Below are 83,957 nucleotides of genomic sequence, written 5' to 3'. Positions count from 1 at the left end.
TCCGCGAAGCCCCACCATGCGGCGGCTTAATGTCGACCGCGAAGATGACACTGCTCCCGGCAAACGATGTCCCATCGCCAAGAAAGACCTTGCAGAACGACATGCGATTAGATGACAGCCTCGGCTCTTCGCGTCGATGCTGGCTTTCGGCCGTGGGGCTTCTTTCCAAAGAGGTGTGGTGATCGCGGTAACCGAAATCGCCGATCCCGATGGCAGCCCGTGAGTGTCAAGAAAAAACGTCATTTTGACCTTTTGTCGGACCAAAAGGTCATACTGCTTTCCTAGGCAGGCAAACGCAGTGACATGCAGAAGTCCAAAGCTGCAACGCGGATCAACGAATGCCCGCCTCCCCTGCCCCTTTATCAAGGTGTTCAAAAACGATCGTTTGCGCAACAGCGTCAAACATGTTGCAAAAGCCGTCACAAAGGCGAATTTTGCGACATGTCCATTACGGACTGGCTTTTGCAACATTGGAGAAGCAGGCGATGGCGATAGTTGGCTATTCCAGAGTATCGACCAACGGTCAGGAGCATCGTCTGCAACTCGATGCTCTGAACGCAGTAGGATGCGACTACGTTGTCTCAGAGGTCGGAAGCGGATCTGACGAAAACGCCCGGCCTCAGTTGCAGCGTCTGCTATCTAATCTGTCGAGCGATGACACCCTTGTCGTCTGGCGGCTGGACAGGCTGGCGCGGAGCGTCAAAGAGCTGATCGCAATTGCCAACGAACTTTCCCAACGGAAGGTTCGCTTGCGGTCTTTGAACGAGCAGATCGACACGACCACCCCGCAGGGGCGAATGATGTTTCATGTCTTCGCGATGATCGCGCAGTTTGAGCGTGACCTGATCGCGGAACGGACACGGGCCGGATTGGAAGCAGCCCGTGCCAGTGGCCGCATCATTGGACGCAGGCGCCTCTTAGCGCCTGCCCAGATCGTCCAGGCTGAAGCATGGCTAGCGTCTAAACAGATGACTCAGGCTCAAGCAGCTAAGGCCCTTGGCGTCAGTCGGGCTACCCTCATACGTGCGCTGTCTCCGGCCAAGGAAATGAGCAAATGATGGGCTCGATCACCTTCCTTGCTGTCCTGCAAATGGCAGGATCAGCCCCGATCACCACAGCCCCTCAACCACTGCATTTGTGCGCGCCACCAGCGGAACCGATTGAAGACGAACAAGCACTAGCGCGTCACGGCATTGCCCCGAAGGATGAATACGTTAGATATTTCAATGATTTAAATGCGTATCTTATCTGTTTTCAAAAGTCCCAAACTGACATCATCGAAAAAGGCCGAGTTTGGCACGACCGCTACAATGAAATATTTTGACCCGGACGATATCGAACCATTCAATTCATTCGTTTCTACTGTAAGATGGCATCTGCCCGTGTTATCGCACCCCGAAGGAGGTTCACGATGAGATTGAAGATCCTTGGAGCCGCAGCCTGCGCCGCAGCCCTCGCCTCGGCCCCGAAAGCCGACGCCTATGCGATCGATTGCGCGATCCTGCTGTGTCTTGCGGGCGGCTTTCCTGCGTCCACTGAATGCACTCAGGCGAAGGTTGAGATGATCCGGCGTGTCACGCCGTTTCCTATCGAGCCACCCTTGCAGCTTTGGAACTGCCCTCTGCGCGCAAGCGGCCTGCCGCCGCTGCCCAACATGGGCAGTGACGGTTTGACCGACGAAATCCGGGGCTATCGCGATGGTATCGAGGTCTATCACGTCAACTACCGGGGACAGCGCAATAGCGGCGGCGTTGATGTTTACGATTCGACGACACGCGGCTTTTACGACGCCGACGGCGAGTTTCGATGGGCGGGAATGGCCCTCGGAAATACCCCATCATGGGTGCAAGGTCGTGTTGGCTATAGCGGCGGCGACGTGAGCAGAACAATCAGAGGCATCGCCATGCGGACAAGAGATTACGAAGGTAACGTGTCCGAAGTCATTTGGCAGTCCTACTGATGCTGGTAGTTGACCGCCTATCCATACACAATCAATTGCCGCACCTGCCCCTCTCGCGTAGGCTGTGCGGCAAAATGCCCGAAAAGGGAGGGACGAGCAGAATCAGATAAAACCACCAGCCCAAAAGGAAACCCCCCGCGCGGGGGTCCGCACGAGGGGGCTTGGGTTTGGTAACACAGGATTGGCGTCCTGAATTAGCATCTATGTTCGACTGCTATAGTTACCCTCCCACTCCCGAAAATCAAGAGCAAAACGCATTTGTGCGAACGCATGTAGCTTGCCTGCGGACACCGCGCTTCTTGATCGAGGAGCAGCAGATGAATACCGGAGAGGCCGCAAAACGCGGCAAGTTTTTCAAACGCTTGGACAGCGTTATTGATGGCGCGCGCACCGATGGACGTGAAGCAGACCGCAAACCCATCCGCCGAAATTCACGGCCCAAGGGATCATGCGAGGCATCTTTCTGGCATGGAACCTCACGCCAGGACGTGCAGAAAGTCTTGATGGCCGCCCACCAGTATGAGCGGGCCAAGCGTGCGCCCGGCAAGCGCAACGGTCCTCTAGGAGGTATCGCCCTAGAGGTGCTGGCCCTCTTCGCCAATCTGGTCAACTTCAAATCCGGCCGACTGGACCCGTCGCTGGACTACATCACCAACAAGCTGCGCCGGTCACGCGATGCGGTGGTGCGGGCGTTGAAGGCGCTGCGCGATCACGGCTTTCTGGACTGGTTGCGCCGGTTCGAGCCGGTGCTCAATGATGGGCGAGGCCCGCAAGTCCGACAGGTCAGCAATGCCTATCGTCTGTCAGCGCCAAAGCGCGCTTTGGCGCTTCTCGGGCGATGGGCTGGACGACCACCTGCGCCAGACGATGACCAAGCTACCCGAGCAGATCGCGCCACTGTGGAAGCGGAGTATGTCGCCACTCTCGACCTTGCCGAGTTCGCCATGTTCAAGATCGAGGATTCAGGGCTTGGAAAAGCTCTGGCTCAGATGGGAAAAGCCATAGGTTTACGCGAGTCTGCCAAGCGGACTGAATCCCAATCTATCTCTTATTCTTATGCAGGATCATGATGCGGACGCCGCGCACCGGGCCGCTATCGCGCCCCTGCGGCGGTTCCGGCCCGTGAGAGACGGGCCGGGCAACGGCACCCGATGGGCTTCAAATTCAACCCGCAGCTCTAGCGGCGCTGTTGCATGGCTGTGAAAAACAGCCTGTGGAGGCCAAAGAGCGATGCAAGCACCTTTCGAGGAAGGAAGCGCCGAATGAGCAGGATTTTCGCAATCGCCGCACTGTGCTGCGCACTGGCAGGACCAGGCTTTGCCAACGGCATTACCGGGCAAGCCAGCGTGATCGACGGCGATACCCTCGAAATCCATGGGGAGCGGATCAGGCTGGTATCCATAGATGCCCCAGAATCCCGGCAACCCTGTTTTGACCGCCAAGGCCGCCCATGGCGCTGTGGGCAGCAGGCCGCGCTGGCCCTATCAGACTTCATCGCCCGCAGGCCCGTGACATGCCTGTCAGAAGGCAGGGATCGCTATCGTCGCATCCTCGGAGATTGCGCCGTCGCCGGTATCAGTCTGTCGGCATGGATGATCGAGAACGGATGGGCGGTGCCCTATTACGACCGCGACCGCCGCCACACTGCCGCAGCGGGCCGGGCAGAGGCCGCACAGCGCGGGATCTGGTCTGGCACATTCGAAGTGCCGAGCGATTGGCGCAGAGGGAATTGACTGTTTAACTATGGTAATGCTTTCGTTACTGCCTGCACGACCTGCAAAACGGGAGAGTGTGATGAAAGAGAACCCTGAAATACTGAATCCTGTTTTGCCAGCACCAGGGACAAAGAGCTATCTGGTCTTGGAGCATCTGACCTCAGCCGATTTGCGGGATCGCGGGCAGGGAACGGCGGCTGAAAGTGTTATCAGGCTCAGCCTGTGCGACACTCAAGATGGCAAAAACCCGGTTCCGGTCTATGAACTGTTGCTGGACGACAATGAAACCCACCACCCTGTCGAGGCCCATAGCCGGATCAGGACATGGGCGGCTGGCTTCATGCTTGGCGCGAGCTACGCGGGCCAAAACCTCGGGCTGACGATCAAGCCGATGCAGACGATCTGACGGGAGCTTGAGGGTCACGGGTCGGACTTGAGAGCTAACTTTCCCGATCCGTCCTTGACGCCGCAGGGGGGGTTCGGGTTATGGCTGTTGTTCCCGTATTGTTCTAGTGGCCATGACTCTGCACCTCAGCCCGATCAAAATCACCCTCATCGACCGGCATGTGCCTTTGGCATCCATGCCAGTTCCGGCCGGTTTTCCGTCACCCGCCGCAGACGACCTTGAGGATTCGATCGACCCGATCAAATGGGTGGTCCGGCATGAGCATGCCACCTTCTGGTGGCGCGTCTCGGGCGACAGTCTTGAAGCAGAAGGCATCCTTGATGGGGATCTGATCGCCGTGGATCGTGCAGGCAAACGCCGCCATGGCCGCATCGTCGTCGCCGTGGTCGATGGGGCAATCACGGTCAAGAAGCTCGCCAAGAGAGACGGGCGGTGGTTTCTCGATCCGCGCGCACGCGCAGACGGCTATGAGACAATACCGGTCACAGAGACGACCGAAATCTGGGGCGTCGTCGCGGGCGTCGTGCGCCGCCTTCCCATTGAATAGGGGCGGCCATGGTGGAGCAATCCGACCGTCCAATTGCCCTGATCGACTGCAATAATTTTTACGTCAGCTGCGAGCGGGTGTTTGATATGTCGCTACGTGGCATCCCTGTCATTGTCCTGTCCAACAATGACGGCTGCGCCGTAGCCCGTTCGGACGATTATGTGGAATTGCAAGCTGCGAGTTCATTTCAAGCCGCAACTGAGTAGCAACGCAGCATGATCCGGGCGGGCGGAGACATCCGCCATCGCAGCCCGTCCGGATCATGCTATCTGTTTGGCACCGGGATACCCTTCAGCGCCATGTAAAGAGCGGACTTGCTCACCTTCACGCGTACGGCGGCCTCGCGCACGTTTAGGCCGGATGCGATCAGTAAACGGGCCCGGGCTACCTTTTCTGATGTAAGGGCAATGGGCCGACCCCCTTTCCGTCCTCTTGCCGCAGCAGCCTGGAGTCCTGCGCCGGTTCGCTCGCGGATCAGGTCACGCTCAAACTGACCCAGAGCCCCAAAGAGATGAAAAACAAGCCGACCGGTTGGGGTGGTGGTGTCAATTGTCTCGGTAAGGGATCGAAAGCCCACACCTCTGCCTTCGAGTTCCGCCACCGTCTGCAATAGGTGCGTCATCGAGCGGCCGAGCCGGTCGAGTTTCCAGACGACAAGCGTGTCGCCTGCCCGGAGGAAAGCGAGTGCATCATTTAGCCCGGACCGCTCCACCTTGGCACCGGACACCCCTCGATCCTCGAAGATGCGCGTCACACCAGCGGCCATCAGCGCGTCACACTGAAGGGCAAGATCCTGTTCGGAGGTCGAGACACGAGCGTATCCGATGAGTGACATCTATTTGCCTTAAGAAGGACCGTATTACGCGATCAATTACATGCAAATGTCCACAAACTCGTCCAATAATCAAGCTGTCCAAATACTCATTCACGCGAAGTTTTCGGACAGGTTTGAGCCATGTCCATAAAACGTCAGTTTTATGGACAATAGCCATGCGCTTACACAGATGATGAAAACAATCAGGAGCTGCCTCATGCAACCACTTCGCCGGCCACCTCCTAGGAAATGCATTGGTGTCATCGCTGACACCCACGGTCTGCTGCGCCCCGAGGCGCTGGAGGCCCTCGAAGGTGTAGATTGGATCTTGCACGCCGGCGACATCGGCGACCCCGACCATCTAGACGCGCTGGTGCGCATCGCTCCGGTGACGGCTATCCGGGGCAATATCGATCGCGGGCACTGGGCTGACACCCTTCCTGAAACAGTGAGCCTCACGATCGGGGGCATGCAGATTCACATGATCCATGATCGCAAGGCTTTGCAGGCTAATCCGGAGGCCGAGGGCTGGAATGTCGTGATCTCGGGGCACTCCCACAAGCCTGACATCGAGGAAACCGGCAGCACCCTCTGGCTGAACCCCGGCGCCGCCGGCCCCCGCCGCTTCCGCCTGCCGATCACGCTGGCTTTCCTTTGGGAAGAGGCAGGCCGCCCCCGTGCGGTGATCCACCCCTTGCCCGTCTGACTGGTTTCCTGAGAGATTTGGCCGTCTGAGCCACCAGATATTGTCAGGAAAGACTATCGATATCCGGCAACCTGAAGCTGATTTTTCATCGCGTCTTCTGGTGGTTCAGCGATGTCACAGTGCTCGACTTTGTGACGGCGAGAAAACCGACTGTTTTTCTGACGATGGCAAAACCGCCATTAACAAGGTCGGTTCCCATGCTTCCGAGTACCTCGGCCTAGACTACCCAAAACCACGAATTCTCGCTTAGATCACAATTCAAAGCGAATCTCGAATAAAGCCCCAGGGTTATTGTCGCGCACGGCGATCGTAGCCCCATGCATATCGGCAATGGCTTTGACCAGAGATAAGCCAAGGCCATGCCCTGATGTATTGCGGCTGCCTTCGATGCGAAAAAAGCGTCGGAAGATACGGTCATGGTCTGTACGGTCGATGCCGGGGCCAGTGTCAGCCACAAAAGCCGTAATGGAATGCGTCTCAGATGCAGCAGCCAACGTGATCGACGTGCCGGATGGACAGTGCCGGATGGCATTTTCGACAAGATTTGAGAACATTTGCATCAGCAGCCCGCGATCTCCGGTGACTATCAACCCCTGACCGGATATGGGCGCTACCAGCTCTATTCCAGCTTCTTCTGCCGCAGGCTCGAAAACCTCAGCTACCACCGTTAGTATTTCAATGATATCAACATTTTCAAACCGAGAGTGACGGTTTCTCGCCTCGATCTGAGCGATGCGCAGGAGTGCATTGAACGTCGTGATGATGTCATCTGTCTGTCGCTGGCAGGCCAACAGGTCTTCAGGTTCGACTGTGCCCGTCTGGCTCATTCGCTCCAATCGTTGACGCAGACGCTGTAACGGGGTGCGCATATCATGAGCGATGTCGTTGGATATCTGCTGCTGGCTTTCCAGCAGCCGACCAATCTGATCCAACATCCCGTTGATTCCGGCTGACACGCGAGACAGATCATCTTTGGCGGTCTCTCGTGTTGGCACACGCGCTGCCAGCTGACCGGCCGAGACATCTGCCATGACGGCTGAAATAGAGGTGATCCTTTGCTCTGTGATGCGTCCGACCCGCACACCGACGATCAGCCCCAGGATGATGACCGAGACATATCCCAAGAGAAGCGCCGCGGCCAAAGCTTCAAGGATCTCTGCCACCAAATGATTGCCTGCCCCTTGAATCAGTCGGTAAGGACCAAGGGTATCTTCACGGAGCCAATAGACATCGACCTCATACGGAGGATGAACAGCAAGACGACTGTCATTCGCGGCCATCTGGGTGGGAATAGCGCCGATCAACGGGGCTGGGATATTACCTGAAAGAACATTCCCGTCTGCATCCAGCAACTGATAGAGCCGGGTCTTTTCAAAGCTGACATACGAAAGTCCATCGATGATGGCGATCAGGCTAGCTTCTCCCTCTTCCTGATAGACGGCTTTCAGCGTTTGGGCATCACCGCGCATCTGGTCGCGGATCCAGTCCTGCACCTCAGCCTGCGTGAAGAGATAGGCCAGTGCGAAAACGCATGCTGACAGGACTGCATAGAGAAACGAGAATTGCAGTGACAGTCGGACTGACGTGCGCAGGCTTCGCCTGTCTGATCCGCGTCGCTTCAGTTCATGCCCCTCAGTCATGCAGACTGTATCCGGCGCCGCGCACGGTGTGAATCAAAGGCGTCTCGAACGGCTTGTCGATTTTCATCCGCAGTCTGCTGATATGCGTTTCCACGACATTGGTCTGGGGATCGAAATTAAAATCCCAGACAGCCTCCAACAGCATGGTGCGGGTAACGACGCGATCTGCATGGCGCATCAGATAGGCCAGCAGCTGAAACTCGCGCCGTTGGAGGACGATGTCCTGACCGGCACGGGTGACTGCATGGCGCAACAGGTCCACTTCCAGATCCGCGATCCGCAAGCTTGTCTCCTGGGCCTGGATCGGCGGCCGGCGGGCCAGGGCCGCTAGCCGCGCCGACAGCTCCGAATAGGCGAACGGCTTGACCAGATAGTCGTCGGCTCCCGCCTGCAACCCATCCACCCGGTCGTCGAGCCCCCCCATCGCGCTGAGAAACAGGATCGGTGTCGCGACCTTGGCAAGGCGCACTGACTTGACCAGGGTCAATCCGTCCAGGCCAGGCAGCATCCGGTCCACCACCATCACATCGAAATCGGCATCCAGTGCCAGCAGAAAGCCTTGTTTTCCGTCAGAAGCGTGTTCAACCACGTGCCCCGACGCACGCAGGCTTGAACAGATGTAATCTGCCGTTTCGCGGTCGTCTTCGATCACCAGCACGCGCATATCGGTCTCCTTGTCGTTCGACCTAGCCGATCCAAATTCACCGCATCATTCAGCCTACATTACAACTTGGTATAGTGCCCGCCACTCGATGGAGGTGTGGCGTAGGTTAGGGCTTCCCAAAATGATGGGACAAGCCATGGTATCGATCGACGCAGATTTTCCGGCGCAGCGCCGGACAGTGGCCACCGCGCCGTTTAGCTTGAGCCGGGGCGACAGGCGCGTGCTATGGGCGGGATTGGCCGCGTTGCTGGCGGTCCGGTTGTTGGCGATGTTTTGGCTGCCCTTCATCGACACGACCGAGGCGCGCTACGCCGAGATCGCGCGCAAGATGGTCGAAAGCGGCGACTGGATAACCCCGCAATTCGCGTATGGCGTGCCGTTCTGGGGCAAACCACCTCTGCATACCTGGCTGTCGGCCTTGGGCATGCAGGCATTCGGGGTCGGTCCGTTTGGCGCACGCGTCTTCATTCTGGCCTGCGCGGGGGCGGTGCTGGGATTGATACATACTTGGGTGCGTCGCAACGCAGGGGCGGATCAGGCGCTGTTGGCCATAGTAGTTCTGGCATCGTCGGCATTGTTTTTCGGCGCCTCGGCCTTTGTCATGACCGATATGGTGATGGTGTTGGGTACGGTTCTGTCCATGGTGGCGTTTCATACCGCGCTGACCGGGACGGGCGGCCGTGTTTTCTGGCGGCGGATGTTCTTCGTGGGTCTGGCCATCGGTCTGTTGGCCAAAGGGCCAGTCGCAACAATCATCACCCTGATCCCGCTGGCTTTGTGGCTGCCGCTTGCCGGTCGATGGCGCGATCTGTCAGCGCTGCGTTGGCGGTCGGGTCTGGTCATCACAGCCCTTCTGACCCTGCCATGGTATATCGCCGCCGAAATCAAAACGCCCGGCTTTCTGCACTACTTTCTGATCGGCGAGCATTTTCAGCGCTTCGTCGTCAGCGGATGGCAGGGCGATCTGTATGGGTCGGGACATGCGCGGCCCAAAGGCATCATCTGGCTCTATGCGGCGGCAATGTTTCTGCCATGGACATTTTTCGCCGCAGCACTGCTTCCGAGGATCCATGCCTTGCGCGCGACGTTGGCGGCGGACGCGACCGGCTGGCACAGCTATCTGGCGCTGTCGGTGGCAGCACCGCTGATCCTGTTCTCGCCCGCCGCCAACATTCTGCCCGCCTATAGTCTGCCCGCGATGCCTGCGGCGGCGGTCTTGCTGGTATCGCTTTGGGCAGGATCACGGGGGGCACCGGGGCACTGGGCGCGCCGTGCGGCCCTCGTCTCTGTCGCAGGGGTGGCGGGTCTGTTTGTCATGCTGACGCTGATCTCTCACATCAGCCCACAGATCCTGCATCTGAAGACAGAACGCGATCTGGTCGCCGCCGCCCGCCAGCACGATCCGGGCATGGCCTTCACCTACTGGGGCAATCGCAGCTTTTCGGCAGAGTTCTATACTGCCGGCAAGGTGGTCTTCACCACAGATCCCGGGCAAATCGATGCGCTGGCCGACAATGGCATCCGCGATGCGCTGGTCGTTTCCGAAAATGACACCGCCGAATTGGCCACGCTCGCAGCATCGAAATTTCTTCCCCTGGGGCGCTTTGGTCGTCGTATTTTGTTTATCGAAGAGGCCAAAAAATGAAAGATTTCGTCCTCCCGCAATTGGCACCGACCTCGATGCAGCAGAAAAACATTCCCGACTTGTCATTCGTGATCCCAGCTATGAATGAGGCGGCCTGCATCTCGGAAACCATCACCCGCGTTGCCAGCCATGCGGCCGCCTTGGTACCGCAGTTCGAAATCATTATCGTTGACGACGGCAGCAGTGACGACACTTTTGATCAGGCCCGTCAGATGTCGGACCACCATCCGGTGCGCGTGCTGCGCCTGTCACGCAACTTCGGCAAGGAGCAGGCGATCATGGCCGGGCTGTTCGCGTCGAAGGGCGCAGCCGTGGTTATCCTCGATGCCGACCTGCAGGAACCCCTATGCCACCTGGAAACCATGCTGGCCCATCATGCCGAAGGGTTCGAGATGGTCTATGCCGTCCGCGAGACACGCGACGATGAGGGGTGGTTCAAAAGGGCCCTAACCCGCTCTTTTTACAGACTCCTTAATTATGGCAGCGACGCACCGATCCCCGCCAATGCTCGTGATTTCAGGCTGATGGACCGGCGCGTGGTCGATGCACTCTGCGCCCTGCCTGAGCGAAATCGGTTCATGAAGGGCCTGTATGGCTGGGTTGGTTTCCGCAGCAAGGCGATCCCGATCCATCTTGCGCCACGGGCGGGCGGGACGACCAAGTTTCGGATGCGCAACCTTTTTCGGCTGGCGTTGACCGGAATGACATCCTTCACGGCATGGCCGCTGCGTGTCTGGACAGGGATCGGAATGATAGTCGCTGTGTCCGCGATCCTCTACGGGGTGATGATCGCAGTACGCACGATGATCTATGGCATCGACGTGCCGGGATGGTCGTCACTGGTCGTTGCGACGTCGCTGCTCGGCGGGGTGCAACTGATCTCGATCGGGGTCTTGGGTGAATATCTGGCGCGGGTATTCACCGAGGTGAAAGGCCGACCGGGCTTTATCGTGGCCGAGGACCATGATCCTACGACCGTCATGCGGGGCCTCTCATGATCTTTCAAATGTTCAAGTTCGGGATCGTCGGCATGATGGCCACCGGCCTGCACCTGCTGGTCGGCCTGACGATGATTAGCTCCGGATGGTCGCCGATCCTGTCAAATGCGATGGCATTCCTTGTCGCCTTTTCGATCAGTTTCATAGGGCACCTAGGGTTCTCATTCTCCGATCATGACGCCGACATCGTCACCGCAGCATGGCGGTTCGGATTGACCGCACTGGCCGGCTTTGCCGTGAATCAGGCATTACTAATGTTGCTGCTGCGCCATTTTGCTCTGCGCCCGGCCGTTGCCCTCTGTTTGTCGACCGCATCAGCCGCGGCATTGACCTTCCTTTTGTCCAGATACTGGGCCTTTCGTCACCGGACCTTTGTAACGAAACCCGCCACCGATTTTACATCGCATCATTTCCCCAAGTGAACGATTGACCTGATGGCGTGTCCGTAGTCTTGGATGAAAGCATAAAAATAATGACACAATTCGAGCCAAATTGCGGTGCACCGTGGCCGTTACCTTGATTGTCGGGAATTCAGTAGCCTCCAGACGTATAGACTAGCGACAAGCAGCAGCAGAATGTTCGTTACTGGGTTTATCAGGACCTCGACCCGGGCAAACTGGGCCTTCAAGACGTATCCCGAGACTGTCAGCGCCGTCGTCCAGATCAGGCTGCCAAGCGCGGTGTAAAGCAGGAATGGCAGGGTCCGCATTCCGGTCATCCCCGCAGGTATGGAGATCAAAGTCCGTACGCCGGGCACCATCCGTCCCAGAAAGACGGCCGTTCGGCCGTGCCGATCGAACCAGGACAATGCCCGTTCAAGGTCCGCCACCGAGATTGTTAGCCACCGACCGTGGCGCGCGATGAAGCGGCGCAGGCGCGGCTCGGTCACAAGGGATCCGATCTGATACCACAGGAACGCCCCCGCGACCGACCCGGCCGTCCCGGCGATGACCACGGCGGCGAACGACAGTGTCCCGTTTGCTGCAAGATAGCCTGCGAACGGCATGATCAGCTCGGACGGGATCGGCGGAAAGACGTTTTCAAGCAGCATTAGGGCCGCGACGCCAAAGCTACCCATTGCGGCGAGCCAGGCAGTTATGAGATCGAACATGCATAATCCTTCCGTTCAGATCGCGGGCGCCGTCGGATCACAGGCATGGAAGCGTTCCGCTATCGAAGTCAGTTGCGCTTCCGCCGGTCAGATACGTCCAGGACACCGCCTCGTCCGAAAAATCCAGCTTCAGGACACCGGCGGTGCCGGTCACCACCCGGTAAGAAAAGCGGGCAGGTTTGATTTTTTCAGATGTCGTACGCCCCCCTGCGCCGGCAACGAATGTCACGGTTCCGGGGTCAGACCGGGCGCCCTCGTCGTTCAGGGGGTGCGTGCGTTCGTAGAAATGATTGTGTCCGTTCAGAACGAAACTCACGCCGGCGTCGGTCAGCTGACGAAACAGATGATGTGCGTCTTCGGCATTGTCCCGGGCAACGGTGGAATAGGCCGGTTTGTGATAGAATGCGGCTATGCACCTGTCGGGATAGGCTTCGAGCACCATTCCCATCCAGGCAGCTTGTGGGGAGGTGGGTGAGGCGTCGATCTCGCTGTTTAGCGAAAGAATAAACCATTTCCCTGCGTCCAAGGCATAATACCCTTGCCGATCCGGCCCTGCGCGTTCCTGCCAATAGTCGAAGTAACCATAAGCAAAAGGGGCTTGGTATTCGTGATTTCCCGGCGTGGGCCAAGTCCGGTTTTTTGCGACACCCCAATAGGGGTCGTAGCAATCTGAAAATCCTACGGGTTCGCCTCGTTTGTAGACCAGATCGCCCAAGGCCAGTACCGGAGCATCAGGATAGGTCTCGAGAATGCGAACCGTGTCGAGCATGCCGTCGTTTGGCACTGCATCGGCACGTACAAGACCCATAGAATACTGAAGATTGCGAGCTGTCCGATCAAGACCGCCGCCAATTTCGCAGTCTGCTATGTCACCGGCTGCCAGCACGGAAAAGGGCATCGCCACGTCCAACGCATGAACCCGGTTGCTGTCGAACAGAGTGGATATTTTAGGATTTTCCAGTGTCCTGATGCCGGAAGCCGCCAGTGAGAATATCTGGCCCTCGGTCGCTCCAACCAAAACCGCTATCACGAGAACCCCGGTCAGGCCCCCAAGAATTGTTTTTCTCATCACGCACTCCATGAGGATCGCTGTACAGGGAAGGCGCTGCACAAAGGATTGCCGGAACATTACCGATCGGTAACGTTATGTCCGCTCGTAAAAGAGGAGCGCAGCGTAATATGGACCGCGCGCCCTTATCTTTCCGGCGGTAAATTATTCCCATAGCCGGCTGTGATTTCCGATCAAATGACATACGGATGACGAGCACGATGATCGCGGTAAGGAAGATTGCACTGGTTAATATGGCGCCAAAACCAAGCCCATAATGTTCAACGGGGATCCTCAACGTAAACCCATGCGTTCAAACGGCCAGCATGAGTAAATCACCGCCCGCACGGTATCGCATATCAAATGTGTCGAGCTATTGCGTGTCACTAAAGACCGCGGGTCTATGTGCACCTGACTGGCCATAAGGTTCAGGGGCAAACGCAAGGATTTTCATCGCTTTCTGCTTCAATCTGCTGGGGCATACGCCCATCGGGAGTCGGTACGCGTTCGAGACCGGCGGCGAGGTTGGCCATTAGCCTCTCCCCGTCATCTACCGCCTCTCTCTCGGTATCAGTCAGCGGAATTTCCTGGCGCATCCGTTTGAGGTTACCCTGCGCTTCTAATGCCTGCATGCGCCCTGATGCTTTCGGTTCATAGAACGAGCATTTGGCGCATGCCATGCGGTGCGCACATTGGTCAAAGAAGTCGTAGGTGCAGTAACCGTGCCCAAGATCGTAATACTGCCAGGGCTCCTCCGGCCCATTACCGCTTTCCCGCCGCGCCGCCTGATCGATCAGAACTTCGATCGTACGTACGTTCCGCTCGAAGTAGCCAGCGCGGTCAAATGAGCGTGCCAACTTTGTAGGCGTGACTGCAGCGTAATATTGTGTTGCTTGCGGTGATTTGTGCCCAAGCCAAGCTTGCAGCTCGAACAGCGACAGCGGCTCCTTGGCGTTGAAGAGCTGCGTTGCGATTGTTGCTCGAGCACGGTGGCTAGTGATCCGTCCGCGAGCATCTGTTTCTGGGACACCTCCTTTGGCGCAAAGAAGTGGAATAAGCGAACAGTTGATATAAGCGGCTGCCATCCGGCGACCTTTGTGAACGAAGAGCCAGTCGACCCGCTCGCCGGTTTTAACGTCGACAGACTGCGGGTGGGGCAGCCGTTCCCCCTCCCATCCCTCGATGGTCATCCCGACGATCGGATCCACTGGCTTGGTAAAGGCGCGACTTGTCTTGTTGACCGGCACGTCTAGGAGGCAGGTCCGGGACGTGTTCTCGCTGTCCAAGGCGGGTGTCCAGCGAATTGCACTGACGCGCATGCGGTAAATTTCATCGCGCCGAAGGCCACCAAACAGCCATAAAATCGCCACCGCCCGCACCATGGCAAGGGGATATCGTAGAGGCTGATCTGCCCAGCCCTCTCGTTTTGAGCGGTCCCGGAGATCGCTTTCTGTCAGGTTGAGGGCAGCCCAGATCAGCTTGGCCCAAATATCGTCTGCAATAATTCGCGGTGCCGGGCCGATTTTTGCCAGTATGGCACGAGACGGTACAAGCGTTTGTGCGGGGGCGAACCGAGGCACAATCCACTCCCATTCCTGAAGATTATTGAAAAAGGCGCGCACGCATCGAAGGTGTGATGCGATCGCAGCTGGTTTCATGGGGTCACCAGTACGACGGGCAGCGGCACCGACAGGCGTTGACCAGTCACCTATCTGCATCTTCATGACAGCCGCAGCATATTCGAGCGCAAGTGATCGATCCCATTGGGTTGGCGACAGAATTTCCGGATGCTGGTCACCAAGCCAACGGCCACACTTGAGAACACCGTAGTAAATGCTGGTTATGGACGAGGGAGCGGCGATTGCAGTCGCCCGCCAGCGATCACACCAGCTCAGCCACTCGTGAGGGACGTCTTCGATTGCCCTTCGCTCCCCAATAGGACGTCTGCGTTCACCTTGGCGAAGACAAAAACTCTGTTCGATTGTTCCCAACCGCTCCAAAATCCGTGATAGGGCGGCGGCGCCGGAGCGCATACTTTCTACTTCACTTGACGCTACACGACGCAACGTTTTGACCGTGATGTCCTCAAGGCAGCCTGACCTCTGGTAGAGCAAAGCAGAGTATAGAGCAGGCTTTATGCCGCGAGGAACCTTGGCCCGTAAGCCGACAGAGCGCATCTCATCTCGTACTCGCTCACCTGCGGCATCGACCTCCCTGCGGCCGAACACTTTGAGCGCCAAACGGTACTGGAAAAAGGTCCCAACGTCTTCCAGACGGTCGAAGCGCCCAAGGCAGTAGGCGAGTGCCATAACGTACTGGCGGCAATTTCCATGACACCCGTTGCGCTTATGGAAATTGCCTTCGGTCGCGCACAGTACGTCCGTCCACTCATCCTGCGACCATGCCCAGTATGCCCACCGCCGCTCGATGAGTTCCTGTGTCATGACGCGGATTGCCGAGTTTCTTGGAGCGGCGGCTGCTTTCATATTGTCGAGGGCCGCTTCGAGAGGCAGTAAAAGTCGTCGAAGATCAGAGTTGACAGTTTTTGACCGTTGGCCATGGGGCTGAGTAAACAGGCGCTCCAAAACATCTAGGGCACTGTCCTCACGCTCTGACAGCACAGGCGATCGGTCGATTGGCAGTAAAATCTCCCAGAACTTACTACTTGCTGGTGCAAGGCCGTTGGTACGCATGCTCATTTTGACACCTCCGCGATGGAGGCGAGGCGCGCTTGGTGTAATTCTGCGGCGGTGGCAGCGAACTTGGCTGACAAGTCACGCGCACTGAGGTGGATGTAAAGCAGCGTCGTCTGCACACTCCGGTGGCCAGCAAAGCGGGCAATCTCATGTATGTCCCACCCTACCCTAGCCAGATCGGTCAAGCACAGATGCCGCATCGTGTGAGTGCCTAGCTTCGGCTCGCCCGCCCGAATGCCCAAGGCACGAACGACCTTGGACCACGTCCATTTGCTAATTGGCATCGTGCGGTTTCGCGGAGACGTCGACAGAAAGAGCGGCCCTCTTGCGCGGCTTAAAGCACGACGTTCGCCGAGATATACGGCAAGCAACTCCCCGGTGACGGCAGAGTAAGGGACGACGCGACCAGCCTTCGTCTTTGTTGTTTCAGCGCGGATTGTTATCAGTCTCTGCGCCGGGTCTATATCTGACGTTTCCAGCGCGCATAGCTCCTCGCGCCGTAGCGCGCAGTCATAGGCGAGTGCCAGCATGAGGCGGTTGCGGATCGGCTCGATCCGCGCCGCGTCGAGTACCGTTCGCCACTGCTCCTCAGAAGGAATCCAGGGAAGTGATCGGTGAACCGCTACCATGCCACGTGTGGCCTGATGGCGAGCTCCATCAATGGATCCCCTGCGGCCTCGCGGTACAGGATTTGTACTGCGCATCCCCTCCTCCATGAGATGATCGTAGAACAGCCGTATAATTGTCAGTCTGTGCCGCAATGAGGCATTTGCCATCATTGTTGACCGTGTGAGCGAGCGGCCTTCATCACCTATGCGCCCGCCCCCCGGGGGGCGGGCGCATAGGTGATGAAGATACGCGGCAATCGTACCCTTTCGCGCAGCAAAAAGATCGATACCCTTCATGCAGCAGAATGCTGCAAAATCGCGCACTCCCCGTTCATAGGCGGCAACAGTGTTCGGCGCTTTTCCAAGATCGCGTTGTAGCGCGATCCAGCTTTCAATCTGTATATCTGTCTGCTGTGACATGACCTCACCTCACCCTGCCATGGTGACAGGAGGTGCATAACTTGTCCTCCGTCAATTCCGCGTAACAGCGAAGCCAAAGCCCTTGGGATCAAGATGGGCGAACCTGTTTTCAAAATGCGGGATCTGATGAAGCGACATGGGGTCAAGGCGCTATCCTCGAACTATACCCTCTATGGCGACCTCAGCCGCCGCGTGGTGGAAGTCCTGCACAGCTATTCCCCGCGCCTTGATGTGTATTCGATAGACGAGACGTTCGTTGACCTGGGCGGCTTCGGGGATCGCATAGAGGCCTATGCTGCCCGGATGCGGGATGCCGTCAGGACCGAAACGGGCATCCCAACCTGCGTCGGCATCGCGCCCACCAAGACGCTTGCCAAGCTGGCGAACTACGCCGCAAAAAAGAACCCGATATTTTCCGGGGTCTGCAACCTGATGGACCAGGACGTGCGGGACTATGTGATGCGCCGCATTCCCATCGGGGAAATCTGGGGCGTCGGGTCCGCGACCGAGGCCAAGCTGAAGGCTCAAGGGATAAACTCTGCTGCCGAGCTGCGCGACCTGCCTTTGGCCCTTGGGCGCAAGATCGGCACTGTCGTTCTGGAACGGCTGGTGGCCGAGCTGCGGGGCGTTTCCTGTATTGATTTTGAAGACGTGCCGCCGCAGCGCAAAGGCATGGCCGTTACCCGCTCTGCGGGAACGCCCATGACCAGCTTCGACGTGCTGGCTCAGGCCATCGCCGCCCACGCCACCCGCGCCGCCGAGAAGCTGCGCAAGCATGGTTTGGTGGCTGGCACGATGACGGTTTTCTACCACACCAATCCGCACAAGCCTGACAGGCCGCGCCATTCCGCATCCCGCAGCATTCGCCTGCGGCCCATGTCGAACCATACGTTCGATCTGGTGGACGCCGCGGTGGCCGCTGCGCGGCGGGGGTGGAAGGGCGACACGTCCGGAAATGGCTATGGTTATACCAAGGCCGGGATCATCCTTGATGACCTGCTGGCCGAGGCCGACCAGCCCGTCATGCTGTTCCCCCCGGATCGACCGCGCGATGCGCGCCTGACGGACGCGCTCGATGCGATCAATGACCGCTTTGGAAAGAAGACGATGGTGTTGGCGCGGGAAGGCGTCAGCCGGTCATGGGTGACAAAAGCCGATCATCGATCGCCTCGATACACCACAAGGATCAGCGAGCTTCCGATTATCCAACTCTAGGCAGGTTCATGCAAAATGGTGGCAGCGGGGGCGGTGGTTTAGCTTGACCCAAAATAGGCTGGGCCCTCAAATGAGGCCCGTCATCTCGAAAGGCGAGTGCATGTGCAACCTTTACAGCGCCACCATGCCCCAGGAGGCCATGCGACGGCTGTTCAAGGGCCTGAACGACCAAGCGGGTAATCTCGAACCTAGCCGGGTTTATCCTGACCAATGGGCGCCGATCATTCGCAACGGCGAGGATGGCCCAGAGCTGGTCAAGGCGCGATGGGGAATGCCATCACCGCGCAGTGTCTTAAAGACCGAACGTGATCCGGGCGTCACCAACATTCGCAACCTGTCTTCGCCGCACTGGCGCCGCTGGCTTGGCCGCGATCATCGTTGTTTGGTGCCGCTGACGAGCTTTTCGGAGCCAAGAGGCAAGGGCAAAGGTTTCCAGTGGTTCGCGCCGGTGGATGACAAGCCGATCTTCTTTGCCGGGATCGAGACACGCGGCTGGAAATCAGTTCGCAAAGTGAAGGACGGGGAAACGACAGACGATCTGTTCGCCTTTCTCACCAGCCCACCCAATGCAGAGGTAGGCGAGATCCATCCCAAGGCCATGCCCGTTATCCTGACGAAGCCGGAGGAATGGGACGCTTGGCTTGGTGGGATCGCAGCGCCCGAACTACAACGTCCGCTGCCAGACGGTGCACTGAAGCTGATTGAAGAACCGATCTAGTCGGCAGGGCATGCCTTCGCCACCGTCTGGTTTGAGCTGCGAAGCCGCCCTTCGTGCAGTGTGCAACGAATGCAGGCACAGCATGAACTGCGCGGCCCAAAGCCGCCAGTTGCGCGGACAGGATGCTGCGTTGCCGCACTCTCTAAAGCCGTCCTTCGAGGGGTAAAGTAGCAAAACACGCGGGGGTGGCCAACGAGCGGCAGCAGTGCTGCTATCGGCGGCTCTACGCAGAAATGCGCCGCGAGGGAGAGCTTTCCAGCATCAGCCAAGTCTATTGCATCTACCGTGAGGAAGGGCTGGCAGTGACCACCGTAATCGCCAGCCCCGCTTCGCGAGATGAAGGCTCCGCGCGTCGGGCGATTGTGCTACCTGCGTCGATCAGCGAAAAAACCAACCGGGCTCCTGTCGTGCCGCATGATTCACAAGGATAGCAGTGTTCTTTCATCTCCTCAGACTTGCAGTGCGGGGGTCTGGTTCGCAATATGATTGCAATCGATTATTTGGGAATGCGGCGACATGGCAGAGATCACCGGTGCAGAGCTCGACGCGATTTTGTCGGGCGATCCGGACGAGTTGAGTGTTCACTTACATCTCGTCGAACGCGATATCGTGATCGATGGCCACAAGGTCACAGTTTATTGCCATTGCTTGACGACCGATGGAAACGGCAAAATCAAGATAAAGCGGTTGGCTGAATTCATGCGCCACGCCGCTGCTGATTATGCAATTCCACGTACTCGCATTGAAGAAGCGAGGCGGCGTGATGCCAAGTTCCGATCCACATCGGCCGTCGCAGCTCTCCATGAAAAAGCAAGAGCTGTGTTCACCGACCTCGCCAAGACCGGGGAAGGCGGGGAAATGCTTCTGTTCCTTCTGGCGGAACGTTTCTTGGGCATCCCACATGTTCTCTGCAAGATGGACCTCAAGACCGACAGTCGCATGCACTATCACGGTGCAGACGGCGTCTACGCATCGGTCTCCGACGACGGTAAGCTAAAACTTTTCTGGGGAGAATCCAAAGTCTACAAGGATCCGACTGATGCGATCCGGGACTGCCTCAGCTCACTGGCGCCATTTTTAATTGAAGAAGATCATATCGGTTCGTCAAGGGAGCGAGATCTAGTGCTTTTGAGCGACAAGGCAGATCTTGGCGATCCGGAATTGTCAGCAGCCTTCCGTCGCTTCTTCGACACAAGCTCGCCCATGTCGAACAGGGTGGAGTATTGCGGCGTAGCGTTGGTCGGCTTCAATGCCGAATTTTATCCTGCCGATGATGGGCCGGGTGTGTTGGACGATCTGGTAACTGCCGCGAAAAAGGGACTTGAGGGATGGTCCGCATCGGTCGGTCGAAGGCTGACCGAGGAAAAGCTTCAGCATCTCGATATCCACTTCCTCTGTCTGCCGCTTCCATCCGTCGATAAATTCAGAGAAGCGTTCCTTGACGCGATGGGGCGTTGATGTCTGAGACAGAACTCCAGGATTGGCTTTACGACACATCATTGCGGGGCGAGTTGCAGCAGCTCGGCATGGTCACCGCACTCTTAGAATTAGACAACGTTGCCCAGGAACCCACGTTAGCGGAAATCAAGTTCGATTGGCCCCGCCTCCTCTTAGGTGCGAGCATCCTTGCACGTTCAAAGAAGCGCCTGCATCGCGAGGCAAGTCTGCGTATAGCCACCGGCGCAATGCTGCTACCGACGACAGACCCGATCCGCGATGCAGCCGCGGTGCTATTCGACAAGCTTTCAAATCGCCGTTCGGTGGCACTTGCTGAAAAGCGCGGGCGATTGAAGCCCGATCTGGAAGCGAGGCTGGGTGTCGCGCTTCGGATTGAGGAACAGCGCAAGCAACTTGAGAATTCCATTCTTCTAGAGGCGACGGGAGAGCGCTTGCAGGTTAACGAGTTTCAGCTCGAATTTTGGCGCGCTGCTGGTCAGGAGAGGGCTTGGCTGTCCGCCTCTGCTCCCACTGCATCCGGCAAGACCTTCCTCGTGTTGAAATGGCTTGTAGATTGCATCGCGACAGAAAAGATTAAGCGGGCAGTCTATCTCGCACCGACACGCGCCCTCGTCTCGGAGATCGAATCGTCACTGGCAGAGGTTGCCGTGCAGTCCGGGCTCGACATCGAGATTTCGTCGCTGCCCTCAGCACAGAAATATGCCGCTGCGGCGAAATCCGGTAGGCGATGCGTGTTTGTCTTCACTCAAGAGCGATTACATCTTCTAGCTAACCTTTTGCATGAGCGCATCGATATCGATCTCGTCGTTGTGGATGAGGCGCACAAGATTGGTGATCCGCAGCGCGGCGTCATCCTTCAGGACGCTATCGAGCGACTTCTCCGATCAAGCCCCGAAATGCGTGTCACGTTTGTAAGCCCGGCCACGCAAAATCCTGAAGTGCTGCTCGAGGACGCGCCGGAGACCACGCCGACCATAGCAATCGACAGTGATGTGGCGACCGTGTTGCAAAACATCGTGGTCGCGCATCAGGTCCCGGCAAAGCCTCTCAAATGGGCGCTGAAGTTCCGGCACAATGAGGAGTATCTGCCTCTCGGGACCCTGACACTTGCGAGTAAGCCGGGTTCACTGTCAAAGAGGCTCGCCTTCATTGCAGCAGCGATCGGTGAGCGGGGCGGCACGCTGGTTTACACCAATGGAGCAGCGGAAGCTGAACATGTCGCCGAGCTCATCAGTCAGCTACTGCCGAAAGCGAAAGAGATCGACCAGGAACTAGCTGACCTTTCAGATTTGGCCCGGAAATGTGTACATCGAAGCTATAGCCTTGGTCCATTGGTGGAGGTCGGGGTCGCTTTCCACTATGGAAACATGCCCTCGTTGATCCGCCTAGAAGTTGAGCGCCTGTTCAAGACAGGAAAGCTGAAATTCTTGGTTTGTACATCCACACTCATCGAGGGCGTTAACCTCTCCTGCAGAACGATCGTGGTTCGCGGACCCCGCAAGGGAAAGAAGACGCCGATGGAGCCGCAGGATTTCTGGAACCTTGCCGGCAGAGCGGGCAGATGGGGCGATGAATTTCAAGGCAATATCATATGCATCGACGCATCGGACCCAAAAGCTTGGCCGTCGGGCGTTCCCCAACGCACCCGATATCCTATCCGGAGAGAAACCGATACTGCGCTGTCGAAGCTCGACGAACTCACTGCCTATATAGAACAGCGCCCCTTGGGCGTTGACCTCGATCCTGATCAGGTCCGCGCCTTTGAACAGGTAAGCGCTTATCTCGCGACCGCCTATGTCCGCGACCGGTCACTGACAGATGCGCCATGGGCAAAGCGCCAGTCTCCTGCAAACGTGCAACGGCTAGAGCAGGCACTCGCGAAAGCGACCGATGGCCTTGACCTCGCTGCCGACATCGGCGCTAGAAATCCTGGAGTCAGCTTGATCGGGCTGCAAACCCTGCTGGCCTACTTCCGGGCTTACGGTGGATCGCCGGAAGATCTGCTGGCTGCACCTTCGGAAAGCGACGACGCGTATCAGCGTTTCTCGAACATGATGGAACGGATCAACGACAATGTCTTGACCGTATTTGTGCCGAAGACCTTGATTCCGCTTCACGCTCTGACGGTGCTGCAATGGCTAAAGGGCTTCTCCCTGCCGACGATTATCCGTAAGCGACTGGAGTATCTCCAACGGCGCGACGGCGAGGTTGATACGGCCAGTGTTATCCGAAGCACGCTTGAGATGATCGAAGGGACTGCCCGTTTTCTCGCACCGCGTTATTTTTCGGCCTATGTCGACGTACTGAACCAGCACCTACATACTATAGGCCGGGAAGACCTTATCGACCAAGACCTCGATATCGGCGTTGCACTGGAATTTGGCGTCAGTACCATTACCCTGCGCTCCTTAATGGAGCTTGGCATGTCACGCATAGGCGCAGTAGCTTTATATGAGATTGTCGCTCTGGATCAGCTGGATGAGGCAGCCTGCATCCAATGGGTCGTTGATCGACGCGAACGGTTGGATGCCCTTAGTCTCCCGTCCATTGTGGTTCGAGAAATTCGTGAAAAAGTACTATCGAGAGCGATTTTAAGGGAGGAGTAGATGGCAAAACCGGTCGAGCTAACGAACGGGCAGCTATTTAAGAGTAAGAAGGCTGCTGAACAGCATTTTCGGGAAATGCTAGCACGCTATAGCGACGGAGATCAAATATCGGACTATCAGGACCACAGCGATCTCTCTGCGCTGCTTGAACGATTTGATTCGCTCGTTTCCGACGGCTCATCGAAGATAGGTCCCGGCATTAAGCGGTTTGAGCGGCGGATGAATAAGGGCGATGGATGGTCGAGCCCTGGGTTCTGGGTCATTCGCGTCGACGATACTCCAACAGACTTCAGTTACGTGCAGGCAGTCGCAGGCCGCCCTAAGAGCGATGCGGAGGAATTCTCGGTAGCATGCCACAACGCGGTGTCACGTGACTTATTGGCGATGAAACAGAGGCAATTTGACCATTTCGCGGGGCCGGACGGCTTAATCGCGTGCGACATTACAGAGAATCTTGTCGGATATACCGAGGCGCAACTAAGTCACGCACATCCGCCCTTTGGTATAATTGTGAAGGAGTTTCGCAAGGTGAAGGGTTGGGGAGAGATTGTGCCGCCCGGCACGCTCACGGCTTCCGCAGATGCTCAAATTTCTACCCACTTTGCAGACAAAGCAATAGCGCAAGAGTTTCTTAAGTTCCATCATGATCGGGCTGTTCTCAGGATTATTGGCAAAGACCGTCCACCGATCAGCTTGTCCTCGGTACCCGTCGTAAAGAGGCCGCTACGTTTCCGATAGCTGATTTTCGGAAGGTTCGTGGCTCGAGTGGGCTAAGGCTAAACATGGGCTGCGCTAGCGAATATCCGCGGAGCGAGGATCTGCAGTGACCTGCCCTCTGCGTCGTCGGTGGCACTAACCGAGTCGTGGTATGAGTGTCCGCTTCAGGCTCATGCCGCAGCTGCTATGCTGCACTGCCGTTAGGCAGCATACCACCCTATTTGCCGATCTCCAGGTCGGCATCTGCGGGAGGCTTGCAATTGCGGCGAATGACCGGAAGGTCCGCATAGCAGACGTAGCTTTTCTAATGATGGACGTGCCCCGTTGGCATTGCCCAAATTGGTGTAGGATTTTTGCCGATTTTATCCAGTTTCTCGCGGTTGTTCTCAATATAGATTTCGGCATCCAAATCCGTTTCAAAGCGCATCGCTTCGCGCGAATCTTTAACAAGGCCCTCACCATCGTTTCTGAGTGTCTGGGTGGCCAAAAAATCGCCGTCAAAGGTGATCACATAGGGTTTCATCTATACGCTCCCAGAGCTTTGAAGACGACTTGAGGCGATCCAGTTTTTGGCAATCTCATTGCTATGCAAGATCTGTGTGTGAGAAATCTGCGCCCTTGTAGAGAAGTGGCACGTGGTGCGACTTCGCACAAGCATAGGAGAGCGCATCCCCCATGTTCAGCTGCGCCGGATGCCCGACCAGCTTGCCATAGGTCGCAAGCGCCTCTACGGCTGCGCGGCCCATGCTGGATGAGATCATCATTTCTTGCGCCTGGATCGCATCGAGCAGGTCATTGACCAGATCGGTAGCGATCTGGAAGTCTTCAGCTGTCGCCGGGCCCGCGCTCCGCGCGTCCCGGCGTGTCCGGACAATGGCGAGCGTGGTTTCCAATCGCACCATAGGCGACACGCGCAGCTTTCCACGCGCCGCCTCCATCGCCTTCATCAAGGCAGGCGCTTCAGGTTCGTTTTTCAGCACCGCAACCAGCGCGCTTGCGTCGACGAACATCAGTCTTCTCCCCACATGGCATCCATGAACGCCTTGTCATCGCGGCCATCGGCCACGATGCCAGATGCCGCTGCGCGGCTCTGGATCGCTGCAATGCGCTCTGCGAGACTTTCCTTGGCAGAAAGGGCGGCAATCTGCGCAGCAAGAGCCTGTCGGACCGCTTCGCTCTTGTTCCTAAGCCCTGTTATGGCGCAATATTTTGCCACCAGATCATCGATTTCATCGCCTTTGATGAGCATCGTCATGGGTCTATCCTTGTGAGGTATAACTTGATATACTATCAGGGATATACCAATGCAAGTCATCGTCCGTCTTGGTTGGTCGAGGCTTAGGAACGTGTCACGTTGATACTGAACAGAAAGATTTAATAAGGGGCTGAACAGAGTAGCGAAATGAGCCAAGTTTTGGCTTTTTCATAGTCGCTACGGTATTCGGAGGAAGATATTAACTATGAAATACTGCTGCCAATTTTGCTCTACATCATCTGAATTTTCGACCCCTTGCGAAGTGTGCGGAGCGGTCAGGGTTTTTCAGTGCCAAGCGACTGACGGCGTGACCGGTGGTAATGAAAAATCCAGCGGTGGTTTCTGGGTGACGGTTGCTCTGATCACTGGCCTTGGACTGCTGATGCAGATTTCCGCTTTCTTTCAATAGCTGATCTGGGCGTCACCCTTCGGGCCGCGCCCCCGGTTCCGGCCGGCTGCACCGGCCTCCACCCGAGCTGGTCAGGGCGATGCGCCCGGCTGCGCTGCACGGTTGAATGTCTCGTCCCGAGCCATCCCCCCGCACACCGGTCCTGGGCGCCCTGCCCTGCCCATCTCGTCCCTGACGGGCGGGACCGCTGACGCAGGCCGCACCCGGTTGTCCAGTCGCGCGCTGGAACGACCTTGGGAGTGAAGGCGCGGGACCGGAGCGGGCCCGCGCGAGACGTCAAGGATCGAGCAAGGGCCTGTGGGCAACCGGGTGCGGTCTGGGGCAGCTGATGCAGCAGACCAGCGCCCTCTTAAAGAAGACTGAGATCCCCGCGCAGGCGCGGTGATCGCGATGCAGGGGGGATTTGGACAAGCCAAACGCCCCCTGCCTTTGTTGGGCCGCGCTAGGGCGCGTCCATTAGGGGGCCGCAAGCCCCCCACCGCAACAAGAAAATACTGCACGTCCTGCGGGGCCGTGTCCTCGCCTTCGGCTGCGGGCCGCACCACCCCCTTGTCCGTTTGATTTTCTCATTGCGGCGGTCCCCCCCTGCCCTCGCCGGGAGGCAAGGTTTCAGGAGAGGGGCGCGCTTCGCGCTTCCTCGCCAGAAACCCCGCCCATTTTGGGCACCCGACCACGGCGCAAAGACCGGGCGGGACCGTCGCAAGAGAAGGAATGCCAAATGGCTAAAGCAACCCAAACCGACACCGCCGCCGAACAGGCGCGCGACCACATGCTGCGGCTGCTGATCGCAGAACAGAACGATGCCTTCCGTCGCTGCTTGGGCTTTGCAGCCCTGTGGCGTGACCATCACCTTAAAGGCCGCGCTGTCGTCACGCAGGGTTTCGTGGCCCTGCCGGTGGCGACCAAATCGGCCCTGATGGAGAAGGTTATCAACTTCAAGGACTGGACCGAGGAAAACGACCCTTGGGAGGATCATTCCTTTGGTCGCGTCGAGGCCGATGGCGTGGCGATTTTCTGGAAGATCGACCTTTACGACACCGCCTACACCTACGGCGCAACGATGCCCGAGTGCGCAACCGACCCCGACCAGACGCGCCGTGTTCTGACGCTCTATCTGCCGTCCGAACACTGACCAGAGATCGGCCTGCTGCGCTCCGTTAGCAGGCCGATGCTTCCCGCAGCATCAACCGGAAAGGGGGTGAAGAAATGAGCAAAGCAATCTTTGAACAGCGCCTCGCGGAAGCATGGGCGCTTGTCAGGAAGGGCGACACCTTTGGAATTGGACGCCGCTTCCTGAACCAGCACGGGGTCATTTAAGACCTCTCGCCTTGCCCTCCCCTCACAGGGGGCAAGGCACCAATAACCATAACCGTCGCAAAGAGGAATACCACCATGAAAAACGAAATCATCGCCGCCGCCATGATCCAGTATTTCCCGCTGGCCGATCTTTATGTGTCCGATCTGAACCCGCGTCAGGATGCCGACCCAGAGGGGATCGACCTGCTGGCAGACAGCCTTGCCATGATCGGGCTGATCCAGAACCTGTCCGGCACCGTCGATGCCGAAGGCCGCGTTGGGATCGTCGCCGGAGGCCGCAGGCTGCGCGCAATTGCCCGCGCCGTCGAGCGTGATCCGACCGTCACCGCGAAGCACCCGGAACTGGCCTCTATCCCCGTCCGGCTTGCCCCCGACGAAGCCACCGCGCGGGCATGGGCCAGTGCAGAGAATGCAGCCCGCGAGGACTTGGCACCCGCTGACGAAATCCGCGCCTATGGCCGGATGAAGGATGCAGGCGCGGACGTGTCCAGCATCGCCCGAAGCTTTGGCAAGACAGAGGCCCATGTCTATCGCCGCCTTGCGCTGGCGGCTCTGCCCGCCCCGGTTCTGGACGCCTTGAAGGCGGGGCAGATCAGCATTGGCATGGCAAAAGCCTTTACCGTGTCCCAGGACGAGGCCCTGACCTTGCAGGTTCTGGCCGAGGTGACGGGCCGCGACGTTTCGGAACACCGTATCAAGCAGGCTTTGCAGCCCGAGGCGATCAGCGGCACCGATCGCCGCGCCCTGTTCGTTGGTCTGGACGCTTACGAGGCAGCGGGCGGGCGGATGAACCGCGACCTGTTCAGCGATAACATTGCCCTGCACGATGGCGACCTGCTGGCCCGCCTGTTCAGCGACAAGCTGGCCGAAGAAGCCGCGAATGTCGGGCAGGGTTGGAAGTGGGTCGAGGTGATGGCCGACAGCTATATCCCTTATGGGACGACCGAGAAGCTGGACCGCATCTATCCCGTGCCGGGCGTCCTGACGGAGGAACAGGCAGAGCGTTACGACGAACTGGCGGAACTGGCCGAGGGCGACGTTCTGGACGAGGCGGGCCAAGCCGAATTGGCCAACCTGACGGCGATCATGGACGGCGGCTATACCGATGCACAGCGCGCCGTCGCGGGGGTCTATATCTATGTTCGCAATGACGGCACCGTGGGTGAAACCGCCGCATGGGTCCGGGCCGAGGACAGGGCGGACGCCATCGAGGCAGGGGTTCTGACCGGCCACGCCGCCACCCGCCACGGCGGGGGCAGCATCGAGGAAGCGCCCAAGTCGCCTTATTCCGGGGCATTGGTGGACGACATGAAAGCCGTGCGGCTGGCGGCGATTCAGACGGCCTTGCTGGACAAGCCGGAAATGGTCTTTGACCTGCTGGCCTTCGGCCTGTCGCTGGCATCGGGCGTTACCACCAATGTCTTTGATCTGTCGCCGGGGCGTCCGAATAACCGCCCGACCAAGGACGAGGGATTGCAGGTATCCGACCGCCTCACCCATGCCCCTGCGGGCCATGAGGCATGGAGCCGCCCGGAACTGCGGGTGGACGATCTGGCCCAAGCCTTCCGCGACTTTGTTGCGGCTGGAAAGAAGGCCCGAAATGCAGCGCTGGTCGAGGGCGTGGCGCGCACCCTGCCCTATGGCGCAGGCAGCGCGGATTTCTTCGGGCTGATCGAGGCCGACGCCGGGGCCGGTATCCGCAAGGTCTGGACGCCCACAGCCGAGAACTTTTTCAGCCGGGTCAGCGCCGATTATCTGGACAACCTGCATCTGGACCTGACAGGCTGCGATCCACAGGGCAATGGCTTCAAGGCATTCAAAGCACAAAAGAAAGCCGAGAAAGCCGCCGGGATGGAGCGTCTGTTCAGCGATGCCGACTATCAGCGCGCGTGGCAGCTCGATGCTGAAAAGAAGGCCCGCATCGACGCTTGGACCCCGGATTGCTTCTGATCGAAACGAAGGGGCGGCTTGCGCCGCCCCTTCCACCGCCACCCTGACGGGAGAATTGCCGATGCTGCTATATATCGCCACCTTCTGGGACAGCACTGTCTGGACCGATCTTCATACCGACCCGCTGTCTTTCAAAGATGCTCAGGACAAGATGATGACCGCGATGCTTGAAGGCCGGGGCACCACGCGCCTGCGCCTCGCAACGCCCCCCGAGATTTCCGCCGCCGCTGATCTTTAGCGACCGGCCCCGCCATCCTTCTGCGACGAAGGTTAGACTGGCCCCGCTTCGGCGGGGCCTCTTTTTTGATCGACGCCGGGCATCTGATTTGACCTGGCGCAGCCGCCGCCTTCAGCGACCCCCGCGCCAGGCCCGGCCCTTCGGGCCGAGCCTCGCCTTCGGCAAGGCATAAAAAAGCGGAAGATGCGCCGCATCTTTGGTTCTGAAGCGGAGCCGCAGGCGAACGAAAACCGTTCAACTGCACTTTTGCCTGAACTTTTGGTCTTCCATCTATCCTCATCCACCAGAGGTTGTATGAATTTGTCAGAATTTCCTTGGGACGGTTGTGACCATGCTTGCACCACGCGATTTAAACCAACACTGCAAAGCCGAGATCACCAGAGAAATGGTCGAGGGAATACTGTCGATGTTCAACAGAGCAGGCCAGAAAACGGAGGTTCTGACCGTTGAACTTCGGGGCAATGTGCTTTCTGTGCTGGACCCCGTAACCAACGAATACGAGGCTCTGGGGCTGGCACGCCTGCCCTCTTCGATGGCGCATCTGGCCTGAAAGTAGCTGCACTCGGCCCGCCCGATGATCGGGCGGGCCGAGCGACCCTTACGACTGGTCGTTAACGACTGACGCAGCCAGAAATGCTACGCCCATCATCGCGGGCGGAAGCGTCGAATCGACGCTTTCAAGACAAGGTTTTTGGGACCAGACGGTCACATCAACCAAATGATTTTTCCCAAACGGGACGTTCGCGATCATCGACTGGTAGTAGAGGAAGGATTTGCTATCGCTCAGAAAGACAAACTCGCTCAGCTTCAGTTTCATGTTGCTGAGGGTTTCGAGAAGATAGACCGATACTGACCGGGTATAGGGTATCTCACCGGGATGCGACATCAGGAAGACGGCAAATCGACCTTCCCATGGCATTACTGAAATCGGATTGTCGAATGCCTTTTTCTTCCAAAGCAAAATATCGGGATTATTGACAACCCCAAAGTCGAATATATTGCCTGATGCCGCCGCTGACCGAAGGTCAGACCTAGCTTGTGCCACATGGGGCTGTAAGTTTCCGTCCTTTGAAATCATCGAGGGAAACATAGCTATGGTGAAATCGCCAGCTAGGGCCTCATTTAACGCTGAAACCGCCGCTTTATGCTCTTGATAAACCCGAACGTCCTCAGGACGATCATTCATCTGAATAAAAGAGGCTGGAACTTTCAGGAATGAAGAAATCATAATGTGACCTTTAATATTTTTATCAAAGATATTATCATATAATACCGCTTAGGTTGCAAGCATTTGGGCGTCACCCTTCGGGCCGCGCCCCCGGTTCCGGCCGGCTGCACCGGCCTCCACCCGAGCTGGTCAGGGCGATGCGCCCGGCTGCGCTGCACGGTTGAATGTCTCTCCGAGCCATCCCCCCGCACACCGGTCCTGGGCGCCCTGCCCCGCCCATCTCGTCCCTGACGGGCGGGACCGCTGACGCAGGCCGCACCCGGTTGTCCAGTCGCGCGCTGGAACGACCTTGGGAGTGAAGGCGCGGGACCGGAGCAGGCCCGCGCGAGACGTCAAGGATCGAGCAAGGGCCTGTGGGCAACCGGGTGCGGTCTGGGGCAGCTGATGCAGCAGACCAGCGCCCTTTTAAAGAAGACTGAGATCCCCGCGCAGGCGCGGTGATCGCGACGCAGGGGGGATTTGGACAAGCCAAACGCCCCCTGCCTTTGTTGGGCCAGGCGCTGCGCGCCTGTCCGTTAGGGGGCCGCAAGCCCCCCACCGCAACAAGAAAATACTGCACATCCTGCGGGGCCGTGTCCTCGCCTTCGGCTGCGGGCCGCACCACCCCCTTGTCTGTTTGATTTTCTCATTGCGGCGGTCCCCCCCTGCCCTCGCCGGGAGGCAAGGTTTCAGGAGAGGGGCGCGCTTCGCGCTTCCTCGCCAGAAACCCCGCCCATTTTGGGCACCCGACCACGGCGCAAAGACCGGGCGGGACCGTCGCAAGAGAAGGGATGCCAGATGGCTAAAGCGTTCGATCTTTATCAGCACGTCACCGACAGCATCATTGCCAGTATCGAGTCCGGCACCCCGGCATGGCGCAAGCCTTGGACCGGCGAGAAGGGCGGCGCTCCGTTTCCGTTGCGCAGCAACGGCGAGCCCTATTCCGGCATCAATGTCCTGATGCTGTGGCTGGCCGCAGACGCCAAAGGTTATCGCGCCCCGTTCTGGTTTACTTATCGCCAAGCAAAAGAGGCAGGCGGACAGGTCCGCAAGGGAGAGCGTTGCGCCACGGTTGTCAAATACGGGACTTTTGAGCGTGAAGACGAGGCCACCGGCGAGGATCGCCGCATTCCCTATCTGAAATCCTACAGTGTGTTTAACGCTGAGCAGATCGAAGGGCTGGCCCCGGAATACTACGGCACCCCCGCCGAGGCCGCCCGCGACCTTGGCACCGAAGCCGACCCGTCACTTGACGCTTTCTTCGCCGCGACCGGAGCCGAGATCCGCACCAGCGACGACCCGCGCGCCTACTATGACCCTGCCGCAGATCATATCCACATGCCGCCGATTGCCACCTTTCACGATGCGGCAGGCTATTATGGAACGCTGGCCCACGAGGCTTGCCACTGGACCGGACACAGCACCCGCCTTGACCGCTTTTCGCGATTTACCGATCGCAAGGCTTATGCGTTCGAGGAACTGATTGCAGAAATCGGCAACTGCATGGTTTGCGCACAGCTTGGCCTAACCCCCGATTTTGCCCAATCCGGCGCATATCTGAAAAGCTGGTTGCGCGCGTTGAACGACGACAAGCGGCTGATTTTCAAAGCCGCCAGCGAGGCCCAGAAAGCCGCCGACCTGCTGACCAAGCGCCAGCGCGTCGAGGAAGAAAGGGCGGCTGCGTGAGCGGCCCCTTGCCCGACCTGTCGTGCCGCAAATGCGGCACGACCAATCCCCCGGTCTATCTGACACCTGTCAATGTCCGGGGAACCGGAACGTGCATCTGCATGGGTTGCGCGGAGGCAAGCGGTTGGCTGGACCGAGACGGAAACTTGAAACCGGGGATCGCGCTATGAGCTATAAAATCCGCGACGACCCGGACGACCTGCCTATCCCGTGCGCCACCTTGGCCGACGCGGAGCGGCGCGGCAGACGCCGCGCCGCCCGGATCGGATCGCCCGTTCTGATCTATGAGATAGACAGCCGGGGAGGCGAAAGGTTTGTGGGCGTCTGCTGACCCCCCCTGCCCTGCCCCTCTGTCCTGGCGCGCAGGGTGAATGTCGGGCGGGCGCGCTGGCAGCTTCGCCGCCAGCGCGCCCGCCCGAGGCTTCGCCTTACATCGCAGCGCGGCAAGCCGCGCCACATGATCCTTATGCATTTTACGCAGACGCCGCCTGACGGCGGCTTTGGGCGGCGGCTACGCCGCCGCGGGTGCGTGGGGAAAGGTGCCGCTTTACAGGATGGATTTGACCACAGCTCACTCACGTCTCTTCGCTCTATGGGGGCCGTTCCGCTCGTGATCTGCAAGCCCGTGACCGAAAGATGGCCACGGGTGGACAAATCCAGCTTGGACAGGGACGTTAGGAGAGAGATAGGCGAAATAGTAAGCAGTCCGAGAGTCTTTTAGACCTCCGCGCCGCATGTCACCGGAAACGGTGATCCAGTCTCAAGCTGCAATGTCTGACCTCCAGCGTTCAACGTAAGGTTTGAGCCACTGCGAAGGCCCTCTATTAGCGATTTCCAACTAGGCTCATCATTGGGCAGGATGCTGCCGTGTTTCATTTCAAAGGTGAATGTTGCGTCGCCCGACTGAAGCATGACTTCGCCTTCATAGTCTTTTTGTCCAAAGTCTATTCGAGCTGAGTAGATTGGAGGGATGAAGGCACCTTGGGGATCACAGATGACTTGAACCTCTATACCTTCATCCTCGTGATCGTAAATTTCGAGGCCACGAAAATCTGTCGTATGTTCCCACGCGAAGGCAGGCGAAGTTAAGGCTATTAAAGTCGCGATAGCATAACTTAGGCGATTCATAATTTCATATATTCCTTTATTGTAATGTCTAGTTTTTCAAACCAAACTGGCTCAATCTGACCTAGCAAAAGGCTGGCCCGAGAAGCATTAGCCCCTCCCCTAACCTGTCCTTCAATGGTTTTAATTGTTGTCTGTAGCACTGGCGGACCAATGCGATATGAATACTTGCCCGGTCCACTTGGTTCTGCAACCTGAGGAACGTAGCGGGGAGTGAAATTGACCGGCGGGATGCTGCGATAAGCTGCGCGAAAAACCTCAAGCAAATCTACGCCTTTATCTTCAAGTTTTTTCAGTGCCTCGACGTGGCGTGTAAGAACGCGCAGCCTTAGCGATAAATTTATAAATCCATCTGGTCTGCGGCGTGGCGGCAGGCTGAGTTCAACAAGTTCGTCTGTCTCAACACTTGCCGCCGCAATGTTGTCAGTCTTAGCCCCTTTCACGCTACTGGAGCTATTTTCTGTTTGAGAAGGACGTGTTTCAAGCTCGGAATCACTCGCACTGCCAGGCGCAATTTCTTGGACCTGTCCGGTTCCCGCGTCAGTTTCTATTTTGTCTGCGGCACTATCCGTTGCCACTGCTGGATCTTGATTTTGGCTCGACTGTTTGCGTTTTTTTTCGAACGCTTCGATGGAGTCCATCTTGAGAGTTGTGAAATCAGAGCGGTCCCTGACCGGTCTGATAACTTCATCGAAGCCCGTAGCGTCTGGACGGGTGACTTTTATTCTTTCACGAGCCATTGGTCACACTCATTTTGCGTTCTTCAAAAATGCAATTTCCAAGCAAGATGGCTAGTGCCATGGCAGCTTCAAATTGACGTAGCTTCGATTTTGACGGTCCGTCAGTTTTCTCTCCGTGCTCCTTTATGATCATACCAAGCGTTCCCCGCTCTTCTATTTCTTGGTAGATTCGCTTTTCCGGCACCATAATATCAAGCGGCTTAAGTTGGTCAATTATTTCATAATGTCTTTCAAGTTCTCTTGCGCCAACTCCAACTGGTTTGGGCGTTCCCTTCACATGAGTTAATAGCTGCGGATTAACCCGAGACATTACAACATGAAGCGGGGGTATTTTGCTTGGATCTTCCGCTCTAGCCTTCAGATCCTTGTGCCAACTGATAGTCTCTTTAGTTCTGTCGATGTCTGCTTTTGCGTTGAGGCATGGAATTATCAATACGTCTGCAACACTGGCAAGATCGACACCGAAATCCACGCCCTCGCCCTTTGTGTCGATGATGATGAATTTCACCTTATCGTCAAATTCATCGATCAAATCGAACAGGTCCCTGTCCGGAGAGACAGTTCGGACAATCAAGTTATCTTCGGCAAGGTTGTTGGTCTTACTGACTGCCCACCAGGTCAGAATGTCCTTGTTCGGGTCAAGGTCGATCACGAGGCACTTATGTCCGGCGTGGGCCATCGCAGATGAAAGTAGTTTGACGATGGTGGATTTTCCAGCGCCGCCTTTCTTGCTCATTAGTCCAATCACATTCGCCATTCGTTAGCCCCTTCAATCGCTCTGCGTCGGTCTGGTCCCGTGACAGGACGGCCCCTTGTTGCCTGTATTGTGGTGCCACGCGAGACTTTGTGTCAATAGGTAAAGTAAGGAGTAATGCAGCAGGTAATGCACTAGGTGATGCCCGGGGTTGTGCAACCGATAACGCGGTGAGTGATGCATTAGGTAATGCAATCGGCAATGCGTTAGGTAAGGTCAGAGGTGAGGTGTCGCGTAATGTAATGGATAGGGTGTCCGGTAAGGTATGCAAGATTGTTTTAGGTAATGCATCGAGTAATGTAACAGGTAAGGTATCCGGTAATGCGTTAGGTAAGGTATTCGGTAAGGTATTAGGTAAGGTATTAGGTAAGGTATTGAGATCGGTGGCGCGAAGGCTGGATATGCCCCCCCCAGCCATATCCGCACAATCTTCGGGGAGGCCGCTAATCCAAAATGGCTCTGTAATGGCCTCTGAGCGCCCTAACGGCCCGTCACCCTCATCGCCCTGCTTAAAAAACGGACTTGCCCCTCTGTCGGCCTTCTGAGGGCCTCTGAGGGCATTCTTCGGGTGCATGCTTTGCAGCACCCTCAGTCTAGGCGAATTGAACCTTACCCTCGCCTAAAAGCCGAATTCCTTGACAGTCTTCGTCTTTTAGGCGAGGGTAAGGTGATAGAGTGGCAAGAAATGCAATTGTAAGTTTTACACATTAGCCCATGGCGTCTGGATCGAAAAAGCTCACCTCTGCTGACGAGAAAAAGATCGTCGCCTCCGTTCGTGCGGGGGTGCCTGTGACGGTTCTGGCAAAGACCTATGGCGTCACGCGGCCAACCATTTACCGGGCGATCAGGAGCTTCCATGAGAAGGCTGAGGGGGTGAATGTCGGCACTGCCCATGTCTCTTTCACCGTCGATTGGAACACCCTCAAGACGTTCGATGCTGTAACGGGACGGCTTGGTCTGAAGAGCCGGGCTGACGCTTTGCGCCGAGTGTGTCAGGTTCCGTCCGCGTTTCTAGAGCCTGATCCTGACTTGGCCGATGCCCTGCGCGACGTGGCGCTGGAGCTTTCTGCCATTGGTCGGAACGTGAACCAACTGGTCGCCACCAAGAACTACGAGGTCAGGCGCGGGCAAAAGCTCAAACTGACCGGCCCGCAGCAGCAGGTTCTCAGTGATCTTTTGGATCACATCGACGGTGTGTCCGCCCAGGTCCGCGAAATGGAAGGCAAGCGCGCCTCAGAGACGTTCCGCCGCTTTGTGGCCGGGATGAAGGGGGTGGGCGATGGGACGGACTAATGCCGTTGCTGGCGTTTCCACAAAGCTCTTTGAAGATGGTTGGGACAAGATCGGCGGCGGCCGTCAGCTGTCCGGTGCCCGTCATATGGCGCGCGCTGCACAGGGGGCATCACCAGCTTTCTTCAAGATGATCCGGACCGGCGGTTGTGCCTCGAAGGGTCAGCTGTCGTCGCAGTTCAGCTATCTGTTCAGCAAGAGCGTCGATGTGCATGATTCACGCGGTCTTCTGGACGGTGAGAAGCGATTGACCCCAGAGCAGATCGAGCGTGCCGTGTCGCGCTGGACCGACGACTGGCGGGGCAACATGAACGCGGCCCGGACAAGCCACATGGTCATGTCGTTTCCGCGCGGAGCCAAGTCCGCCCATGTCAGCCTGATCGCCGGGGAAATCTGCAGGGAGAAGCTGGGCGGGCGGTTTGACTACATGATCGCGGTTCACACAGACAGCCCGAACAAGAACCCGCACGCCCATATCATCGTCAATCGGCGGGGCAGGGAGCCGGGGGATTATTTCACCCTCCGTCAGGGCACGGAATACACCTATCAGGCTTTCAAAGAGGCCATGGTGGATCATGCCGCCCGATATGGCATTCAGCTTGAGGCCACGACGCGCTTGCAGCGCGGGCATATCAATTACCCCCCCACCGATGGCGAGTGGCTGCGGGCAAAGGAAAAGGCAGTGGCGACAGGCACTGCCTTCGAGGCCCCTTCGGGAAAGCCTCGAACCGGTGACGCGCTTAGCCGTGCCACCGAGGACGTCCGCGATTGGTCCCTGCGCTATCGCGACCTTGCGAGCTACGCCTCGCAAGCAAATTTGCAGGATCTATCTACCGCATTTGAGAAGGCATCAGCCGTCCTGTCCCAGGGCGGCGTCATTGTATCCAAGGGAGACCCTTACATGTCAGTCCAAGACGATTTTGATAAAGCCGCCGACGGGCTACGGCGCGCTGTTGACGACGCAGAGGTGCGGATTGCCGACGCCGCTCCGAACCAGCGCCCCGCGATGGAGCGTAAGCTGTCCGAGGCACTGTCCTCGGTCGAACATCTGCAACCGCTTGGCACCCGGTCACGCGATCTGAGCGAGGCCGCCAGCGAGGAAGGCATCTATTCGGCGCAGAACGTCCAAGAGGTGAACACCCGCTTTGCGTTGGAAGGCCGCGACAAGCTGAGTGCTGCGTTGGACGGGACCGGCATTGATCCGGTCGAGGTCGAGGCCCGGATGCGGGTTGCCGCCAATTCCGCCGCGCTTGAAACCCGGTGGGTCCAGCAGGACTTGCAGGCTGTCGCTGATCTGCGCGGGCTTGATCTGCGTGACGACGCGCAGTTGCAGCAGGCAATCGCGGTCGTCGATACGGCCTATGACCGGGTGGCGGCAGACTATGGCGTCGATGACGCCATCTATCAGCGCGCGGCTGCACAGCGCGGTGAAAGCCATGAACAGGGCGTGAGCAATGTTCATCCCGTCACCGGGACGGAAACGGCGACGTGGGAGGAAGCGGGGTATCCTGCTAATGCCGAAGATCAGCCGATGCTGGATGACCAATCCAGCATGAGCCGGAATGACACTAACCGCATGATGCGTGACCAGCTGAATGAAGTTGGCCGGTTGGACGCAGCCTTTGACCATGAGCAGGGGGGGCAAGGCCCGGATGCCAACGCTCAGCTTGAGCGGTCGCGGGAGACGGAGGCGCTTGAATACGCCCCCAACATGTCTCTCGGATCGCGCGATGGCGCAGGCACCGATCACGCTGAACTGGCACGCTACTCCAACCCTGTTGGCGCAGAGGATGAACGCAAGCTACGCGAGGCCATCGAGCGGACGCTGACCCGCGAAGAACTGGCGGCCTTGAAGAACGGCGATGCAGAGGTTCTGCGCGGCGTCGGGGATAGAGAAGACCAGCTGACCCTTGCGCGGGATTATCTGCGCGCCAGCAACGATCCGACCGCACAGCATGGCATCGACCGTGTGAGCGACGAGCTTACCGCAGAGCGTGACCGCGTTCGTCAGGAACGTGGCCATGAGGGAGGCGGTCATGAATAAATTGCGTCTTCTTGGGGGCGTGGTGTTGTTCGCCCTGATCGCTACCGGGTTCGCCTATATCATCGGAACCGGATTTTTATCATTCCGATATGGGCTGAATGGTCAATATCTGGATTGGACCTTGATCGCGCGTGACTACCTCGCAATGCGCAATAACGATCCGCAGGCGTTTCAGATCCTCAACCTGATCTGGGGCGGGTTTATTATTCTCTCGCTTCTTTTCTCAGCCAAGGTTCTGACCGAAAGCCTAACAACATTTGGTCGTGCCCACTGGCAAAGCCGCCGTGAATTGAAAGCAAACAAGTTTTTCCAAACCCCGGGACGTGGATTTGTCGTTGGGAAAATTGGTTCGCCAAAGGGCAGGGGTAAATTCCTGTGTTCGGCCTCTTTTCCACATTGCCTGTTGGTGGCCCCAACCGGCGCAGGTAAGGGTATCAGTTTTGTTATTCCAAACCTGCTGCTGTTTCAGGGCAGTGCGGTTGTCCTCGACGTCAAAGGCGAGAACTTTGAATTGACCAGTCGTCATCGCCGGTCGATGGGGGACAAAATCTGGCGCTTTGCCCCGCTGGATTGGGATAAGCCGAGCCATCGTTACAATCCCCTCGACCGGATCAATGCGCTTCCGAACGCGGATCAGCGGCAAATGGAAATTCGGCTTCTGGCAGAACTGTTTCTGCAAACTGAGGACGATAGTGCCAAGGGCCTGCTGGACGGTGGCATCGACCTGTTCGTGGCCTGCGGTATCTTTGCGATTGAACGTGGCACTCCAACCCTGGGCGAGATTTACCGTCTGGCATCGGCAGGGGGCGACAAGCAGAAGCAATATCTGTCCTATGCCGACAAGGTGCAAAGCCCTGCCGCGCGCCTGATGTTCGAACGGCTTGCCTCGACCAATGATCGCACCCTGACGTCTTACCTGTCGCTCTTGATGACTTCGGGCCTCAGCCTGTGGTCGAACCCTGCAATTGACCGGGCGACCGAGACGAGCGATTTCAGTTTTCACGATTTCCGCCGCACACCGCAGACCGCGTATTTTGTGGCACCGCCGCATGACAAGATCAGGGCAGTTGCGCCGCTTGTGCGGCTGTTCTTCTCCGACCTGCTGTCCAGCCTGCATAGCCATCTGCCCGGCGAAGAAGAGCCGTGGCCGGTCATGATCATGCTGGACGAGTTTGATATGCTTGGCCGGATGCCGAGCGTGACAGACAGTATCAAGACCTTGCGGGCCTATGGCGGGCACCTGGCGATCGTCACCCAGACCATTCCGGCACTGGACAAGATCTATGGTGAAGACACACGACTGTCGCTTCAGGGCGGGGCAGGGGTGAAGATCTATCTAGCGCCGTCCGAGCAGCGCACGAAGTCGGAGCTGTCCGCTGCGGTCGGCAAAACCACGCACCGCGTTACGTCAAAGTCAAAAACCATCGGCAAGGGGCCATTTGCCGGGGTCAACATTTCCGAACGTAGCGAGGACCGCGATCTTCTGACAGAGGACGAAGCAGGCAGGCTGCACGAAGACACGGTAATCATCCTTGCCAACGGTCAGCACCCAATCAAGGCGCGTCGGATCAAGTATTTTGACGACAGGGTGCTAAAACCCATCTTTCTCTCGCAGAAGGGGCAGCTACCGGCACCTGATCCGAAAGACGCTGAACTCCGTGACCTGCGCGGTGATTTGGTCAGAACCACCCATCGGCTGGATGAGCTGACAGACAAGATTAAAGAGGGTCGTAAGAAGCGCAGCCGTGTCAAATCTGCTCTCAGGTCAATCGTTCTTGTCTCACCTGATGATAAAGAAAAAGCTAAAAATAATGCAGCGAAAGGTAATCCTGAGAAAACACTGCCAGTCGTAGTGAGGCGCAGGAATGCCAACAAGTCTGAAGAAAAAGCACCAGTTCTTGAATCAAACGATGAAGCGGTCAAGTTGCTTGTTCAGGCTGCATCAGACGTGAAATCCATTTCCGCAGAGGGTGATGGAGAAGGCGCGGCTGTAGAAGCAGCCCAATAAAAAAGCAGGCGGCCGAAAGGCCGCCTGCTCTCTTTTGTTCCAAGCTATTTACTTAATCAGTAGATCATCAAGATTGCCACCCGCGTCCAGATGACCCTTTACCCAAAGCGGCTGGCGACCCCGGCCTGTCCATGTCGATGAGGCATCCTCTGGATTGGTATACTTGGGCGCTACGGTCGATTTGACCGACTTCCCACCGCCAAGCAGATCTTTCAGAGAGAACCCGTGTTCCTCTGCCGCTTGCTGTGCTGCGGCCATTGCCTTTTCTTTTTTCTTGGCCTCAAAGCCGTCAATCTGCCGTCCAACAGCTTTCTGGAGGTCGCGGAGTTCTTTCAGCGACATATTTTCAAGATCAATATTCATTAGACTTCCTTCTCTAAAGTAAGGGCAGCCACAGGTTGCTCTTATGCCCCTCGCTTGTGCGATTATCTTTTTCCTAGTGTTCGAGCTTTGTCCTGCATTCTATTTATGGACTCTGCAACCCCTGTCGTCGCCTGAAAAACTGATGGGGTGGCTGCGAACGCCTGACCTGCGCGGCCTACGGCATTTTCACCGCGCATTGTCTGCCCCGGAGCTTTCGCCAAGGCTGCGGTTGTCGCCGCTGCGCCCTTTCCAGCATTCATGACGCTCTTTCCTTGGCCCATAAACCTGCTGCCAGTCGCGATAACACCAGCCATCTGAATGTTGCCCGACACGGTTGTGACAAGCATCGGCAGAAGAGCCATGCAAAGGAGGATAAGGATCATCAGGACAATGAAGGGGACAAATGCACCAATGCTGGTATAGCCATCGGTGCCGATACGGTCGATCATATCGGTTCCCATGGAAATCATGATCGAAAAAATCGAGGCAATGAACAAGGGGTAAAGCGACCAGCTGATGCAGGCGGACATCCACCTTTCGAAGAACCCCTTTGTCGCCTCAAAGAGGGTCATTGCGATCACGATAGGAGCTAACCCCAAAAGAACAGTAATCACGACTTTGGGGAACAAAATGAGCAGAGCCGATACTGCCGAGATGAACCCTATGAGCAGAACGCAAATGCCTGACACAATAGCCGAGGTAAAATATCCCCCCATATCCTCTGCGATACTTGTAGCAGCATTGGTGAATTGGATCATCAACCGATCAATTGCGCTTGCAAATCCGTCATTGATTGATGGGCCGCTTAGTCCGTTTCCGCTTGAAGCAAGGATGCCACCAGCTGTTGCTTCTATGGCGCTCAGGATACCATCAGCGACACCCCAGAATTGGTTCCAGTTCCACGCAAAGATCCCGATCAGAGCCAGCTTTATCATCAGGCTCAGGCAATTTGCCCATGCCATCGGGCGCAGCTGAACCATCATGTTGATACCCACCAAGGCTACCGCAAGAACAGCCATATAGCCGACGAGGGTGCCAGACGCTTCAACAAGGCCAAGGAACGTCGATCTTGCGGCATTGACCAGAAAACTTTCTGCTGAATTGACGATTGGTGCGACAATAGCCATTTCAACGCCCCCGCTGTTCGCGGCATATGTCTAGCGAAGGTTTCAGAAGCCGCGCAACTTCGCGCAGAACCTCTCCACCAAGGTCTTGTATTTCAGCCCTGTCTTTACCTGTTGCGACTTCGTTGTATTCCTGATCCGCACTGTTCCATGACGGATGCTCAATATCACACGGACATGAGTTGGTTTCGATTATATTTTCGTAACGCCGCATGTCATAAATGGCTTTCAGCAATACGGCGTTATCAGCCTCTTGTGGGGATCGATTTACGGCCCATTGCGGGCGTGCTGGCTTCACGCATCCATGGCGGGTCGTTTCTTCAACGCCCTGAGACTGCGACAAGTCGGGCATGGTGAAGTCCATGAAGTCCTTTTCCGTCTGTGACGCGGGCGGCTCAACATCTGGTTCATTTGTGCCGCGAGTTTCATCTGACCGCGCCAAGTCGGGCATGGTGAAGTCCATGAAGTCCCGCTCAGCCTGAATGACAGGGGACGTTTCAGCGTGAGGCGCATTCCCGAGGAAGACGCCACCAATTGCCACGCCAACGGCGAGTGATGCCGCACCGATCACAAGGGTTTTTCGATCAAGCATTGTCGTGTTCTCCGTTGTCGCCCGTATCGGGAATGTAAAATTCCAGAACCCCGCGATCGCCACCTGCGCGGCCCGTCTGGATCACCACATCGATCGAACCGCCGATGTAGCGCAGCGTGTCGGCATAGGTCAGCGGCAGCTCGGATTTCAGCGCCATGATGGCGAGCTTGAACAAAGCCAGTTTCGGGGTTTCAGCATGAATCGTGGTCATCGACCCTCCGTGACCGGTGTTGATCGCTTCGATGAAGGTCATGGCTTCCTTGCCGCGAACCTCGCCCACGATCAGCCGGTCAGGGCGCATCCGCAGACAGGAGGTCAGAAGAATGTCCGGCGTCCTTGTTCGGCTGTCCCGATCCGCAATCAGCGTCACCACGTTGGGCTGCGTCGGGACCAGCTCAGAGGCATCCTCGATGGTGATCATCCGTTCACTGTCGCTGACATAGGATAGCATCTTGCGGGCAAAGACCGTCTTGCCGCTGTCGGTCGCGCCCGCGATCAGGGCGTTCATCTTGTGGTCGACAATGAAGGCCATGGCGGCATCAATATCGCCGGATGCTGCCAGCCGTTTCAGCTCATGCTTTGTCTCGGCACGGGCCTTGTCCACCGAGTATTCCTGACCGTGCAGATATTTCACCCGGATCTTGTCGAGCGGCAGGGACGAGAAGAACCGCATTGAGATTGCCGCACCCGACAGCACCGCAGGCTCTGCCACGACCTGCGCCCGGATCGGTCGATCCCTGTAGGTCACAGAGGTGGAAATGATCGGGGCGTTCGTTCCGAGCGTCAGCTTGCCCGCGCTGGCGATGATGCGGCCCAGGTCCGTGACTTCCTGCCGGTTCATCGGGTGGCGCGCTTCCAGCTTCATCGCCGGATCGCCGTGTTCCAGCGACCAGATGCGTCCGTCCGGGTTGATCGCGATTTCCACCAGTGCGGGGCTGTCGATGACAGCCCCGATCCGTGCCAGTGCTTCGTCCAGATAGCTGCCATGGGTCATGTCGTTCATGATCAGAATATCTCCAGATCGCGGTCCACCATGACGGCGATCCGGGTGCCTTGGTTCACGGTGATCGTGGGAGGCATCGAGACATACTGGCCGATGGCAGAGTCCGTGGCGCCGCCGAGGGCGTCCGAGACACCGGTTGCGGCATCGTTTGATCCACCCGTGGAAATGGTCACGCCGCCGTCGCTGCTGTCATCTTCCAAAAGTGATGGGATGGCCGAGATTGTAGAAATCAGCGCGGCAGCACCGAAGCGGCGGAAGAAGTGATTGTTGACCCTGCCGGTAGTGCCGGAACGGCCCAGGGCATCGCCACCGAAGGAGCTGATCTGCACCGACTGGTTGTCGGGCATGATGATGCGTTCCCATGCCACCAGAAGCCGGTTTTGGCCGGTTTCCACATCGGCGGAATAGCTGCCAATCAGGCGCGACCCGCGCGGGATCAGGATGCGCGATCCGTCATAGGCCACCACATCGGTTGTCACGAGGCCCCGGATTGGCCCTTCAAGCGTCGAGTCGATGGCCGTTTCCAGCACCGCCTGAATCATTGTGCCCTGCGTAACGGTGTTGGACGGATTGACGATAATTTCCGCGCGCTGCACCTGAACAGGACGCCCGGCATCGCGCACGAACTGCGCGTCACTGCTGAGCCGGGCGGCCTGTTGCGCGGCAGCACCATCGCCCGAACCCGCCGCATCGGCGACGGCACCTGCCGCCCCGCTGCCGCCCCCACCGAGGGCGATCATGGATGACTGCATGCGGGCCTGTTCCAGCTGTGCGGCTTCCTCTGCCGACTGGCGGCGCTGTGTCAGAAGATCGTCGTCGCTGCCGGGCAGGACGCTATCGTCGCCGCGAAGGCGCTGCATGTTCATTTCATTGTTGAGGCGGGCGATTTCCCGATCACGAGTGCTGAGTGTGGATTGCAACTCGCGCTCACGGGCCTCCGCTTCGTTGCGCAGCTCGCCCAGCTCGTCGCGCAAGGCATCGAGGGCGGCTGTGTCGATTTCCGGCGCGTCGGTGCCGTCATCTGCCGGGGGAGCCGACAGCCGGTCGATCTGGTCTTGCAGCCCCCGGATCAGTTCGACCACTTCGGAATTGTCATTGGCAGGAGCGGGTTCGGGTTCCGCAACCTCCACGGGTTCAGGCTCTGCCGCCGCTGGACGCGGCGTGTTTTCGAGATTGCCGAAGCCACTGCCTTCATTCTGGAACTCGCTGGCCTGCCGAACGTCCAGATCCGCCTCACCCTCGGGCTGCGAATAGACGTAGACCAGCCCGGCCAGAGCCGCCGCCCCGCACAAAAGCCCGGTCAGCTTTGCCGCACTGGCGGCAGGCCGGGGCTTTGTCGCGGCAGGGGCGGCAGCCTTGTTCATCCCGGCCAGGCGCTCGCGCAGGTCGATATTTTCTTGTTCGCTCATTGCACCAACCTCACGGCTTTCATCATCCCCACGGTGGATTCAACCTGACCCAAGCGCAGCATCCAGAACGGGCTGGTGCCAGTCACGCGCACCACGCCATCGGGCATGGTCTGGGAATTGACGGTGATTTCCTGACCCGCCGTGACCTTGAAGATCGCGGGCAATTCGCCATTGCGGCGGAATTTGAAGTAGGTGAAGGCCCCATCATCCCAGACTTCCGTGGGTGTGGTGCCGTTGACGATGCTGCCGCCATAGTCGTGGTTCAGTGGACCCCGCGCGACCTGACGGTTCGCGGGCGTGGTGCCGCCCGAGCCGCGCGGATAGGTGAAGCGGACAACCGAGAACTGCGCCGAGGCGCTTTCCGAGACTTCGAAATAATACTGCCGCTTGTTGGTATAGACGTTGATGTTCGTGGCGGCCCCGCTGGCCGTGGGCTTCATCACGAAAGCGCTGCCGCCCGGCACCGCATCGAAATTGAAGCTGACGGTATCGCCCGCGACCACGGAGGTGATCTGTTCATCCGGGCCGAACTCCACGGACGTGACCCGGCCAACCTGCGTCTGGACACGGTAGACCTGTCCATCGACCCATTGCGCATAACGGACACGGGCATCGAGATTGCCCGCCCGAGGGGTGACTTCCGCCAAGGCGCTCGACGCCCCCATGCTGGCCGCGCACATGGCAACAATGATCCGAATGCCCTGCATCATTGGACCTCCGACCTGTCAGACGTGATTGCATATTCGTAGACCGAGAAGCCGAACGGGTTGGTCCAGACCTCTTCAAGAGAACGGGCTTCGGTGGTGTCGTAGCGGAACGCCAGCGTGACCGTGAACAGCCCCTGGGTTTCCCCATCATCGTCCTGCAGACGCTTGCGCAGCCGCACCTGTGCCCGGTCATTGGTGATCAGCGTGACCGAAAGAACTTCCACATCCATGCGGGCGCGCGGCCCGTATTTGCTCTGCGGATAATCCGGGTTTTCCGACGACCAGAGGCTGCGCATGGATTGCAGCGCGGCCCCTGACGACCGTGCCAGCACCGAGCGGACCCGAAGGTCATTGTCGAGCATGCTGTAGGTTTCCCGGTCGCGGACATAGGCATGGACCAGCGACTGCACGACCGCATCACGATTGGTGACAGAGATCGTTTCCAGATTGACCATTGGCAGAGCCATGCCGCTGGTCGGATCGAACGGCACCAGAACCGGGGCAGGGGTTTCATGACTGGCTGCGATCACCGCCGCCATGATGCAGCCAATGGCCCCAAAGCCCCATCCCGCGACGCCGAATTTCTGCCAGAAGGCGCCGCGCCGGCGCTCGCCATAGATCAGCTCTTCCTCGGTTTCGCTGACTCTCCGGTTCGCGACGGATGCGGCTTGCGCCTTATTGTTTTTGCGATTGAACATCGGTGGCCTCACTGCAAATCCGGCATGGTGAAATCGAGCATCTGTTGCTCCTGCGCCCAGGCACTGGCCTGCGACACGTCCGACATGCCCATCCCGTAGCTCTGGATCGCGAGCAGCTGGTTGTTCTTGATCAGCTCACTGACGGCTTCGCCCATCATCCGCGTGTTCAAATCGATCGCTTCCTTGATGCCGGTCTGCTGCGGGATTTCCCCCACCAGACTGTCGAGGCGTTGCAGGCTGACCGCCGTTTCGCGCTGCGCGGTGTCGGCCGAGGCCGCCACCAGCGCGCCGGTCGTGGCCTGACCTGCGGCACGTCTTTCTGCCACGCTGCCGGTCCGGCCCATTTCTTCGACCCGCGCGGGATCGAGGCCAGCCCCGGTCATGGTCGTTTGCGCAGCGGCCTGAATTTCTGAACGGTAGCCCGAAGACAGGCCCGTCCAGTCACCCGAGGATGCCGAGTTGGCTGCTTGCAGGATGCTGGTCATTTTCGGATCGAGAACCGCATCCAGACCACCGCCCATGAGAAGGCCCTGAATGTCGGCATTGCCGGTCAGGACGGCATAGATCTGTTGCAGTTCGGAAGTCTGTTCCTGCAACGCGGCCAGCTGTTCGCGGAAGTTGTCCAGCATATTGCTTTGAATACCAGCATCCTCCAGCATATTTTCGATCTGAAGCAGAAGTTGGGTGATCGACTCCCTGTCGAAGGTCGGCACACCCTGCGCCGAAGCCGGAAGGGTCAATGCCAGCATAGAGGTCAGTCCCAAACCTGCCCCGACGATCAGTCCTTTGAATGCAATCCGCATCTTACAATCCCCCTTCAAAATTCATGAATGCGCGTTCCTGCGCGAAAGCTGACGCCGCAGCGACCTGCTCAGCCGACATGGGCTTGGACCGCGCCGCGACCAGCCGCGTCCGGATCACAAGCAGCCGGGCAAATTCGGCCCGAACATAGCTGTTCAGCGCCATGGCCTCAGCCGCGTTCGTGGTGTTCCCGAGGCGCGACATGGCATCTTCGAGCCGGGTCATCGCCAGCCCCATGTCCTGCCCGGCCTCATCCGCATATTCCGCGGTGGCCCCGCCGATCATCGCCCGGTCGGCATTCGCCATATAGCTGGCTTCGATGCTGCCGATCTGGTCGGCTGCACCGAGGGCGGCCATGTATTCGCGATACTTGGTCGGGATGATCTGGACGTATTTCTGGGTTTCCGGAAAGGGCGGCACCCCGCCATATCTCCGGACGTTCCCCGCCCCGGCATTGTAGGCCGCCAGCGCCAGGATCATGTCGCCGTCGAACTCATTCAGCCGCTGCGCCAGATAGCGCGCCCCACCTTCGGCCTGCACATAGGGGTCCGATCTGTAGGTTCCTTGAATACCCAAATCGCCAGCAGTGGCCTCCATAATCTGGGTGAGGCCATAGGCCCCGACCGGTGATTGGGCATGGGGATTGAACCGGCTTTCCTGCCAGATCAGTGCCTGCAACCAGCACCGCCACTGGATCAGCGACAGCCCGGCGCGCTGCATATGATGGGTGTCCTGCGCCGCGCGGATGATGATCTGTTCGACGTTTTCGCGATCACCGCTGAACAGCCGGTCGGCGGCGGCGCTATTGTCGGTGGCGTAGACTTCCGCTGACGGGGCTGCACTCTCTTCAAGGTCGGACAGCATGTCCCGCGCCCCGGCGCCGTCATCGGGCAAGGTCATCCCCCCAGTGACGTCTTCAAGCGCCTCGACCTGCTCGCGGTCGGCTTCGAGGCGAAGGCGCGCTTCTGCGGCCTTCTCCCGCTGCCGGGCGAGATCTTCCCTTTCTAGGTCGGTGATTTGGGCTTCTTGTATAACCTTGGCCGGATCGACAATCGGGACGCCCTGCGCCACCGCCGCGCTGGACAGCAACAGCGCAAGGATCGGGGATGCAAACGTCAGGCCCCAGTTGCCAACAGGCCCTTGCTCGATCCTTGACGTCTCGCGCGGCCCTGTTTCGGGCAGGGGATGGGGATCACGGTTGCGCATAGGGACCATCCTCGACCGCGCCCTCATAGACGCCCACCTGCCGCACGGCATCCTGACGCGCTTCGCCCCAGAGTTCCGGCAGCGGGCGCAGATCGCAGGTCAGATCGCCGCGCGCATTGAAGCACTTGCTGCTGACCGGCTTCGATTGGGTGCCAGCGCAGGCCGAGAGGGCAAGGGACGCCAAAACGGCGCAGAGGGCATGCTTACGCATCTTCAAATCCTTTCCAGAAATCGGGGCGGGTCCGGTAATCCGCGCCCACCAGCGCCTCACCGGCTTTCATGCCGCCGAGGATGGTCAGGAGCGGGCCAAGGGCCGACAGATCGGTGTCGATCACATGCGATCCGTCATCGGACCGCAGCAGGGCGATGCGCGACCCGGGGGTCACGCCCATGAGGATTTCCAGCTCTTTCTGATTGAGATTGAGCCCGGCATAGTCCTCGAAATTGGCTTCCTTATTCGGCAGCAGCATCTTTGTGGGCAGTGCCTGCAACAGGGTCCGCCCGTGCGCCGAGGCATTCAGCTGATGCGCAAACTGCGTCATCATCACCACGACCGTGTTCTGCTTGCGCGCCGTCACCAGCCAATTCTCGATCCGGCCCGCAAAGTAGGTATTGTCCAGCGCCTTCCACGCCTCATCGATGACGATGATGGTCGGGCGCTTGTCCTCGATTTGCCGTTCGATGCGCCGAAAGATGTAGGACAGGACCGCCATGCGGGCCCTCGGATTTTCGCTATCCAGAATGTCGGTCAGATCGAAACCGACAAACTGGCCGTCCAACGAAAAGTTATCCTCGACCTCGCGCCCGAAGATCCAGCCGAAGCGGTTTCCCTCCGTCCATTCGTTCATCCGGTCGGCCAGTGCGCCGCCGTCATGAGTAGAGCCGACCAGCTGCGCGAACTGCGTCCAGGTCCGCAGGTTCGGGTTTCCGGCTTCCGCGTTCTGGCGCACCGCATTGCGCACCGCGCGGGACTGTTCCGGTTGCAGCTGAGTATGGCCGGTTTCCATCAGGTGAATGAGCCAGTCGCTCAGCCATTCCTGCCCGGACGTGTCCGTCTCCACCCAGAGGGGGTTTAGGCCGGTGCGCTCACCCGCCTTCAGTTCCGAATACCGCCCGCCCAAGGCGCGCACGGCCATTTCCATGCCCCGGCGATAGTCGAAGACGAAGACCCGCGCGCCGACGCGCTGCGCCTGTGCGGCGAGGAACGCTGCTTGCACGGATTTGCCCGACCCCATGCGGCCCAGAACAAGCGTATGGCCGTTGCTTGGCTCTTTGGCCGGATCGCCCGCCTCATGGAAGTTGAAGCGATAGGCGCTGCGCGAAATCGTTGGGAACCATGTGATCGGCGTGGCCCAAGGCACGTTCTCACCGCTCTTGCCCATCGCCGCACGATGCAGGGCCGCGAAATCGGCAAACTGTTCATTGGTGATCGCGCCTTCGCGGATGCGAAAGGACCGGTTGCACGGGTGCTGGCCGAAAAACACCGTCTGCGCGGTGTAGCCCTGCGAGATCATTTTGACGCCCGCCGTCACCGCAATATTGCGGATCATCGAACTGATGCGGGACAGCTCTTCCTCGCTGTCGGCATAGACGGCGACCGCCATCTGATGCATCCCGAAGGTGATTTCCCCCGAGGCCAGCCGGTTTTGTGCCGTCTGCAAATCGGCAATCGTGTTGGCCGCTTTGTCATTGATCGCAGCGCGCTTGCGTAATTCCCGCGCCAGCCGCTCTTCCATGACGCCGTTGTTGACCGGCACATAGTAGTTCGACACCACCATATCGACCGGCAGGTCCAGTTCATCGAACATGGTCACGAAGGAGTCGCGGGGAAATTCCTTGATCGAGTAGATGGTGCCGACACGATCCGGCAGGCTTCCCCCGGTCAGATAGATCCTGTCGCCCTTGAAGGTGATGCGGGTGTTGGACACGCTTTCTGCGACGGTTCGATCCAGCGTCGTGTGGAAGGTCGGAACCTCGATGCCGGTATTGAGGCTTTCCAGAAACCCGAGCAACTGACCGCTGGATGCGGTCAGAACCTGCGGGTCCATGTGCGACAAGGCCGAGCAGAGAAATTCCACGACCTCATGCAACTGGCTCACTTGCCCGTCGATCTGGCGGTCAAGCAGCTCTTGCGACTTGCGCTGCGAGAAAGGGATCTTCGACAGAAGATCGGGCCGCTTGATGACCGTGATGGTGATTGTGTGTTCGCGCAGGCTGGACCGGCTCATATGCGCCTGCCAGCGGCGGTCGATCTGAGCCGCAAGCCCGTCATCGATGACGGGCGGCAGGGCGGTGTCGATGCGCCGCGATACCTTGTGGACGGTATAGGCAAACTTGTCGCCGGTCTGAGCGATGATGCTGGCGAAGGTATCTTTCATCCGGTCCAGCAATTCGTCGGCAACCGTCAGGCTGTTCAGACCTGAGACGCGGATGCATTGGAAAAACTCGTTGCCGGTGGTGCGGATGGTCATGTCATCGGCCAGCGAGACATAAGGCAGCATCGAGGCCACGGATTGTTCGCGGCTAGCCCATTGGGGCAGAATTTCGAGGGCGGCAGGCCCGATCCGAAGATTACGGTTCATAGCTATCAGCACCCCATTGGTCACGATTTTTGGTTTTGCGGGTTTTCTTGCTCACGACAGTGATCACATCGAAAAAATGCGGGTCCCATTCGGCGGCAAGCCAGAAGGCCGGATAGGACAGGGCCGTGAATGCGAGGGTCCAGAAACTCTGGACCCACACAAAGGCCAGGACGGACCCCACCATCCAGATCACGGCATAGAACATCGGAAGACCCATAATGCGGGCCGGGCGAATAAGGCCGAGGAACAGCGGGGACCGTTTAACCATGGCGATCAGTTACCCCACATCGCGTTGACGATGGTGGATGCGCCCGCGACGATGGCGATGCCCGCCACGACATAGACGACCGTGCGGAAATCGACGTAGCCCATCAGCCACGCGGCGCCGATGCCGATAACGGCCAGCGTTGCCATGGCCCGCCCGAGCGGGCCGGTCAGGGTGGAGGCGATGCCGGTCAGAATGTTGGTGATCGGGCTGAGGTTGATCTGCCCCTGCGCGAGAGCAGGCGAGGTCATCAGCATGAAAAGGCCGACCGCCAGCAGCGCAAAGAGCAGCAGATTGGTTGCCGAAATCGGCAGTGATTTGGTCATAAGGTATCTCCGTTTAATCGGGAAAAGACGGCCATCACCTTGCGGACGTGACCTTGGGTTTCGCGGTAGGGCGGAATGCCCCCGTGGCGCGAAACAGCTTCCGGGCCAGCGTTATAGCCAGCCAGCGCCAGCTCCTTCGATCCGAACCGGTCGAGAAGAAGGAGCAGGTATCGTGCAGAACCGTCGAGGTTCTGATGCATGTCATGGGGGTCCACGCCGAGCGTGGCGGCAGTGCCCGGCATCAGCTGGCCGAGGCCGATGGCCCCTACATGGCTGCGCGCCCGAGGATTATAGGCACTCTCGATTTCAATATTGGCGCGGTAGAAATGCCGCCATTCCATGACCGACATTCCAGCTTTGCGCAGGGCGACGTGGCCGCCGTAGCGCACGGCTGTCTGATCAATAGCGTTGAGGACTTCTTCACTTCCCGAAACTGCGCGCGGTGCGACAAAGCCGCTTTCCGGTTCCGCGAGAAACGACATGGCGTCTTGGGAAGGGGAGGCCGAGCGTTCAGCCTCTGGGATTATCGGTTGCCCACCTGATCCGAAATGGCGGGCGAAACCGTTACTCTGTTCTCTGTATTGAAAGGTTCCATCGGACCCCGGCACGAGAACCATGCCCTGTCCGAGACATGCGGTTGTGCTAAGTGTCAGACCTCCAATCAACCAGACAGCGGCCATCTTTGAATTGTTCAAACGTCTGTCCCTTTTCCGGCGGCACATGAATCCCGGGAAGACCCCAGGACATAGTTTTTGAGGCCACTCCATTTACACTGAGCGACGATTCAGCCTCTGTTTTCAGTTTGTAGATCACCAATCGCCGGGATTTTCTGTCAGCCGAAACGACTTCATAAATCCATTTACCTTTTAATCCCGTTCCAAATCTTGAAACGCTTTCAAGGCATATGACGATAACCGATCCGCCCTCGTTTACGACTTGCGCGACTTCCTCGCTAATTATCACTGGAAGCTGAATTGAACTCATTGGTGGCTCCTGCACACAGACAGGTGCCTTAATGCACTAGGTTGGGTTGCTCGCACTAGGTTGAATCCACTAGATCATCCTCTTTCTATCAAGCTATTCGACATGATGCAATAATAAACGAAACGCTTGAACGTTTCGATTTTACTTTAGTGTTTCGACTTCGCTTTGTTGTCTTGCTATCCTAGGTCGCGCACCGGGCACTCGAAGACCTGAAACGATCCCTCGGAATTGGTGGAAACAGGTCCGAGCTGCTTGACCGGCCAGCGCAGGGAATTTGCCATTCGCAGGAAGGCTGGTGAACCAAGGAACAGAACGGTGTCTGCGCCTTCACGGCCTAGGAAGGTGTTGATCTTTACCAGGATCATCTTCGACACGTCGCGCGAGCCTGTGACGACCATGCGGGTAATTTCCCAGATACGCTCATCCATCGGCGGCACCGAGTTGCATAGTGTTTGGGGAAGGCCCGGCAGCACTCCCAAGCAGGCATCGCGGATCATGTAGCTATACTGAACATGGCCGGTGCCGCTGATCTGATCAGTCCGGCGCAAGCGCGCGCCGCCCACGACCTCGCCATTAAGAGAGGCGACGACATAGACCGTGTTGAACGAGTCATATTGCTCGAACTCAAGATCCTCGGCATGAAACAGCGGCCAGTCGAGGCGATCCACGAAGACCTGCTTGCGCAGCTTCAGGTAGTCATTGACCAGATGCCACCGATCCAGATCCTCCGGACAACGGATCACCTCGACCAGATAGTCCTCCCGAGCGGCGTCACTAAATCTGCGCTGTGGTTGCATCGCTACCATTGCTACCTACCTCAAAAACTTCGGTCGATCCGATGAACATGCGAACGCCCTGAGGGGTGACTGCCCACACCCCCTTGTTCGACAGCTTCACAGTGACTTCTTCGCCTTTGCCCAGATGCTCGAACATCGTGACAAGGTTCTGGGCCATATCGACCGTGAAATTTGCCTCTGCGGCGATGGTCACACCCCTAGGGCGAACTCTGCTCGAAATGTCTCTCATTTATCCCCCGGGCGACTTGCCGCTCTGTTCTGAAGACAGGGTTAGGAGGGTCGTAAAGGGATTGACACCAACTTGTCCTTTTGGTCAGCTAAAAGGACAAATTGACGATTTCGGTTGACAAAATAGAAATGATTGATCTCGTAATACCTGACCACGAACGCGAACTTGAAGTTCTGGAAGACATTGGAAATGCAGGATTTATCCTTGGCCTTGGCTTAAAATTCGGCAAGCCTGACTTCGCACTGAATCGCTATCCGGACGCTTGGACGAAGAAATACGAGGAAGAAAACTATTTCTTTGGCGACCCCATGACTCTTTGGACCATGAACCGAACAGGCTCGGTTCGGTGGTCCGCATGCGAATTTGAAGACATGCGTGGCGTCATGGATGAGGCTAGGAAACATGGCCTTGCCTACGGCGCGACCTTTGTCGAGGTGGTGAAGGGCAAACGTTCTTTTCTCTCCATCGGCCGAAACGACAGAGAGCTGACGGACGACGAAATGGCGATGCTTATGACCCGAGTAAAGTCATGGGCGAGCCTTTTTGCAAACTACTGGAAGACTGTCGGGCTGACCCAAGGGGAGGTCGATGCTTTGGCTTCGCTTAAGATGGGGACCAACCAAGACGAGGCGGCAGAGGCTCTGAAAATTAGCCGGTCGGCTCTTCGGCAGCGCATCACCACAGCCCAGGTCAAGCTGCGCGCTCCGAATACGGTCAGTGCTGTCGCGCGCGCGGCACAGATGGGAATTATTTAGGTCATATTTAATAGTATGGTCGAGCGTCACGTGGGGCGCTCGGAAGACCTTCTGTGCAAGTCTGTTACATAATAAAGCTTATTGAGGTGTATGATCTAGGAGGGTGAAGTCTACGGATGTTTCCGGGGACAGACAGAAATATAACAACAAATTGAGATACTTGATTTAATAAGTTCACTGTCTGCGAAGACGCTCCAGTGAGCAGTACTCATCCAAAGGCCAACTCTGGGAAGCTCAGGTCGCAGACCCGAACATTCTCATCCCTTGCGGCGGGAGCCGCAAAGGCTGCGCGCGTCGTGCAGCGCGCCCATGAGATCTTCCCCGTCCGATTGGTGCGCAATCCGCGTCGCGTGATCAAGACGATGGGTTGCAGGAGCCTACCCGGCGAGCTTGTGCGCCGCGATGTTGAATGCGAAAGATATGCTGACAAGGCGAACGCGCACGAGGACACAGAGATGAACAATAAATCCTTCATGGTCTTGGCAGCTGTCTTGATCACCGCCGGTTGTGGAAACATGACAGCCCGGACAGCAGCGCCGGAAACCGATCTCCAAAGTCTTCCGCCAACCCTCATAGCTCTCGTCGCGCCGGGGCAGGACGTTGCCACGGCGCGGCTCCTCCCGGATGATAACTGCTATTGGTACGAACATCGCGGACAAGTCGAAACAACCCTGCTTCCGCTGACTACAGCTGAGGGTCGTCCGATTTGCATGCAGTCGCAAGCTTCAACCTGATCGGGTTGTGCCGGGGTCGGATTTCACGACCGAAGCTGCTTTAGCTCCGTGCCGCTACGCTCTCCGCAGCAGAGTAAAGAAACGCGGTGGAGCTGATTTCGACGTTCGAATAAAGATCGTTTATGTGCGCCATGACCATTCGGACACAACCAGAACTGGCACTTGTGCCAATGCTTCTGGGAAACGGGGTTCCGTGGATGCGCAAGTAGGTATCTCTTTCGCCGACAAAGAGGTAAAGAGCTCGTGAGCCGAGTGCATTTTCAGGGCCAGGTTCCACCCCACCTTCAAATTGAGCGTAAATCTCTGGCTCTCGGGCAATCATGCTTTGCGTGGGTGTCCAATGTGGCCATTCGACCTTTCGCTTAATCGTATAAACTCCAGGCTCATACAGATCGCCCCTGCCGATGGCCACGCCGTACCGCATCGCGGTTCCGCCTGCTTCGATGTGGTAAAGATACTTTGCCACAGCATCTACATGGATATCACCCGGCACCAGACCCTCGTTGGCCTGCACTCTTTGCGGTAAGAAACGCGGGTGCAAGCCCCACGGGTTGGACGTTGCTGCATTATAGCCGGGAGGGGTAACCTGTGCGTCCCATGCTGCCTTCTGACTAACAGTCGGCCATGATTCCGCAAACAGTGGACTGGAAACGGACGCTGAAAACAACGCAGTGGTGGTCTGAATAAAGTGTCGCCGTGTCAACATGTTGTGTGCTCCTGTACTGCATTCGACATCGTCACAGCATGTGCCTTGATGCAACCGGCCCAACACAAAAAATAAAGCCCCCGGATCAAGTTCGCTTGTGCTAACGGCTGGTTTTTGGCGTCGGAAGGTTCTGATGATGCCATTGCCCCTGATTTGCCTCGCCCGGTAGGTCTCGATCATGACGAAAGTCTGATCATTTTAGATTATCAGTCAGGCCAGGCGATCATATTGTCGTGCGTGTTGCGAACATCTCACGTCGGCGCGAATTATCGCCCTCTTGGGCTAGGTTGGTGTCCGGTCGTTGGCTATTGTCTGATCTGACATGCCAAGGGCGAACACGAGAGGCGGAAATGGTCAATCATCCCACGTTCAGTGATCGGAGGACCTTTCTTCGGGGACTGGCGGCGGCCGGGGTCATTGTCCCGGCGACATCGGCGTTTGGTCAGGGTCTCGATCCCTATACCGGGCAGCCTATCTATGGAAGTATGCCGGCACCCGTCCCGGCCGCGACCAGCAGTGCGCCGGAGCGCAATCTGTCGTCATTCCGGGCACGGCATTGGAGCGAATTCTATCCCACAATCGGGAAAGGTGTCATTCTGGCGGACGTCACATCCCGAGCGGTGCATTACTGGTCGGCCGACGAAAGCGTCCAGTTTGTCTTTCCCTGCTCGATCCCGATGACTGAAGATCTGACGCGACGGGGTCAGGCAGAAATTGTCCGGAAGGTGAAGAATCCGCCTTGGACGCCGACGGCCAGCATGCGCGAGAAAGACCCCAATCTTCCGCAGCAGGTGGCGGGCGGCGATCCCTTAAACCCCCTTGGAGCTTACGGGCTCTACCTGTCCTGGCCAGCCTATCTCGTGCATGGCACCGCAGATACGCGCAAGATCGGGCGGAAATCGTCGTCCGGGTGCTATGGGCTGTATAACGAACATGTCACCCAACTCTTCGAGGTCGCCGAGATAGGCACCCAAGTCACGGTGTTCTGACAGCGAAAGACCACTTGTGCCGACGATTTTTCAGCCGTCGGCGCAAGTGGCGCCCTTGGAATAGGGTGCGTTGCAATTCTATGTTTCGGCCGTGACTTGTTCGTCTCCTGCTATGGGTAGAGCATCACTGGCACACCGGGCTGCAACATCGCGTAGACGTCTTCGATTTCCTGATCGGTCAACGCCAGACAACCCGCAGTCCAGTCCCGGTTCTTAGGCGCGAACACGTTTCCTTCCGGGCCGCGGCCATGGAACATGATATCACTGCCTGCACTGCGCCCGAACTGCGCGGCGTAGGCGACATCCCGTTCGTTTGGATAAGAAATGCCCACCGACAGGTGATAACGGCTGCGGGGATTGAAGCGGTCGATGTAGTAGAGGCCTTCCGGTGTTTTCCCGTCGCCCTCAAATTGCTTGGGGCCAACCGGCTGGTTGCCGAGACCGAAATTGTAGGATCGCAGCACGGTCTGCCCGTTCAGCAGAAACATCTGCCTCTCGGTTTTCTGCACCACGACCTGAGTGACCGGAGGGCCGGTGTAGCGCTTGAACTGAGGTGTGGCGCCGCGGGCCGGGGCAGTGGCCGTGGGCCCGGATTTTCCGCAAGCGGCCAAGACGGCAAGCAAGGCCAGAGAGGCGTGGCGCCGGGAGAAGTTTGGCATCGGTCTGTTTCCTGCTCGGATGGGCTTGGTTTTTTTATTATGCTTCAGGATAGCGGGTAAAGACTTCGCTGCTGCCGTCTTGCCGGACGAGAAGCACGTCGTAGGCCTGGCGCCTGCTTTCGGGTCCCATGCCCGGACTTCCGAATGGCATGCCGGGAACCGTCAGTCCAAGGGCTTCGGGACGCTCGGCCAGCAGTCGCCGGATGTCGGCGGCAGGCACATGGCCTTCCAGAAAATAGCCCTCCACGCTTCCGGTATGGCAGGAGGTTAGCGCGATAGGCACGCCGAGATCGATCTTGTGCTGCATCAACAAGGTGCCGAACCGCTCCTCGCTGGTCACCTGAAAGCCGTTTTCGCTCAGGTAGCTGGTCCACTGCTTGCAGCATTCGCACCCGGTCCCTTCCACGACATGGATGGCGGTCGGGTTGTTTGCTAAAGAGAATGTCGGAAGCGTGCTGGCTGCAGCAGCCAGAAGCACCATGCGTCGTGTCAGTCCTGTCATGATCACTCTCTCAATCTGTCTTCTGGCGGACAATCAGTCTAGCAGTGCCATCGTAACCAACCCTGCGGGCCCTTTATGGCTAAGGTTACCGGTGGATAAGGTTTTTACTCTTCAACTCTGAGCGTCAGGGTTCGTGCGAAGATAGTAGCCGGTCGTGAGACGCGCAGCCGTCAGAATGACTCGGTCCGCCGGCCGGGCAGTGAGAGTCTCCGGCGTCAGAGTTTTCTTGATCGGGTCTGTCGGCTCGCCGTCGACGCGGACCTCATAGTGAAGATTGGGGCCGCTAACCAGGCCGGTAGCACCCACGTCACCGATCCTGGCCCCGGCATTCAACGCGACGCCTGAGGAAATGCCGTCTGCGAAGCGCGACAAATGGGCGTAGCGGGTGATGACGCCACCGCCGTGATCGACGTCGATCGTCCGTCCGTAACCACGCATAGACCCTGCAAAAACGACATGTCCCGCGCCGGTCACAGTGACCGGTGTGCCGGTCGGCGCTGCATAGTCGACGCCTGTATGCATGCGTTGCGCGCCGAGGACGGGATGGCGGCGTTTGCCGAAGACCGAGGACAGACGGGCCCCCGCGACTGGACGGGCTGTCTGCTGGACCGGTGCACCATTCCGGAACAGGCTGAACGGCTGCTCCACCGATCCTGCCACGACTTCATAAATATCATCACCGAACTCAAACCGGACGTAAGCCAGCTGCGGTTCGCCTATGACCATTCCATCCGTCAAGACGTTTTCCTGCCAGATCAGCGCCAGACCTTCCCCACCTTTGAGGTCGCGGCGAAAGTCGATCTGACCTGCTAGCAGGGCTGCGACCTCCACTGCGAAACTTTCTGGCGCATCATGGGCCGCCAATGCATCATAGAGCGAGCCCTCAAGCACGAGGTATTCGCGACGGTCCCGAAGCACGATCTCAGTTTTGACCAAGGACGCTGCGAGAGGCTTGCTAAAATCAAGGACAATGTCTGTGCCATCGAGACTGAGCAGCGACAAGCGGTTCAGTCTGGAGGGGTCATCGGCGGCGACACTCCATCTGAGGATCTGGCCTGGGCTGAGGGTGGACAAGTCAAAAACATCGGAAATGGCCAATGCCGCTTCATTCCTGATGCTGGCGCCAATTCCTGCATGCGACAGGATCGCGTCCAGCGTGTCCCCTGGCGCCACCTCGTGCTGCACCATGGTGGCAATCACGTCGTTGCTGATCATCGGCTCTGCCAAAGTTTGAGCATGCAAAGGTATCGTGACGGCAACGGCGCCCACAGTGAGCAAGGTTCGCAAGATCATAACGTCCGGTATCCTGTCAGGTAAATGGTAGACGGCGCCGGGGGCAAGTTTGCTGCTCACGGCGTTCATGGGTCGGCTCAGGGTTCAAGCAGGCGAGCAAGGGCAATACCTACGATCGCCGCCAGCAATCCGAAGGCTATCGCATACCCGGTTGCGTACTGGATCATATCCAACCGTTTGCCACCAAGTGCACGTGCGCGAAACCAACCCCGTATTCCACCCAGCACGGCGGCAAGCAGCATCAGCATTGGCCTGGAAACTGTCTCTTCGGCTTCATGCCCCACTCCTGCTCGTCGTTTCTGGCGAGAACCTTTTGCGACCTAAAGCAGCTAGAGGTTCAAGGAAAATTGCCGGCTATCACGGCCTTGTCAGGAAGGACGCCCTGACCATGGCGTTCTCTGCAAGCGGCAATGATCATGCCGGGAAGAGGGCGCGAAGTCACGAATTGGCATCATCATTCGTCGGGTGATCGCTGACGCAAAGCGAGTGATCACTCAGCACCTCGATAACCCGACAGTCGGAAATCCGGTCGCCGGAGCATTGAACCAACATGCGCTCAAGTTCGGTCTTCAGGGCCGTCAGGCGGGCAAGACGGCTTTCGACCTCTGCAAGCTGCGCTTTGGCAATGGTATCGGCTGCCGCGCAAGGCTGATCGGGATCGTCAGACAGGCTCAGAAGGTCGCGGATCGCCTCAAGAGAAAATCCCAGCTCGCGGGCATGACGGATGAAGGCCAGCCTTTCATGGGCCTTGTGTGTGTAGAGCCTTTGATTGCCGGCGCTGCGCTCGGCCTCGGGCAACAGCCCGATCTGTTCGTAATAGCGAATCGTGGGGACCTTGACCCCGGTCGACGATCCCAGCTTTCCGATGGTCAGCATGAAGATTCTCCTTGAACCTATAGTTGCTAGAGGACGTAGACCTCCGAATCGATGATGGCAACCGCCCTGCTTTCCGCAGAGGAGAGAATGATGACGACCACGAACGAAACCGGCACGACGGCATGCGACTGGACGGTGTCCGGCATGGATTGCGCCTCCTGCGCGACAAAGGTGCGGGGCGCCGTGTCCCGCCTGCCGGGCGTCAGGGATGTGGAGATCGGCATCATGTCCGAACGCCTGCGCCTGACCGTTGATGAACGCCTGACCGACACGGACAAGATCGAGAAAACCGTGCGTGCGCTTGGATACGGCATTCAGACCCGTGCGCCAGGAAAGAAGGATTTCGTGATCCCGGGGAGTGCGCCGGAGAGTCATCAAGGCCACAGCCACGACGCTCATCCCGCTGTGGCCGAGGCCGACCACTCCGGCCATGGCAGCCCCGGTCACGTCCATGACGACCCGGCCGACCGCGGCAAGGCATGGTACCAGACTGGCAAGGGCAGGTTGGTTATCCTGACCGGGCTCTTGTTGGCGGCAGCCTGGGCAATGGAGCTGATCGCCCCGCAGATCGGGAGCTGGGCCTTCGTCGCGGCCTGCCTTATCGGTGTCGCCCCCGTCGCGCGTCGCGCTTTCGCCGCTGCGCGGTTGGGTCAGATCTTCACGATCGAGGGATTGATGACCATCGCAGCCCTCGGCGCGTTGTTCATCAATGCCGCCGAAGAGGCTGCCTTGGTGGTCTTTCTCTTTGCTGTGGGCGAGGTCCTGGAGGGTGTCGCGGCCGGAAAGGCAAGAGACGGCATCCGGGCCTTGGCGAACTTGGTCCCGAAAACGGCGCTCTTGGAGGTGGACGGCGTGACCCGCGAGGTTGCCGCGTCCAGCCTGACGATCGGTCAGACGGTGCTGGTTCGTCCCGGCGACCGGATCCCCGCAGACGGAGAGATTTCAGACGGCACGTCCGGGATCGATGAAAGCCCGGTGACCGGAGAGAGCATTCCCCGGACCCGCGGCCCGGGTGATAATGTTTTTGCCGGTTCGATCAACACCGAAGCTGTCCTGCGGGTCACCGTGACCAAGGCCGCCGAAGACAATACCATTTCCCGGATCATCCGGCTGGTCGAGGAAGCGGAAGAAGCCCGCGCCCCAACGGAACGCTTCATTGACCGGTTCAGCCGGTGGTACATGCCTGCCATCGTTGCCGTTTCGGCCCTTGTCATCGTGATCCCGCCGCTGATGTTTGGTCAGACATGGGATACTTGGATCTATCGTGGACTGGCGCTCCTGCTGATCGGCTGCCCTTGTGCACTGGTAATCTCGGTTCCGGCCTCGATCGCATCGAGCCTGTCCACCGGCGCGCGCCGCGGCATGCTGATGAAGGGCGGCGCAGTGATCGAGGCCGCGGCCAAGGTTTCCCATGTCGCCTTTGACAAGACCGGGACCCTGACCCACGGACGTCCGCAGGTCACCGATCTGGTGACGTTCGGAACTACGACTGAGGCTCAGCTTCTGGAGGTCGCCGCCGGTGTCGAGAGCGGATCGAGCCATCCCCTTGCCGTGGCGATCATGGACAGGGCCAAAACGGCGGGCGTCACGCCCCTGCCCGCCCGCGATGCACGCGCCCTGACCGGACGAGGGGTCGAGGCGACCGTCGGAGATGCTTTGGCATGGGTAAGTTCCCCCCGGCACGCGTCGGAGAACAATGGCCTGGATGGTCTTGGTCTGCGTCAGGCGACTATCTTCGAGGAAGAGGGCAAAACTGCCGTCGCTGTCTATCGCAAAGGCATCCCGCTCGGTCTTATCGCCATGCGTGACGAGCTGCGGCCCGATGCAGCGGAGGCTGTGCGCCAGCTGGCCGACATGGGCATCTCCTCGGTCATGCTGACCGGCGACAACCCCCGCACTGCTGCCGCCATCGCCGAGGGTCTGGATATCCGGTTCAAGGCCGAGATGATGCCCGAAGACAAGCTGGCCGCCATTCGCGACATGAACGCTCAAGGTGGCGTCATGATGATTGGCGACGGCATCAATGACGCCCCTGCCCTGAAACAGGCCAGCATCGGTGTCGCGATGGGCTCCGGCACGGACGTCGCGCTGGAGACGGCCGATGCGGCCATCCTGCGCGACAGGGTGACCGACATCCCGGCCCAGATCCGGCTGGCGCGGGCCACGATGGCCAATATCCGGCAGAACGTCAGTATCGCTCTAGGATTGAAGGCTATTTTCTTGGTCACCACCGTTTTTGGCTTGACCGGTTTGTGGATCGCGATCCTGGCAGATACGGGCGCAACAGTTCTGGTGACCCTGAACGCCTTGCGCCTCTTGCGCTACAATCCCGAACAGAAGCGCTGAGGCGATGATGACTGGAATGGGCAGTGCAGCGCTGGTTCTTCTTGGTGCCTATCTGGCCCTGTTCTTCTGGGGCTCTGCGATCAATGCCCGGGAGGCGCATCGTCCGGTCTGGTTGTTCCGTCACGCCACGGGCGGCGACCGTCTTGCAGCGCTAGGCTTCCGAGCTGCGTTCGCTCTGGCCCTCCTTGGGTCGTTGGCATGGCGTCTCATGCCGGGCATGGGCGATCTTGATCCCCTGCGGGCTTTCCAAAATCCTGCGTGGATCGGTCTGGCGGGACTGTTCATGGCCAGCCTGGGCGCGATGCTGGCATTTGCCGCCCAGATGTCGATGGCTGCGTCATGGCGGATCGGTGTGGCCGAGGGCGCGACCGGCGCACTTGTCACGGGTGGATTGTTCGGTTTCAGCCGCAACCCGGTTTTTGTCGGCCAGTTCATGCTGCTGGTCGGAACCGCTCTGGCCGTGCCCTGCATCCCGACGGGCCTAGCGGTTCTGCTGTTCGCCGCCTCGGCGCTTGTTCAGGTCCGCTCAGAAGAACGTGTATTGCGGCGGACGCTTGGCCCTGCTTACGACACCTATTGCCAGTCCGTTCCGCGCTGGATCTTCATCCGGGAAAGGTCACTGCAATGAAGACGCTCCTGATCCTGGCGATGATCGCCGCTACTGCGGCTGCCGATCAGATTACCAAGCTCGCGGTCCTGCGGAGCTTGTCTCCCGGGGAGGTTCATGCCGTCTCTCCCGGCTTCAATCTGACGCTTGGTTTCAACGAAGGGGCGAGTTTCGGCATGATGTCCGACCTAATGGCAGGTCGTCCCTTGTTGATGGTTGCCCTGACAGGTGCCCTGGCGATCATCTTTGCGGGAATGGCCTTCCGGGCGGATACGAAGCGCGAAGGCATAGGCCTTGCGCTGATCGTGGGGGGTGCTGTGGGCAATATCATCGACCGCCTGCGGCAAGGTGCCGTGACCGATTTTCTGGATGTCTACTGGCGTGATTGGCACTGGCCGACCTTTAACGGGGCCGACATCGCGATCAGCCTCGGCGCCTTGCTTGTGCTGACAGCGATGCTCCGTCCCTCCCGCTCGAAGGAACTCTCTTTTGACCGCACCTGACCCCCGGGGCCTGTCCCGGAATGATATTGCAATATCAACTGCCTTTCTGGTCGCACTCGCCGCTACGCTCGGCGCGCTGTTCATCGGCGAGATACTGGGGCAGATGCCCTGCACCCTATGCTGGTATCAGAGGATCGCCATGTTTCCGTTAGTGCCTGTCTTGGCAATCTCGCTGTGGCGCGGTGACGGTCTGGCACGTCTCTACGGATTGCCGCTGGCGCTGGCCGGGCTGGTCCTTTCCGGCTGGCATTCGGGACTTTACGCAGGACTGATCCCGCAGAGCATCGCGCCTTGCACCAAGGACGGCCCGTCCTGCACCGACCAGGCGCAGACGATCCTGAACCTGCCCATTCCCTATCTTGCATTCGCCGCCTTTGCAGCCGTTCTGGCCTGCCTCATCTTGTCGAAAGGAAAACGCCCATGAACCGCCGCACCGTGCTCATCGGAACATCTGCCATCGGGATTGCCGCCTTTGCCGGCGGCGCGCTCGTGCTGACGCGCAATCGTCAGGCCGAAGCGGATACCCTGGCCGCTGCTGCCCCGGCTGTGGAAACAGACATGCTGGTGCGCGGTCACGCGCCCAGCTTTGGACCAGAAGACGCTCCGGTCACGCTGGTCGAGTTCTTCGATCCATCTTGCGAGGCTTGCCGCGCCTTTCATCCGGTCGTTCAGGACATTCGCGCACAATTTCCCGATCAGGTCCGCATCGTGATGCGCTATGCGGTGTTTCACGAGGGGTCCGACGAGGCGGTCCGCATCCTGGAGACCGCGCGTATGCAGGACAAGTTCGAGCCTGTCCTCGATGCGCTGTTGGAACGGCAGCCGGAATGGGCTGTCCATGGCGCACCGCGAATGGACCTTGCATGGCAAATTGCGGCTGCGGCCGGTCTGGATATGGAAAAGGCGCAGACAGCCCGTCTGTCCCCCGATATCGTCGGCATCCTCAATCAGGACGCGGCCGATATCGCGGCGATCGGCGTACGCCAGACACCGACCTTCTTTCTCAATGGTCGCCAGATGACGGATATCAGCATGGACAGCCTGCTTGCGGATGTGCGCAGTGCCGTGGAGGCATCCTGACCGGGCGGCCTAGGCCCGATCGGCGTAGGCCGCGAACAAGGCCAGTGTGCGCTCACTGACGTGATGCTCGATCCCTTCGGCATCTCGTTCCGCCGTCTCGGCATCCAGGCCGAGGCGGATCAGGAACCGCAGCACAATGGCATGGCGGCGGCGGCATTCCAGTGCCAGTCGTCGTCCCTCTTCTGTCAGAAAGACGGACCTGTATCGCTCGCGCGTGATCAGTCCCTCACGGGCCAGGCGATCCAGGGCCTTGGTGACCGTCGGCGCGCGCACCCCCAATCGTGCCGCGATATCCACCGGCCGGGCTTCACCCTGTTCATGGATCAGCTCTGCGATCAGTTCGACGTAATCTTCGGCCAGCTCGTTGCGCCGGGCAGCACGGACGCCATGAAAGGCCTCCGCCCGATTGTCCGGGTGCACAGGATCGCTGGTGGTTTCGGCTACATGAATATCTGCGGTCATCTGGCAAGTGTCGCACTTATCGATTGACGGGTAAAGCCGGCGGGTAGATTGTTAGCCTTAGCTAACTTTTCCTCTCGAAGAAGGTCGCGCTGAATGTCTCGTTCTGCCTGGCGCCATGAGCGCGACACCCCGTCCCTGTCCGAAGTGTTCCGCACGATCGCCGTGGGCGGCGGCACGACCCGCTTCCGGCGCTTTCTATCGTTTATCGGTCCCGGCTACCTGGTCGCCGTCGGATATATGGACCCCGGCAACTGGGCGACCTCGTTGGCGGGCGGTGCTGCATTTGGCTACACGCTGCTGTTCGTAGCCCTCCTGTCGAATATCATGGCGATCTTGCTGCAATCGCTTTGCGCCCGCCTCGCGGTCGCATCGGGGCGCGATCTGGCGCAAGCGTGCCGCGATGCCTATCCCCGGTGGGTGTCGATCCCACTGTGGATCTTTGCCGAACTGGCCATCATCGCCACCGATCTGGCCGAGGTCATCGGCACCGCCATCGGCTTAAATCTCCTCTTCGGCATTCCCCTCGAAATCGGGATCTTCATCACCGCTGCTGACGTGTTCCTGATCCTGTGGCTTCAGAACAAGGGCTTCCGGTGGGTCGAGGCCTTCATCATCGCCTTGCTGGGAACGATCACTGTCTGCTTCGGGGTGCTGATCGCGCAGGCCGACCCCGAATGGGGTGCGGTGATCGCGGGCTTTGCACCAAGCCGGGAGATCATCGGCAATCCCGACATGCTGTATCTGGCGCTTGGCATCATCGGGGCCACCGTGATGCCGCATAACCTCTATCTGCATTCGGGGATCGTGCAGACACGCGCCTACGGGCTGGACCTGCCCTCCAAACGGGAGGCCCTGCGATTGGCAACCTGGGATTCGACCATCGCGCTGATGTTCGCGCTGCTGATCAATTGCGCGATCCTCATCCTGGCCGCCGCAGCCTTTTACACGGCCGGGGAAAACAACGTGACCGAGATCGACAAGGCGCACCTGCTTCTGGAGCCGCTTCTGGGATCATCCATCGCTCCGGTCCTGTTTGGGATTGCGCTGCTGTGTTCGGGTCTCAACTCGACCGTGACCGCCACAATGGCCGGACAGATCGTCATGGAGGGCTTTGTCCGGCTAAGGCTGCAACCCTGGTTGCGGCGCCTGATCACCCGGGGGTTCGCAATCCTGCCCGCGACCGTCGTGATCCTGATCTACGGCACAGAGGGTACAGGACAATTGCTGATCCTTAGTCAGGTCGTGCTGTCCTTCCAGCTGCCCTTTGCAATCGTGCCCCTGGTGATGTTCACCGCCAGCCGCGCCAAGATGGGGCCGATGGTATCCCCGCGCTGGCTGACCGGCCTGTGCGCCCTGATCGCCGTCACCATCATCGTGCTGAACGTGAACCTGTTGGCGACAGTTCTGGGCTGACTTTGGTGTCACCAATGCGTGACGGCAGGCTTTCTCGCTTGAAGCTCATGTGGCTAGAGGCTTTAGGCCTCGGGAAACGATCACGGATGCAGGCAACATGCGGCTGACCACGCTTCAAAAATTTCTCTGGGCGGCTGTTGCCGTGGCGCTGGTGGCTGTCGGCGCGGTCTTTCTGCTCGTCGACCGCAGCCCCGAACCGATCGCTCAGGCGGCGTTTCGTCCGACCTTCAGCCTACCCGACGCGGGAGGACGTCTGCGCACCCCGGCCGATTTCGAGGGCAAGCATCTTCTGGTATTTTTCGGGTTCACGAACTGCCCTGATATCTGCCCGACCACCTTGGCCGAGGTGGCTCAGGTCATGGAAGATCTGGGTGATCAGGCAGGCAAGGTGCAGCCGCTGTTCATTTCGATCGACCCCGAGCGCGACCGGGAAATGGGTCTTGCCGAGTATACCGAGGCGTTTCATCCCTCAATCCTGGGCCTTGCCGGAGATGCGGCACAAACCCGCGCTGCGGCGGACAGCTTTCGCATCTATTACGAGCGCGAAGCCAATTTGGAGGCTCTTGATGGGTATGCCATGTCCCACAGCCCTGGCCTTTACCTGATCAGCCCCGAGGGGGACTGGCTTGGCCAGTTCACCTACGGCACGCCCGCATCCGAAATCGTCGCCGACCTTCAAGCCAGATTGTGACCCACATGAAACGCATCTTCGCCACCCTCGCCCTGATCGCCGCCGCGGGCCCTGCCCTGGCCTGCGAAACCGTGACGGTCGGTCCCCTGGAGGTCTCTCGGGCTTGGTCGCGCGCTTCCATCGGCACGGCGCGGCCCGGCGTGGTCTATCTGACCATCCGCAATTCCGGCACGGCGGATGATGCGTTGATGTCCATCACCACACCCGCCGCTGGCATGCCGATGCTGCACCAGACGGTGATGACCGACGGCGTCGCCTCGATGCCTCACGCGATGGAGGTTCCGGTCCCCGCAGGGGGCCAGGTCGCGCTGGAACCAGGGGGCTATCACGCCATGCTGATGGATTTGACCCAAGTTCTGGAAGAGGGCGAGACCTTTCCCGTGACCCTGACGTTTCGCGATGCCAGCGAGGTGACCATTCCCGTTACCGTTCAGAATATCGGCGCAAGCGAGCCGACCTGCCCCTCGCCTGACGAATGAGGTCTGCGACCCTGCTGCGCGGCAGCGCCATGGCTGCGGCTGCGGTCCTGTTCATGCTCGCACTTGGCTGGTGGCAGACCCAAGACAGGGATCAGCAGGCCGCAAGCGTCCTCCCACTGCCAATTGACCGCATGTCCTTTTCCCTGACGGATCAGTCAGGCAACACGGTTCAACCCGAGGACTGGCTCGGCCGTCCCACCATGGTGTTTTTCGGCTTCACCTGGTGCCCCGACATCTGCCCGACCACGCTGAGCGACATCTCCAACTGGCTGGACGAGATCGGTCCCGATGCCGACCGGATGAACACCGTTCTCATTTCGGTCGATCCCGAACGCGATACGCCTGAAGTTCTTGGCGATTACCTGTCAAACTTCGATCCGCGGATCAATGGCCTGACCGGCGCCCTGCCCCAGATTGAGCAGGCCGTCGCCGGGTTTCGAGCGTCATTCAGGAAAGTGCCCCGGGATGGTGGTGATTACACGATGGATCACACGGCGGGTGTGTTCCTGTTCGATGCTGATGGACGCTTTGTCAGCATCATCGATTATCATGAGGACTCCCGCTATGCGGTGCCGAAGATCCGCCGCGCGTTGGAATAGCAGGATCTCGCATTGGATAGATCGGATATGAGTCCCTTTCCCGATAAATTCTGAATGTTTTTAGATTTGCGCTTGGTCAGAATACGGACAGCAATGACACCGACAACAGCCTTGGAGATGAAACATGCCACATGGTGAGGGTCACACGCATCTCGATGCCTCCAGCGGCGATCGCCGCGTATCGCTGGCGATCTGGGCCAATGCCCTCCTGACAGTTGCTCAGATCATCGGCGGCCTTCTGTCGGGCAGCCTGGCACTGATTGCCGATGCGCTTCACAACTTCTCGGACATGGCGTCGCTGGTCATCGCCTTCGCCGCTCGCAAGATCGCCCGCCGTCCGGCAGATGCTGCCATGACCTTCGGGTATGGCAGGATCGAAATCGTCGCCGCCTTGATCAACTACACGACGCTGATCCTGATCGGGGTCTACCTGCTCTACGAAGGCGGCATGCGGTTGATCAACCCGCCGCAGGTGGCCGGTTGGACCGTCGTGATCCTTGGTGGCGTGGCGCTGGTCATCGATACGCTGACGGCCTTTTTGACCTGGTCGATGCAAAAAGGCAGCGTCAACATTCGCGCACTGTTTCTGCATAACCTGTCCGACGCTCTTGCATCAGTTGCAGTCATAGTCGGTGGCACATTGATCCTGCTCTACGATCTGCGGTGGGTCGATCCGGCCATCACAATCGGGATTGCTCTTTATATTTTATATCTGGCGGCGACCGAAATTGGCGGGCCGATCCGGACGCTGATGCTGGGCAGCCCCCCGGACATGGATGGAGATGCCGTTGTCCGCACGCTTCGCGAAACAGAGGGCGTCCAGGATGTCCACCATGTCCATCTCTGGCAGATGCAGGAACACGATGCTGCGCTCGACTGCCACGTGATCCTGACCGACCAGGGATGGCGCAGCATCGAGGCTGTGAAGGCAGCGATCAAACACCGCCTGAGTGAGCAGTTTGCCATCTCGCATTCGACCCTCGAGTTCGAAAGGCCAGATCACGCGCATCAGGGCGCTCGGCTGTTTGGACATGAGAAAGGTGACTTGTCGTCTCGACTATGACGATCTCTGGTAGGCGCCGAGGTTGTCCAGCGCCTTGTAGACCACGGACAGGCCGATGATCGCGTCGATGACATAGGCGTTGATGCCCCAGCCATACCAGACACCAAGAAGCATCGTGACCGAGTGGCCGATGGCGAACAGGCTGACATAGATGCCCACGTCCTTCTTCCGATAGAGGAAGAACACCACCCCCAGCAGAAACAGGATGTGGTCGTAGCCGGTCACCATATGCTTGGCACCAAGGTAGATGAAGGGGATGATCTGCACCCCCCAGATTTCCTGGAGATAGCCCGCGTCACCGGCGGTGACGTTATGGGCAAGGGCTTGGGCTGCGGTCAGCATAGTCGCTGCCAGCAGGGCGAGCATGAGCGTGGCCATCTGGCATGGCGCCATGGCCCGCAGGACCCGCAAGGTCGAGGTCATGAATGGATCTCCGGTGTGGTTATTTCTGATCGCATACGCCGCGCGGTGGCGGCGGCGGTCAGGCCCGCGGAGGTCGCTCGATCAGGTAAACCCTGTGGGGACCGTCCGATGACGACAAAAGCCGGAAGCTGTCGCGATAGGCGGTGGGCGGATGTGAGCCTGCGCCCAGTACGAGCATCGCCTGACTGTGGTCGTGGTCTGCCACGTCGTGACTGTGGCCATGGAATGCCCAATAAAGGTCCTCTTCCAAGCCATGGGAATGGCCGTGCTCTGCAATCATGTCAGTATGCTCTGCCACGACCTCGAAGACTGAAGGGACATGGCTGGCGCTTGGCGCAAGGGACCAGACCACAAGCGATAGGCAGACGACTGCCGCAAGTGCGCTTTGCGCAAATGTTCGCAAGTGTTTCACCAGTCCGGCCTGCCCGCTCGTTCGCAGCACGCTGATCGTGCCGTCTTGTTCTAACCCCTCGGGGGGGATAGCCTGACTGTATGACACACCCGCATGTCCACGCAAGCCACCCAGCCCTCGTCACCCGGCTGAAACGCGCCGAAGGCCACTTGCGGGCAGTGATCGCGATGATCGAGGCCGGAAAACCCTGCCTTGATATCGCCCACCAGCTGCAGGCGGTCGAGAAGGCCGTCATCAATGCCAAGCGGGTCCTCATCCACGACCATATCGATCATTGTCTGGACGCCGATCATTCGGCTGACGATCGCGATGCGATGAAGGCCATTTCCCGATACCTTTGAGGTGATCCCATGCTGGACGTCCTTGCCGACCGCACCTACCGCCACCTCTTCGCGGCGCAGGTGGTGGCGCTTCTGGGCACCGGGCTTGCCACGGTAGCGCTTGGACTTCTGGCCTTCGACCTGGCGGGCGACAATGCAGCCATGGTGCTGGGCACGGTCTTCACCATCAAGATGGTAGCCTATGTTGGCATTGCCCCCATCGCGGGCGCCTTTGCCAATCGCGTGCCGCGCCGGGCCTTTCTGGTGGCGCTAGACCTGATGCGGGCCGCTGTCGCCCTGTGCCTGCCCTTCGTCACCGAGATCTGGCAGGTCTATATCCTGATCTTCGTACTGCAATCGGCCTCGGCGGCGTTCACGCCAACCTTTCAGGCCACCATCCCCGACGTGCTGCCGGACGAGGCGCGCTATACCCGCGCGCTGTCGCTGTCGCGGCTGGCCTATGATCTTGAGAACATCGTCAGCCCGATGCTGGCCGGCCTGTTGTTGACTGTCATCAGCTACAACTCCCTCTTCTTCGGAACGATGGTCGGGTTCGCGGCGTCTGCGGTACTGGTCCTCTCAGTCATGCTGCCCAGCCCGAAACCCTCGGAGCCGCGCGGCATCTACGACCGCACTACCCGTGGCATCCGCATCTATCTGGCCACGCCCCGCCTGCGCGGATTGCTGGCGCTGAACATGGCCGCCGCAGCGGCAGGGGCGATGGTGCTGGTCAACTCGGTCGCGCTGGTGCGCGGCACGCTTGGGTTGGATGCCTCCGCGCTCGCCTGGACGTTGCTCGCCTTCGGGGCTGGCTCGATGATCGCAGCGCTGCTGTTACCTCATGTGCTGGACAGGGTGTCGGACCGCCCGGTTATGGTGGGCGGGGCTATTTTGATGGTGCTGGCGCTTATGGGACTGGCAGGCGCGATCACCGCGTTTGGGTTGGCCTGGCCGGTTCTGTTGGGTGCCTGGTTCTTCGTCGGGCTAGGATACTCCGCTGTTCTGACGCCATCCGGGCGGCTTCTCCGCCGCTCGGCCCACGCCGAGGATCGTCCTGCACTCTTTGCAGCGCAGTTCGCCCTGAGCCACGCCTGCTGGCTGCTTGCCTATCCGCTTTCTGGGTGGATGATGACCCGGTTAGGCCCCGTCATAGCACTTGGGGTGCTTGCCGCGTTGGCCGGCATAGGCCTCCTGGCCGCCCTCCGGTTCTGGCCAAAGGATGACGCAGAGACCTTGGAGCACACCCACGACAATCTTCCGCTCGATCATCCGCATCTGCAGGGCACACGCCGCCACGCCCACCCCTTCGTTGTGGATGAGCATCATCCCCGGTGGGCGTCTCAGCTCTAGGATTAGCAACACGATAAACCTACCGTCTTGTGCTGGATAAGCACGAATAGGGTATGAGGGTGATACATTTTGTTAAGGCCGATGGGCTAAGCATTTGATGTGCCAATTGCGACGACTGAACATCCGGCCCAGCTTTGATTTAAGCCAAGGTGGCTGGATATCCGGCTGAGGCCAATGCCGTCTGAACGTTGTCCGGGTGAGTTCGGCTGTCCAAAGTGATCTTTCTTGACGCCATATCGAACTCGATCTTTGCCTCGGGGTCGATGGCATGGATGGTCTTTTCAACCGTTGCCTTGCAGTGGCCGCAGCTCATGTTGGGGATATTGAACGTTGTCATCTGTCTTTCCTTTTTGTTTTCTTAGAGATCCACCCGCCGCAGGCGGAGGGCGTTGGTGATAACCGAGACGGAGGACAGGCTCATTGCTGCGGCTGCGATCATTGGCGAGAGCAGGAGGCCGGTGACAGGGTACAGCAGACCCGCAGCGATTGGCACGCCTAGAGCATTGTATGCGAAGGCGAAGAACAGGTTCTGCTTGATGTTGCGCAACGTCGCCCGCGCCAGCTTGCGCGCCCTGACGATGCCCATCAGGTCACCACCCAGAAGGGTTATCCCGGCACTCTCCATGGCCACGTCCGCGCCCGTACCCATGGCGATGCCGACATCGGCAGCGGCCAGTGCGGGCGCGTCGTTTACCCCGTCACCCGCCATGGCGATCTTGTGCCCGTCGCGGCGCAACTGGTCGATCAGCTCCTTTTTGGCTTCCGGAAGAACTCCTGCGCGCACTTCGTCAATGCCAAGCGTGCCCGCCACAGCCTGTGCTGTCCGCTCGTTGTCGCCCGTCGCCATGATGACGCGCAGTCCCTGAGCATGCAGTTCGCGGATTGCCTGCGCTGTCGATGGCTTGATCGGGTCGGCAACAGCCACGATGCCGGTAAGTGCTCCATCGACCGCGATGAACATCGCAGTCTTGCCCTCGGCGCGCAGAGTGTCTGCCTTCGCTTCGGCCGCGCCCGTGTCCAGTCCCATCTCCTGCATCATCGCAGCATTTCCAAGCGCCACTGCCCGTCCGCCAACCGTGCCGCGGACGCCCTTGCCGGTGACGGCCTCAAAATCCACCGCCTCTTGCCGCGTCGCACCCTGCGCTTCGGCACCTTCGACGATCGCTTCGGCCAGCGGATGTTCCGAACCGCGCTCGAGCGCTGCCGCCAGCGACAGCAAGTCCGCTTCGGTCCCGTCCCCCAGCACCACGGTATCCGTCAGCTTTGGCTTGCCCATGGTCAACGTGCCGGTCTTGTCGACGATCAAGGTATCGACCCCAGCCATCCGCTCCAGCGCCTCGGCGTCCTTGATCAGCACCCCCGCCTGCGCGCCGCGCCCCGCCGCCGTGGTGATCGAGATCGGCGTGGCCAACCCAAGGGCGCAGGGACAGGCGATGATCACGACCGACACGGCCGAGGCAATGGCAAAGACAAGAGAGGGCTCTGGACCGAAGATCAGCCAGGCGACAAAGGCGAAGATCGCCACCCCCACCACCGTGGGCACGAACACTGCCGCGACCCGGTCGGCCATCCCCTGGATCGGTGCGCGCGATCGCCGTGCGTTCGACACCATCGACACGATTTGCGCAAGAACGGTATCTGCACCGACCTTGCCCGCCTCGATCACCAGGCTGCCGTTCTTGTTGATCGTGGCCCCGGTCACCGCATCGCCGGGACTCTTTTCGACCGGCATCGACTCGCCGGTCAGCATGCTTTCGTCCAGGGATGAGCGGCCCTCGGTCACCGTCCCGTCCACCGGCACCGCATCGCCCGGGCGCACGCGGATGCGGTCACCTTCCATGATGTTTTCCAAGGGCGCGTCATATTCCGATCCATCCGGCAGGATACGCCGGGCGGTCTTGGGTGCGAGGTCCAGCAGCGCGCGAATGGCATCGCCGGTGCGTTCGCGTGCCCGCAATTCCAGAACCTGGCCCACGAAGACCAGTGCAATGATCACCACCGCCGCCTCGTAGTAGGTGCCGACACCGTGACCCATTCGGTAGGCATCGGGAAATACGCCGGGGAGGAAGGTCGCAACCAGCGAATAGAGGTAGGCTGCCCCCACGCCCAGACTGATCAGCGTCCACATGTTCGGCGACCGGTTCACAAGCGAATCCCAGCCCCGCCTGAAGAACGGCAAGGCGGCCCAGAGGACGATCGGCGTCGCCAGCACGAATTCGAGATAGCTTGCGAATTGGTGGCCAATCCAGTCCCGCACCGGCAGAGCGACCAATTCCCCCATTGTCAGGATGACCAGCGGCACTGCGGCGGCGGCCGAAATCCACATCCGGCGTGTAAAGTCGGTCAGCTCCTCGCTTGGCTCGTCCGAGGGCAGCATGGGTTCGAGGGCCATCCCGCAGATCGGGCAGTCGCCGGGCACATCACGGACAATCTCCGGGTGCATCGGACAGGTATACTGAACACTGGCCGGAGCCGCCTTCTTTTGTCCAACCGCGCGGCCGGAGGCGTAAAACCACGGATCTGCCTTGAACCTAGTCTGACATTTATCCGAACAGAAATGAAACGTCTTTTCTCCGAACTCCGCTTGACGTCCGTCAGGCTTGACCGCGACCGTCATCCCGCAGACCGGGTCCTTGGCCGTCTCGGTCCCCGCAGGGATGTCGGGCGTCGCGGGATGATGATCGTGGTCCATAGCGTACCAACTTTCTACTGATTTTCGTCCATCTAAGATGCCGGGCGAGTGACACCCTGATTTGACGTGATTTAGTTAGCTTCGATGCGGGGAGTGCCTGCAGGTGCGTCGCCATTTGCCTCGATATCGGCGATGTACCGTTTCATTTCTGCGATCTCGTTGCGCTGCGCCTCGATGATCGCGTCAGCAAGGTCCCGGACCCTTGGATCGGAAATATCCGCGCGCTCACTGGTCAGGATAGCGATGGAATGGTGAGGGATCATTGCCTTCATCCAGGCAAGATCCTCGACCGTCTCCTGGCTTCGCACCAGCCAGAGGGACAGCACGAATGCCAAACCGGCGCCGACGAAGATCGCAATGTTTTTCTTCCGATCAGAATACATGCCCAACATGAAGGCGAGCATGATGACCGCCATGACCGATCCCATGTAAATCGCCATCCACATGCGGGTCTGCGAAAACTCGATGTGATCAATCGAATAGGTATTGAGGTACATCAGCCCATACATGACGATGGTCGAGGTCGCGATCATCGCGAAAAAGCGGCCATATCCCATGATATGTCTCCGTTTCTATTTTAGGTTTCTCTTGAAGCCGGAACATTGAGGCTGTGCCTCATGGTCGGAATGATCCATTTTCATCTTCGGCTACAGGCACAGTAGAACTTTTCGCCTGCAGCCGTTTGCGCTGCAAAGCGCGGCTCTCTATCAAATAGCGTGCTCAATGCCCGAGCATCGTAACCTTGATCAGCATCCAGATGGCCATGGCAATCATCATCAGGTTCTCGGTCAGCGAGACGAAGCCCAAGGGCACGTTGCTGTCGCCACCGACGCAGGCGCATTTGATCTCTCGCTTGTCGATGTAGACCGCCTTGTAAACCGACACGGCGCCGATGGTGCCGATGAACAGGGCAACCGGGATCGACAACCACATCAGCGCGCCCGCGACCATCAGGACGCCTGCCAGACCCTCGGCGAAGGGATAGACGTAGCCGTAACGAACCCACCTCTGGGCCAGCAGATCATAATTCAGGAACATCGTGGCGAAGCTTTCCACGTCCTTCAGTTTCTGCAGGGCCAAGAGACACATCGCGAAGGCTACAAACCATTCCGCCGCAGCCACCGTGATCAGCTGGCCGAACGCCGCCCAACTGGTGGCGAGAGCCATGGCTGCCGCCATGGCGAACAGGGCGATCACCGGGCGATAGGTCGTCGCGGTCTTGTCGCGGACGGTCTTTCCGAAATGACGCCGAAGATCGTCATAGCCACCGATCCGCTGGCCGCCAATGAAGGTCTGCGGCGTGGTCTGGACGTCATGCTGCTCCTTGAAGGCATCGACCTCGGCGCGGGTCGTAAGATGATGGTCCTCGACGCGATAGCCCTGACGTTTCAGCAGATCGAGCGACTTGAGTCCGTAGGGGCACATGTGTTTGGTCATGACCATCCGATGGAGGGTCGCGGTTTCAGGCGATGCTGATGGCATGGGGCCCCCTTAATAGCTTGCGAATATGTTTGTGCCGGAATCGCTCCAGAGAATGACTTCGAACGGCTCACTTTGATCGCCCATCTCCATGCCGGGCGATCCGATCGGCATTCCCGGAACTGCCAGACCAAGGACATCAGGGCGCTGATCCAGCAGGGTACGGATGGCCTCGGCCGGAACATGACCCTCGATCACATAGCCCTCGACAAGGGCGGTGTGGCAGGACCGAAGAGGCTGGGGCACGGCATGCTGATCCTTGAAGGCCTCGACGTCATCGGACAGAGTTTCTTCGACGGCAAAACCACTGTCTCGCAGGTGATCGATCCAGGCGCCGCAGCAGCCGCAATCGGGTGAGCGGACCACCGAGATGGAAGGTTTTTCCGGCTTGGGCAATGCGCCCAGCACCGTGCCTGCCGGGACAAGAACAGCAGCCAGCGTTCCGATGAAAATTCGCCGGTTGATCACGATGTAATCCTCCTCTTGATGTTGAGATCGGTTTTATTCTGATGCACGCGTTCGCCCGGCGTCATGGATTTCTGCGTCTCCGGGTTCTCCAGGTTCCGCAGGATCGGACAGTCCGGGCGCTCGTTTCCGACGCAGGATCGGGCCAGCTCGTCCAACGTGTTGGCCATGTCCTGCAGATGCGCGATCTTGTGCCGAAGGTCCTGAACACGCGCCTGCGCCAGTGCCTTTACATCAGCGCTGTGCCTGTTGGTGTTGCGCCACAGGTCGAGCAGGTCGGTAATCTCGCTGACAGGAAAGCCCAGATCCCGTGCCCGCGCGATGAACCGGAGCATGTGGATATCGGCTTCGGCGTAGTCGCGATACCCCGAGGCCGTGCGCATGGCCTGCGGGATCAGGCCGATCTGCTCATAATAGCGGATCATCTTGGCCGATACACCCGAGAGGGCAGAGGCGTCACCAATGTTCATGGGCTGGGCTCCGTCATATGTGTGGAGCAGATGTGGGGCTTCCCATCATGGGAAGGTCAAGACTTGTGTCGGATTTTTCTCAGCGAAAGCTGAAGGCGCGGCGACAGGCCTGAAAATGCTCCGCTGAAAGGTCCAGTAGAAAGAAACCGCGCGGCTGGAACCGCGCGGCTGAATACGTGTCACTTGGCGTTTTCAGCCAGCCAGGCGGTCATTTCTTCCATTTCGCCGACCTGTGCTGCGATGATCTCGCCAGCAAGCTTGATCATCTCCGGGTCATCGCCATGCTCAAGAAGCACCTGGGCCATGTCGATGGCACCCTGATGGTGCGCGATCATCCCGCAGGCGAAGGCCACGTCAGCATCCTCGTTCATCATCCCATCATGCATGGCAGGCATTGTGGCCATCATGCGGCGCATGTTCTCCTGAACATGCTCGGGCATGGTTTCCATATCCATGCCGCCCATACCCATCATGGCGCCCATGCCGCCGGGTTGGGCGGCATCGCCCATTGCAGAGCCCTCCATTCCAGCAGCAGGCATATCGCCGGCGGGCATTCCCGCAGCAGGCATGTCTTCCGCTGGCATCTCGCCAGCGGCGGGCATGTCGCCGGCCGGTGCTGCCATGGCGCATTGTTCAGGCAACTGGAAGTCCGCATCCTGGGCGAAAAGCGGCGTTGCGAGACTACTTGCAGCGACGGCCGCGACGATAAGAGCTTTGTACGAGATCATTTTCATTCTCCGATAATCGATTTTCTGGATCATTCCAGAATTTCAGTGATGGTCAGTTTTCCGCTCAGGCAGCTGCCCAAATGCAGGCAGTGCGGTTACGGCGGCGGCGGCACATAACACGAAGCGACGCGTGACGAAGTTCAACGCCAATCCTCCCAGGAAAGGCGGCCAAGGGCCGCCGACTGGCTTGTGGATTTTGCTGCAATCATTCTTCCGGTCCCTCACGGTCGGAGACCTTGGCCTGATACTCGTATTGGCGCTTGGGCCATGTGCTTTTGATGTAGGCCAGAGTGGCGCGGATTTCCGCATCCGTTAGAATGCCCTCGAACGCCGGCATGTCGCTTTCATAGCCGGGCACGACACCACTGACCCCCTGCTTGGTCAGCGCGAAAAGCTGACTGTCGGAGTGGTGCCATGTATGCCCTGTTTCGTCATGGGGCGGTGCCGGCATCCGCCCGTTCTTCAGCGGACGTTTCCAGTCGGGCTGTCCTTCCATGTCCGGGCCGTGGCATGACGCGCAATTTTGCGCGTAGAGTTCGTTTCCTTGCGCAATCTTTTGTGCGGTGACGGGGGCGCCCAGAATAGCAGCATCTGCGGTTTCGGACCGATTAACCTGTGCGAAAGCCGCCGCGGCCGCCATTCCGGCAAATGACAGTCCGACGAGCAACAGAACCCTTGATCTCATGCCGGCCCTCGCAGGTACTTGAGAAGGGCAGCGATGCCCAGGACCAAGAGGGCCAGGGCGAGAAGCGCAAAGAGTCCGCAGCCCAGCATCATCATGCCCGTCATGGGGCTATTCATCATTGTCATGCCGTTTCCCTCGAAAGGGGATGGTCACGCCATTCTTCCCAAACGGCATTGACCGCAGAAATCTTAGGGAAAAACTGAGTGTATAAAACTGAATGCAAACTCTGCTGCATAGGACACCTGACTATCTGGATTTGAAACGGGACTGCCGATCTAAGAGATTCAGCAGTCCTGGCAGCGGGCGAGCTCAAGGGGGCAAAACCTTGTGCGCACGCGTCGCCTGCCACAGCGGCAGTCAAATTAGATGAAGGGGCGTGGGGGGCTTCGTAACGGTAGCCAATTCAGGTCACTGAACATGACATCGGTAGTCTGCCGTCTCAGGAGACGCCGAGCCTGTCTTAGATCTGAGGTCTGGAATTCAGGAACCGTGACGAAGCCCCCCGCCGCACAAATCAGATTGCAGCCCGCCGTTCCAATTTCACCCCTGTCGTTGCAATCCAGGCATTCGGACATGCCAGAATGTGCCATTGCCATCATGCCGTCATCGGCCACTGACGCGGCAGTCGCCGGCGCGGGCATCATCGATCCAACCGCGAATACGGTGAAGGCGACAAGAAAGAGAGCCTGCAGATAGTTCTTCATGACTATCGAGTTAGCCGCATGTTGCAGAAAAATCCACGACAAGATGATAGCGTTGCCGTGACCGGAATGAGACGCATCTGACCGGGGCACTGCCGCTGAGCAGGCGCCCGCCCTTGTCTTTCGACCGATCGCTTATTAGGGCCACATCTGCGCGGCATGAAGCACGCGAAGGATCGTCACGACAGACGGCGTCTCAGCATAGATGACAATGTAGTTCGGGCGAACGACCAGCTCACGTGTCCCCTGAACGCGTCCTGACCGGCACCGCTTGGGATGCATTGGAAGCTGCGCAACCTTTCCCTGAATTTCCTCCATCAGAGCAAGAGCAGCATCAGGATTGTCATCCGAGATATAGTCGACAATTGCCATGAGGTCGGCGACCGCGAGAGCTTTCCACTCGAGTTCAGGCACCCCGTTTGCCGTCGATCAGTGCCCGGGCGTCACGCATGACCTGGTCATGTGGAACGCCAGATCGGGTATCTGCGAGCGCCTCCTGCACTTTCGCCCGGAACCAGCTATCATAGCTTTCAGGATTTGCTGTCAGACCGGCCGGCAGACCCCCTTCAGCCGCCACACGGGTCAGCAGAATACGGACTGCGTCTGATAGGGTCAGGCCTACACCTGCCAGTGCGCTACTGGCCTGTGCCTTGAGATGATCGTCCACACGGACATGCAGCATCGAGGTATGCGTAGGCATTCAAGCCTCCTATGTATCTCATATGAGATACACAATGACGTAGGAGAATCAAGACTTGTTTGGCCTCATCTGGCTCAGCAATGCGGAATGCTGCTTCAAGAATGAGACGGAAGGCATTGTGGCGTCTTAAATTATTGCTTTTATCCCCGATATTACCCCCGAAAATTGTGGATAAGTTCTCACCGCCCGGTGGCTGCGTGATGATGGCCAAGCTTAAGGTCAACCAAGGTGCGTCAGCAGAGGTGGTTCGGAAAAGGGACCGAGAGGTTAAGGCGCTGTTAGAAAAACAAGCGTTTTCATGCAACCCGCCTGCGCGCCGCTAGTACCACCGGAGTGCCAAAAAAGACGTTGCGAAAATCAAAGCGACTGTGCAGGTCGTCCCCGTGCTTTTCTGCCGACGGCAAGGTGCTTAGGAAGCATACGGCGCCCAGATCTAAGCGGCCTTTCACGCTGTGGGGAGCACTAGCAGCAGCTCTGGGTTGTTCACGTTGATACATGCGGGCCGCGCTGGCGGCAGCTATGCGGGACCTTCCGGCTATTCGCTGCGCCTGCACAGGGCCAAAGTCCGATTGGGTGTTCCAAGTGCCCTAAGAGCGTAAGCGGACCATCGCCGTGCCGCACGGTGATCTCGGCAAACTTGGCAAAGCGGTCATCCACGATTTACACTGCGATTGCCCTGAACCAACCCTCGCGACGGACGAAATTCGGTCCACCAAGCGCGCAGCACCGTCAGCGCAAATTCATAACAAAAGCTGACGGACAGCAGCGCACAGCGACTGAGCTACGATGCGTGACAAGCTTGACGAATTTGGCAAACTGTCCGTTTTTCAGCACATAGGTATCTCGGGCCAATCGTGGGGCATCAGATCAATTGATCAATCGGCACGAATACATTGCCGGTCTCTGAAGCTCGCCGAACTTTCAGCGCAATGAGGCGATCAAGCGACATGCCTTGCTCCATGGCCACAAACAGATCGCGCCCATCCAAACCTATGATCCGGCGACCCCGACCGAATGCGTTAAGGCCCTCGTCAGTAAATCCTTGGAAACTGATGAAAGCACCACGAGTCCATTGTGCCTTTTGCTCCAGCTTTGAATGGAAGGCACCAAGTTCAGCGATTCCGACCTTTCGGTTCAGCCATTTTGCTTCAACCAGATAAGTTTCCCCCGCAAGTTCGAAGCTTCCATCAATCTGCTCGCCAATATTGCGGAAAGGTTCACGTGCAGACATCCCAAAAGCGTTAAACAAATCCTGAAGGAATCCTTCGAACGCGTACCCACGCTGATGTGGAGATTGATCTCGTATTTCGAGAAGTCGCGCACGAAACCGGTCGAACTCTATCGCTTCGACGCGCGGCGCAGGGACAACATTTCTGGTCGAAGTCAGCCCGCTTCCCCTTAACCTCGCTAGAATGCTTGCGAGTTGCTGTGCTGCACGCGGGTAAGGTTCTTGTTGCCCTTGTGGTCTGATCGCCTCTCGGTGCTCCCATAGAACGCTGAGCAGCTTGGCCGCAGTGGCGTCATCCACCTTCTTAAGAAAGCATTGAAGTCGCTTCCCCTTGGATGTTCCATCCTCTGAATAGAGCGATGCATCAATGTCGACATCCATCTCTCGCACGAAGAAATCCGCGAAGGTGCGGTTGGAAAAATCGAGCACGTAGCCGCGGGTACCGCCATTCATAATTTCGTCGATCAATGAAAGGTCGACAGATCTCAAACTACTCATGCACGCTTCTCCGAAAGAATTTAACCCTACCGATGAGGCCTTCGGCGCCGATCTATAGAGTCCTACTGCCTTAGGGACAGGAGAGCAGCTACTGCCCTGCCGAAGCTACTATCAGATCATCAGGGCATTGATAAAGAAGACATTTCAAATGGACGTACCGGCTTTGCGCCCGATTTTTCGCGTTTGCGATAACTTTGCGGGACATCTCTGTCAGTTACAGAATGAACGCTGGCCGTCTTCCTGGCCATCTGCCCTCACTTTCCAGTTCAGTAGCAAAGTCTACCCCAGATATCCGCCGAAGCGTCGAAGCCGCGATGAACTGAGTTCCGAGCGCAAGCTTGACCACGGACAGTCGGCTCAAACCGGCCGGCGTATATCGACTAGCAACGTAAGGCGGCAGACTTTTGATAACGGCATGGACCCTGTCGTCGTCGTGATGCGGTTTCGCCGCCGCCAATTGTTCCACGAGCAATGATAGGTTGTGCCCGTCTCTTCCCTTTCGAAAGCTATCAGGATCGACCCCACCCCAAACAAGCGATGCCTTGATCGACAGCTCCGCAACCATGCAGATTGGTTGGAGGACTGACTCATGACTAAACGTGTTTGGCAACGTGTTCGCGGCATCTTCTAAGTTCGAGGTCGCCATTTTCCAGAGGATTTCTGCGGCTCCGTTCTGTCCTTGGACAGCATTCATTCCCATGGTCAGATCGTGGATATCGGCACCAGCGAACGCGACATCAGCTGCTATGTCTTGATCCTCTCGGCACCATTCCCACCATTCCTTCTCAGACTCAAATCCGGCAAGCTGCCAAAGATCAAGCTGACAACTCCCGAAAACCACTGGAAAGACTGTTTTCCTGACCTGATCAATCGAGGCGATAATCCCGATGCCGGATCCAGGCCAGCTCGCTTTTGCCTCAGGCATCATCGCATCATAAGCGTCGATGATGCGATTAACTTCCGGATTGCCGCCGATCCCTATCGCGAAATTTACGCCAAGGATGTCGTATGCTGCTCGGAACGGTCGTTGGTGCATATGAACACCTTCCTCGGCGTAACGCTTGTCTAGCCTACGTAGGTCTTCCAGAGTCCATTTGCTCATTGCGCTAGTTCCTCGCCTCACGCTTAGCTTTCGCTTAGCGAAATCGGATTTGCGCGGCCCGAGCAAGCTCGAAGGTGCGCAACCTGGCTCTTCCCCCAGAGGGGGCATCCATGGTTTCAGAGGGCTAATATAGCCATGACCGGAAGCGCTTTTGACTGCCGAAGTCAAAGAAAGAGGCATCATTGAAAGCCAACGTCTTGAAGTGAAATCAACATTCTTCCTCGATCTGCGGAAGAAGGTTCAATCAAAACCAGCGGCTTGCAATCCAATCCGGCAAAGGTCGCAGCGGCGAGCATATTTGGGTGCGCTCGCGACGAACGACCGCTTCCACGAACGCCACATTGCGACAGCAGCGTGTAGTGAACGTCCGGTAAGGCCGGTCTTGTCTTGCTGCGGCTGCAAAGGTTGCAAACGTCGCCTAAGGGCTTAGGCTGTGTGGAAACTTTCCCCTGTGCCGGCTTTCCAGCTCGACTGTCGTAGGATTGGCCTGTGTTGCGCCAGATGGAAACGGAACGAGGGTTGGGGGCCGGTTTCAGGCCCTCACTGCGGCCATCAACTCGCGGATCCCTATCAGTGCCACCATCCTCTTGATGTTGTAAGCGAGGACGTTCAGCGCAATCTCCGTCTTCACGTTCCCTAACCTCCGGGTCAGGAAATGCGCTGTGCCCATCCATGCCTTGATGGTGCCGAACGGGTGCTCGACTGTGCCTCGGCGGACGGTCATCGGCTCAGAGGGGCCGATGAGCCTGGCTCGCGCCGCCTCGATCAGATGTTCATGGGTCCACCGCGTGATCCGGCGTTCCTTGCCGGTCGTGCATCTGGCCTTTATCAGGCAGCTGCTGCATTCGCCGGTCCAGTAGCGGCGCAGCTCCAGCCCGTCTTCTTCGGTTGTGTAGCGGTAACGCAGCACCTCTCCCGCAGGACAGCGATAGACGTCTTCGTCAGCGTCGTAGGCGAAGTCGGCTTTCACATACATACCCTTGGCCCGGTTGCCCGAGGTCTCGGGGCGCGGGATCGTCGTGGTGATACCATCCTGGTGGCAGGCCAGGATCTGCCGCCCGCTGAAGTAGCCTTTATCCGCCAGCACATGCATCTCGTCGCGATGAAGCGCCTTCTTGGCCGCTCGTGCCATCGGCACGAGAAGATCGCGATCATGGCCCTGGTTGGTGACGTCATGCGCGACGATCAGGTGGGTTTCGGCGTCAACGGCGGTCTGAACGTTGTAGCCGACCATGCCGCTGTTTCGGGCGCTGGTCGCCATGGCGCGTGCATCGGGGTCCGTCAGCGATATCTGCCCGTCCGGCGCATCAGCCAAGGCCCGATCCATAGCTTGCAGGTGCTGGATATGCTGCCGGACACGTCCATACCGTCTGGCCAGATGCGCAACCTTTTCGGCCCGAACCTCGCCCTCTTCCTGCCGATCCACTCGGACCATTTCGGAGATGTAGCGCTCGACATCCGCCTCAAGGTGGGCAATGCGGCTAGCGATCTTGCCCTTGGAAAAGTTGCGATCCCGGCTGTTGACGGCGCGGAACTTGCTGCCATCGATGGCAACGCACGCACCCTTCAGCACGCCGATACGACGGCACAACTCCACGAACTGGGCGCAGCTGCGGCGGATGCCGGGGCCGTTGTCGCGCCGGAAGTCGGCAATAGTCTTGTGATCCGGAATAAGGCGGCCGGTCAGCCACATCAGCTCGACGTTCCGCCCGGCTTCGCGTTCCAGCCTGCGGCTGGAGGGGATCTGATTCAGGTATCCGTAGATGAACAGCTTCAGCAGAACAGAGGGATGATATCCAGGACGCCCCGTCCGCGCCGGAGCCGATCGCGCAAATCCGAGGTCAGGCAGATCAAGCTCATCGACGAAAAGATCGATGACCCGGACAAGGTGATCCTCGTCAATCCAGTCCTCAAGACGATCTGGAAAAAGGGCCGTCTGTCCCCGCGCAACACCCTCAATGAAACCCGACATGCCGATCTCCTGCCGCCATGCCAAAGTCTATCACGGTGTCGAGTTTTCACACATGGGGTAATCGCGGGAGCGAGTCGCCCGGGCTGTAATGCCAGCGGACTTGGGACGGGTGGTTGTTCCCCGATAGGATCCGGATACGGGCTCACGATGGACACCGGGCCCAAGCATCAAATG

The 83,957-nt window shown here is 58.6% G+C and carries 93 protein-coding genes and 1 pseudogene; 42 read left to right on the top strand and 52 right to left on the bottom strand.

From position 1 onward, the window contains the following. From EG885_RS23045 to EG885_RS05455, 9 genes are all read left to right on the top strand, one after another. Positions 1-182 (top strand): hypothetical protein (locus tag EG885_RS23045; RefSeq protein WP_207392209.1); only part of this gene is annotated, 182 nt, incomplete at its 5' end. A 222-nt stretch (positions 183-404) separates the two neighbouring features. Beyond that, a complete protein-coding gene (locus EG885_RS05490) occupies positions 405-1,058 on the top strand; it encodes a recombinase family protein (RefSeq protein WP_207392208.1) in 654 nt (217 codons plus the stop codon). After that, positions 1,055-1,324: a hypothetical protein gene (locus EG885_RS05485; protein WP_131573472.1), complete on the top strand. Its 270-nt coding sequence runs from the start codon at positions 1,055-1,057 to the stop codon at positions 1,322-1,324. Before EG885_RS05490 ends, EG885_RS05485 begins: the two co-directional genes overlap by 4 nt. Before the next feature lie 87 nt (positions 1,325-1,411). Next, a complete protein-coding gene (locus tag EG885_RS05480; RefSeq protein WP_242679513.1) occupies positions 1,412-1,960 on the top strand; it encodes a hypothetical protein in 549 nt (182 codons plus the stop codon). 317 nt (positions 1,961-2,277) lie between these two features. Continuing rightward, positions 2,278-3,030: a helix-turn-helix domain-containing protein gene (locus tag EG885_RS05475; RefSeq protein ID WP_131573471.1), complete on the top strand. Its 753-nt coding sequence runs from the start codon at positions 2,278-2,280 to the stop codon at positions 3,028-3,030. A 192-nt stretch (positions 3,031-3,222) separates the two neighbouring features. Then, complete coding sequence (locus EG885_RS05470) at positions 3,223-3,693, top strand: thermonuclease family protein (protein ID WP_165571049.1); 471 nt, start codon at positions 3,223-3,225, stop codon at positions 3,691-3,693. A gap of 61 nt (positions 3,694-3,754) precedes the next feature. Further along, positions 3,755-4,081: a hypothetical protein gene (locus EG885_RS05465; protein WP_131573469.1), complete on the top strand. Its 327-nt coding sequence runs from the start codon at positions 3,755-3,757 to the stop codon at positions 4,079-4,081. A 112-nt stretch (positions 4,082-4,193) separates the two neighbouring features. Further along, entirely contained in the window at positions 4,194-4,628 is a 435-nt protein-coding gene (locus EG885_RS05460) for a LexA family protein (RefSeq protein ID WP_131573468.1), read from the top strand. An 8-nt stretch (positions 4,629-4,636) separates the two neighbouring features. Further along, positions 4,637-4,834, top strand: a complete 198-nt coding sequence (locus EG885_RS05455; protein WP_207392207.1) for a Y-family DNA polymerase — start codon at positions 4,637-4,639, stop codon at positions 4,832-4,834. A 59-nt stretch (positions 4,835-4,893) separates the two neighbouring features. On the opposite strand, the gene EG885_RS05450 is transcribed toward EG885_RS05455, so the two are convergent. After that, on the bottom strand, positions 4,894-5,463 hold the full coding sequence (locus EG885_RS05450; RefSeq protein ID WP_131573467.1) for a recombinase family protein: 570 nt from the start codon (positions 5,461-5,463) through the stop codon (positions 4,894-4,896). A 196-nt stretch (positions 5,464-5,659) separates the two neighbouring features. On the opposite strand from EG885_RS05450, the gene EG885_RS05445 reads away from it, so the two are divergent. Then, complete coding sequence (locus tag EG885_RS05445) at positions 5,660-6,148, top strand: metallophosphoesterase family protein (RefSeq protein ID WP_131573466.1); 489 nt, start codon at positions 5,660-5,662, stop codon at positions 6,146-6,148. A gap of 251 nt (positions 6,149-6,399) precedes the next feature. Here the strand turns inward: EG885_RS05445 and EG885_RS05440 are convergent, their stop codons facing one another. Continuing rightward, a complete protein-coding gene (locus EG885_RS05440; protein WP_165571048.1) occupies positions 6,400-7,641 on the bottom strand; it encodes a sensor histidine kinase in 1,242 nt (413 codons plus the stop codon). A gap of 139 nt (positions 7,642-7,780) precedes the next feature. Further along, a complete protein-coding gene (locus EG885_RS05435; RefSeq protein WP_131573464.1) occupies positions 7,781-8,452 on the bottom strand; it encodes a winged helix-turn-helix domain-containing protein in 672 nt (223 codons plus the stop codon). Positions 8,453-8,462: 10 nt separating this feature from the next. On the opposite strand from EG885_RS05435, the gene EG885_RS05430 reads away from it, so the two are divergent. From EG885_RS05430 to EG885_RS05420, 3 genes are read left to right on the top strand one after another with little or no spacing between them, the layout of a single operon-like run. Next, complete coding sequence (locus EG885_RS05430; RefSeq protein WP_242679512.1) at positions 8,463-10,097, top strand: ArnT family glycosyltransferase; 1,635 nt, start codon at positions 8,463-8,465, stop codon at positions 10,095-10,097. Continuing rightward, on the top strand, positions 10,094-11,095 hold the full coding sequence (locus EG885_RS05425) for a glycosyltransferase family 2 protein (RefSeq protein WP_207392206.1): 1,002 nt from the start codon (positions 10,094-10,096) through the stop codon (positions 11,093-11,095). Before EG885_RS05430 ends, EG885_RS05425 begins: the two co-directional genes overlap by 4 nt. Next, a complete protein-coding gene (locus tag EG885_RS05420) occupies positions 11,092-11,517 on the top strand; it encodes a GtrA family protein (protein WP_131573462.1) in 426 nt (141 codons plus the stop codon). The genes EG885_RS05425 and EG885_RS05420 overlap by 4 nt, the downstream gene beginning before the upstream one ends. An 89-nt stretch (positions 11,518-11,606) precedes the next feature. Here EG885_RS05420 and EG885_RS05415 read toward each other — a convergent pair whose 3' ends face one another. The 4 genes from EG885_RS05415 to EG885_RS05400 form a co-directional block, all read right to left on the bottom strand. Continuing rightward, positions 11,607-12,206, bottom strand: a complete 600-nt coding sequence (locus EG885_RS05415) for a DedA family protein (protein WP_131573461.1) — start codon at positions 12,204-12,206, stop codon at positions 11,607-11,609. A 37-nt stretch (positions 12,207-12,243) separates the two neighbouring features. Then, complete coding sequence (locus EG885_RS05410; protein ID WP_165571047.1) at positions 12,244-13,275, bottom strand: metallophosphoesterase family protein; 1,032 nt, start codon at positions 13,273-13,275, stop codon at positions 12,244-12,246. 407 nt (positions 13,276-13,682) lie between these two features. Then, a complete protein-coding gene (locus EG885_RS05405) occupies positions 13,683-15,953 on the bottom strand; it encodes a tyrosine-type recombinase/integrase (protein ID WP_131573459.1) in 2,271 nt (756 codons plus the stop codon). Then, the gene (locus tag EG885_RS05400; protein ID WP_131573458.1) at positions 15,950-16,978 is read right to left on the bottom strand and encodes a tyrosine-type recombinase/integrase; all 1,029 of its coding nucleotides are present in this window, start codon (positions 16,976-16,978) and stop codon (positions 15,950-15,952) included. The genes EG885_RS05405 and EG885_RS05400 overlap by 4 nt, the downstream gene beginning before the upstream one ends. A gap of 36 nt (positions 16,979-17,014) precedes the next feature. Between EG885_RS05400 and EG885_RS05395 the strand changes: the two genes are divergently transcribed. The 5 genes from EG885_RS05395 to EG885_RS05375 all read left to right on the top strand — a co-directional run bounded on the left by EG885_RS05395 (position 17,015) and on the right by EG885_RS05375 (position 23,713). Then, on the top strand, positions 17,015-18,193 hold the full coding sequence (locus tag EG885_RS05395; protein ID WP_341352752.1) for a Y-family DNA polymerase: 1,179 nt from the start codon (positions 17,015-17,017) through the stop codon (positions 18,191-18,193). Positions 18,194-18,293: 100 nt separating this feature from the next. Then, a complete protein-coding gene (locus tag EG885_RS05390; protein WP_131573456.1) occupies positions 18,294-18,911 on the top strand; it encodes an SOS response-associated peptidase in 618 nt (205 codons plus the stop codon). 516 nt (positions 18,912-19,427) lie between these two features. Further along, entirely contained in the window at positions 19,428-20,369 is a 942-nt protein-coding gene (locus EG885_RS05385; protein WP_131573455.1) for a HamA C-terminal domain-containing protein, read from the top strand. Continuing rightward, positions 20,369-22,975, top strand: coding sequence for a DEAD/DEAH box helicase (locus EG885_RS05380; RefSeq protein WP_131573454.1), 2,607 nt, complete (start codon positions 20,369-20,371; stop codon positions 22,973-22,975). Before EG885_RS05385 ends, EG885_RS05380 begins: the two co-directional genes overlap by 1 nt. Continuing rightward, on the top strand, positions 22,976-23,713 hold the full coding sequence (locus EG885_RS05375) for a DCL family protein (RefSeq protein ID WP_131573453.1): 738 nt from the start codon (positions 22,976-22,978) through the stop codon (positions 23,711-23,713). Positions 23,714-23,996: 283 nt separating this feature from the next. Here the strand turns inward: EG885_RS05375 and EG885_RS05370 are convergent, their stop codons facing one another. From EG885_RS05370 to EG885_RS22665, 3 genes are all read right to left on the bottom strand, one after another. After that, complete coding sequence (locus EG885_RS05370) at positions 23,997-24,215, bottom strand: hypothetical protein (protein ID WP_131573452.1); 219 nt, start codon at positions 24,213-24,215, stop codon at positions 23,997-23,999. A 61-nt stretch (positions 24,216-24,276) separates the two neighbouring features. After that, on the bottom strand, positions 24,277-24,702 hold the full coding sequence (locus EG885_RS05365) for a type II toxin-antitoxin system VapC family toxin (protein WP_131573451.1): 426 nt from the start codon (positions 24,700-24,702) through the stop codon (positions 24,277-24,279). Then, the gene (locus EG885_RS22665) at positions 24,702-24,947 is read right to left on the bottom strand and encodes a type II toxin-antitoxin system VapB family antitoxin (protein WP_165571046.1); all 246 of its coding nucleotides are present in this window, start codon (positions 24,945-24,947) and stop codon (positions 24,702-24,704) included. Before EG885_RS22665 ends, EG885_RS05365 begins: the two co-directional genes overlap by 1 nt. 1,127 nt (positions 24,948-26,074) lie before the next feature. Here EG885_RS22665 and EG885_RS05355 point away from each other — a divergent pair. The 4 genes from EG885_RS05355 to EG885_RS22655 all read left to right on the top strand — a co-directional run bounded on the left by EG885_RS05355 (position 26,075) and on the right by EG885_RS22655 (position 29,411). Next, positions 26,075-26,488 carry a DUF3768 domain-containing protein gene (locus EG885_RS05355; RefSeq protein ID WP_131573449.1) on the top strand — a complete coding sequence of 138 codons (414 nt, stop codon included), beginning with the start codon at positions 26,075-26,077 and terminating at the stop codon, positions 26,486-26,488. Positions 26,489-26,748: 260 nt separating this feature from the next. Then, positions 26,749-28,623 carry a ParB/RepB/Spo0J family partition protein gene (locus tag EG885_RS05350; RefSeq protein WP_131573448.1) on the top strand — a complete coding sequence of 625 codons (1,875 nt, stop codon included), beginning with the start codon at positions 26,749-26,751 and terminating at the stop codon, positions 28,621-28,623. Positions 28,624-28,684: 61 nt separating this feature from the next. Further along, the gene (locus EG885_RS22660; protein ID WP_165571045.1) at positions 28,685-28,861 is read left to right on the top strand and encodes a hypothetical protein; all 177 of its coding nucleotides are present in this window, start codon (positions 28,685-28,687) and stop codon (positions 28,859-28,861) included. Positions 28,862-29,267: 406 nt separating this feature from the next. Continuing rightward, complete coding sequence (locus EG885_RS22655; protein ID WP_165571044.1) at positions 29,268-29,411, top strand: hypothetical protein; 144 nt, start codon at positions 29,268-29,270, stop codon at positions 29,409-29,411. A gap of 48 nt (positions 29,412-29,459) precedes the next feature. Here the strand turns inward: EG885_RS22655 and EG885_RS05340 are convergent, their stop codons facing one another. Beyond that, positions 29,460-30,089 (bottom strand): hypothetical protein, encoded by a 630-nt coding sequence (locus tag EG885_RS05340; protein WP_131573446.1) that lies wholly within the window; start codon positions 30,087-30,089, stop codon positions 29,460-29,462. Positions 30,090-30,866: 777 nt separating this feature from the next. Here EG885_RS05340 and EG885_RS05335 point away from each other — a divergent pair. Together EG885_RS05335 and EG885_RS22650 are read left to right on the top strand one after the other, a co-directional pair. After that, the gene (locus tag EG885_RS05335) at positions 30,867-31,754 is read left to right on the top strand and encodes an ArdC family protein (protein WP_131573445.1); all 888 of its coding nucleotides are present in this window, start codon (positions 30,867-30,869) and stop codon (positions 31,752-31,754) included. A gap of 166 nt (positions 31,755-31,920) precedes the next feature. Then, positions 31,921-32,085 (top strand): hypothetical protein, encoded by a 165-nt coding sequence (locus tag EG885_RS22650; RefSeq protein WP_165571043.1) that lies wholly within the window; start codon positions 31,921-31,923, stop codon positions 32,083-32,085. Positions 32,086-32,878: 793 nt separating this feature from the next. Here the strand turns inward: EG885_RS22650 and EG885_RS05330 are convergent. Together EG885_RS05330 and EG885_RS05325 are read right to left on the bottom strand one after the other, a co-directional pair. After that, the gene (locus EG885_RS05330; RefSeq protein WP_131573444.1) at positions 32,879-33,619 is read right to left on the bottom strand and encodes a hypothetical protein; all 741 of its coding nucleotides are present in this window, start codon (positions 33,617-33,619) and stop codon (positions 32,879-32,881) included. Next, on the bottom strand, positions 33,609-34,376 hold the full coding sequence (locus tag EG885_RS05325; RefSeq protein WP_131573443.1) for a ParA family protein: 768 nt from the start codon (positions 34,374-34,376) through the stop codon (positions 33,609-33,611). The genes EG885_RS05330 and EG885_RS05325 overlap by 11 nt, the downstream gene beginning before the upstream one ends. Before the next feature lie 711 nt (positions 34,377-35,087). Between EG885_RS05325 and EG885_RS05320 the strand changes: the two genes are divergently transcribed. Genes EG885_RS05320 through EG885_RS05310 form a run of 3 tightly spaced genes read left to right on the top strand, consistent with a single transcriptional unit; the run spans position 35,088 to position 39,715 of the window. Further along, positions 35,088-35,666, top strand: a complete 579-nt coding sequence (locus tag EG885_RS05320) for a helix-turn-helix domain-containing protein (RefSeq protein ID WP_131573442.1) — start codon at positions 35,088-35,090, stop codon at positions 35,664-35,666. Continuing rightward, a complete protein-coding gene (locus EG885_RS05315; RefSeq protein WP_131573441.1) occupies positions 35,653-37,707 on the top strand; it encodes a relaxase/mobilization nuclease domain-containing protein in 2,055 nt (684 codons plus the stop codon). The genes EG885_RS05320 and EG885_RS05315 overlap by 14 nt, the downstream gene beginning before the upstream one ends. Next, positions 37,700-39,715: a type IV secretory system conjugative DNA transfer family protein gene (locus EG885_RS05310; protein WP_131573440.1), complete on the top strand. Its 2,016-nt coding sequence runs from the start codon at positions 37,700-37,702 to the stop codon at positions 39,713-39,715. Before EG885_RS05315 ends, EG885_RS05310 begins: the two co-directional genes overlap by 8 nt. Before the next feature lie 48 nt (positions 39,716-39,763). Here EG885_RS05310 and EG885_RS05305 read toward each other — a convergent pair whose 3' ends face one another. The 17 genes from EG885_RS05305 to EG885_RS05230 form a co-directional block, all read right to left on the bottom strand. Further along, complete coding sequence (locus tag EG885_RS05305) at positions 39,764-40,078, bottom strand: H-NS histone family protein (protein WP_131573439.1); 315 nt, start codon at positions 40,076-40,078, stop codon at positions 39,764-39,766. Positions 40,079-40,140: 62 nt separating this feature from the next. After that, complete coding sequence (locus tag EG885_RS05300; RefSeq protein WP_131573438.1) at positions 40,141-41,205, bottom strand: TrbL/VirB6 family protein; 1,065 nt, start codon at positions 41,203-41,205, stop codon at positions 40,141-40,143. 1 nt (position 41,206) lies between these two features. Further along, on the bottom strand, positions 41,207-41,794 hold the full coding sequence (locus EG885_RS05295) for a hypothetical protein (RefSeq protein WP_131573437.1): 588 nt from the start codon (positions 41,792-41,794) through the stop codon (positions 41,207-41,209). Next, a complete protein-coding gene (locus tag EG885_RS05290; protein ID WP_242679511.1) occupies positions 41,787-42,797 on the bottom strand; it encodes an ATPase, T2SS/T4P/T4SS family in 1,011 nt (336 codons plus the stop codon). The genes EG885_RS05295 and EG885_RS05290 overlap by 8 nt, the downstream gene beginning before the upstream one ends. Before the next feature lie 2 nt (positions 42,798-42,799). Next, positions 42,800-44,206 (bottom strand): TraB/TrbI/VirB10 family type IV secretion system protein, encoded by a 1,407-nt coding sequence (locus tag EG885_RS05285; RefSeq protein WP_131573436.1) that lies wholly within the window; start codon positions 44,204-44,206, stop codon positions 42,800-42,802. Then, entirely contained in the window at positions 44,203-44,913 is a 711-nt protein-coding gene (locus EG885_RS05280; protein WP_207392204.1) for a TrbG/VirB9 family P-type conjugative transfer protein, read from the bottom strand. Before EG885_RS05280 ends, EG885_RS05285 begins: the two co-directional genes overlap by 4 nt. Next, a complete protein-coding gene (locus EG885_RS05275) occupies positions 44,913-45,611 on the bottom strand; it encodes a VirB8 family type IV secretion system protein (protein ID WP_131573434.1) in 699 nt (232 codons plus the stop codon). Before EG885_RS05275 ends, EG885_RS05280 begins: the two co-directional genes overlap by 1 nt. 8 nt (positions 45,612-45,619) lie before the next feature. Continuing rightward, positions 45,620-46,414: a type IV secretion system protein gene (locus EG885_RS05270; RefSeq protein WP_131573433.1), complete on the bottom strand. Its 795-nt coding sequence runs from the start codon at positions 46,412-46,414 to the stop codon at positions 45,620-45,622. Position 46,415: 1 nt separating this feature from the next. Further along, a complete protein-coding gene (locus tag EG885_RS05265; RefSeq protein ID WP_165571042.1) occupies positions 46,416-47,618 on the bottom strand; it encodes a transglycosylase SLT domain-containing protein in 1,203 nt (400 codons plus the stop codon). Continuing rightward, positions 47,605-47,829: a hypothetical protein gene (locus EG885_RS05260; protein ID WP_131573431.1), complete on the bottom strand. Its 225-nt coding sequence runs from the start codon at positions 47,827-47,829 to the stop codon at positions 47,605-47,607. Before EG885_RS05260 ends, EG885_RS05265 begins: the two co-directional genes overlap by 14 nt. Then, positions 47,822-50,200 (bottom strand): VirB4 family type IV secretion/conjugal transfer ATPase, encoded by a 2,379-nt coding sequence (locus EG885_RS05255; RefSeq protein WP_131573430.1) that lies wholly within the window; start codon positions 50,198-50,200, stop codon positions 47,822-47,824. The genes EG885_RS05260 and EG885_RS05255 overlap by 8 nt, the downstream gene beginning before the upstream one ends. After that, positions 50,190-50,468, bottom strand: coding sequence for a VirB3 family type IV secretion system protein (locus EG885_RS05250; protein WP_131573429.1), 279 nt, complete (start codon positions 50,466-50,468; stop codon positions 50,190-50,192). Before EG885_RS05250 ends, EG885_RS05255 begins: the two co-directional genes overlap by 11 nt. A 5-nt stretch (positions 50,469-50,473) precedes the next feature. After that, on the bottom strand, positions 50,474-50,791 hold the full coding sequence (locus EG885_RS05245; RefSeq protein WP_131573428.1) for a TrbC/VirB2 family protein: 318 nt from the start codon (positions 50,789-50,791) through the stop codon (positions 50,474-50,476). Further along, positions 50,788-51,408, bottom strand: coding sequence for a lytic transglycosylase domain-containing protein (locus EG885_RS05240; RefSeq protein ID WP_131573478.1), 621 nt, complete (start codon positions 51,406-51,408; stop codon positions 50,788-50,790). The genes EG885_RS05245 and EG885_RS05240 overlap by 4 nt, the downstream gene beginning before the upstream one ends. Positions 51,409-51,433: 25 nt before the next feature. Then, positions 51,434-51,775 carry a hypothetical protein gene (locus EG885_RS22645; RefSeq protein ID WP_165571041.1) on the bottom strand — a complete coding sequence of 114 codons (342 nt, stop codon included), beginning with the start codon at positions 51,773-51,775 and terminating at the stop codon, positions 51,434-51,436. A 176-nt stretch (positions 51,776-51,951) separates the two neighbouring features. Then, the gene (locus EG885_RS05235) at positions 51,952-52,581 is read right to left on the bottom strand and encodes an acyl-homoserine-lactone synthase (RefSeq protein ID WP_131573427.1); all 630 of its coding nucleotides are present in this window, start codon (positions 52,579-52,581) and stop codon (positions 51,952-51,954) included. Next, positions 52,550-52,765, bottom strand: coding sequence for a hypothetical protein (locus EG885_RS05230; protein ID WP_131573426.1), 216 nt, complete (start codon positions 52,763-52,765; stop codon positions 52,550-52,552). Before EG885_RS05230 ends, EG885_RS05235 begins: the two co-directional genes overlap by 32 nt. Positions 52,766-52,902: 137 nt before the next feature. Between EG885_RS05230 and EG885_RS05225 the strand changes: the two genes are divergently transcribed. Both EG885_RS05225 and EG885_RS05220 read left to right on the top strand, forming a co-directional pair. Then, complete coding sequence (locus EG885_RS05225) at positions 52,903-53,556, top strand: helix-turn-helix transcriptional regulator (protein ID WP_131573425.1); 654 nt, start codon at positions 52,903-52,905, stop codon at positions 53,554-53,556. A 455-nt stretch (positions 53,557-54,011) separates the two neighbouring features. Beyond that, positions 54,012-54,290: a hypothetical protein gene (locus EG885_RS05220; protein ID WP_131573424.1), complete on the top strand. Its 279-nt coding sequence runs from the start codon at positions 54,012-54,014 to the stop codon at positions 54,288-54,290. A 40-nt stretch (positions 54,291-54,330) separates the two neighbouring features. On the opposite strand, the gene EG885_RS05215 is transcribed toward EG885_RS05220, so the two are convergent. Beyond that, positions 54,331-54,996 carry a L,D-transpeptidase gene (locus tag EG885_RS05215; RefSeq protein WP_131573477.1) on the bottom strand — a complete coding sequence of 222 codons (666 nt, stop codon included), beginning with the start codon at positions 54,994-54,996 and terminating at the stop codon, positions 54,331-54,333. A gap of 350 nt (positions 54,997-55,346) precedes the next feature. Here EG885_RS05215 and EG885_RS05210 point away from each other — a divergent pair, with 350 nt between their 5' ends. Further along, complete coding sequence (locus EG885_RS05210; protein ID WP_131573423.1) at positions 55,347-55,985, top strand: L,D-transpeptidase; 639 nt, start codon at positions 55,347-55,349, stop codon at positions 55,983-55,985. Between the two features lie 110 nt (positions 55,986-56,095). On the opposite strand, the gene EG885_RS05205 is transcribed toward EG885_RS05210, so the two are convergent. The 5 genes from EG885_RS05205 to EG885_RS05190 all read right to left on the bottom strand — a co-directional run bounded on the left by EG885_RS05205 (position 56,096) and on the right by EG885_RS05190 (position 59,315). Continuing rightward, a complete protein-coding gene (locus EG885_RS05205; RefSeq protein WP_131573422.1) occupies positions 56,096-56,644 on the bottom strand; it encodes a L,D-transpeptidase family protein in 549 nt (182 codons plus the stop codon). A 37-nt stretch (positions 56,645-56,681) separates the two neighbouring features. Beyond that, complete coding sequence (locus EG885_RS05200) at positions 56,682-57,146, bottom strand: DUF411 domain-containing protein (RefSeq protein ID WP_131573421.1); 465 nt, start codon at positions 57,144-57,146, stop codon at positions 56,682-56,684. Between the two features lie 111 nt (positions 57,147-57,257). Next, positions 57,258-58,508, bottom strand: a complete 1,251-nt coding sequence (locus tag EG885_RS05195; RefSeq protein ID WP_131573420.1) for a M23 family metallopeptidase — start codon at positions 58,506-58,508, stop codon at positions 57,258-57,260. Positions 58,509-58,516: 8 nt separating this feature from the next. After that, positions 58,517-58,681, bottom strand: coding sequence for a hypothetical protein (locus EG885_RS22640; protein WP_165571040.1), 165 nt, complete (start codon positions 58,679-58,681; stop codon positions 58,517-58,519). Positions 58,682-58,877: 196 nt separating this feature from the next. Further along, positions 58,878-59,315, bottom strand: a complete 438-nt coding sequence (locus EG885_RS05190; RefSeq protein WP_131573419.1) for a MerR family transcriptional regulator — start codon at positions 59,313-59,315, stop codon at positions 58,878-58,880. Between the two features lie 90 nt (positions 59,316-59,405). Here EG885_RS05190 and EG885_RS05185 point away from each other — a divergent pair, with 90 nt between their 5' ends. Genes EG885_RS05185 through EG885_RS05165 form a run of 5 tightly spaced genes read left to right on the top strand, consistent with a single transcriptional unit; the run spans position 59,406 to position 63,851 of the window. Then, the gene (locus tag EG885_RS05185) at positions 59,406-61,661 is read left to right on the top strand and encodes a heavy metal translocating P-type ATPase (protein WP_131573476.1); all 2,256 of its coding nucleotides are present in this window, start codon (positions 59,406-59,408) and stop codon (positions 61,659-61,661) included. A gap of 4 nt (positions 61,662-61,665) precedes the next feature. Continuing rightward, positions 61,666-62,289 carry a methyltransferase family protein gene (locus tag EG885_RS05180; RefSeq protein ID WP_131573418.1) on the top strand — a complete coding sequence of 208 codons (624 nt, stop codon included), beginning with the start codon at positions 61,666-61,668 and terminating at the stop codon, positions 62,287-62,289. Further along, positions 62,286-62,771, top strand: a complete 486-nt coding sequence (gene lspA, locus EG885_RS05175) for a signal peptidase II (RefSeq protein ID WP_131573417.1) — start codon at positions 62,286-62,288, stop codon at positions 62,769-62,771. The genes EG885_RS05180 and lspA overlap by 4 nt, the downstream gene beginning before the upstream one ends. Then, positions 62,758-63,195 carry a disulfide bond formation protein B gene (locus EG885_RS05170; RefSeq protein ID WP_379106454.1) on the top strand — a complete coding sequence of 146 codons (438 nt, stop codon included), beginning with the start codon at positions 62,758-62,760 and terminating at the stop codon, positions 63,193-63,195. Before lspA ends, EG885_RS05170 begins: the two co-directional genes overlap by 14 nt. Continuing rightward, positions 63,192-63,851, top strand: a complete 660-nt coding sequence (locus tag EG885_RS05165) for a DsbA family protein (protein ID WP_045980905.1) — start codon at positions 63,192-63,194, stop codon at positions 63,849-63,851. The genes EG885_RS05170 and EG885_RS05165 overlap by 4 nt, the downstream gene beginning before the upstream one ends. A 9-nt stretch (positions 63,852-63,860) precedes the next feature. Here EG885_RS05165 and mntR read toward each other — a convergent pair whose 3' ends face one another. After that, the gene (mntR, locus tag EG885_RS05160; RefSeq protein WP_119806492.1) at positions 63,861-64,313 is read right to left on the bottom strand and encodes a manganese-binding transcriptional regulator MntR; all 453 of its coding nucleotides are present in this window, start codon (positions 64,311-64,313) and stop codon (positions 63,861-63,863) included. A 93-nt stretch (positions 64,314-64,406) separates the two neighbouring features. Here mntR and EG885_RS05155 point away from each other — a divergent pair, with 93 nt between their 5' ends. The 5 genes from EG885_RS05155 to EG885_RS05135 all read left to right on the top strand — a co-directional run bounded on the left by EG885_RS05155 (position 64,407) and on the right by EG885_RS05135 (position 68,558). Further along, a complete protein-coding gene (locus EG885_RS05155) occupies positions 64,407-65,726 on the top strand; it encodes an Nramp family divalent metal transporter (RefSeq protein ID WP_131573416.1) in 1,320 nt (439 codons plus the stop codon). Between the two features lie 97 nt (positions 65,727-65,823). After that, complete coding sequence (locus EG885_RS05150; protein WP_131573415.1) at positions 65,824-66,417, top strand: SCO family protein; 594 nt, start codon at positions 65,824-65,826, stop codon at positions 66,415-66,417. A 5-nt stretch (positions 66,418-66,422) separates the two neighbouring features. Then, positions 66,423-66,896, top strand: a complete 474-nt coding sequence (locus EG885_RS05145) for a copper chaperone PCu(A)C (protein ID WP_131573414.1) — start codon at positions 66,423-66,425, stop codon at positions 66,894-66,896. Beyond that, complete coding sequence (locus tag EG885_RS05140; RefSeq protein WP_131573413.1) at positions 66,893-67,495, top strand: SCO family protein; 603 nt, start codon at positions 66,893-66,895, stop codon at positions 67,493-67,495. The genes EG885_RS05145 and EG885_RS05140 overlap by 4 nt, the downstream gene beginning before the upstream one ends. A gap of 124 nt (positions 67,496-67,619) precedes the next feature. After that, positions 67,620-68,558 (top strand): cation diffusion facilitator family transporter, encoded by a 939-nt coding sequence (locus EG885_RS05135; RefSeq protein WP_131573412.1) that lies wholly within the window; start codon positions 67,620-67,622, stop codon positions 68,556-68,558. Positions 68,559-68,561: 3 nt separating this feature from the next. Here EG885_RS05135 and EG885_RS05130 read toward each other — a convergent pair. Further along, positions 68,562-68,936: pseudogene (locus tag EG885_RS05130) on the bottom strand (HupE/UreJ family protein); the annotation flags it as partial. A gap of 537 nt (positions 68,937-69,473) precedes the next feature. Here EG885_RS05130 and EG885_RS05120 point away from each other — a divergent pair. Beyond that, positions 69,474-69,734, top strand: coding sequence for a metal-sensing transcriptional repressor (locus EG885_RS05120; protein WP_131573410.1), 261 nt, complete (start codon positions 69,474-69,476; stop codon positions 69,732-69,734). 9 nt (positions 69,735-69,743) lie between these two features. Beyond that, positions 69,744-71,063 (top strand): MFS transporter, encoded by a 1,320-nt coding sequence (locus EG885_RS05115; RefSeq protein ID WP_131573409.1) that lies wholly within the window; start codon positions 69,744-69,746, stop codon positions 71,061-71,063. A 139-nt stretch (positions 71,064-71,202) separates the two neighbouring features. Here EG885_RS05115 and EG885_RS05110 read toward each other — a convergent pair whose 3' ends face one another. From EG885_RS05110 to EG885_RS05050, 14 genes are all read right to left on the bottom strand, one after another. Beyond that, complete coding sequence (locus EG885_RS05110; protein ID WP_131573408.1) at positions 71,203-71,400, bottom strand: heavy-metal-associated domain-containing protein; 198 nt, start codon at positions 71,398-71,400, stop codon at positions 71,203-71,205. Positions 71,401-71,421: 21 nt separating this feature from the next. Beyond that, positions 71,422-73,755, bottom strand: a complete 2,334-nt coding sequence (locus EG885_RS05105) for a heavy metal translocating P-type ATPase (RefSeq protein WP_131573407.1) — start codon at positions 73,753-73,755, stop codon at positions 71,422-71,424. 71 nt (positions 73,756-73,826) lie between these two features. Continuing rightward, on the bottom strand, positions 73,827-74,312 hold the full coding sequence (locus tag EG885_RS05100; protein WP_045983761.1) for a DUF305 domain-containing protein: 486 nt from the start codon (positions 74,310-74,312) through the stop codon (positions 73,827-73,829). A gap of 163 nt (positions 74,313-74,475) precedes the next feature. Next, the gene (locus tag EG885_RS05095) at positions 74,476-75,237 is read right to left on the bottom strand and encodes a MauE/DoxX family redox-associated membrane protein (protein ID WP_131573406.1); all 762 of its coding nucleotides are present in this window, start codon (positions 75,235-75,237) and stop codon (positions 74,476-74,478) included. A 9-nt stretch (positions 75,238-75,246) separates the two neighbouring features. Further along, complete coding sequence (locus tag EG885_RS05090) at positions 75,247-75,702, bottom strand: DUF411 domain-containing protein (protein ID WP_242679509.1); 456 nt, start codon at positions 75,700-75,702, stop codon at positions 75,247-75,249. Next, complete coding sequence (gene cueR / locus EG885_RS05085; RefSeq protein WP_131573405.1) at positions 75,699-76,169, bottom strand: Cu(I)-responsive transcriptional regulator; 471 nt, start codon at positions 76,167-76,169, stop codon at positions 75,699-75,701. Before cueR ends, EG885_RS05090 begins: the two co-directional genes overlap by 4 nt. 179 nt (positions 76,170-76,348) lie before the next feature. Continuing rightward, positions 76,349-76,930 (bottom strand): DUF305 domain-containing protein, encoded by a 582-nt coding sequence (locus EG885_RS23435; RefSeq protein ID WP_278248454.1) that lies wholly within the window; start codon positions 76,928-76,930, stop codon positions 76,349-76,351. A 172-nt stretch (positions 76,931-77,102) separates the two neighbouring features. Beyond that, the gene (locus EG885_RS05075) at positions 77,103-77,537 is read right to left on the bottom strand and encodes a c-type cytochrome (protein ID WP_242679514.1); all 435 of its coding nucleotides are present in this window, start codon (positions 77,535-77,537) and stop codon (positions 77,103-77,105) included. Positions 77,538-77,578: 41 nt separating this feature from the next. After that, positions 77,579-77,707, bottom strand: a complete 129-nt coding sequence (locus tag EG885_RS23430) for a hypothetical protein (protein WP_278248453.1) — start codon at positions 77,705-77,707, stop codon at positions 77,579-77,581. Between the two features lie 714 nt (positions 77,708-78,421). Then, the gene (locus EG885_RS05070) at positions 78,422-78,697 is read right to left on the bottom strand and encodes a type II toxin-antitoxin system RelE/ParE family toxin (RefSeq protein WP_131573403.1); all 276 of its coding nucleotides are present in this window, start codon (positions 78,695-78,697) and stop codon (positions 78,422-78,424) included. Then, positions 78,690-78,983, bottom strand: a complete 294-nt coding sequence (gene relB, locus EG885_RS05065; protein ID WP_131573402.1) for a type II toxin-antitoxin system RelB family antitoxin — start codon at positions 78,981-78,983, stop codon at positions 78,690-78,692. Before relB ends, EG885_RS05070 begins: the two co-directional genes overlap by 8 nt. A gap of 862 nt (positions 78,984-79,845) precedes the next feature. Next, complete coding sequence (locus EG885_RS05060) at positions 79,846-80,709, bottom strand: restriction endonuclease (RefSeq protein WP_131573401.1); 864 nt, start codon at positions 80,707-80,709, stop codon at positions 79,846-79,848. Between the two features lie 214 nt (positions 80,710-80,923). Further along, complete coding sequence (locus EG885_RS05055) at positions 80,924-81,811, bottom strand: HEPN domain-containing protein (RefSeq protein WP_131573400.1); 888 nt, start codon at positions 81,809-81,811, stop codon at positions 80,924-80,926. Positions 81,812-82,343: 532 nt separating this feature from the next. Continuing rightward, positions 82,344-83,783 (bottom strand): IS1182 family transposase, encoded by a 1,440-nt coding sequence (locus tag EG885_RS05050; RefSeq protein ID WP_131573399.1) that lies wholly within the window; start codon positions 83,781-83,783, stop codon positions 82,344-82,346. Positions 83,784-83,957 lie beyond the last annotated feature (174 nt).

The sequence above is a fragment of the Paracoccus nototheniae genome, assembly GCF_004335005.1.
Taxonomy (GTDB): domain Bacteria; phylum Pseudomonadota; class Alphaproteobacteria; order Rhodobacterales; family Rhodobacteraceae; genus Paracoccus; species Paracoccus nototheniae.
Note: the sequence above shows the minus strand (reverse complement) of the source record. Positions and strands in the feature narration are given on the sequence as shown.

Excerpts from the sequence above, each read along its gene's own strand:
- EG885_RS05330 (WP_131573444.1), bottom strand. The coding sequence starts at position 33,619 with ATGGCTCGTGAAAGAATAAAAGTCACCCGTCCAGACGCTACGGGCTTC.
- EG885_RS05335 (WP_131573445.1), top strand. The coding sequence starts at position 30,867 with ATGGCTAAAGCGTTCGATCTTTATCAGCACGTCACCGACAGCATCATT.
- EG885_RS05435 (WP_131573464.1), bottom strand. The coding sequence starts at position 8,452 with ATGCGCGTGCTGGTGATCGAAGACGACCGCGAAACGGCAGATTACATC.
- EG885_RS05140 (WP_131573413.1), top strand. The coding sequence starts at position 66,893 with ATGAGGTCTGCGACCCTGCTGCGCGGCAGCGCCATGGCTGCGGCTGCG.
- EG885_RS05150 (WP_131573415.1), top strand. The coding sequence starts at position 65,824 with ATGCGGCTGACCACGCTTCAAAAATTTCTCTGGGCGGCTGTTGCCGTG.
- EG885_RS05115 (WP_131573409.1), top strand. The coding sequence starts at position 69,744 with ATGCTGGACGTCCTTGCCGACCGCACCTACCGCCACCTCTTCGCGGCG.
- EG885_RS05450 (WP_131573467.1), bottom strand. The coding sequence starts at position 5,463 with ATGTCACTCATCGGATACGCTCGTGTCTCGACCTCCGAACAGGATCTT.
- EG885_RS05270 (WP_131573433.1), bottom strand. The coding sequence starts at position 46,414 with ATGCGGATTGCATTCAAAGGACTGATCGTCGGGGCAGGTTTGGGACTG.
- EG885_RS05370 (WP_131573452.1), bottom strand. The coding sequence starts at position 24,215 with ATGAAACCCTATGTGATCACCTTTGACGGCGATTTTTTGGCCACCCAG.
- EG885_RS05485 (WP_131573472.1), top strand. The coding sequence starts at position 1,055 with ATGATGGGCTCGATCACCTTCCTTGCTGTCCTGCAAATGGCAGGATCA.
- EG885_RS05195 (WP_131573420.1), bottom strand. The coding sequence starts at position 58,508 with ATGAACGCCGTGAGCAGCAAACTTGCCCCCGGCGCCGTCTACCATTTA.
- EG885_RS22665 (WP_165571046.1), bottom strand. The coding sequence starts at position 24,947 with ATGACGATGCTCATCAAAGGCGATGAAATCGATGATCTGGTGGCAAAA.
- EG885_RS05405 (WP_131573459.1), bottom strand. The coding sequence starts at position 15,953 with ATGAGCATGCGTACCAACGGCCTTGCACCAGCAAGTAGTAAGTTCTGG.
- EG885_RS05215 (WP_131573477.1), bottom strand. The coding sequence starts at position 54,996 with ATGTTGACACGGCGACACTTTATTCAGACCACCACTGCGTTGTTTTCA.
- EG885_RS05155 (WP_131573416.1), top strand. The coding sequence starts at position 64,407 with ATGTCTCGTTCTGCCTGGCGCCATGAGCGCGACACCCCGTCCCTGTCC.
- EG885_RS05295 (WP_131573437.1), bottom strand. The coding sequence starts at position 41,794 with ATGCTTGATCGAAAAACCCTTGTGATCGGTGCGGCATCACTCGCCGTT.
- EG885_RS05275 (WP_131573434.1), bottom strand. The coding sequence starts at position 45,611 with ATGTTCAATCGCAAAAACAATAAGGCGCAAGCCGCATCCGTCGCGAAC.
- EG885_RS05135 (WP_131573412.1), top strand. The coding sequence starts at position 67,620 with ATGCCACATGGTGAGGGTCACACGCATCTCGATGCCTCCAGCGGCGAT.
- EG885_RS05165 (WP_045980905.1), top strand. The coding sequence starts at position 63,192 with ATGAACCGCCGCACCGTGCTCATCGGAACATCTGCCATCGGGATTGCC.
- EG885_RS05465 (WP_131573469.1), top strand. The coding sequence starts at position 3,755 with ATGAAAGAGAACCCTGAAATACTGAATCCTGTTTTGCCAGCACCAGGG.
- EG885_RS05475 (WP_131573471.1), top strand. The coding sequence starts at position 2,278 with ATGAATACCGGAGAGGCCGCAAAACGCGGCAAGTTTTTCAAACGCTTG.
- EG885_RS05480 (WP_242679513.1), top strand. The coding sequence starts at position 1,412 with ATGAGATTGAAGATCCTTGGAGCCGCAGCCTGCGCCGCAGCCCTCGCC.
- EG885_RS05240 (WP_131573478.1), bottom strand. The coding sequence starts at position 51,408 with ATGGTTCTCGTGCCGGGGTCCGATGGAACCTTTCAATACAGAGAACAG.
- EG885_RS05490 (WP_207392208.1), top strand. The coding sequence starts at position 405 with ATGTTGCAAAAGCCGTCACAAAGGCGAATTTTGCGACATGTCCATTAC.
- EG885_RS05205 (WP_131573422.1), bottom strand. The coding sequence starts at position 56,644 with ATGCCAAACTTCTCCCGGCGCCACGCCTCTCTGGCCTTGCTTGCCGTC.
- EG885_RS05145 (WP_131573414.1), top strand. The coding sequence starts at position 66,423 with ATGAAACGCATCTTCGCCACCCTCGCCCTGATCGCCGCCGCGGGCCCT.
- EG885_RS05350 (WP_131573448.1), top strand. The coding sequence starts at position 26,749 with ATGAAAAACGAAATCATCGCCGCCGCCATGATCCAGTATTTCCCGCTG.
- EG885_RS05445 (WP_131573466.1), top strand. The coding sequence starts at position 5,660 with ATGCAACCACTTCGCCGGCCACCTCCTAGGAAATGCATTGGTGTCATC.
- EG885_RS05290 (WP_242679511.1), bottom strand. The coding sequence starts at position 42,797 with ATGAACGACATGACCCATGGCAGCTATCTGGACGAAGCACTGGCACGG.
- EG885_RS23435 (WP_278248454.1), bottom strand. The coding sequence starts at position 76,930 with ATGATCCAGAAAATCGATTATCGGAGAATGAAAATGATCTCGTACAAA.
- EG885_RS22660 (WP_165571045.1), top strand. The coding sequence starts at position 28,685 with ATGCTGCTATATATCGCCACCTTCTGGGACAGCACTGTCTGGACCGAT.
- EG885_RS05050 (WP_131573399.1), bottom strand. The coding sequence starts at position 83,783 with ATGTCGGGTTTCATTGAGGGTGTTGCGCGGGGACAGACGGCCCTTTTT.
- EG885_RS23430 (WP_278248453.1), bottom strand. The coding sequence starts at position 77,707 with ATGACAATGATGAATAGCCCCATGACGGGCATGATGATGCTGGGCTGC.
- EG885_RS05210 (WP_131573423.1), top strand. The coding sequence starts at position 55,347 with ATGGTCAATCATCCCACGTTCAGTGATCGGAGGACCTTTCTTCGGGGA.
- EG885_RS05310 (WP_131573440.1), top strand. The coding sequence starts at position 37,700 with ATGAATAAATTGCGTCTTCTTGGGGGCGTGGTGTTGTTCGCCCTGATC.
- EG885_RS05300 (WP_131573438.1), bottom strand. The coding sequence starts at position 41,205 with ATGGCTATTGTCGCACCAATCGTCAATTCAGCAGAAAGTTTTCTGGTC.
- EG885_RS05220 (WP_131573424.1), top strand. The coding sequence starts at position 54,012 with ATGAACAATAAATCCTTCATGGTCTTGGCAGCTGTCTTGATCACCGCC.
- EG885_RS05455 (WP_207392207.1), top strand. The coding sequence starts at position 4,637 with ATGGTGGAGCAATCCGACCGTCCAATTGCCCTGATCGACTGCAATAAT.
- EG885_RS05280 (WP_207392204.1), bottom strand. The coding sequence starts at position 44,913 with ATGCAGGGCATTCGGATCATTGTTGCCATGTGCGCGGCCAGCATGGGG.
- EG885_RS05100 (WP_045983761.1), bottom strand. The coding sequence starts at position 74,312 with ATGGGATATGGCCGCTTTTTCGCGATGATCGCGACCTCGACCATCGTC.
- EG885_RS05420 (WP_131573462.1), top strand. The coding sequence starts at position 11,092 with ATGATCTTTCAAATGTTCAAGTTCGGGATCGTCGGCATGATGGCCACC.
- cueR (WP_131573405.1), bottom strand. The coding sequence starts at position 76,169 with ATGAACATTGGTGACGCCTCTGCCCTCTCGGGTGTATCGGCCAAGATG.
- EG885_RS22650 (WP_165571043.1), top strand. The coding sequence starts at position 31,921 with ATGAGCTATAAAATCCGCGACGACCCGGACGACCTGCCTATCCCGTGC.
- EG885_RS05400 (WP_131573458.1), bottom strand. The coding sequence starts at position 16,978 with ATGTCACAGCAGACAGATATACAGATTGAAAGCTGGATCGCGCTACAA.
- EG885_RS05375 (WP_131573453.1), top strand. The coding sequence starts at position 22,976 with ATGGCAAAACCGGTCGAGCTAACGAACGGGCAGCTATTTAAGAGTAAG.
- EG885_RS05425 (WP_207392206.1), top strand. The coding sequence starts at position 10,094 with ATGAAAGATTTCGTCCTCCCGCAATTGGCACCGACCTCGATGCAGCAG.
- EG885_RS05260 (WP_131573431.1), bottom strand. The coding sequence starts at position 47,829 with ATGCGTAAGCATGCCCTCTGCGCCGTTTTGGCGTCCCTTGCCCTCTCG.
- EG885_RS05255 (WP_131573430.1), bottom strand. The coding sequence starts at position 50,200 with ATGAACCGTAATCTTCGGATCGGGCCTGCCGCCCTCGAAATTCTGCCC.
- EG885_RS05060 (WP_131573401.1), bottom strand. The coding sequence starts at position 80,709 with ATGAGTAGTTTGAGATCTGTCGACCTTTCATTGATCGACGAAATTATG.
- relB (WP_131573402.1), bottom strand. The coding sequence starts at position 78,983 with ATGCCTACGCATACCTCGATGCTGCATGTCCGTGTGGACGATCATCTC.
- EG885_RS05380 (WP_131573454.1), top strand. The coding sequence starts at position 20,369 with ATGTCTGAGACAGAACTCCAGGATTGGCTTTACGACACATCATTGCGG.
- EG885_RS05470 (WP_165571049.1), top strand. The coding sequence starts at position 3,223 with ATGAGCAGGATTTTCGCAATCGCCGCACTGTGCTGCGCACTGGCAGGA.
- EG885_RS05285 (WP_131573436.1), bottom strand. The coding sequence starts at position 44,206 with ATGAGCGAACAAGAAAATATCGACCTGCGCGAGCGCCTGGCCGGGATG.
- EG885_RS05120 (WP_131573410.1), top strand. The coding sequence starts at position 69,474 with ATGACACACCCGCATGTCCACGCAAGCCACCCAGCCCTCGTCACCCGG.
- EG885_RS05415 (WP_131573461.1), bottom strand. The coding sequence starts at position 12,206 with ATGTTCGATCTCATAACTGCCTGGCTCGCCGCAATGGGTAGCTTTGGC.
- EG885_RS05190 (WP_131573419.1), bottom strand. The coding sequence starts at position 59,315 with ATGCTGACCATCGGAAAGCTGGGATCGTCGACCGGGGTCAAGGTCCCC.
- EG885_RS05105 (WP_131573407.1), bottom strand. The coding sequence starts at position 73,755 with ATGGACCACGATCATCATCCCGCGACGCCCGACATCCCTGCGGGGACC.
- EG885_RS05185 (WP_131573476.1), top strand. The coding sequence starts at position 59,406 with ATGACGACCACGAACGAAACCGGCACGACGGCATGCGACTGGACGGTG.
- EG885_RS05325 (WP_131573443.1), bottom strand. The coding sequence starts at position 34,376 with ATGGCGAATGTGATTGGACTAATGAGCAAGAAAGGCGGCGCTGGAAAA.
- EG885_RS05200 (WP_131573421.1), bottom strand. The coding sequence starts at position 57,146 with ATGACAGGACTGACACGACGCATGGTGCTTCTGGCTGCTGCAGCCAGC.
- EG885_RS05075 (WP_242679514.1), bottom strand. The coding sequence starts at position 77,537 with ATGGCGGCCGCGGCGGCTTTCGCACAGGTTAATCGGTCCGAAACCGCA.
- EG885_RS05320 (WP_131573442.1), top strand. The coding sequence starts at position 35,088 with ATGGCGTCTGGATCGAAAAAGCTCACCTCTGCTGACGAGAAAAAGATC.
- EG885_RS05265 (WP_165571042.1), bottom strand. The coding sequence starts at position 47,618 with ATGCGCAACCGTGATCCCCATCCCCTGCCCGAAACAGGGCCGCGCGAG.
- EG885_RS22655 (WP_165571044.1), top strand. The coding sequence starts at position 29,268 with ATGTTCAACAGAGCAGGCCAGAAAACGGAGGTTCTGACCGTTGAACTT.
- EG885_RS05390 (WP_131573456.1), top strand. The coding sequence starts at position 18,294 with ATGTGCAACCTTTACAGCGCCACCATGCCCCAGGAGGCCATGCGACGG.
- EG885_RS05460 (WP_131573468.1), top strand. The coding sequence starts at position 4,194 with ATGACTCTGCACCTCAGCCCGATCAAAATCACCCTCATCGACCGGCAT.
- EG885_RS05305 (WP_131573439.1), bottom strand. The coding sequence starts at position 40,078 with ATGAATATTGATCTTGAAAATATGTCGCTGAAAGAACTCCGCGACCTC.
- lspA (WP_131573417.1), top strand. The coding sequence starts at position 62,286 with ATGAAGACGCTCCTGATCCTGGCGATGATCGCCGCTACTGCGGCTGCC.
- EG885_RS05235 (WP_131573427.1), bottom strand. The coding sequence starts at position 52,581 with ATGGTAGCGATGCAACCACAGCGCAGATTTAGTGACGCCGCTCGGGAG.
- EG885_RS05110 (WP_131573408.1), bottom strand. The coding sequence starts at position 71,400 with ATGACAACGTTCAATATCCCCAACATGAGCTGCGGCCACTGCAAGGCA.
- EG885_RS05355 (WP_131573449.1), top strand. The coding sequence starts at position 26,075 with ATGGCTAAAGCAACCCAAACCGACACCGCCGCCGAACAGGCGCGCGAC.
- EG885_RS05095 (WP_131573406.1), bottom strand. The coding sequence starts at position 75,237 with ATGCCATCAGCATCGCCTGAAACCGCGACCCTCCATCGGATGGTCATG.
- EG885_RS05365 (WP_131573451.1), bottom strand. The coding sequence starts at position 24,702 with ATGTTCGTCGACGCAAGCGCGCTGGTTGCGGTGCTGAAAAACGAACCT.
- EG885_RS05250 (WP_131573429.1), bottom strand. The coding sequence starts at position 50,468 with ATGGTTAAACGGTCCCCGCTGTTCCTCGGCCTTATTCGCCCGGCCCGC.
- EG885_RS05315 (WP_131573441.1), top strand. The coding sequence starts at position 35,653 with ATGGGACGGACTAATGCCGTTGCTGGCGTTTCCACAAAGCTCTTTGAA.
- EG885_RS22640 (WP_165571040.1), bottom strand. The coding sequence starts at position 58,681 with ATGCTGCTTGCCGCCGTGCTGGGTGGAATACGGGGTTGGTTTCGCGCA.
- EG885_RS05340 (WP_131573446.1), bottom strand. The coding sequence starts at position 30,089 with ATGATTTCTTCATTCCTGAAAGTTCCAGCCTCTTTTATTCAGATGAAT.
- EG885_RS05410 (WP_165571047.1), bottom strand. The coding sequence starts at position 13,275 with ATGAGAAAAACAATTCTTGGGGGCCTGACCGGGGTTCTCGTGATAGCG.
- EG885_RS05385 (WP_131573455.1), top strand. The coding sequence starts at position 19,428 with ATGGCAGAGATCACCGGTGCAGAGCTCGACGCGATTTTGTCGGGCGAT.
- EG885_RS22645 (WP_165571041.1), bottom strand. The coding sequence starts at position 51,775 with ATGAGTTCAATTCAGCTTCCAGTGATAATTAGCGAGGAAGTCGCGCAA.
- mntR (WP_119806492.1), bottom strand. The coding sequence starts at position 64,313 with ATGACCGCAGATATTCATGTAGCCGAAACCACCAGCGATCCTGTGCAC.
- EG885_RS05180 (WP_131573418.1), top strand. The coding sequence starts at position 61,666 with ATGATGACTGGAATGGGCAGTGCAGCGCTGGTTCTTCTTGGTGCCTAT.
- EG885_RS05055 (WP_131573400.1), bottom strand. The coding sequence starts at position 81,811 with ATGAGCAAATGGACTCTGGAAGACCTACGTAGGCTAGACAAGCGTTAC.
- EG885_RS05245 (WP_131573428.1), bottom strand. The coding sequence starts at position 50,791 with ATGACCAAATCACTGCCGATTTCGGCAACCAATCTGCTGCTCTTTGCG.